107 protein-coding genes and 2 riboswitches (1 of these 109 only partly in view) are annotated in these 114747 nt (G+C 70.8%); of the genes, 65 read left to right on the plus strand and 42 right to left on the minus strand.

Going from position 1 to position 114747, the window contains the following annotated elements; translation table 11 throughout:
* The 3 genes from CLM62_RS47325 to CLM62_RS47335 form a co-directional block, all read right to left on the minus strand.
* The coding region (locus CLM62_RS47325) for a biotin/lipoyl-containing protein (RefSeq protein ID WP_306457982.1) at nt 1–600 on the minus strand (600 nt) is incomplete at its 3' end.
* 62 nt (nt 601–662) lie between these two features.
* Nucleotides 663–2051, minus strand: a complete 1389-nt coding sequence (gene lpdA, locus CLM62_RS47330) for a dihydrolipoyl dehydrogenase (protein ID WP_095756100.1) — start codon at nt 2049–2051, stop codon at nt 663–665.
* 250 nt (nt 2052–2301) lie between these two features.
* Nucleotides 2302–3843 (minus strand): leucyl aminopeptidase, encoded by a 1542-nt coding sequence (locus CLM62_RS47335; RefSeq protein WP_095756101.1) that lies wholly within the window; start codon nt 3841–3843, stop codon nt 2302–2304.
* Nucleotides 3844–4185: 342 nt separating this feature from the next.
* On the opposite strand from CLM62_RS47335, the gene CLM62_RS47340 reads away from it, so the two are divergent.
* From CLM62_RS47340 to CLM62_RS47360, 5 genes are all read left to right on the plus strand, one after another.
* A complete protein-coding gene (locus tag CLM62_RS47340; protein WP_257004508.1) occupies nt 4186–6228 on the plus strand; it encodes a hypothetical protein in 2043 nt (680 codons plus the stop codon).
* Nucleotides 6229–6325: 97 nt separating this feature from the next.
* Nucleotides 6326–7849 (plus strand): GT4 family glycosyltransferase PelF, encoded by a 1524-nt coding sequence (pelF, locus tag CLM62_RS47345; RefSeq protein WP_095756103.1) that lies wholly within the window; start codon nt 6326–6328, stop codon nt 7847–7849.
* A complete protein-coding gene (locus CLM62_RS47350; protein ID WP_095756201.1) occupies nt 7846–9363 on the plus strand; it encodes a hypothetical protein in 1518 nt (505 codons plus the stop codon). The genes pelF and CLM62_RS47350 overlap by 4 nt, the downstream gene beginning before the upstream one ends.
* Nucleotides 9360–10010 carry a spherulation-specific family 4 protein gene (locus CLM62_RS47355; RefSeq protein ID WP_095756104.1) on the plus strand — a complete coding sequence of 217 codons (651 nt, stop codon included), beginning with the start codon at nt 9360–9362 and terminating at the stop codon, nt 10008–10010. Before CLM62_RS47350 ends, CLM62_RS47355 begins: the two co-directional genes overlap by 4 nt.
* A complete protein-coding gene (locus CLM62_RS47360) occupies nt 10007–10786 on the plus strand; it encodes an endo alpha-1,4 polygalactosaminidase (protein ID WP_095756105.1) in 780 nt (259 codons plus the stop codon). Before CLM62_RS47355 ends, CLM62_RS47360 begins: the two co-directional genes overlap by 4 nt.
* Here CLM62_RS47360 and CLM62_RS47365 read toward each other — a convergent pair.
* Nucleotides 10783–11640, minus strand: a complete 858-nt coding sequence (locus tag CLM62_RS47365; RefSeq protein ID WP_095756106.1) for an adenosylcobinamide-GDP ribazoletransferase — start codon at nt 11638–11640, stop codon at nt 10783–10785. The two genes, CLM62_RS47360 and CLM62_RS47365, sit on opposite strands and share 4 nt — an antisense overlap.
* Nucleotides 11641–11703: 63 nt before the next feature.
* Here CLM62_RS47365 and CLM62_RS47370 point away from each other — a divergent pair, with 63 nt between their 5' ends.
* On the plus strand, nt 11704–12468 hold the full coding sequence (locus CLM62_RS47370) for a hypothetical protein (RefSeq protein WP_095756107.1): 765 nt from the start codon (nt 11704–11706) through the stop codon (nt 12466–12468).
* Here the strand turns inward: CLM62_RS47370 and CLM62_RS50595 are convergent.
* The gene (locus tag CLM62_RS50595; protein ID WP_179382530.1) at nt 12408–13118 is read right to left on the minus strand and encodes a hypothetical protein; all 711 of its coding nucleotides are present in this window, start codon (nt 13116–13118) and stop codon (nt 12408–12410) included. The two genes, CLM62_RS47370 and CLM62_RS50595, sit on opposite strands and share 61 nt — an antisense overlap.
* A gap of 107 nt (nt 13119–13225) precedes the next feature.
* Entirely contained in the window at nt 13226–14311 is a 1086-nt protein-coding gene (cobT, locus tag CLM62_RS47380) for a nicotinate-nucleotide--dimethylbenzimidazole phosphoribosyltransferase (protein ID WP_095756108.1), read from the minus strand.
* 160 nt (nt 14312–14471) lie between these two features.
* On the opposite strand from cobT, the gene CLM62_RS47385 reads away from it, so the two are divergent.
* Nucleotides 14472–15179: a class I SAM-dependent methyltransferase gene (locus CLM62_RS47385; RefSeq protein WP_095756109.1), complete on the plus strand. Its 708-nt coding sequence runs from the start codon at nt 14472–14474 to the stop codon at nt 15177–15179.
* Here the strand turns inward: CLM62_RS47385 and CLM62_RS47390 are convergent.
* The gene (locus CLM62_RS47390; RefSeq protein ID WP_095756110.1) at nt 15162–16370 is read right to left on the minus strand and encodes a bifunctional adenosylcobinamide kinase/adenosylcobinamide-phosphate guanylyltransferase; all 1209 of its coding nucleotides are present in this window, start codon (nt 16368–16370) and stop codon (nt 15162–15164) included. The genes CLM62_RS47385 and CLM62_RS47390 overlap by 18 nt on opposite strands.
* Nucleotides 16371–16575: 205 nt before the next feature.
* On the opposite strand from CLM62_RS47390, the gene CLM62_RS47395 reads away from it, so the two are divergent.
* Nucleotides 16576–16791 carry a hypothetical protein gene (locus CLM62_RS47395; RefSeq protein WP_095756111.1) on the plus strand — a complete coding sequence of 72 codons (216 nt, stop codon included), beginning with the start codon at nt 16576–16578 and terminating at the stop codon, nt 16789–16791.
* Between the two features lie 34 nt (nt 16792–16825).
* Here CLM62_RS47395 and CLM62_RS47400 read toward each other — a convergent pair whose 3' ends face one another.
* From CLM62_RS47400 to CLM62_RS47410, 3 genes are all read right to left on the minus strand, one after another.
* Nucleotides 16826–17896 (minus strand): S1C family serine protease, encoded by a 1071-nt coding sequence (locus CLM62_RS47400; RefSeq protein ID WP_095756112.1) that lies wholly within the window; start codon nt 17894–17896, stop codon nt 16826–16828.
* A 56-nt stretch (nt 17897–17952) separates the two neighbouring features.
* Nucleotides 17953–18654 carry a bifunctional 2-polyprenyl-6-hydroxyphenol methylase/3-demethylubiquinol 3-O-methyltransferase UbiG gene (locus CLM62_RS47405; RefSeq protein WP_095756202.1) on the minus strand — a complete coding sequence of 234 codons (702 nt, stop codon included), beginning with the start codon at nt 18652–18654 and terminating at the stop codon, nt 17953–17955.
* A gap of 83 nt (nt 18655–18737) precedes the next feature.
* The gene (locus tag CLM62_RS47410; protein ID WP_095756113.1) at nt 18738–19412 is read right to left on the minus strand and encodes a DUF3043 domain-containing protein; all 675 of its coding nucleotides are present in this window, start codon (nt 19410–19412) and stop codon (nt 18738–18740) included.
* 208 nt (nt 19413–19620) lie between these two features.
* Here CLM62_RS47410 and CLM62_RS47415 point away from each other — a divergent pair, with 208 nt between their 5' ends.
* The 4 genes from CLM62_RS47415 (at nt 19621) to CLM62_RS47430 (ending at nt 22835) form a co-directional block, all read left to right on the plus strand.
* Entirely contained in the window at nt 19621–20415 is a 795-nt protein-coding gene (locus tag CLM62_RS47415) for a PspA/IM30 family protein (RefSeq protein ID WP_095756203.1), read from the plus strand.
* 42 nt (nt 20416–20457) lie between these two features.
* Nucleotides 20458–20748: a hypothetical protein gene (locus CLM62_RS47420; protein ID WP_095756114.1), complete on the plus strand. Its 291-nt coding sequence runs from the start codon at nt 20458–20460 to the stop codon at nt 20746–20748.
* Nucleotides 20749–20925: 177 nt separating this feature from the next.
* Nucleotides 20926–22155 carry a sensor histidine kinase gene (locus CLM62_RS47425; RefSeq protein ID WP_095756115.1) on the plus strand — a complete coding sequence of 410 codons (1230 nt, stop codon included), beginning with the start codon at nt 20926–20928 and terminating at the stop codon, nt 22153–22155.
* Nucleotides 22152–22835 carry a response regulator transcription factor gene (locus CLM62_RS47430; RefSeq protein ID WP_095756116.1) on the plus strand — a complete coding sequence of 228 codons (684 nt, stop codon included), beginning with the start codon at nt 22152–22154 and terminating at the stop codon, nt 22833–22835. The genes CLM62_RS47425 and CLM62_RS47430 overlap by 4 nt, the downstream gene beginning before the upstream one ends.
* 71 nt (nt 22836–22906) lie before the next feature.
* Here CLM62_RS47430 and nadA read toward each other — a convergent pair whose 3' ends face one another.
* A complete protein-coding gene (nadA, locus tag CLM62_RS47435; RefSeq protein ID WP_095756204.1) occupies nt 22907–24103 on the minus strand; it encodes a quinolinate synthase NadA in 1197 nt (398 codons plus the stop codon).
* Nucleotides 24104–24355: 252 nt separating this feature from the next.
* Between nadA and CLM62_RS47440 the strand changes: the two genes are divergently transcribed.
* Nucleotides 24356–24712 (plus strand): iron-sulfur cluster assembly accessory protein, encoded by a 357-nt coding sequence (locus tag CLM62_RS47440; protein WP_030582488.1) that lies wholly within the window; start codon nt 24356–24358, stop codon nt 24710–24712.
* 100 nt (nt 24713–24812) lie between these two features.
* Here CLM62_RS47440 and CLM62_RS47445 read toward each other — a convergent pair whose 3' ends face one another.
* Together CLM62_RS47445 and CLM62_RS47450 are read right to left on the minus strand one after the other, a co-directional pair.
* Nucleotides 24813–26771 (minus strand): hypothetical protein, encoded by a 1959-nt coding sequence (locus tag CLM62_RS47445; protein WP_257004513.1) that lies wholly within the window; start codon nt 26769–26771, stop codon nt 24813–24815.
* A gap of 151 nt (nt 26772–26922) precedes the next feature.
* Nucleotides 26923–27132: a hypothetical protein gene (locus CLM62_RS47450; RefSeq protein ID WP_095756117.1), complete on the minus strand. Its 210-nt coding sequence runs from the start codon at nt 27130–27132 to the stop codon at nt 26923–26925.
* Between the two features lie 131 nt (nt 27133–27263).
* On the opposite strand from CLM62_RS47450, the gene CLM62_RS47455 reads away from it, so the two are divergent.
* Nucleotides 27264–28238: a carbohydrate kinase family protein gene (locus tag CLM62_RS47455; protein ID WP_095756118.1), complete on the plus strand. Its 975-nt coding sequence runs from the start codon at nt 27264–27266 to the stop codon at nt 28236–28238.
* Nucleotides 28239–28254: 16 nt separating this feature from the next.
* On the opposite strand, the gene CLM62_RS47460 is transcribed toward CLM62_RS47455, so the two are convergent.
* The gene (locus CLM62_RS47460) at nt 28255–29631 is read right to left on the minus strand and encodes a cysteine desulfurase/sulfurtransferase TusA family protein (RefSeq protein WP_095756119.1); all 1377 of its coding nucleotides are present in this window, start codon (nt 29629–29631) and stop codon (nt 28255–28257) included.
* A 309-nt stretch (nt 29632–29940) separates the two neighbouring features.
* Between CLM62_RS47460 and coxB the strand changes: the two genes are divergently transcribed.
* From coxB to CLM62_RS47480, 4 genes are all read left to right on the plus strand, one after another.
* Nucleotides 29941–30900, plus strand: coding sequence for a cytochrome c oxidase subunit II (coxB, locus tag CLM62_RS47465; protein WP_095756120.1), 960 nt, complete (start codon nt 29941–29943; stop codon nt 30898–30900).
* Nucleotides 30897–32633, plus strand: coding sequence for a cytochrome c oxidase subunit I (gene ctaD, locus CLM62_RS47470; RefSeq protein WP_095756121.1), 1737 nt, complete (start codon nt 30897–30899; stop codon nt 32631–32633). Before coxB ends, ctaD begins: the two co-directional genes overlap by 4 nt.
* Nucleotides 32630–33028 (plus strand): cytochrome c oxidase subunit 4, encoded by a 399-nt coding sequence (locus CLM62_RS47475; protein WP_095756122.1) that lies wholly within the window; start codon nt 32630–32632, stop codon nt 33026–33028. Before ctaD ends, CLM62_RS47475 begins: the two co-directional genes overlap by 4 nt.
* A 131-nt stretch (nt 33029–33159) precedes the next feature.
* Nucleotides 33160–34422, plus strand: a complete 1263-nt coding sequence (locus CLM62_RS47480) for an Ig-like domain-containing protein (protein ID WP_095756123.1) — start codon at nt 33160–33162, stop codon at nt 34420–34422.
* 28 nt (nt 34423–34450) lie between these two features.
* On the opposite strand, the gene CLM62_RS47485 is transcribed toward CLM62_RS47480, so the two are convergent.
* Entirely contained in the window at nt 34451–34852 is a 402-nt protein-coding gene (locus tag CLM62_RS47485) for a response regulator transcription factor (RefSeq protein ID WP_095756124.1), read from the minus strand.
* A gap of 145 nt (nt 34853–34997) precedes the next feature.
* Here CLM62_RS47485 and CLM62_RS47490 point away from each other — a divergent pair, with 145 nt between their 5' ends.
* The 6 genes from CLM62_RS47490 to CLM62_RS47515 all read left to right on the plus strand — a co-directional run bounded on the left by CLM62_RS47490 (nt 34998) and on the right by CLM62_RS47515 (nt 42117).
* Nucleotides 34998–35618, plus strand: coding sequence for a heme-copper oxidase subunit III (locus CLM62_RS47490; RefSeq protein ID WP_095756125.1), 621 nt, complete (start codon nt 34998–35000; stop codon nt 35616–35618).
* Nucleotides 35619–35698: 80 nt separating this feature from the next.
* A complete protein-coding gene (locus CLM62_RS47495; protein ID WP_095756126.1) occupies nt 35699–36508 on the plus strand; it encodes a c-type cytochrome in 810 nt (269 codons plus the stop codon).
* Nucleotides 36505–37563 (plus strand): ubiquinol-cytochrome c reductase iron-sulfur subunit, encoded by a 1059-nt coding sequence (locus tag CLM62_RS47500; protein ID WP_095756127.1) that lies wholly within the window; start codon nt 36505–36507, stop codon nt 37561–37563. The genes CLM62_RS47495 and CLM62_RS47500 overlap by 4 nt, the downstream gene beginning before the upstream one ends.
* Nucleotides 37560–39197 carry a cytochrome bc complex cytochrome b subunit gene (locus tag CLM62_RS47505; protein WP_095756128.1) on the plus strand — a complete coding sequence of 546 codons (1638 nt, stop codon included), beginning with the start codon at nt 37560–37562 and terminating at the stop codon, nt 39195–39197. Before CLM62_RS47500 ends, CLM62_RS47505 begins: the two co-directional genes overlap by 4 nt.
* A 138-nt stretch (nt 39198–39335) precedes the next feature.
* Complete coding sequence (gene trpD / locus CLM62_RS47510) at nt 39336–40400, plus strand: anthranilate phosphoribosyltransferase (protein ID WP_095756129.1); 1065 nt, start codon at nt 39336–39338, stop codon at nt 40398–40400.
* Nucleotides 40401–40475: 75 nt separating this feature from the next.
* A riboswitch (SAM riboswitch) is annotated at nt 40476–40592 on the plus strand.
* Nucleotides 40593–40737: 145 nt separating this feature from the next.
* Nucleotides 40738–42117 (plus strand): aminotransferase class V-fold PLP-dependent enzyme, encoded by a 1380-nt coding sequence (locus CLM62_RS47515; protein WP_095756130.1) that lies wholly within the window; start codon nt 40738–40740, stop codon nt 42115–42117.
* On the opposite strand, the gene CLM62_RS47520 is transcribed toward CLM62_RS47515, so the two are convergent.
* From CLM62_RS47520 to CLM62_RS47550, 7 genes are all read right to left on the minus strand, one after another.
* On the minus strand, nt 42072–43271 hold the full coding sequence (locus tag CLM62_RS47520; RefSeq protein WP_095756131.1) for a glycerate kinase: 1200 nt from the start codon (nt 43269–43271) through the stop codon (nt 42072–42074). The two genes, CLM62_RS47515 and CLM62_RS47520, sit on opposite strands and share 46 nt — an antisense overlap.
* Before the next feature lie 17 nt (nt 43272–43288).
* Nucleotides 43289–44704 carry an SLC13 family permease gene (locus CLM62_RS47525; protein ID WP_179382531.1) on the minus strand — a complete coding sequence of 472 codons (1416 nt, stop codon included), beginning with the start codon at nt 44702–44704 and terminating at the stop codon, nt 43289–43291.
* A 57-nt stretch (nt 44705–44761) separates the two neighbouring features.
* Nucleotides 44762–45424, minus strand: coding sequence for a response regulator transcription factor (locus CLM62_RS47530; protein ID WP_095756132.1), 663 nt, complete (start codon nt 45422–45424; stop codon nt 44762–44764).
* On the minus strand, nt 45421–46887 hold the full coding sequence (locus CLM62_RS47535) for a HAMP domain-containing sensor histidine kinase (protein WP_257004516.1): 1467 nt from the start codon (nt 46885–46887) through the stop codon (nt 45421–45423). The genes CLM62_RS47530 and CLM62_RS47535 overlap by 4 nt, the downstream gene beginning before the upstream one ends.
* Nucleotides 46844–47152: a small secreted hydrophilic protein gene (locus CLM62_RS47540; RefSeq protein WP_095756133.1), complete on the minus strand. Its 309-nt coding sequence runs from the start codon at nt 47150–47152 to the stop codon at nt 46844–46846. The genes CLM62_RS47535 and CLM62_RS47540 overlap by 44 nt, the downstream gene beginning before the upstream one ends.
* 117 nt (nt 47153–47269) lie before the next feature.
* A complete protein-coding gene (locus CLM62_RS47545) occupies nt 47270–47551 on the minus strand; it encodes an Lrp/AsnC family transcriptional regulator (RefSeq protein ID WP_095756134.1) in 282 nt (93 codons plus the stop codon).
* A complete protein-coding gene (locus tag CLM62_RS47550) occupies nt 47548–48291 on the minus strand; it encodes a rhomboid family intramembrane serine protease (RefSeq protein WP_095756135.1) in 744 nt (247 codons plus the stop codon). The genes CLM62_RS47545 and CLM62_RS47550 overlap by 4 nt, the downstream gene beginning before the upstream one ends.
* A gap of 169 nt (nt 48292–48460) precedes the next feature.
* Here CLM62_RS47550 and CLM62_RS47555 point away from each other — a divergent pair, with 169 nt between their 5' ends.
* From CLM62_RS47555 to CLM62_RS47575, 5 genes are all read left to right on the plus strand, one after another.
* Nucleotides 48461–48700 (plus strand): hypothetical protein, encoded by a 240-nt coding sequence (locus CLM62_RS47555; RefSeq protein WP_095756136.1) that lies wholly within the window; start codon nt 48461–48463, stop codon nt 48698–48700.
* A 34-nt stretch (nt 48701–48734) separates the two neighbouring features.
* Nucleotides 48735–50078, plus strand: a complete 1344-nt coding sequence (locus CLM62_RS47560; protein WP_095756137.1) for an NYN domain-containing protein — start codon at nt 48735–48737, stop codon at nt 50076–50078.
* Between the two features lie 209 nt (nt 50079–50287).
* Nucleotides 50288–51322 carry a C40 family peptidase gene (locus tag CLM62_RS47565; protein ID WP_095756208.1) on the plus strand — a complete coding sequence of 345 codons (1035 nt, stop codon included), beginning with the start codon at nt 50288–50290 and terminating at the stop codon, nt 51320–51322.
* A gap of 253 nt (nt 51323–51575) precedes the next feature.
* A complete protein-coding gene (locus CLM62_RS47570) occupies nt 51576–52595 on the plus strand; it encodes an NlpC/P60 family protein (protein WP_095756138.1) in 1020 nt (339 codons plus the stop codon).
* Between the two features lie 309 nt (nt 52596–52904).
* On the plus strand, nt 52905–54053 hold the full coding sequence (locus CLM62_RS47575; RefSeq protein WP_373559260.1) for a hypothetical protein: 1149 nt from the start codon (nt 52905–52907) through the stop codon (nt 54051–54053).
* Here CLM62_RS47575 and CLM62_RS47580 read toward each other — a convergent pair.
* Nucleotides 54010–55260, minus strand: coding sequence for a glycosyltransferase 87 family protein (locus tag CLM62_RS47580; protein ID WP_095756140.1), 1251 nt, complete (start codon nt 55258–55260; stop codon nt 54010–54012). The genes CLM62_RS47575 and CLM62_RS47580 overlap by 44 nt on opposite strands.
* Before the next feature lie 121 nt (nt 55261–55381).
* Between CLM62_RS47580 and CLM62_RS47585 the strand changes: the two genes are divergently transcribed.
* Together CLM62_RS47585 and CLM62_RS47590 are read left to right on the plus strand one after the other, a co-directional pair.
* A complete protein-coding gene (locus CLM62_RS47585; RefSeq protein WP_095756141.1) occupies nt 55382–56524 on the plus strand; it encodes a glycosyltransferase family 4 protein in 1143 nt (380 codons plus the stop codon).
* 106 nt (nt 56525–56630) lie between these two features.
* Nucleotides 56631–58211 carry a GMC oxidoreductase gene (locus CLM62_RS47590; protein WP_095756142.1) on the plus strand — a complete coding sequence of 527 codons (1581 nt, stop codon included), beginning with the start codon at nt 56631–56633 and terminating at the stop codon, nt 58209–58211.
* Between the two features lie 12 nt (nt 58212–58223).
* On the opposite strand, the gene CLM62_RS47595 is transcribed toward CLM62_RS47590, so the two are convergent.
* Nucleotides 58224–60020: a long-chain fatty acid--CoA ligase gene (locus CLM62_RS47595; protein WP_095756143.1), complete on the minus strand. Its 1797-nt coding sequence runs from the start codon at nt 60018–60020 to the stop codon at nt 58224–58226.
* A gap of 357 nt (nt 60021–60377) precedes the next feature.
* Between CLM62_RS47595 and CLM62_RS47600 the strand changes: the two genes are divergently transcribed.
* The 6 genes from CLM62_RS47600 to CLM62_RS47625 all read left to right on the plus strand — a co-directional run bounded on the left by CLM62_RS47600 (nt 60378) and on the right by CLM62_RS47625 (nt 65600).
* Entirely contained in the window at nt 60378–61133 is a 756-nt protein-coding gene (locus CLM62_RS47600; RefSeq protein ID WP_179382540.1) for a metallophosphoesterase, read from the plus strand.
* A 220-nt stretch (nt 61134–61353) separates the two neighbouring features.
* Entirely contained in the window at nt 61354–61797 is a 444-nt protein-coding gene (locus tag CLM62_RS47605) for an SRPBCC family protein (protein WP_095756145.1), read from the plus strand.
* A gap of 58 nt (nt 61798–61855) precedes the next feature.
* A complete protein-coding gene (locus CLM62_RS47610; protein WP_095756146.1) occupies nt 61856–63025 on the plus strand; it encodes an ArsA family ATPase in 1170 nt (389 codons plus the stop codon).
* A 57-nt stretch (nt 63026–63082) separates the two neighbouring features.
* Nucleotides 63083–63616 carry a DUF5304 domain-containing protein gene (locus tag CLM62_RS47615; RefSeq protein WP_095756147.1) on the plus strand — a complete coding sequence of 178 codons (534 nt, stop codon included), beginning with the start codon at nt 63083–63085 and terminating at the stop codon, nt 63614–63616.
* Nucleotides 63617–63732: 116 nt separating this feature from the next.
* Nucleotides 63733–64686: an ROK family glucokinase gene (locus tag CLM62_RS47620; RefSeq protein ID WP_095756148.1), complete on the plus strand. Its 954-nt coding sequence runs from the start codon at nt 63733–63735 to the stop codon at nt 64684–64686.
* 161 nt (nt 64687–64847) lie between these two features.
* Nucleotides 64848–65600: an endonuclease/exonuclease/phosphatase family protein gene (locus CLM62_RS47625; protein WP_095756149.1), complete on the plus strand. Its 753-nt coding sequence runs from the start codon at nt 64848–64850 to the stop codon at nt 65598–65600.
* An 8-nt stretch (nt 65601–65608) separates the two neighbouring features.
* Here CLM62_RS47625 and CLM62_RS47630 read toward each other — a convergent pair whose 3' ends face one another.
* Both CLM62_RS47630 and CLM62_RS47635 read right to left on the minus strand, forming a co-directional pair.
* Nucleotides 65609–66244: a hypothetical protein gene (locus CLM62_RS47630; protein ID WP_095756150.1), complete on the minus strand. Its 636-nt coding sequence runs from the start codon at nt 66242–66244 to the stop codon at nt 65609–65611.
* The gene (locus tag CLM62_RS47635; RefSeq protein ID WP_095756151.1) at nt 66237–67016 is read right to left on the minus strand and encodes a carboxylesterase; all 780 of its coding nucleotides are present in this window, start codon (nt 67014–67016) and stop codon (nt 66237–66239) included. Before CLM62_RS47635 ends, CLM62_RS47630 begins: the two co-directional genes overlap by 8 nt.
* A gap of 195 nt (nt 67017–67211) precedes the next feature.
* Between CLM62_RS47635 and CLM62_RS47640 the strand changes: the two genes are divergently transcribed.
* The 4 genes from CLM62_RS47640 (at nt 67212) to CLM62_RS47655 (ending at nt 71054) form a co-directional block, all read left to right on the plus strand.
* Nucleotides 67212–67970 carry a 1-acyl-sn-glycerol-3-phosphate acyltransferase gene (locus CLM62_RS47640; protein ID WP_095756152.1) on the plus strand — a complete coding sequence of 253 codons (759 nt, stop codon included), beginning with the start codon at nt 67212–67214 and terminating at the stop codon, nt 67968–67970.
* Nucleotides 67971–68018: 48 nt separating this feature from the next.
* On the plus strand, nt 68019–69242 hold the full coding sequence (gene macS / locus CLM62_RS47645) for a MacS family sensor histidine kinase (protein WP_095756153.1): 1224 nt from the start codon (nt 68019–68021) through the stop codon (nt 69240–69242).
* Entirely contained in the window at nt 69239–69916 is a 678-nt protein-coding gene (locus tag CLM62_RS47650; RefSeq protein ID WP_095756154.1) for a response regulator transcription factor, read from the plus strand. Before macS ends, CLM62_RS47650 begins: the two co-directional genes overlap by 4 nt.
* 109 nt (nt 69917–70025) lie before the next feature.
* A complete protein-coding gene (locus CLM62_RS47655; RefSeq protein ID WP_095756155.1) occupies nt 70026–71054 on the plus strand; it encodes a 6-phosphofructokinase in 1029 nt (342 codons plus the stop codon).
* Nucleotides 71055–71154: 100 nt separating this feature from the next.
* On the opposite strand, the gene CLM62_RS47660 is transcribed toward CLM62_RS47655, so the two are convergent.
* Together CLM62_RS47660 and CLM62_RS53405 are read right to left on the minus strand one after the other, a co-directional pair.
* Nucleotides 71155–73080 carry an anthranilate synthase family protein gene (locus CLM62_RS47660; protein ID WP_095756156.1) on the minus strand — a complete coding sequence of 642 codons (1926 nt, stop codon included), beginning with the start codon at nt 73078–73080 and terminating at the stop codon, nt 71155–71157.
* A 103-nt stretch (nt 73081–73183) separates the two neighbouring features.
* The gene (locus tag CLM62_RS53405; RefSeq protein ID WP_143659305.1) at nt 73184–73240 is read right to left on the minus strand and encodes a trp operon leader peptide; all 57 of its coding nucleotides are present in this window, start codon (nt 73238–73240) and stop codon (nt 73184–73186) included.
* 95 nt (nt 73241–73335) lie between these two features.
* Between CLM62_RS53405 and CLM62_RS47665 the strand changes: the two genes are divergently transcribed.
* Together CLM62_RS47665 and CLM62_RS47670 are read left to right on the plus strand one after the other, a co-directional pair.
* Nucleotides 73336–74688 (plus strand): class II 3-deoxy-7-phosphoheptulonate synthase, encoded by a 1353-nt coding sequence (locus tag CLM62_RS47665; protein WP_095756157.1) that lies wholly within the window; start codon nt 73336–73338, stop codon nt 74686–74688.
* Between the two features lie 148 nt (nt 74689–74836).
* On the plus strand, nt 74837–75088 hold the full coding sequence (locus CLM62_RS47670) for a (2Fe-2S)-binding protein (RefSeq protein WP_257004518.1): 252 nt from the start codon (nt 74837–74839) through the stop codon (nt 75086–75088).
* Nucleotides 75089–75116: 28 nt separating this feature from the next.
* Here the strand turns inward: CLM62_RS47670 and bfr are convergent, their stop codons facing one another.
* Complete coding sequence (gene bfr / locus CLM62_RS47675) at nt 75117–75596, minus strand: bacterioferritin (RefSeq protein ID WP_095756159.1); 480 nt, start codon at nt 75594–75596, stop codon at nt 75117–75119.
* Between the two features lie 175 nt (nt 75597–75771).
* Here bfr and CLM62_RS47680 point away from each other — a divergent pair, with 175 nt between their 5' ends.
* Complete coding sequence (locus CLM62_RS47680; protein WP_095756160.1) at nt 75772–76404, plus strand: sulfite oxidase-like oxidoreductase; 633 nt, start codon at nt 75772–75774, stop codon at nt 76402–76404.
* 6 nt (nt 76405–76410) lie between these two features.
* Here the strand turns inward: CLM62_RS47680 and CLM62_RS47685 are convergent, their stop codons facing one another.
* The 5 genes from CLM62_RS47685 to thiO all read right to left on the minus strand — a co-directional run bounded on the left by CLM62_RS47685 (nt 76411) and on the right by thiO (nt 81621).
* Complete coding sequence (locus CLM62_RS47685) at nt 76411–77310, minus strand: deoxyribonuclease IV (RefSeq protein ID WP_095756161.1); 900 nt, start codon at nt 77308–77310, stop codon at nt 76411–76413.
* 34 nt (nt 77311–77344) lie between these two features.
* Nucleotides 77345–79327 carry a Stk1 family PASTA domain-containing Ser/Thr kinase gene (pknB, locus tag CLM62_RS47690; RefSeq protein ID WP_179382533.1) on the minus strand — a complete coding sequence of 661 codons (1983 nt, stop codon included), beginning with the start codon at nt 79325–79327 and terminating at the stop codon, nt 77345–77347.
* 135 nt (nt 79328–79462) lie between these two features.
* Nucleotides 79463–80257 (minus strand): thiazole synthase, encoded by a 795-nt coding sequence (locus CLM62_RS47695; protein ID WP_095756162.1) that lies wholly within the window; start codon nt 80255–80257, stop codon nt 79463–79465.
* A 3-nt stretch (nt 80258–80260) separates the two neighbouring features.
* On the minus strand, nt 80261–80461 hold the full coding sequence (thiS, locus tag CLM62_RS47700) for a sulfur carrier protein ThiS (protein ID WP_095756163.1): 201 nt from the start codon (nt 80459–80461) through the stop codon (nt 80261–80263).
* Nucleotides 80458–81621, minus strand: a complete 1164-nt coding sequence (gene thiO / locus CLM62_RS47705) for a glycine oxidase ThiO (RefSeq protein ID WP_095756210.1) — start codon at nt 81619–81621, stop codon at nt 80458–80460. Before thiO ends, thiS begins: the two co-directional genes overlap by 4 nt.
* A riboswitch (TPP riboswitch) is annotated at nt 81619–81730 on the minus strand. It overlaps the preceding gene by 3 nt.
* Nucleotides 81731–81782: 52 nt before the next feature.
* Between thiO and CLM62_RS47710 the strand changes: the two genes are divergently transcribed.
* The 6 genes from CLM62_RS47710 to CLM62_RS47735 all read left to right on the plus strand — a co-directional run bounded on the left by CLM62_RS47710 (nt 81783) and on the right by CLM62_RS47735 (nt 86866).
* A complete protein-coding gene (locus CLM62_RS47710; protein ID WP_095756164.1) occupies nt 81783–82133 on the plus strand; it encodes a hypothetical protein in 351 nt (116 codons plus the stop codon).
* Nucleotides 82134–82165: 32 nt separating this feature from the next.
* Complete coding sequence (locus CLM62_RS47715) at nt 82166–83407, plus strand: NAD(P)/FAD-dependent oxidoreductase (RefSeq protein WP_095756165.1); 1242 nt, start codon at nt 82166–82168, stop codon at nt 83405–83407.
* A gap of 86 nt (nt 83408–83493) precedes the next feature.
* The gene (locus tag CLM62_RS47720; protein ID WP_095756166.1) at nt 83494–83859 is read left to right on the plus strand and encodes an Rv2175c family DNA-binding protein; all 366 of its coding nucleotides are present in this window, start codon (nt 83494–83496) and stop codon (nt 83857–83859) included.
* Between the two features lie 300 nt (nt 83860–84159).
* The gene (gene thiE / locus CLM62_RS47725) at nt 84160–84813 is read left to right on the plus strand and encodes a thiamine phosphate synthase (RefSeq protein WP_095756167.1); all 654 of its coding nucleotides are present in this window, start codon (nt 84160–84162) and stop codon (nt 84811–84813) included.
* 110 nt (nt 84814–84923) lie between these two features.
* Nucleotides 84924–85847, plus strand: a complete 924-nt coding sequence (metF, locus tag CLM62_RS47730) for a methylenetetrahydrofolate reductase [NAD(P)H] (RefSeq protein ID WP_095756168.1) — start codon at nt 84924–84926, stop codon at nt 85845–85847.
* 56 nt (nt 85848–85903) lie between these two features.
* Complete coding sequence (locus CLM62_RS47735) at nt 85904–86866, plus strand: hypothetical protein (protein ID WP_095756169.1); 963 nt, start codon at nt 85904–85906, stop codon at nt 86864–86866.
* Between the two features lie 36 nt (nt 86867–86902).
* Here CLM62_RS47735 and CLM62_RS47740 read toward each other — a convergent pair whose 3' ends face one another.
* Nucleotides 86903–88444 (minus strand): NAD(P)/FAD-dependent oxidoreductase, encoded by a 1542-nt coding sequence (locus CLM62_RS47740; protein ID WP_095756170.1) that lies wholly within the window; start codon nt 88442–88444, stop codon nt 86903–86905.
* Between CLM62_RS47740 and CLM62_RS50600 the strand changes: the two genes are divergently transcribed.
* Nucleotides 88443–88586 carry a hypothetical protein gene (locus CLM62_RS50600; RefSeq protein WP_179382534.1) on the plus strand — a complete coding sequence of 48 codons (144 nt, stop codon included), beginning with the start codon at nt 88443–88445 and terminating at the stop codon, nt 88584–88586. The two genes, CLM62_RS47740 and CLM62_RS50600, sit on opposite strands and share 2 nt — an antisense overlap.
* 369 nt (nt 88587–88955) lie before the next feature.
* Here the strand turns inward: CLM62_RS50600 and CLM62_RS47745 are convergent, their stop codons facing one another.
* Genes CLM62_RS47745 through CLM62_RS47755 form a run of 3 tightly spaced genes read right to left on the minus strand, consistent with a single transcriptional unit; the run spans nt 88956 to nt 92429 of the window.
* Nucleotides 88956–89585, minus strand: a complete 630-nt coding sequence (locus tag CLM62_RS47745; RefSeq protein ID WP_095756171.1) for a TetR/AcrR family transcriptional regulator — start codon at nt 89583–89585, stop codon at nt 88956–88958.
* Between the two features lie 47 nt (nt 89586–89632).
* A complete protein-coding gene (locus CLM62_RS47750; RefSeq protein ID WP_095756172.1) occupies nt 89633–91717 on the minus strand; it encodes a YhgE/Pip family protein in 2085 nt (694 codons plus the stop codon).
* Entirely contained in the window at nt 91689–92429 is a 741-nt protein-coding gene (locus CLM62_RS47755) for an ATP-binding cassette domain-containing protein (RefSeq protein ID WP_095756173.1), read from the minus strand. The genes CLM62_RS47750 and CLM62_RS47755 overlap by 29 nt, the downstream gene beginning before the upstream one ends.
* Before the next feature lie 200 nt (nt 92430–92629).
* Between CLM62_RS47755 and CLM62_RS47760 the strand changes: the two genes are divergently transcribed.
* The 3 genes from CLM62_RS47760 (at nt 92630) to CLM62_RS47770 (ending at nt 94859) form a co-directional block, all read left to right on the plus strand.
* A complete protein-coding gene (locus CLM62_RS47760) occupies nt 92630–93196 on the plus strand; it encodes an SAV_6107 family HEPN domain-containing protein (protein WP_095756174.1) in 567 nt (188 codons plus the stop codon).
* Nucleotides 93197–93358: 162 nt separating this feature from the next.
* Nucleotides 93359–94186 carry a methyltransferase gene (locus CLM62_RS47765; RefSeq protein ID WP_179382535.1) on the plus strand — a complete coding sequence of 276 codons (828 nt, stop codon included), beginning with the start codon at nt 93359–93361 and terminating at the stop codon, nt 94184–94186.
* Nucleotides 94187–94463: 277 nt separating this feature from the next.
* Nucleotides 94464–94859 carry a DUF3040 domain-containing protein gene (locus CLM62_RS47770; protein WP_095756175.1) on the plus strand — a complete coding sequence of 132 codons (396 nt, stop codon included), beginning with the start codon at nt 94464–94466 and terminating at the stop codon, nt 94857–94859.
* A gap of 188 nt (nt 94860–95047) precedes the next feature.
* On the opposite strand, the gene CLM62_RS47775 is transcribed toward CLM62_RS47770, so the two are convergent.
* From CLM62_RS47775 to CLM62_RS47790, 4 genes are all read right to left on the minus strand, one after another.
* Nucleotides 95048–97453 carry a DUF3488 and transglutaminase-like domain-containing protein gene (locus tag CLM62_RS47775; protein WP_179382536.1) on the minus strand — a complete coding sequence of 802 codons (2406 nt, stop codon included), beginning with the start codon at nt 97451–97453 and terminating at the stop codon, nt 95048–95050.
* A complete protein-coding gene (locus tag CLM62_RS47780; protein WP_095756176.1) occupies nt 97450–98811 on the minus strand; it encodes a DUF58 domain-containing protein in 1362 nt (453 codons plus the stop codon). The genes CLM62_RS47775 and CLM62_RS47780 overlap by 4 nt, the downstream gene beginning before the upstream one ends.
* The gene (locus CLM62_RS47785; RefSeq protein ID WP_095756177.1) at nt 98811–99845 is read right to left on the minus strand and encodes a MoxR family ATPase; all 1035 of its coding nucleotides are present in this window, start codon (nt 99843–99845) and stop codon (nt 98811–98813) included. The genes CLM62_RS47780 and CLM62_RS47785 overlap by 1 nt, the downstream gene beginning before the upstream one ends.
* A gap of 239 nt (nt 99846–100084) precedes the next feature.
* Nucleotides 100085–100633, minus strand: a complete 549-nt coding sequence (locus tag CLM62_RS47790) for a carbonic anhydrase (protein WP_257004520.1) — start codon at nt 100631–100633, stop codon at nt 100085–100087.
* A gap of 421 nt (nt 100634–101054) precedes the next feature.
* Between CLM62_RS47790 and rsmH the strand changes: the two genes are divergently transcribed.
* From rsmH to ftsZ, 11 genes are all read left to right on the plus strand, one after another.
* A complete protein-coding gene (rsmH, locus tag CLM62_RS47795; protein WP_095756179.1) occupies nt 101055–102011 on the plus strand; it encodes a 16S rRNA (cytosine(1402)-N(4))-methyltransferase RsmH in 957 nt (318 codons plus the stop codon).
* Between the two features lie 42 nt (nt 102012–102053).
* Nucleotides 102054–102659, plus strand: coding sequence for a hypothetical protein (locus tag CLM62_RS47800; protein WP_095756180.1), 606 nt, complete (start codon nt 102054–102056; stop codon nt 102657–102659).
* 5 nt (nt 102660–102664) lie between these two features.
* Nucleotides 102665–104629 (plus strand): penicillin-binding protein 2, encoded by a 1965-nt coding sequence (locus CLM62_RS47805; RefSeq protein WP_306457983.1) that lies wholly within the window; start codon nt 102665–102667, stop codon nt 104627–104629.
* A 178-nt stretch (nt 104630–104807) separates the two neighbouring features.
* The gene (locus tag CLM62_RS47810) at nt 104808–106337 is read left to right on the plus strand and encodes a UDP-N-acetylmuramoyl-L-alanyl-D-glutamate--2,6-diaminopimelate ligase (protein ID WP_095756182.1); all 1530 of its coding nucleotides are present in this window, start codon (nt 104808–104810) and stop codon (nt 106335–106337) included.
* 4 nt (nt 106338–106341) lie between these two features.
* Nucleotides 106342–107748, plus strand: a complete 1407-nt coding sequence (gene murF, locus CLM62_RS47815; RefSeq protein WP_095756183.1) for a UDP-N-acetylmuramoyl-tripeptide--D-alanyl-D-alanine ligase — start codon at nt 106342–106344, stop codon at nt 107746–107748.
* Nucleotides 107748–108818 (plus strand): phospho-N-acetylmuramoyl-pentapeptide-transferase, encoded by a 1071-nt coding sequence (gene mraY, locus CLM62_RS47820; protein WP_095756213.1) that lies wholly within the window; start codon nt 107748–107750, stop codon nt 108816–108818. The genes murF and mraY overlap by 1 nt, the downstream gene beginning before the upstream one ends.
* Nucleotides 108800–110254 carry a UDP-N-acetylmuramoyl-L-alanine--D-glutamate ligase gene (gene murD, locus CLM62_RS47825; RefSeq protein ID WP_179382537.1) on the plus strand — a complete coding sequence of 485 codons (1455 nt, stop codon included), beginning with the start codon at nt 108800–108802 and terminating at the stop codon, nt 110252–110254. The genes mraY and murD overlap by 19 nt, the downstream gene beginning before the upstream one ends.
* A gap of 91 nt (nt 110255–110345) precedes the next feature.
* Nucleotides 110346–111701 (plus strand): putative lipid II flippase FtsW, encoded by a 1356-nt coding sequence (ftsW, locus tag CLM62_RS47830; RefSeq protein ID WP_095756185.1) that lies wholly within the window; start codon nt 110346–110348, stop codon nt 111699–111701.
* A gap of 6 nt (nt 111702–111707) precedes the next feature.
* Complete coding sequence (gene murG / locus CLM62_RS47835; protein ID WP_095756186.1) at nt 111708–112805, plus strand: undecaprenyldiphospho-muramoylpentapeptide beta-N-acetylglucosaminyltransferase; 1098 nt, start codon at nt 111708–111710, stop codon at nt 112803–112805.
* A 58-nt stretch (nt 112806–112863) separates the two neighbouring features.
* On the plus strand, nt 112864–113661 hold the full coding sequence (locus CLM62_RS47840; protein WP_095756187.1) for a cell division protein FtsQ/DivIB: 798 nt from the start codon (nt 112864–112866) through the stop codon (nt 113659–113661).
* Nucleotides 113662–113939: 278 nt separating this feature from the next.
* A protein-coding gene (ftsZ, locus tag CLM62_RS47845; protein WP_095756188.1) for a cell division protein FtsZ crosses the window boundary here: on the plus strand, nt 113940–114747 show its 5' portion. 389 nt of this gene lie beyond the right edge of the window; only the first 808 of its 1197 coding nucleotides appear in the window; the start codon lies at nt 113940–113942; the stop codon falls past the right edge of the window.

Here is a 114747-nt window from a genome sequence, read left to right on the forward strand (position 1 = left end):
GGCGCCGACCTCGGCGGTCTCGTCCTCGCCGACCACGATCTGAAGCAGCACACCGGAGGTGGGCGCCGGGATCTCGGTGTCCACCTTGTCGGTCGACACCTCCAGCAGCGGCTCGTCGGCCTCGACGGAGTCGCCGACCTCCTTCAGCCAGCGGGTGACGGTGCCCTCGGTGACGGACTCGCCGAGCGCGGGCAGGACGACGTCCGTGCCCTCGGCGGTACCGGTGCCGGCGGCGGCCTGGGGGGTGGGAGCAGGGGCCGGTGCGGCCTGCTCGGTGGACGGCTGGGCGGCCGGGGCCGGCTCGGGCGCCGGCGGGGCGACCTCCTCGACGGCCGGGGCCGGGGCGGCAGCGGGGGCGCCCGTGCCGTCGTCGATGACGGCCAGCTCGGCGCCGACCTCAACGGTCTCGTCCTCGGCGACCTTGATGGACGCCAGGACACCGGCGGCGGGCGAGGGGATCTCGGTGTCGACCTTGTCGGTCGACACCTCCAGCAGCGGCTCGTCGGCCTCGACGCGCTCGCCCTCGGCCTTCAGCCAGCGGGTGACAGTGCCCTCGGTGACGCTCTCGCCGAGCGCCGGAAGGGTTACGGAAACCGCCATGGTTTCGGTTGCTCCTTACGGAAAGTGCGGAAGTCTGTGTCGTCGCGTTCGTCGACCGAGGGTCAGTCGTGCGAGTGGAGGGGCTTGCCGGCCAGGGCCAGGTGGGCCTCGCCGAGAGCCTCGTTCTGCGTCGGGTGGGCGTGGACGAGCTGGGCGACCTCGGCCGGCAGCGCTTCCCAGTTGTAGATCAGCTGGGCCTCGCCGACCTGCTCGCCCATGCGGTCGCCGACCATGTGGACGCCGACCACGGCACCGTCCTTGACCTGGACGAGCTTGATCTCGCCCGCGGTGTTCAGGATCTTGCTCTTGCCGTTGCCCGCCAGGTTGTACTTCAGAGCGACGACCTTGTCCGCGCCGTAGATCTCCTTGGCCTTGGCCTCGGTGATGCCGACGGAGGCGACCTCCGGGTGGCAGTACGTCACCCGCGGGACACCGTCGTAGTCGATCGGGACGGTCTTCAGACCGGCCAGACGCTCCGCCACCAGGATGCCCTCGGCGAAGCCCACGTGCGCGAGCTGCAGGGTCGGGACCAGGTCACCGACGGCGGAGATGGTGGGAACGTTGGTGCGCATGTACTCGTCGACCAGGACATAGCCGCGGTCCATGGCGACGCCCTGCTCCTCGTAACCGAGACCGGCGGAGACCGGGCCGCGGCCGACGGCGACCAGCAGAACCTCGGCCTCGAACTCCTTGCCGTCGGCGAGGGTGACCTTGACACCGTCCTGGGTGTACTCGGCCTTCGAGAAGAAGGTGCCCAGGTTGAACTTGATGCCGCGCTTGCGGAAGGCGCGCTCGAGCAGCTTGGAGGAGTTCTCGTCCTCGACCGGGACGAGGTGCTTCAGGCCCTCGATGACGGTGACGTCCGTACCGAAGGACTTCCAGGCGGAGGCGAACTCGACGCCGATGACACCGCCGCCGAGGACGATCGCGGACTTCGGCACGCGGTCCAGGACGAGGGCGTGGTCGGAGGAGATGATCCGGTCGCCGTCGATCTCCAGGCCCGGCAGCGACTTCGGCACGGAGCCGGTCGCGAGCAGCACGTGGCGGCCCTGGACGCGCTGACCGTTCACATCGACGGAGGTCGGGGACGACAGGCGGCCCTCACCCTCGATGTAGGTCACCTTGCGGGAGGCGATGAGCCCCTGCAGACCCTTGTACAGACCGGCGACGACCCCGTCCTTGTACTTGTGGACGGCCGGTACGTCGATGCCCTCGAAGGTGGCCTTCACACCGAACTGCTCGCTCTCGCGGGCCTGGTCGGCGATCTCGCCCGCGTGCAGCAGGGCCTTGGTGGGAATGCAACCTCGGTGCAGGCAGGTGCCGCCGACCTTGTCCTTCTCGATCAGGGCGACGTCCAGGCCCAGCTGCGCCCCGCGCAGGGCCGCGGCGTAACCACCGCTACCACCGCCGAGGATCACTAGGTCGAAAACGGTGCTGGCGTCGTTCGCCACGTCACGTCCTCCATGCATGTGCGCCACGCCGGTCTCCAGTGACCGGTCGGCGGCTGGTGTCCGGCCGCTCGTTCTTCGGCCCTTCGGTGGGGGCCCTGTCCTGCCGTGGCCCATCTTCGCACTTGTGGAGGCGGGACGAGACGCCGGGCCGGTGTGTGAGACGTCGCACTCTCATGTCGTACGAGAGTCGTACGGCAAGCGACGGGGCCCCGCCCTACCCGCGCGCGGGGCCCCGTCACCGACAACGGCCTCAGCCCAGGTCACCCGAGGCGGTCAGCTCGGCCAGCCGCACGAGCGTCCGCACCGCGGTACCCGTGCCTCCCTTCGGCGTGTACCCGAAGGGTCCACCCTCGTTGAAGGCCGGCCCGGCGATGTCCAGGTGGGCCCAGGTGATCCCCTCACCCACGAACTCCTTCAGGAACAGCCCGGCGACCAGCCCTCCGCCCATCCGCTCACCCATGTTCGCGATGTCGGCGGTGGCCGAGTCCATCCCCTTGCGCAGGTGCTCCGGCAACGGCATCGGCCACGCCGGCTCGCCGACCTCCTCCGCGGCCTCGTGCACCGCGGAGCGGAACGCCTCGTCGTTCGCCATGATCCCGAACGTCCGGTTCCCCAGCGCCAGCATCATCGCGCCGGTCAGCGTCGCCACGTCGACGATCGCGTCCGGCTTCTCCTGAGAGGCCGCCCACAGCGCGTCGGCCAGGACCAGCCGTCCCTCGGCGTCGGTGTTCAGCACCTCCACCGTCTTGCCGCTGTACATGCGCAGCACGTCTCCCGGCCGGGTGGCCGAGCCGGACGGCATGTTCTCGGCGAGCGCCAGCCAGCCGGTGATGTTGACCTCGAGCCCCAGACGAGCGGCCGCGACCACCGCGCCGAACACGGCGGCCGCACCGCTCATGTCGCACTTCATCGTCTCGTTGTGGCCCGCCGGCTTCAGCGAGATGCCGCCCGAGTCGTAGGTGATGCCCTTGCCGACGAAGGCGAGGTGCTTCTTCGCCTTGGAGGAGGTGTACGACAGCTTCACCAGCCGCGGCCCCGACGCCGACCCGGCGCCGACGCCGAGGATGCCGCCGTAGCCGCCCTTCTCCAAGGCCTTCTCGTCGAGCACCTGGATCTTGATGCCGTGCTCCTTGGCCGCGGCCTGCGCGACACCGGCGAACGCCTCCGGGTTGAGGTCGTTCGGCGGCATGTTGATCAGGTCGCGGGCGCGGTTGAGCTCCTCGGAGACGGCGGTGGCGCGCTCGACGGCCGCCTTGTACGCGCGGTCGCGGGGCTTGCCGCCGAGCAGCGCGGCCTCGGCGAGCGGAGCCTTGCCGTTCTTGCCCTTGGCGTCCTTGGCCTTCGTGTCCTTGCCGCTGTCCTTGTAGGTGTCGAAGGAGTACGCGCCGAGCAGCACGCCCTCGGCGACGGCCCCGGCGTCGGTGGCGTCCGCGAGCGGCAGCGCGAACGCGGCCTTCTTGGAACCGGCCAGGGCGCGCGCGGCCACGCCTGCGGCCTTGCGCAGGGCCTCAGCGTCGAACCCGGAGTCCTTCTCGGGCTCGGCGCCCAGGCCCACCGCCACCACGAGCGGCGCCTTGAAGCCGGCCGGGGCGGGCAGCTTCGTCACCTCGCCCTCGGCACCGGAGGCACCGAGGGTCTCCAGGACGCCGGCGAGCTTGCCGTCGTACGCCTTGTCCACAGTCTCGGCGCCCGGTGCTACAACCGGGCCCTCGGCGCCCTTGGCGACACCGATCACGATCGCGTCGGCCCGCAGGCCGGGCGCCGCGGCGGTGCTGAGAGTGAGAGCAGTCACGGTGGTGAAATCTCGCTTCCGATCGAAGTGTGGTGTGGCCGAATGCGGGTGGGTCGACCGGGCCCGACAAACGACCCTGGATCCCTCCTGCGAGACGGTCTCTACCTGGACAGGCAAACACCTGGCACGAGCCTACGCTCGGGGTCGCGTTCGCTCATTCCTGCGGGCATTCACCTGTCGGTGGCGTCGTGGTCACTTCTTGATCCCCGCGCCCGGTGAGCTGAGTCACACTCGTCTGGTTCCGGCGAGCATACGGCTCGCCGCTTTGCATGATTTCCACGGATCCTCCTCTGATCGACCACAATGAGGGTCCTGCGGGGGATCTTCTGGGGGAGGACGACCATGGCGCAAAGTGCGCACGCAAACAGATGGACAACCACGGCCGCCGTACTGACGGCCGCCGGGCTCATGACGCTGGGACTGGGCACACCCGGCGCGTCGGCCGCGGAGCCGTCGCGCATCGACCTGAAGGTGCTGGTGGTGGACAACGGCGACAGCCCCGTCCAGGCCATCACAGCCCAGCTGGAGAGCACCGGCATCCCGTACACCACGGTCGACCTGACCGACCCGGACCGCCCGGCCATCACGCAGGCGTTCCTCAGCGACACGGTGAACGGCACGCCCCGCGCCAAGTACCAGGGCGTCGTGCTCCCGAACGAGGCCCCGTTCGGCGCGGGCTCCGCCGAGCAGACCGCCCTGGAGACCTACGAGCGGACCTACGGCATCCCGCAGGTCGACGCCTACACCTGGGCGCATCCGGAGGTCGGCCTCGACTACACGAGCCAGGGCGGCTGGGCCGGCACCCTCGACGGGCGGGACGCCTCCGTCACCGCGGCCGGCAAGGCGGGCCCCTTCGGCTACCTCGACGGCGCCTTCACCTTCGAGAACAACGACACCTCGGTGCAGGAGAGCTACGGCTTCGTCGCCAAGCCCCGTGAGGGCTTCACCAGTTACGTCGACCTTCCCGTGCCGGCGGGGGAGGGCAAGGGAAGCCTGATCGGCGAGTACGCCCACGACGGGCGCCGCGAGCTGGTGGTGACCTTCGCCTACAACCAGCACCAGGAACAGTTCCGGGTGCTGGCCCGGGGCATCGTGGAATGGCTGACGCAGGGCGTGCACCTCGGTCGCAGTCGCAACTATTTCGCCGTGCATGTCGACGACGTCTTCGCGCCCGACAGCCGCTGGGACACCGAACGCAACTGCACACCCGGCGACTTCGACTGCGCGGGCGGCGACGGCGAGGGGACCACGCCGATCCGTATGACCGCGGCCGACGCGCAGTACGCGGCGCAGTGGCAGCGGGAGCACGGCTTCACGCTCGACATGGTCTACAACGCGGGCTCCGGTGAGGAGTGGAAGAGCGAGAACGGCGGCACGGACCCGCTCGCCGACCGGTTGCTCGCCGACAAGGACGAGTACCGCTGGATCAACCACACCTACACGCACCCGTACCTCGGCTGCGTCCAGGACACCACCACCGTGCCGTGGAGCTGCGCCAAGAACGCCGACGGCTCCACGCGGTACATGAGCCGCGCCGACATCTCCGCGCAGATCTCCGACAACCACGACTGGGCGCTCGCGCACGGCCTCCCGGTCGACCGCTCCGAGCTGGTCACCGGCGAGCACTCGGGTCTGAGGACGACGCCCCAGCAGCCCGACGACAACCCGAACCTGGCCGGCGCCCTCGCCGACAACGGCATCGAGTGGATCGCCTCGGACAACTCCCGCGAGCCGGAGCAGCGTGCGGTGGGCAGCGCCGTGACCGTCCCGCGCCACCCGATGAACGTGTACTACAACGTCGGCACCGAGGCCGAGATGGCCGACGAGTACAACTGGATCTACACCTCGGCGGCCGACGGCGGCAGCGGCGTCTGCGAGAGCGACCCGTCGTCCACCTGCCTCGACGAGCCGCTGGACACCGCCACCGGCTACGACGCGTACATCGTCCCGAGGGAGGCGCGCACCGCCCTCTCACACGTCGTGGGCAACGACCCCCGCCCGCACTACGCCCACCAGTCCAACCTGGCCGAGGACCGGACCCTGTACCCGGTCATGGAGCGGGTGCTGGCCGACTACGCGGCGCTCTTCGCCGACAACACCCCGGTGGAGAACCTCGCCCAGCGCGCCATCGGCACCGAGCTCCAGCGCCGCGCGGCCTGGCGGACCGCGATCGCGAACAACCAGGTCACCGCCTACCGCGTCGGGAACACCGTGACCGTCACCGCACCGTCCGGAACGCAGATCCCGGTGACCGCACCGGAAGGGACGCAGAAGCAGCTCCTGCTCGGCACCACCGCTTTCGGCACGCCCTACGCGGGAGCCCGCTCGGCCTGGACCACGCCGGAGCTGCTCCAGAACGCCCTCAAGCTGAACCTGCCCTCCTGACCGAAGCGCAGAGCTGCCAGCACCACGTGCGCACGCCGGTACCCCACAGCCGGCGTGCGCAGTCAAGCCGTAACGTTCCAACAGGGGGGAACTTCGCATGATGCGCACCGGCCGTCATGTCACCATGCTCACCGAAGGCACCTATCCGCACGTCCACGGCGGGGTCAGCACCTGGTGCGACCAACTCGTCAAGGGCATGCGCGAGGTCGACTTCCACATCGTCTCGCTCACCGGCAGCGGCCGCGAACCCGTGACCTGGGAGCTGCCGCCCAACGTCTACCGGCACACCGCCGTACCGACCTGGGGCCCGCGCCCCGGGCGCGCGCGAGCGCCGTACGGCAGGGCCCGTCGCCGTTTCATCGACTCCTACGAGCGTTTCCTGCTCGCCTTCCTCGACCCCGAGGCGCACTGCGACTTCGGTGAGGCGCTGTACGAGCTGGCCGAACTCGCCCGCGACGGACGCCTGTCGGCGGCCCTGCGTACGGAGTCCGCGCTGCGCTCGTTGATGTGGATCTGGACGATGCCGCATCTGTCGACCGCGCCCGCCCGCCCGACGGTTCACGACGCGCTCACCGCGACCGACCTGCTGGAGCACGCCCTGAGGCCCCTCGGCGTCCGCATCCCGGAGGACTCCGTCGCCCACGCCGTCAGCAGCGGCCTGGCCACGCTGCCCGCGCTCGCCGCCCGCAAGCTGGACGGTGTGCCCTTCCTGCTCACCGAGCACGGCATCTACCTGCGCGAGCGCTATCTCGGCTACCGCAGCGGCGAACAGCGCTGGCCGGTCAAGGCGTTCATGCTCGGCTTCTACCGCGAGCTGAACTCGCTCGGCTACCGCGCCGCCGACCTGATCACCCCGTGCAACCAGTACAACCGCCGCTGGGAGGAGCGCGGCGGCGCCGACGGCGACAAGATCCGCACGGTCTACAACGGCGTCGACCCGGCCGCCTTCCCGCACGCCGGCCCCGAACCCGAGGTCCCCACGCTCTCCTGGTGCGGACGCGTCGACCCCATCAAGGACCTGGAGACGCTGCTGCGCGCCTACGCCCTGGTACGCGCCGAGATCCCCGAGACCCGGCTGAGACTGTTCGGCCCGGTACCGCCCGGCGGGGAGGCCTACCACACCAAGCTGGGGAAGCTGGCAGCCGAACTCGGCGTGAGTGACGGCCTGACCTTCGAGGGCCGGATCAGCGAGGTCTGGCGGGCCTACGCGGCCGGTCACGTCGTCATGCTGTCGTCGATCTCGGAGGGCTTCCCGTTCTCCATCATCGAGGCGATGTCCTGCGGCCGTACGACGGTGTCGACGGACGTCGGGGGAGTGCGCGAGGCCGTCGGCGACACGGGTCTGGTCGTACCCCCGCGCGAGCCGGAGAAGATGGCGGCCGCGGCACTGACCCTGCTGCGGGACGACGAACGGCGCCTGGAACTGGGCGAGTTGTCCCGCCAACGCGTCATCGACCGGTTCACCCTGCGCCGCAGCGTCGATGCCTTCCGGACGATCTACCAGGAACTCGCGGGCGGGCCCGAGATCTACGAGCCCACGCTGGAGACGGTCGCCGACTGGACCCTCGAACTGCGCGACCCGTGGTACGCGGCGGCCGCGACGGAAGGGGCCGGCTGGTGAGCGGAAGCCTCTGGATGCCCCCGGGCGCCCGCCCGGACACCCTCCCCTACGTGCCCCGGCAGCGCACCCCCAGCTGGGCGCAGCCCGACCCGATCGACGAACTCGCCGAGCGGCTCGACGACTTCATAGCCGCCGCCGTCCATCCCGACGAGATAGCCGCCCTGCTGGAGTCCGACGGCCTCTCCGACGACCAGATACGCGAGCGCTACGGCGTGAAGAACTCCTTCGCGCTCGCCGAGGAACTCTACGGCCGCGTCGAACGCCGGCACCCCGAGCCCGACGGCCCGGTCCACGACCCCTGGCAGGTCGGCCTGCTGGGCTGTCTGCTGCGCGGGGTCGTCTTCGCCCTGCCGGGCTTCGGCTATGTCCTCGGGGCGCCCCTGCTCGTCGGCCCGAAGGGCGACTTCAGCCTCCCGGCGGGCACGGTCCCGCTGCTGGCCGGGGCCCTGTGCGGCTGGACCTGGAACCAGGGGCTGGCCCATCGGGCGTACTCCTGGCTCGGGTTGGGCGACCGTTCGGCCGCCCGCCGCTCCCTGTTGCTGGGGGCACCACTGGGCGCGCTGCTCGGCGCCCTGGTCGCGTTCGCCGCCGCGGGTACGGCCCACCCGGCCGCGGTGGCCTTCGCCGCGGGCCAGTCCGGCTATCTCGGCGCGGCCACGGTCCTGCTGGTGATGGGCCGAGAACGGGCCCTGCTGGCCGCCCTGCTGCCGATGACGGCGGGTGCGGCCCTGGCCCTGGTCCACCCCGTGCCCGACATGGCCAGACTCGCCCTGCTGCTGGGTTCCCTCGCCGTGGTCGCGGCCCTCGCACTGCGCGAAGTGGCGCCCGCCGTCAAGGACTTGGGCGAGGGCAGCTGGACCTCCGGACTGACGGCCCTGCTGCCCTTCGGCGCGCTCGGGACGGCGTCCGGGCGACAGCGCGTGGCGGCGCCCTGGCTCGCCGCCTCCCTCCCGTACGCCCTGTTCGGCCTGGGCAGCGGTGTCCTCGTGCTGTACGCGGCGCTCGGGGACGTCCTCACGGGCGAGGAGCACAGCGCGATCGCCGCGCCCGCCGCCGTGGCGCTCACCCTCAGCATGGGCCCCGCCGAATGGCTGCTGTACCGCTTCCGCAGCGGCAGCCTCGCCGGACTGCGCTCCAGCAGCACACCGAAGGCCTTCTGGCGCAGCACGACCCGCACGGTCGTCCAGTGTCTGGCGGGCTACCTGGCCTCCCTGCTGGTCCTCAGCCTCGCCACCTCCGCGCTGTGGCCGCACGCGCCGGGCATCGGCGGCATCCGCCTGGCCGGTCTTCTCCTGCTGGGCGTGGTCCTGTGGACGGGCCTGCTGCTCCAGTCCTTCGGCGCGGTGACCAGCGCGGCGACCGTCGCTTGCGCCGCCGCGCTGGCGCAGACCCTGTCCCTGGTCACGCACACGGGCGACCCGCACTGGCTGGGCCTGATCGTGTACGGCACGGCGGCCGTCGCGCAGGCCGGACTGGTCTGCGGCCTGCTGGGGAGGGTAACCGCCCACCGATGAGCACCTTGCTGGTCCCGTACTACGAGCACCCGTCCGCCCGCCCCGCCGAGTGGAACGCCATCGTCGCGGCGGCCCCCCGCCTCTACGGCGTCGTCCTCAACCCGGCCAGCGGCCCCGGCGACCGCCCCGACCCGGCGTTCGCCGAGGTGGCCGCCCGGCTGCGAGCGGCGGGCGTGCGGGTGCTCGGGTACGCCGACACCGACTACGGCCGCCGACCGCACCCGGACGTCGTCCGCGACCTCATCCGGCACCGCGACTGGTACGGCGCGGACGGCGCCTTCCTCGACCAGGTCGCCGCGGGCCCGGACGAGTTCACGCACTACCAACGGCTGGCGGTGGCCGCCTGGGGCGCCGGCCTTGGCACCCTCGCCCTGAACCACGGCACGCCACCGCACCCCGCCTACGCCCGGATCGCGGACCTGCTCGTCACCTTCGAGGGCACCTGGGCGTCGTACCGCCGACTGAGCCCGCAGCCGTGGCCCGGCTCCACCGACGTACGGCTGTGTCACCTGGTCTACGGCGTCCCGCCCGACGTCGACCTGGCGGAGCCGGCCCGCGCGCGGGGCGCCACGGTCCACTGTGCCGTGCCGGGCGAGGGCGATCATCCTTGGGGCACGTTGCCGCACACCTTGGAGCCCGCCCCGTGAGACGCCCGCCCCTGCTCATCGCCCTGCTCCTGCTGCTGGCGGCCTGCACGACCGTTCCCGACGACAAGCCGGGCGACGAGCGATGGCAGCCCCGCCCCGGCACCGCCTGGCAGTGGCAGCTCAGCGGCCGGCTCGACACTACCGTCGACGTGCCGGTCTACGACATCGACGGCTTCGACCACTCCAGGGCGACGGTCACCGCACTGCACCGCGCGGACCGCAAGGTCATCTGCTACCTCTCCACCGGCGCCTGGGAGGACTGGCGCCCCGACGCGAAGAAGTTCCCGAAGTCGGTGCTGGGCCGGGGCAACGGCTGGGAGGGCGAGCGCTGGCTCGACATCCGTCGCACGGATGTCCTGGAGCCCCTCATGGCGGCCCGCATGGACATGTGCCGTGAGAAGGGCTTCGACGCGGTGGAGCCCGACAACATGGACGGCTACCGCAACCGCACCGGCTTCCCCCTGAAGGCCTCCGACCAGCTCCGCTACAACCGCCTGATCGCGAAACTCGCCCACGACCGGGGCATGTCGGTGGGCCTGAAGAACGACCTGGACCAGATCCCCCAACTGGTCGGGGACTTCGACTTCGCGGTCAACGAACAGTGCGCCCAGTACGACGAATGCGCCGCCCTGAAGCCCTTCGTCGCGGCGGGCAAGGCCGTCTTCCACGTCGAGTACGAACTGCCGACCCGCCGCTTCTGCTCCGACTCCCGCCGCCTGAAGCTGAGCTCGATGCTGAAGAAGTACGAACTGGGGGTGTGGCGGAGGGCCTGCTAACGCCCCAGCGACAGCACCACGAGCGCCGTCGTCGCCGCCGTCTCCGCGAGTCCGCCGAACACGTCCCCGGTGACCCCGCCGAAGCGGCGCGTGCAGTGCCGTAGGAGGAGTTCGGCGACGGCGAGGGCGGCGAGGACCGCGAGGGCCGTGCGGACGGCGTCGTACGGCTCGGGAAACGCCCAGGTGTCCGTCGGACCCAGGGTGACGGCGACGGTGGCGTCGTAAGGCCCGAAGAACGCCCCCGCACCGGCCGCCGCCAGCGTCACGGCCACGGCGGCGACCACCGCGCCCCGCACCGGCACCACGCCCGCCACAGCCGCCCCCAGCCCCTCCGGCCGGGCGGCCGGTACGCCGGTGCGGGCGGCCAGGGTGAGGGCCAGCCGGGCGACGGTCGCCGAGACGACGGCGGCTACGGCACCCCGGGCCCAGGAGTCGCCGAAGAGCTGTGCGAGCGCGGCCACCTGGGCGAACAGGACGAAGACGAGGGTGATCACCCCGAACGGGCCGATGTCCGACTGCTTCATGATCCGCAGCGCGTCCTCGGCGGGCTTGCCGCTGCCCAGCCCGTCCGCGGTGTCCGCGAGCCCGTCGAGATGCAGACCACGGGTTAGGACGGCCGGTACGGCGACAGAGGCGACGGCGGCGAGCAGCTCACCCGCGCCCAGGAACAGCAGGAGCACCCCGAGTACCGCGGCCGAGGCGCCGACCAGCAGCCCGGCGAGCGGGGCGCACAGCATGCCGGCGCGGGCCGCCTCGCGGTCCCAGCGGGTCACCTTGACCGGAAGCACGGTGAGGGTGCCGAAGGCGAAGCGGAGGCCGTCCGGCCAGGCGAGCGACGAGGGGGTCGTGGACACCGGCGCAGGTTACCCGGCGGTCGCGAGAGCGTCTGCGGCAGCCGCCATGGATAAAGTGCGCATATGGGACATTGGTGGGAGCGGAACATCGTCGAGCCGGGCAAACTGCCACTGCTCCTCGCCCTCACCGCGTTCGTGCTGACCTTCCTGATCACCCGCGTCATCACCCGCACGATCCGGGCGGGCAAGGGTCCCTTCGGGAACGTCAGCGCCGGGGGAGTGCATGTCCATCATGTGGTCCCCGGGGTCGTCCTCACCGTCGTCGGCGGTTTCGGCGCGGTCGCCAGCAGCGAGCACGGCCTCGGTTCGGCCGTGTTCGCGGTGATCTTCGGCATCGGCGCGGGCCTGGTCCTGGACGAGTTCGCGCTGATCCTGCACCTCGCCGACGTGTACTGGACCGAGGCCGGCCGCAAGAGCGTCGAGGTCGTGGTGCTCACGGCGGCCCTGGTCGGCCTGGTCCTCGCCGGTTTCGCGCCCTTCGGCGTCAATGACCTCAGCGACGACGAACTCCAGGACCGCGGCTCCGTCATCATGAACGTGGCGGTGAACTTCCTCTTCTCCCTCCTCGCATTGAGCAAGGGGAAAGCCCGCATGGCGATCTTCGGCGTGATCGTCCCCCTGGTCGCCCTCGTGGGCGCGATCCGGCTGGCCCGCCCCGGATCCCCCTGGGCCAAGCGCTTCTACCGCCGCCGCCCGCGGGCCCGCGCCAGATCCAGCCTGCGGGCCTACCATCACGACCGCCGCTGGCTGGGCCCCCGTCGCAAGTTTCAGGACTGGATCGGCGGCAAACCGGACGTCGGTCCGGCGCGGACCCTCGAACGCCGGTGACGCAGCGCCGACACCCCGCACAGCACCAGCACGCCCAGGATCGCCGCCAGGTGCTCCTTGCCGGCCAGGTTCTCCTTCACCGCCACCTCGACCACCATCGCCGTGATCACCGCGCCCGCGGTGACGTACGCCCCGTAGCGCCGGCCGACGAACACGGCGAGGCCCACCACGGCGGCCGACGGGCCGGTGTCCACGACGTGCGCGTCCGAGCCGGGCAGGCCCAAGGGGTGGTCGGGGCCCAGCCAGATGCCCACGCGCGCGTAGAGCGTCCCGGCGAGCGTGGCGGTGTAGGCGAGGGCGAGCGTGCGCCACCGGCCCAGACAGATCTCGGCGATCCCGAACACGAGCAGGATCTGCGCGAGGGCGCCCCAGGCGGGAAGGTCCAGGGCGGGCACGAACAGCGACAGGGGAGTGCGCAGCAGGGCCGGCCCCAGCGGGTCCTCGGCGCGCACGGCCCCGGCGTTCTGCACGAACTGATAGCCCCACGACTGGTTGTGCACGAAGTGCAGAGCGGCCGTCAGGCATACGGCCCCGACGGACATGGGGATGGCCGTCGGGATCGCCCGCCACCCGCGCTCGAGCAGCGGCTCGCGCACAGTGACGTACAGCTGCCCCCATTCGGCGCGGGCCCAGCGGGCGAGCGTGTTCATCGGTCTGTCTCCTGGTGCGTGCGGCACGTTCGAAGACCGACCGGAACACGGTGAAGTTGAGAGAAACCCGGGTGATCTGGATCTCGTGGGTGTGGCGGGGCTGCTGCCTACTCCTTCTCCGGCTCCTTCTCCGGCTCTACGGAATCCTCCGGCTTCTCGGGCAGCTCGGCGGCCAGCGCGGCAGCGGCCTGCACCAGCGGCAACGCCAACAGCGCCCCCGCACCCTCCCCGACCGTCACCCCCTGATCGAGCAGCGGTTCGAGGGCCATCCGGTCCAGGGCCTTCCCCTGCCCGGGCTCCCCGCTGTTCTGCCCGGCCAGCCACCAGTCCGGCGCCCGGAACGCGATCCGCTGCCCCACCAGCGCACAGGCGGCCACCACGACGCCATCCAGGATCACCGGCATCTTCCGCACCGCGCTCTGCAGCAGGAAGCCGGTGATCGCGGCGAGGTCGGCCCCGCCCACCGTCGCCAGCAACTGCAACTGGTCCCCGAGCACGGGCCGGGCCCGCCGCAGCGCGTCCCGGATCGCCGCACACTTGCGCATCCACGCCAGGTCGTCGATCGCCTGACCGCCTCGCCCGGTCACGACGGACGCGTCAGTCCCGCACAGCGCGGCGACCAGCACGCCCGCCGCCGTGGTCCCGCCCACGCTCACATCGCCGAGCACCACCAGATCCGTACCGGAGTCGGCCTCCTCGTCGGCCACCGCGATCCCGGCCCGGAAGGCCGCCTCGGCCTCCTCCGGGGTCAGCGCGTCCTCGAGGTCGATCCGCCCGCTGCCACGCCGCACCCGGTGCCGTACGACATCCCCGGGCAGCGTCTGAGGATCGCAGTCCAGCGCCATGTCGACCACCCGCACGGGCACCCCGAGTCGCCGGGCGAGCACGGACACCGGACGGCCGCCCTCCAGGACCTCCCGCACCAGCTGGTCGGCCGTGCCCGCGGGCCGCGCCGAGACGCCCAGTTCGGCGATTCCGTGGTCACCGGCGAACAGCACGACCCGCGGCTGTTCGATCGGTCGCACCGGCACGGCGGACTGTGCCGCGGCCAGCCACTCACCCAGTTCGTCGAGGCGGCCCAGTGCTCCGGGCGGCACGATCTGACGCTCCCGGCGCGCCTCGGCATCGCGGCGCACCCCGCCGTCGGGGCGCTCGATCAGATCGGTGAAGTCGTCGAGATTAAGCGAGCTCATTCGCCGAACAGTACCGGCCCTGATCGAACAGGTCAGTGCCACGTCTCCACGACAGCCGGACGACAGCCGTACCACGACCGTGCGGCGTCGTTGCACTCAAGATCGGCATCCCATACGTTCCGGTTTGCAGCGGATTGTCGTACGTCTCCAGGAGCCGCCCATGTCCGCACCGCCCGCACGACGCCTTCGCTCCACGGTCCGGGCGATGCTGCCGTTCCCCGAGCCGGAGAGCTGGCTGGACGTGGGCACGGGCGAGGCCCACCTGCCCGACGCGGCCAGGGAACAGTTCCCCTACACGTCCTTCGACGGCCTCGACGCCACCACCAAGGTCGAATGGGCCCGTGGGGCCGAGCGCATCGAGGAGGCCTACGTGGGCCGGCTGACGGACCCGCGGATCACGGGCCGCCTGCGCGCCCGCTACGACGTCGTCAGCATGCTCCACCACCTGCCGCACACCCGGGACCCCCGCGAGGAACTCCGCGCCGCTGTGGCCGTGCTCCGCCCCGGCGGCCACCTGCTCGTCGAAGCCCCCGACCCGCGGAGCGTGTTCGCCGTACTCCTCGGCAGGCGATGGTCCCCGGGGGCCCGGCCCGGCCCCCTCCACCTGCTGTCCCTGGACGACCTCCGCACCGAGCTGGAGTCCCTGGGCTGCACGATCGTCAAGACCGACCGCCGGATCGCGCACATCCCCCACGACCTGTCGGCCTCGCTGTCCGTGGTGCTGCCCAAGTCGTGGGTGATCCTTCCGCTGCTGGCCGCGGCCAAGGCGATCGACCTGGCCCTGGCACCACTGCTCAGCCTCACCCGCTTCTCGAACACCTACCGCCTGATCGCCCGCCGCGGAGATCCATCAGAAGGGCCCCCGTAGCACCAGCGCCTGCCCCGCCACCACCAGCAGCACCTGCTCGCACTCGTCGGCGAACGCCGCGTTCAGCCGCCCGAGTTCGTCCCGGTAGCGGCGTCCGGACGCCGTGGCCGGCACGATTCCCGACCCCACCTCGTTCGACACGGCGACCACGGTCCGCCGCGTGGCCCGCACCGCCTCCGTCAACTCCCGTACCCGCGCCCGCAGCTCCCGCTCCCCGCCGCCCGCCCACTCCGCGTCGTCCCACGCCCCGACGGCGTCCATCGCGTCCGTCAGCCACAGGGACAGACAGTCGATGAGCAACGGCGGCCCGTCGTCCTTCAGCAACGGCACCAGGTCGCACGTCTCGGCCGTACGCCACGACCCCGGCCGCCGCTCCCGGTGCGCGGCGACACGCGCTGCCCACTCGCCGTCGCCGCCCCGGGACCCGCCGGTCGCGACGTACAGCACGTCCGGGAAGGCCTCCAGCCGCCGCTCCGCCTCCACCGACTTCCCCGACCGCGCCCCGCCCAGCACCAGCGTCCGCCGCGGCACATCCGGTACGTCCTCGTACACACCCACCACCAGCGTCGTCCCGTCCGGCACGGCCCGCGCCCCCGCCGCGGCCAGCCGCCGCCGCACCTCGGCCCCCGGCGGCACGTCGTGGTCGAGATGTACGGCGACCACGTCCGTCGTCGGTCCCACGGCCCCCACCGCCCGCAGCTTGGCCAGGGCGTCCGGCCGGGCCACGACATCGGCGAGGACCATGTCGTAGGTCTCGACGGAACCCTCCTCGAGACCGGCCGCCGCACCCCCCGGCGGCAGGTACAGCAGCCGCTGCCCGTCCGGGCCGGTCACCGCGTACCCGGTCCCGGGCGCGTCCATCGCCACGGCCCGCACCCGATGCCCCGTCAGCAGCGCCAACTCCCGCCCGTCCGGCACCCGCCCGGGCTGCGGCAGCCCCGCCGGCACCTCGACCGCCGGCCCGTCGTGCGGATGCGACAGCAGCACCTGCCGTACACCGCCCAGCGAATGCCCCGCCCGAGCGGCCGCGAAGGCCGCCCCGGGCGTCAGATCGAGCAGCAGCGTCCCGTCCACGAGCAGCGCGGTAGCCGCGCGAGCATCCGCGCCGAGCGCGGTGGCGCAGGCGGCGCAGGGGCAGGAGGGACGGGGCAGCCCCGGGGGGGCACCGGTGCCGAGCAGAGTCAGTTCCACGGGTTCGATTTTCGCCGGTCACTCATGATCTTGCGCGTCCGAGGCCCACCCAGGCGCGCGGGGCTGTCGATATGCGGCTCCGCCGCGTGGGCGCGATCAACCCCCACCGGCCCGCAGACGACAGGTCATCCAAGGTCTTTCACCGGCGCACCCAGCGGAGCGCATAGGCTTCTGTTCTGTTGTGTTCCGATCTTGGAGGCGTTACATGGCGGCATGGACGTGGCGATTCGAGAAGGCCGACGGGGCGGAGGTCCAGCCCGCGGTGCAGCCCGAGGAGTTCACCACGCAGGGGGATGCCGAATCCTGGCTCGGGGAGAACTGGAAGGCCCTGCTCGAAGGCGGCGCGGACCAGGTCCGGCTGTTCGAGGACTCCACGGAGATCTACGGCCCGATGAGCCTGCGCGCGGCCGAGGAGGCGTAGGCCGGACGGGGCGGCCGTGCGCGGCCGCCCCTCCTCACCGCTCACCCAGCGTCACCTCCACGGTCCTCTTCCTGCCGTCGCGCGTGAAGGTGACCGGTGTCCTGTCTCCCGGCCTGTGTGCCGCCAGGGCCTCGGCCAGCGAGGTGATGGTGGTGATGGCCGTGTCACCCATCTTGGTGATGATGTCCCCGGCTTCGATGCCCGCCTTGTCGGCGGCGCCGCCGCGCGTCACCTCGACCACGGCCACCCCGGCGGCCCGGTAGGCGTCGTCGACGACCGTACGACCGGTGATGCCGAGCCCGGCCCGACCCGAGTCGGTGACCCGGCCCTCCTTGACGATCTGATCGGCGATGGTCCTCACCGTCGACGCCGGGATCGCGAACCCGATGCCGGGCGCCGCGCTGTCGCCGAGGCCGGGGTCGGTGGCGGCGAGCGTCGGAATGCCGATGACCCGCCCGTCGAGGTTCACCAGCGCGCCCCCGCTGTTGCCGGGGTTGATCGCGGCCGAGGTCTGCACCATGTTGGCGATCGTCGCGCCCGTACCGCCGTCCGCCCGGCTCTCGGTGACGGTCCGTCCGGTCGCCGACACGATCCCCTGCGTCACGCTGGACGACAGCCCGAGCGGCGACCCCATGGCGAGGACGATCTGCCCCACCTCGACCTTCGACGAGTCACCGAAGGCCGCCGCCTTCAGCCCGCCCGGAACCCTGTCCAGCTTGATGACGGCGAGGTCCTGCTCCGGATACGAGAAGACGAGCGTCGCGGCGAGGGCGTCCTCGCTGTTGGCCATCGTCACCTGGAAGGTCTTCTCGCCCCCGACGACATGGGCGTTGGTGACGATGTGGCCCCGGCGGTCGTACACCACCCCCGATCCCAGATCGTTCCTGGCCTGGATCTGCACGACCGAGGGCAGGACGTCCCTGATCACCTTCTGGTAGTCGTTCTGCAGCTCGTTGTCCACGGCGGGAAGGGCGGCCTGCGCGCTCGAGTCCTCCTTCTCACCGGAGGAACCCGAGGAACCGGAGCCCGTGCATCCGGACAGGAGTGCGACGGAACACGCGAGCACGGCGACCAGCCGCAGGGCACGGATACGAGAGGGAACCATGCCCCGAGTTTCCCTTTAGGGTGAATGTCCGGCTTGTGCTGCACGCCCGAACGGGCTCAGCCGCGCACCCCGCACAGGTGCAGCAACGCCGAGACCCCCCGATACGGATCCGTCCGCCCGGCCCGCTCCTCGACCGCCAGCAGCGCCTCCATGTCGGCCGGGATCTCCGCGTCGTCGGCCGCCGTGTCGGTGAAGACCCGCACGCCGTACCACGCCTGAAGCGGGGCTCCGATGCCGGCGAGCGTCGCGGTGAGCGTCTCCAGCCGGTCGGCCCGCACATCGAGCCCCAGCCGGTTCCTGTACGCGGTGGTGTCGAAGGCGGCGAGCGCCGAAGCCCAGTCCCCGCCCAGTCCCGGCCGCATCGCCAGCGCGTCGCCGTTCCGCACGAGCAGCGACAGCAGCCCGCCGTGGGCCAGCATCCGCGCCAGCCCCGCCAGCAGCGGGTCCGGCTCCTCGACGTACATGAGTACGCCGTGGCACAGCACGACGTCGAAGCTGCCCGGCAGGAAGTGCACCCCGGTGTCCCGGCCGTCCCCCTGGACGAGCCGCACCCGCTCCCGGATCCCCTCGGGCTCGGCGGCAAGAACCTCCCGGGCGGCAGAGATCATCGTGGGGTCCTGCTCGACGCCGGTGACCTGATGCCCGGCCCGAGCCAGGCGCAACGCCTGCGTGCCCTGGCCCATCCCCACATCGAGCACCCGCAGCCGCCGCCCGACCGGGAACCGCCCGACTATCTGCTCGTCGAGCTGCCGGGCCACCAGCTCCTGGCGTACGACGTCCCGCAGCCCGCCCACCTTGTTCAGCCAGGCATCCGCCGCGCCCCCGGTGAACGGCGTCGTGCTCAGGGCCGCTCCCCGCGCTTGACCTGCGGCTTCGGCAGCCGGAGCCGGCGCATCTGGAGGGAGCGCATGAGCGCGTAGGCGACCGCGCCCTTGCGGTTGTCGTCCGGGAAGCGCTCGGCGAGCCGCTTCTTCAGACGGAACCCGGTGGCGAACGAGTCGAGCACGATCAGCACGATCACGACCAGCCACAGCAGCAGTGCGATGCTCTGCAGCGCCCCCACCCGCACCATGCTCAGCACGAGGATGACCACGGCCATCGGCAGGAAGAACTCCGCCACGTTGAACCGCGAGTCGATGAAGTCGCGCGCGAACTTGCGGACCGGGCCCTTGTCGCGCACCGGCAGATACCGCTCGTCACCGCCGGCGAGCGCCTGGCGCTGCTTCTCCAACTGCGCACGCCGCTCGCCGCGCTGACGCTTGGCGGCATCCTTGCGCGTCATCGACGTGTTGGCGACGCTGCGGCGCTGGCCCTGGGCCTCACTGCGCTTGGGCGTCGGGCGACCCTTCGGGGCCTGCGGGTCTCGGGGCTGCTTGGAGTCGGTCGGCGACGCCTTGTCGGCGGTCGCGGCCTTCTCATCCTTGGCACGGCTACGGAACACAAAACCCAAGGGTACGGGGTTCGGGCGCATGGACCCCAGCCCCATGGGGAACGATCCGGCAACACCAGTCGTCATGCAGTGGGGACAGAGGGGACGTCCGGTGACCTACTGCTCATCCCTGAAGGTCACCTACTCCTTACGCCGGAGCAAGGACTTCGTCAGTCGTCCTTGGGGATGAGCGCATCCGTCCCCGAACAGTGCGGTAATGGATGCAGGGCCCGTACTGTGGGTTCTGTCGCAGGAGCTGGAGCTGGAGTCCGTCAGAAGGGGGCGCGCGAAGCCCATGAGCGGTGTCATGAAGCGTATGGGGATGATCTTCCGCGCGAAGGCGAACAAGGCCCTTGACCGGGCCGAGGACCCGCGCGAGACCCTCGATTACTCGTACCAGAAGCAGCTGGAGCTGCTCCAGAAGGTGCGCCGTGGCGTGGCGGACGTGGCCACGTCGCGCAAGCGCCTGGAGCTCCAGATGAACCAGTTGCAGTCCCAGTCGACCAAGCTGGAGGACCAGGGCCGCAAGGCGCTCGCGCTCGGCCGCGAGGACCTGGCCCGTGAGGCGCTCTCCCGCCGCGCCGCGCTCACGCAGCAGGTGACGGACCTCGAGACGCAGCACGCGACCCTCCAGGGCGAGGAGGAGAAGCTCACCCTGGCGGCCCAGCGACTCCAGGCCAAGGTCGACGCCTTCCGCACGAAGAAGGAGACGATCAAGGCCACGTACACGGCGGCCCAGGCGCAGACCCGGATCGGCGAGGCGTTCTCCGGCATCTCCGAGGAGATGGGCGACGTCGGCCTGGCCATCCAGCGCGCCGAGGACAAGACGGCGCAGCTCCAGGCCCGCGCCGGCGCGATCGACGAACTGCTCGCCTCGGGCGCCCTGGACGACCAGTCCGGCATGCACAAGGACGACATCCAGGCCGAGCTGGACCGGCTCTCCGGTGGTACGGATGTAGAGCTGGAGCTGCAGCGCATGAAGGCGGAGCTGGCCGGCGGTAGCTCCGGGCAGCAGGCCATCGAAGGTGGCACGAGCCAGCAGCAGTCCCAGCAGCAGTCGCAGGACACCCCCCGCTTCGACAAGCAGTAGCCACACCGGACGACAGCCGGGGCCCACGCCTAGGAGGGCGACATGATCGTACGGATCATGGGGGAGGGGCAGGTGAGGCTGGCCGACAGCCACCTCGCCGAACTGAACAAGCTGGACGACGAACTGCTCGCCGAGATGGAGAGCGGCGACAGCCCCGGCTTCCGCGCCACCTTGCACGCGCTCCTGGACAAGGTCCGGGAGCTCGGCACCCCGCTGCCCGACGACTCCCTCGAACCCTCGGAACTGATCCTGCCGTCGCCGGACGCGACGCTGGAGGAGGTCCGGGAACTGCTGAGCGACGACGGATTGATCCCGGGCGCTCTGGGCGCGTAGCCCCGCAGAAGCGAGGCCCACCTCTCAGCCCCCGAGTCGAGTGGTGGGTGGGCACAGGCCCCAGGGTCTGGGGGCGGAGCCCCCGGACGGGCCCGCACCCACGCCGGTCACAAAATCAGGAAACCCACAGGTAGCCCCCGTTCCGCCCCCGCCAGGGCCCCCGTACCTTTGACAACCGTGAGCACACTGGACCGCGCCCGGCGTCACCTGAAGGCACACCCCATGGCGCTGGACGCGGCGCTGGCAGCCGGCGTAACCCTCTGCATGGTGGCCGGCTCCTTCGTGGACCCACGCGGACCGGACGGCGTCACCTGGGGCATGCGCACGCCCGCCTCCCTCAGCCTGGTCCTCATCGCCCTGTGCTCCACGGCCCTCGTGTTCCGCCGCCGCGCCCCGATGACGGTCCTCGCCCTCACCGGCACCTTCTCCCTGATCGAGTCCGTCACCGGCGACCCCCGTGCCCCCGTCGCCATGTCCGCGGTCATCGCCCTCTACACCGTCGCCTCCACCACCGACCGCCCCACCACCTGGCGCGTCGGCCTGCTCACCATGACGGTCCTCACCGGCGCCGCGATGCTCGCCGGGCCCCTCCCGTGGTACGCCCAGGAGAATCTCGGCATCTTCGCCTGGACCGGCATCGGCGCCACCGCGGGCGACGCCGTCCGCAGCCGCCGCGCCTTCGTCCACGCCATAAGAGAACGCGCCGAGCGCGCGGAGCGCACCCGCGAGGAGGAGGCCCGCCGCCGCGTCGCCGAGGAACGCCTGCGCATCGCCCGCGACCTGCACGACGTCGTCGCCCACCACATCGCCCTGGTCAACGTCCAGGCCGGAGTCGCCGCCCATGTCATGGACAAGCGCCCCGACCAGGCCAAGGAAGCCCTCGCGCACGTACGCGAGGCCAGCCGCTCCGCGCTCAACGAACTCCGCGCCACCGTCGGTCTGCTCCGCCAGTCCGGCGACCCGGAGGCACCGACCGAACCCGCCCCCGGTCTCGACCGGCTCGACGAACTCGTCGGCACCTTCCGCAGCGCCGGCCTGCACGTCGAGGTGGCCCGCGCCGACCAAGGCACCACCCTGCCCGCCGCCGTCGACCTGGCGGCCTTCCGCGTGATCCAGGAAGCCCTCACCAACGTGCAAAAGCACGCCGGTACGGAGGCGAAGGCCGAGGTCAGCGTCGTATGCGTGGGACCGAACATCGAGATCACCGTCCTCGACAACGGAGGCGGGGAGGACGACGACCCGGACAGCGGCGGCGGGCACGGACTGCTCGGCATGCGTGAGCGCGTCACCGCCCTGCGCGGCACCCTCACCACCGGTCCCCGCTACGGAGGCGGCTTCCGGGTCCATGCGATCCTGCCGGTCAAGACCCGCACAGCCGCCACGGGAGACCCGGGGGAACCCGTATGACCATCCGCGTCCTGCTCGCCGACGACCAGGCGCTGCTGCGCAGCGCGTTCCGCGTGCTCGTCGACTCCGAGCCCGACATGGAGGTCGTGGGCGAGGCCTCCGACGGCGCGGAGGCGGTGCGGCTGACCAAGGAACAGCGCGCCGACGTCGTGCTGATGGACATCCGGATGCCCGGCACGGACGGCCTCGCGGCCACCCGCATGATCAGCGCCGATCCCTCCCTCGCCCATGTCCGTGTGGTCATCCTGACCACCTTCGAGGTCGACGACTACGTCGTGCAGTCGCTGCGCGCGGGCGCCTCCGGCTTCCTGGGCAAGGGCTCCGAGCCCGACGAGCTGCTCAGCGCGATCCGGGTCGCGGCCGGCGGCGAGGCCCTGCTCTCCCCGGCGGCGACCAAGGGCCTGATCGCCCGTTTCCTCGCGCAGGGCGACGCGGGGGACGACGACCGCGACCCCGCCCGCGCGCAGCGCCTCGACGCGCTCACCGTGCGGGAGCGCGAGGTGCTGGTGCAGGTCGCCGGCGGCCACTCCAACGACGAGATCGCCGAGCGCCTCGAGGTCAGCCCGCTCACCGTGAAGACACACGTCAACCGGGCCATGGCCAAGCTGGGCGCGCGTGACCGGGCCCAGCTCGTGGTGATCGCGTACGAGTCGGGGCTGGTACGTCCAAGGGTGGAGTGACTGTCTTCAGCCTCGACCCCGCCCACCCCCAGCGGAAACCCGCCTCGGGGTGAACGGGGCCGGAAACAGGGCTACGGCAACGCCAGCATCCGCTCCAGCGCCAGCTTCGCGAACGCCTCCGTCTCCTTGTCGACCTCGATGCGGTTGACCAGGTTGCCCTCGGCCAGGGACTCCAGGGCCCAGACCAGGTGGGGGAGGTCGATGCGGTTCATCGTCGAGCAGAAGCAGACCGTCTTGTCGAGGAAGACGATCTCCTTGCCCTCGGGCGCGAAACGGTTCGCCAGGCGGCGGACCAGGTTCAGCTCCGTGCCGATGGCCCACTTGGAACCGGCCGGCGCGGCCTCCAGGGCCTTGATGATGTACTCCGTCGAGCCGACGTGGTCCGCGGCCGCCACGACCTCGTTCTTGCACTCGGGGTGGACGAGGACGTTCACGCCGGGGATCCGGGCGCGCACGTCGTTCACCGAGTCGAGGCTGAAGCGGCCGTGCACCGAGCAGTGGCCCCGCCACAGGATCATCTTCGCGGCGCGCAGCTGCTCCGCGGTCAGGCCGCCGTTCGGCTTGTGCGGGTTGTAGACCACGCAGTCGTCCAGGGACATGCCCATGTCCCGGACCGCCGTGTTGCGCCCGAGGTGCTGGTCGGGCAGGAACAGCACCTTTGTCGTTGAGGGCTCCCCCTGCTGGAAAGCCCACTCCAGGGCCCGCTTCGCGTTCGACGACGTGCAGATCGTGCCGCCGTGCTTGCCCGTGAACGCCTTGATGTCCGCGGAGGAGTTCATGTACGAGACGGGCACGACCTGCTCGGCTATGCCGGCCTCGGTCAGCACGTCCCAGCACTCGGCGACCTGCTCGGCCGTCGCCATGTCGGCCATGGAGCAGCCGGCCGCCAGATCGGGCAGGACGACCTTCTGGTCGTCGGACGTCAGGATGTCCGCGGACTCCGCCATGAAGTGCACACCGCAGAACACGATGTACTCGGCCTCCGGGCGCGCGGCCGCGTCCCTGGCCAGCTTGAAGGAGTCACCCGTGACGTCGGCGAACTGGATGACCTCGTCGCGCTGGTAGTGGTGGCCGAGCACGAACACCTTGTCGCCGAGCTTCTCCTTGGCCGCGCGGGCGCGCTCGACCAGGTCGGGGTCGGACGGCGAGGGCAGGTCGCCGGGACACTCGACACCGCGCTCGCTCTTCGGGTCGGCCTCACGGCCGAGGAGCAGCAGGGCAAGAGGAGTCGGCTGTACGTCGAGCTCCGGGGTCTGGGCGGTGGTCACGACACGCACCCTTTCTACTTTTCGTCGAACTGACGCTATTTATCATAAACGCTTCACGTCAGTTTGACGACGGTCATAGCGTCGATGTGACGTGAATCCCGCAGGCGGGAAGAAGGCCGCTGTTCGCTTCAGTGCGGGTGTGCGAGCATGAAGGAACAGGCGAAAAGAACAAGTGCCGCCCGGAATGAATCCGCGGCCCCGTCGGTTGCAACCGTCGGCAAGCAGTCTCCGTACAACCCGGGAGAGATGTAGATGTCCGTATCGGACGAGACCAGCACCGTCACCGACGGCATCATCCTGTCCGACGCCGCCGCGGCGAAGGTCAAGGCCCTGCTCGACCAGGAAGGCCGTGACGACCTGGCTCTGCGTGTCGCCGTTCAGCCCGGTGGCTGCTCCGGCCTGCGCTACCAGCTCTTCTTCGACGAGCGTTCCCTCGACGGCGACGTCGTCAAGGACTTCGGCGGCGTGAAGGTCGTCACCGATCGCATGAGCGCCCCGTACCTGGGCGGTGCGTCGATCGACTTCGTCGACACCATCGAGAAGCAGGGCTTCACGATCGACAACCCGAACGCGACGGGCTCCTGCGCCTGCGGCGACTCCTTCAGCTAGAGCGTCAGCTCTCTTCGGCTGCTTTCGGCTGAGCGACGAGAAGGCGGCGGCCCCCTCCGACAGGGCCGCCGCCTTCGCGCGTGTCCGGAGCTCTCCGGGGTTATCGCGCCCCGGACGTCTCCGGCAGCCGCGCCCCCGGCTTCTCCAGCGGAATCTCCTTGCCGTCCGAGCCCACGACCTCGCGGTCGCCGAGCGGCTCGTCCAGCTGCACGGTCTGGTGATGCACCTTGGCTATCAGGATGCAGACCTTGTCCGGCCACGGGGTCTCGGTCACCTCGACGGTCACCTTGTCCCCGCTCTCGCTCGCCGTGGCCTTGTAGTCGGCGCACACCCCGCCCGTGAAGGCCACGGTCAGCTCCCGCCCCTCGGCCGTGTAGCCGTCCACCTTGACGTCCCGCGGGGCCGGCGCCGCGGTCGGCTCGTCGCCGGGCTCGGAGGGCCGCGGGCTGGGCTGCCCGGACGGCGCCGGGGAGGTCACGTACTTCGGGTCGACCGCCGGATACGTCACCGTGAAGCCGTCCTTCGCGCCGGCCGCCCGCGCCTCGAACAGCCAGGACGGCACCAGCGCCGGCCGCCCTTCCACGACATGCGAGGCCAGCCCGAACACGGCCTTGTCGACCGTGATCGTCTCCCTCTTCTGGACGGTGCCGGAGGATTCACAGGAGGCTTCCGGCCGGTCCTCCAGCGGTACGGGAGTGGCGCAGCCGCCGATGCCCATACGGTGGCTGGTCCCGGGTGCCGCGTTCATCAGGGCCAGCGTCTTCTCCGCGCTCAGGACGGGGTACGTGTCCCCCTTCGCCGGTGCCTGCAACTGACCGCTGCCGCCCACGACCTCGCCCTGTGCGTCGACGGAGACTCCGGTCGTCCAGCCGTACGTGGGCATCCCGCCGACGACGGGATTGGTGTTCACCATCCGCTGGGAGCCCATGACCTGGCTCGCGACCACCTTCGCGTCGTCCTGACCCAATGCCTTCAGGACCGGCGCGGCCGCCTTCTTCGCGGCCGCCTCGCTCACCGGGGAGGCGTCGTCGGTGCCGGGTGTGTAGCGGTGGAAGGTCCAGGTGCCCGGCGCCTGCCGGTTCACCTGGAGGCTCGGCCCCGAGCCGTCCTTCGCCCCGACCCTCCAGGCCGGCCCCTGCGCCACCGGCGCCCCGTCGACCCCGAGCGCCTCGGCCAGCTCGGCCACCTCGTCCTTGCCGACCTCGCCCTGAGCCCGGTACACGGGCGCGGAGCCGGGGCCGTCCGGGAGCTTGCCGTCGGCGCGGTAGGTGACGCCGTACGGGTTGGGCTCGCCGGGTGCGATGCCGTTGTCGGTGTCGCCGCTCTCGGAGTAGCCCTCGAGGGTGAGCGGCGGGGGAGTGTCGTCGCCGGGCGCCCCGGACGTCGTACGCCCGCCGGAGTCCCCGGAGGCCGTCGCGGCGAGGTACGCCCCACCGCCCCCGATGAGCAGCACGGCGGCGGCGACGGAGGCGACGACGGCGGGGGAGCGGCGCCGGGCGGAGCGGCCGCCGTGGGCCTCCTCGGCCTCCTCGTCCCGGCGGACCTCGTTGTCGGGAACGCCGGCGGGTTCGTCGCCGCCGTCGCCGTCGCTCTCGGCACCCGCTTCGGCAGAGGCGGGAGCGACGGGCTTTTCGTCGGCACCGGCCTCGACCTCGGCCGAGCCGGAAGCGGCGGCGGGCTTCTCATCGACGTCGGTGTCGGCCTCGGCCTCGGCGGAATCGGCAGTGACGGCGGGTTCCTCGGCGGAGCCGGAAGCGGCGGCGGGCTTCTCATCGACGTCGGTGTCGGCGCCGGCCTCGGCGGAGCCGGGAGCATCGGAACCGCTCTCCACGCCGCCGGAAGCCTCGCCGCCTCCGGAAGGCGTGCCGTCCCCGGAACCCTCGCCGTCGCCCTCCCCGGCGCCCGAGGCCTCAGCAGAGGCGGCACCCTGCTCCTCCGGGACGCTCCGCTCCTCCGAGACACCCTTCTTCTCCGCGGCGCCCCGCTCCTCGGCGGAGCCGCCGGCAACCCGCTCCTCGGCGGAGCCGGTGTCGTCGTTGTCGGGTCGCTCGGTGTTCACCGCATCGCTCCTTCGACTGTGCATCTGTCCCATGACCCTGACCAGGCCCTGTCAAAGCGGCCGGTCCGGCGGGTCGTATCCCGCATCCCCTTTACGGGGGACGCCGATGGGACGCAGCGGGGGAGCGCACGGTTCCCTGAAGAGCGCCGCTTCAGTCTCCGTACTCCGACATGGCGTCCAGCAACCGTGCCGACGCCGGCGGCACGGTCACGCCGTGGATGAGTGACGGGGAGACCGGAAGGGCAGTGATCCGATCGGGAACCGCCCAGTGGGGAGCCATCCGGGCGCAGTCGCCGCGCAGCGACGCCAGGTCGCCTTCCAGATCGGCCGGAGAGGGAGCATGGAGCTCGAGGTTCGTCATAACGGCACCGTAGGCTCGGTCAGGCGTGCGAAGTAAGATCTACTATCGGGTAGTTTAGGCGGCTTCAGAGCCTCGCGCAGACCCGATAGCGTGAAGCGTCAACGCCGTCTCCCCTCAGGAGAGTCAACGCCGTGCGCATCGCAGTCACCGGCTCCATCGCCACCGACCACCTCATGACCTTCCCCGGCCGCTTCGCCGACCAGTTCGTCGCGGACCAGCTGCACACGGTCTCGCTCTCCTTCCTGGTCGACCAGCTCGACGTACGCCGAGGCGGCGTCGGCGCCAACATCGCCTTCGGCATGGGCCAGCTGGGCACCCGGCCGGTCCTCGTCGGCGCCGCGGGCTTCGACTTCGACGAGTACCGGGCCTGGCTGGACCGGAACGGCGTCGACACCGACTCGGTGCGCATCTCCGAGACGCTGCACACCGCCCGCTTCGTGTGCACCACCGACGCCGACCACAACCAGATCGGCTCCTTCTACACCGGCGCCATGAGCGAGGCCCGCCAGATCGAGCTGAAGACCGTCGCCGACCGCGTCGGCGGCCTCGACCTGGTCCTGATCGGCGCCGACGACCCGGAGGCGATGCTCCGCCACACCGAGGAGTGCCGCTCCCGCTCCATCCCGTTCGCCGCCGACTTCTCCCAGCAGATCGCCCGCATGGAGGGCGAGGAGATCCGGATCCTGCTGGACGGTGCGACGTACCTCTTCTCGAACGAGTACGAGAAGGGCCTCATCGAGTCCAAGACGGGCTGGACCGACGCCGAGATCCTCGGCAAGGTCGGCCACCGCGTGACCACCCTCGGCGCCCAGGGCGTACGCATCGAGCAGGACGGCGCCGAGCCGATCGTCGTCGGCACCCCGGAGGAGGAGCGCAAGGCCGACCCCACCGGCGTCGGCGACGCCTTCCGCGCCGGCTTCCTCTCCGGCCTCGCCTGGGGCGTCCCCCTGGAGCGCGCCGCCCAGGTCGGCTGCATGCTCGCCACGCTCGTCATCGAGACGGTCGGCACCCAGGAGTACCAGCTGCGCCGCGCCCACTTCATGGAGCGTTTCACCAAGGCGTACGGCGATGAGGCCGCCGCCGAGGTCCAGACGCACCTGGGCTGACTCGACGCACCCGGGCTCAGGAGAGCCGGCGGACCACGTAGGCCGAACCCCGGTCCGCCGGCTCCTCACCCACGTACTCCTGCCCCCGCATCTCGCACCACGCCGGGATGTCCAGCCGAGCCGCCTCGTCGTCCGACAGAACCCGGACCGTGCCGCCCACCGGCACGTCCCCGATGACCTTCGCCAGCTCGATCACCGGAATCGGGCAGCGCTTGCCGAGGGAGTCCACGACAAGGGCGTCCTCCCGTACGACCGCCTCCGCGGCCGGCGCCCCCAGCTTCTCCCGCACTCCCGCCACCGCCCCCGGCAGCACCTCCAGGAACCGCTCGACGTCCTCCTCCACGGTCCCCGGCGGCAGCGACACCCGCACGTTCCCCTCGCTCAGCACGCCCATCGCCTTCAGCACATGGCTGGGCGTCAGCGTGCTGCTCGTACAGGACGATCCGGACGAGACGGAGAAACCGGCACGGTCCAGCTCGTGCAGCAGTGTCTCCCCGTCGACATAGAGACAGGAGAAGGTGACGATCCCCGGCAGTCGCCGCTCAGCATCCCCGACCACCTCCACGTCGGGCACCAGCTGGGGCACCCGCGCCCGGATCCGCTCCGTCAGCTCCCGCAGCCGTACCGCCTCTTGCGCCGCCTCGGCACGCACCGCCCGCAGCGAAGCCGCCGCCGCCACGATGGCCGGAAGGTTCTCGAACCCGGCCGCCCGCCCCGACTCCCGCTCGTCCGCGGGCCCTTGAGGCGCGAACCGCACGCCCTTGCGCACCACGAGCAGCCCGACCCCCGAGGGCCCGCCCCACTTGTGGGCACTCGCCGTGAGCAGCGACCAGTCGCCCTCCACTCGCCCCCACCCCAGCGACTGCGCCGCGTCCACCAGCAACGGCACCCCGGCGGCCCGGCACACCTCGGCAACGGCCGCCACCGGCTGCCCGGTCCCCACCTCGTGGTTGGCCGACTGGAGACAGGCCAGCGCGGTGTCCGAACGGAGGGCGTCCGCGTACGACGCCGCGGTCACCGCCCCCGTACGGTCCACTGCGACCTGCGTCACCGTGCCGCCGTCCGCCTCGTGCGCGTCGGCCGAATGGAGTACCGAAGAGTGTTCGACAGCCGACACGATCAGGTGCCGCCCGACACGCCGACGCCCCGCCAGCGCCCCCGCGATCCCCGCATGCACGGCCCGCGTCCCGGACGACGTGAACACCAACTCGTCAGCCCGGCACCCCACAGCCTCCGCCATGGCTTCCCGCGCCGCATCCAGCAACATCCGAGCCCGCCGCCCCTCCCGATACAGCCGCGCGGGATCGGCCCACCCCTCGTCGAGCGAAGCCATCAGAGCCTGCCGGGCAACGGGATGAAGAGGAGCGGAGGAGGCGGCATCGAAGTAGGACATACAGCAACGTTAATGCGCCCCAAAGGGGCGCGGGGCTGTGTCGATATGCGGCTCCGCCGCGTGGGCGCAATCAACCACAATGCACCCGCAGCCGCCACACAAGCCGCGCTTCCCGAGCTATTGGGCACCCCAACGTCCTTCTGCTGACCGGCGGCGCGCTGGGGGCCCCCTCCCCGCAAACCCCCGGAGGGCGTCGGCTAGGGTTTGGTCCGCATAAACATCCAAACCCCTGCCCGACGCAGGGCGGCGACCGACCAGCGAGAAGGCCGCAGCCGATACGCGCGGGCGAGACTCTCGGGAAGGCGCTACGTGAGTCCCAACGGCTCCGACCGCTCGCCGCGGCGCCCGATGCGGCGGAAGCTGCTGCAGGCACTGACCGCGGGCCTGGTCCTGGCGACCGCCACCGGTTGCACATACGAGGACTTCCCCCGCCTCGGCATGCCCACCCCGACCACGGAAGAGGCTCCGCGGATCCTCTCCCTGTGGCAGGGCTCCTGGGCTGCCGCGCTCGCCGTCGGCGTGCTGGTGTGGGGCTTGATCCTGTGGAGTGCGATCTTCCACCGGCGCACCCGCACCAAGGTCGAGGTCCCTCCGCAGACCCGGTACAACATGCCCATCGAGGCGCTGTACACGGTGGTCCCGCTCATCATCGTCTCGGTGCTCTTCTACTTCACGGCCCGTGACGAGTCCGAGCTCCTCAGCCTCAAGAAGACGCCCGACGTCACCGTCAACGTGGTCGGCTTCCAGTGGAGCTGGGGCTTCAACTACGTCACGCCCGTCGAGGGTTCCACCGGTGACGCGAAGACCGACAAGAACCTGGACGCGATTCCGGACCGGTTCAAGGAGGACTTCCCGGCGAACGCCGGCGGCGTCTACGACGTCGGCACGCCCGGCACGCGGAACCCGCAGACCGGCAACCCCGGCCCGACCCTCTGGCTCCCCAAGGGCAAGACGGTCCGCTTCGTCCTCACCTCGCGTGACGTCATCCACTCCTTCTGGGTGGTGCCGTTCCTGATGAAGCAGGACGTCATCCCGGGCCACACCAACGCCTTCGAGGTGACCCCCAACAAGGAGGGCACCTTCCTGGGCAAGTGCGCCGAGCTGTGCGGCGTCGACCACTCCCGGATGCTGTTCAACGTGAAGGTCGTCTCCCCCGAGCGCTACGAGCAGCACCTCAAGGACCTCGCCAAGAAGGGGCAGACCGGTTACATTCCCGCCGGCATCGCGCAGACGAGCCACGAGAAGAACCGGGAGACGAACAACCTGTGAGCATCCTCAACGAACCCCAGGGTGCCGCGGCAGCAGGGTCCCACTATCAGGACGAGCTGCCGGTCCGGCGCCAGCGTCGCGGTGAAGTCGTCGTCAAGTGGCTGACGACCACCGACCACAAGACGATCGGGACGCTGTACCTGGTCACGTCGTTCGCGTTCTTCGTCATCGGCGGCGTGATGGCGCTGTTCATGCGCGCCGAGCTGGCCCGTCCGGGCCTGCAGATCATGTCGAACGAGCAGTTCAACCAGGCGTTCACGATGCACGGCACGATCATGCTGCTGATGTTCGCGACGCCGCTGTTCGCCGGCTTCACGAACTGGATCATGCCGCTGCAGATCGGCGCGCCGGACGTGGCCTTCCCCCGGCTGAACATGTTCGCCTACTGGCTGTACCTGTTCGGCTCGACGATCGCGGTGGGCGGCTTCCTCACCCCGCAGGGCGCGGCCGACTTCGGCTGGTTCGCCTACTCCCCGCTGTCGGACGCGGTCCGCTCCCCGGGCATCGGCGCCGACCTGTGGATCATGGGCCTGGCCTTCTCCGGCTTCGGCACCATCCTCGGCGCGGTCAACTTCATCACCACCATCATCTGCATGCGCGCACCCGGCATGACCATGTTCCGCATGCCGATCTTCGTGTGGAACGTGCTGCTGACCGCCGTACTGGTCCTGCTCGCCTTCCCCGTCCTGGCGGCGGCGCTGTTCGCGCTGGAGGCGGACCGCAAGTTCGGCGCGCACATCTTCGACTCGGCCAACGGCGGAGCCTTGCTCTGGCAACACCTCTTCTGGTTCTTCGGCCATCCAGAGGTGTACATCATCGCCCTGCCGTTCTTCGGGATCATCTCCGAAGTGATCCCGGTGTTCTCCCGCAAGCCGATGTTCGGCTACATGGGCCTGATCGCGGCGACCATCTCCATCGCGGGTCTGTCCGTGACGGTGTGGGCACACCACATGTACGTCACCGGCGGTGTGCTGCTGCCGTTCTTCTCCTTCATGACGTTCCTGATCGCCGTGCCCACGGGCGTGAAGTTCTTCAACTGGATCGGAACGATGTGGAAGGGGTCTTTGAGTTTCGAGACCCCGATGCTCTGGGCGACCGGCTTCCTGATCACCTTCACCTTCGGTGGTCTGACCGGTGTCATCCTGGCCTCGCCGCCGCTGGACTTCCACGTCTCCGACTCGTACTTCGTGGTGGCGCACTTCCACTACGTCGTCTTCGGCACCGTCGTCTTCGCGATGTTCTCCGGCTTCCACTTCTGGTGGCCGAAGATGACCGGCAAGATGCTCGACGAGCGCCTCGGCAAGATCACCTTCTGGACGCTGTTCATCGGCTTCCACGGCACCTTCCTGGTCCAGCACTGGCTGGGTGCCGAGGGCATGCCGCGCCGTTACGCCGACTATCTGGCGGCCGACGGCTTCACCGCCCTGAACACGATCTCGACGATCAGCTCGTTCCTGCTCGGCCTGTCGATCCTGCCGTTCTTCTACAACGTGTGGAAGACGGCGAAGTACGGCAAGCCGGTCGGCGTCGACGACCCGTGGGGCTACGGCCGCTCGCTGGAGTGGGCGACCTCCTGCCCGCCGCCGAGGCACAACTTCCTCACCCTGCCGCGGATCCGCAGCGAATCCCCGGCGTTCGACCTGCACCACCCGGAGATCGCCGCTCTCGACCAGCTCGAGAACGTGCCTGAGAAGGCTCTGGCCGGCAACGGCGGCAAGGAGGCCGGCAAGTGAAGATCCAGGGACGGATGTTCATCTGGCTGAGCGTCTTCATCCTCGCCATGGCGATCGTCTATGGCGTGTGGTCGAAGGAGCCCGCCGGTACCACGGCGCTCTTCCTGTCCTTCGGCCTGTCCATCATGATCGGCTTCTACCTGGGCTTCACGGCCCGGCGGGTCGACGCGGGTCCGCAGGACAACAAGGAGGCCGACGTCGCGGACGACGCCGGCGAGGTCGGGTTCTTCAGCCCGCACAGCTGGCAGCCGCTCTCCCTCGCAATCGGTGGCGCCTTCGCCTTCCTGTCGATCGCGATCGGCTGGTGGCTGATGTACTTCTCGGCTCCGCTGCTCCTGATCGGCCTCTGGGGCTGGGTCTTCGAGTACTACCGCGGTGAGAACCGCACCCAGTAACACGAGCTGAGCTCCCAAGGAGCCCGGACACTCCGTCAGGAGCGTCCGGGCTCCTGCGTTTGCCGCAATCCCCGTCCCTCGTCCGGGTTACCCAGCGCGCCGCCCTTGACGAGGCTTCCTAGCGTGAAGCCATGAGCCAAGCACCCTCACCCCGCACCGTCGTCGGCTGCACGCTGCTGGTGATCGCCCTCGGCGCGGGCGTCACCGCCTGCAGCTCCGACGGCAACCCGCTGTCCGCCGAGCCGTACGACGCGGCGGACCAGGTCGCCTTCAGCGGCCACGCCGGCGCCGGAAAGAAGGCCGATCCCGACAAGCCCATAGAGGTCACCGCCGAGGACGACGACGGGCGCATCACGGACGTGACGGCCATGGACGCGTCGGGACGCTACGTGGCGGGCGAACTCTCCGCCGACGGCTCCCGCTGGCACAGCACCTCCCCGCTGGCCGCGGACGCCCACTACACGGTCCGCGTGAGCACGGAGGACGAGGACGGCGCCCCCGGCCGCCGGGTCCTCACCTTCGACACCGGCAAGCCCCTCACCAAGAAGCGCCTGGGCGTCACCTTCGGCCCCAAGGCGGGCCAGTACGGCGTCGGCCAGCCCGTCACCGCCGAACTCGGCCAGCCCGTCAAGGACAAGGCACAGCGGGCCGTCGTCGAGCGCGCCCTCAAGGTCGACTCCATGCCCGCGGTGGAGGGCGGCTGGCACTGGGTGAACGACAAGGAGCTCCACTACCGCCCCAAGGAGTACTGGCCCACCCACGCCACCATCCAGGTCCGCAGCAATCTGGACGGCATCAAGATCAGCGACCGCCTCTGGGGCGGCAAGGCCAAGCCCCTCAAGATCACCACCGGCGACCGCGTCATCGCCGTCACCGACGCCGCCTCGCACTCGATGACGGTCTACAAGAACGACGAGGTGATCAAACAGATCCCGGTCACCACCGGAAAGCCCGGCTTCGAGACCCGCAACGGCGTCAAGGTCGTCCTGGGCAAGGAGTACTTCGTACGGATGCGCAGCACCAGCATCGGCATAGCCGAGGGCTCCTCGGAGTCGTACGACCTGCCCGTCTACTACGCCACCCGCGTCACCTGGAGCGGTGAGTACGTGCACGCCGCCCCCTGGTCCGTAGGCTCCCAGGGCTCCGCCAACGTCAGCCACGGCTGCACCGGCATGAGCACCGCCAACGCCGCCTGGTTCTTCGAGAACATCCGCGAGGGCGACCTGGTCAAGGTCGTCAACAGCTCCGGCAACACGATGGAACCCTTCGGCAACGGCTTCGGCGACTGGAACCTGGCCTGGGAGAACTGGCGCAACGGCAGCGCACTGGTCGTGGGCAACCCGCAGGGCCCGAGCCCGCAGGATGCGGCAAGACTCAGGCCGACGGCGGTCTGAGCGAGGTACCCAGGGGCGCGGGGCCGTATCAGGCGCTCAGAGCCTTACGATCCCGCAACAAAGAGGCCAAGGCCGCCGCGAACTCCACCGGCTCCACAGGCAACGTCACCGCCGCCTCAGCCCGACTCCACGTGGCCAACCACGCATCCTGAGGCCGCCCCATCAGCACAAGCACCGGTGGACAGTCGAACACCTCGTCCTTGATCTGCCGGCACAGCCCCATGCCCCCCATCGGCACAGCCTCACCGTCCAGCACACAGACGTCGATGCCCCCCTTGTCCAACTCGCGCAGAACCGCCGGAGGCGTCGCACACTCCACGAACTCGACCAACGGCACATCAGGAGCCGGCCGTCGGCCGGCGGCCAACCGCACCTGCTCGCGGGTGTTGGAGTCGTCGCTGTAGACCAGCACCGTGGCGGTCGGTTGCATGCTTCCTCCGTGACGTCAGCGTCGTAAGGACAGGCCCGTTGGGCCGGATGCTACTCCCTTGAACACCACGTCAACACCGGTACGACCGGGGAAGACACTCCGAACGGCACCCCCCGGAGTGAGGGCGGGATAAGCGACCGACATAATGTCGGTCGTGGCGACAGCAACGACAGTAGATACCGGGCACGCGCACCCGTCGGTCAACCGACCGAACCTCACCAGCGTCGGAACCATCATCTGGCTGAGTTCCGAGCTGATGTTCTTCGCGGCCCTCTTCGCGATGTACTTCACCCTGCGATCGGTGACCGGGCCGGATCACTGGAAGGAGATGGCGGGCCATCTCAACTTCCCGTTCTCGGCGACGAACACCACGATCCTGGTGCTCTCCTCCCTCACCTGCCAGCTCGGCGTCTTCGCCGCCGAGCGCGGTGACGTGAAGAAGCTCCGGGGCTGGTTCATCGTCACCTTCATCATGGGCGCGATCTTCATCGGCGGTCAGATCTACGAGTACACCGAGCTGGTCAAGGACGCGGGACTCTCGCTCTCCTCGGACCCGTACGGCTCGGTCTTCTACCTGACCACCGGCTTCCACGGCCTGCACGTGACGGGCGGCCTCATCGCCTTCCTGCTGGTGCTCGGCCGCACCTACGCGGCCAGGAGGTTCACCCATGAGCAGGCGACCGCCGCGATCGTCGTGTCCTACTACTGGCACTTCGTCGATGTCGTCTGGATCGGCCTCTTCGCCACGATCTACATGATCAAGTAGCCGGGCCCGTTCCCGCGCGCTTCCCACAAGCGCACATCCCAGAAGCATCGACGCAGAAGATCCTGACACCGGGGTAATCCGTGAAAAAGCTCTCCGCACGACGACGCCACCCAATGGCGGCGCTCGTCGTCCTACTCCTCGCGCTGATGTGCACGGGGGCGGTGTACACCGCCGTCGCCCCCACCCGTGAGGCGAAGGCAGATGAAACCGCCCAGTCTCTCGCCATCGACGAGGGCAAGAAGCTCTATGCCGTCGGCTGCGCCAGTTGCCACGGCACCGGCGGTCAGGGCACCTCCGACGGTCCGAGCCTCGTGGGCGTGGGCGCCGCGGCCGTCGACTTCCAGGTGGGCACCGGCCGTATGCCGGCCCAGCAGCCGGGCGCGCAGGTCCCGAAGAAGAAGGTCGTCTACACGCAGGCCGAGATCGATCAGCTGGCCGCGTACATCGCTTCGCTGGGTGCCGGTCCGAACGTCCCGACCGAGGCGCAGTACAGCCCCGAGGGTGCCGACATCGCCAAGGGCGGCGAGCTGTTCCGCACCAACTGCGCGCAGTGCCACAACTTCACCGGCAAGGGCGGCGCGCTGACGCACGGCAAGTTCGCACCGACGCTCGAGGGCGTCGACCCGAAGCACATCTACGAGGCCATGCAGACCGGCCCGCAGAACATGCCGTCCTTCCCCGACACCACGCTGTCGGAGCAGAACAAGAAGGACATCATCGCGTACCTCGACGAGGTCAACAGCGACGACACCGAGAGCCCCGGTGGCCTGGAACTGGGCGGACTCGGTCCGGTCAGTGAGGGTCTGTTCGGCTGGATCTTCGGTCTCGGCGGGCTGATCGCCGTCGCCGTGTGGGTCGCCGCCCGGACCGCAAAGGCCAAGAAGTCATGAGTAGCCAAGACATTCCAGAAGAGAACCTGCCCGCTGAGCGGGACACCGCCCAGGGCGCGGTCGGCGTTGCGGACGAGAAGCACCCGTTCGCCGACCCCGGTCTGCCGCCCCACGAGCACCGGATCCAGGACATCGACGAGCGGGCCGCCAAGCGGTCCGAGCGCTCGGTCGCCCTGATGTTCACGGTGTCGATGCTGGCCACCATCGGCTTCATCGCCTCGTACGTGGCGATCCCGCACGACAAGGCGATCTACGTCTTCCCGATCGGCCACATCAACGGGCTGAACTTCGCGCTCGGGCTGACGCTCGGCATCGCGCTGTTCTGCATCGGCGCGGGCGCGGTCCACTGGGCCCGCACCCTGATGTCCGATGTCGAGATCGCCGACGAGCGGCACCCGATCGAGGCGTCCACCGAGGTCCGCGAGAAGGTCCACGAGGACTTCAAGCAGGGCGCCAAGGAGTCGGTGATCGGCCGCCGCAAGCTGATCCGCCGCACGATGCTCGGCGCGCTCACCCTGGTGCCGCTCTCCGGCGTCGTCCTGCTGCGCGACCTCGGTCCGCTGCCCGAGACCAAGCTCCGCCACACCCTGTGGTCCAAGGGCAAGCTGCTCGTCAACATGAACACGGACGAGCCGCTGCGTCCCTCCGACGTCGTGGTCGGCTCCCTCACCTTCGCCAAGCCCGAGGGCCTGGAGGAGCACGACCACGAGTTCCAGAACGAGATCGCCAAGGCGGCCCTGATGATCGTCCGGATCCAGCCGGACGACATCAAGGACAAGCGCGAGCTCGAGTGGTCGCACGAGGGCATCGTCGCGTACTCGAAGATCTGCACCCACGTCGGTTGCCCGATCTCCCTCTACGAGCAGCAGACGCACCACGTGCTCTGCCCCTGCCACCAGTCCACCTTCGACCTCTCCGACGGTGCCCGGGTGATCTTCGGCCCCGCCGGTCACGCCCTGCCGCAGCTGCGCATCGGCGTGAACGACGAGGGTTACCTCGAGGCGCTCGGCGACTTCGAAGAGCCCGTCGGTCCTGCTTTCTGGGAGCGCGGATGAGCACTACGACCAGCAACGAGTCCCGCTCTCGCGGGAAGGCACCGGCCGGCGAGCGCGTCGCCGACTGGGCCGACGGTCGGCTGGGGATCTACTCCCTGGCCAAGGCCAACATGCGCAAGATCTTTCCGGACCACTGGTCCTTCATGCTCGGTGAGATCGCCCTCTATAGCTTCATCATCATCATCCTCACGGGTGTGTATCTGACGCTGTTCTTCCACCCGTCGATGAACGAGGTGGAGTACCACGGCAGTTACGTCCCGCTCCAGGGCCAGCTGATGAGCGAGGCCTTCAAGTCGACGCTGGACATCAGCTTCGACGTCCGCGGCGGTCTGCTCATCCGGCAGATCCACCACTGGGCGGCGATCATCTTCCTCGCCGCCATGTTCGTGCACATGATGCGCGTCTTCTTCACCGGCGCCTTCCGGAAGCCGCGCGAGATCAACTGGCTGTTCGGCTTCCTGCTGTTCGTCCTGGGCATGTTCACCGGTTTCACCGGCTACTCGCTCCCGGACGACCTGCTCTCCGGCACCGGTGTCCGCTTCACCCAGGGCGCGATTCTGTCCATGCCGATCGTCGGCACGTACATCTCGATGTTCCTGTTCGGCGGAGAGTTCCCGGGCGACGACTTCGTCGCGCGGTTCTACTCGATCCACATCCTGCTGCTGCCGGGCATCATGCTCGGGCTGGTCGTCGGCCACCTGATCCTGGTCTTCTACCACAAGCACACGCAGTTCGCGGGCCCCGGACGCACCAACAAGAACGTCGTCGGCATGCCGCTGCTGCCCGTCTACATGGCCAAGGCCGGAGGCTTCTTCTTCCTGGTCTTCGGCTTCATCGCGGCCCTGGCCGGCATCGCGTCCGTCAACCCGATCTGGGCGCTGGGCCCGTACCGGTCCGACCAGGTGTCGACCGGCGCCCAGCCCGACTGGTACATGGGCTTCGCGGAGGGACTGGTCCGGGCCATGCCCGGCTGGGAGATCAACTTCTGGGGTCACACGCTCGTCCTGGGCGTCTTCGTCCCGCTGGTGGTCTTCGGTCTCTTCCTCGGGATCATCGCGCTCTATCCGTTCATCGAGTCCTGGATCACCGGGGACAAGCGCGAGCACCACATCCTGGACCGGCCGCGCAACGCCCCGACCCGGACGGCCTTCGGTGTCGCCTGGGTCACCGCGTACATGATCATGCTGATCGGCGGTGGCAACGACATCGTCGCCACCCACTTCCATCTCTCGATCAACTCGGTCACCTGGTTCGTCCGTATCGGGTTCTTCGTCGGACCGGTCCTCGCGTTCATCGTCACCAAGCGGATCTGCCTCGGCCTCCAGCGCCGCGACAAGGACAAGGTGCTGCACGGCCGCGAGTCGGGCATCATCAAGCGCCTGCCGCACGGTGAGTTCGTCGAGATCCACGAGCCGCTCAGCCAGGACCAGATGTACACGCTCACCGCGCACGAGCAGTACAAGCCGGCCGAGATCGGCCCGACGGTCGACGAGAACGGCGTCGAGCGCAAGGTGAAGCCCACCGAGAAGCTGCGCGCCAAGCTCAGCGACGCGTACTACGGCGAGGAGAGCCAGATCCCCAAGCCCACCGTCGAGGAGTACAGGGAGATCACGAGCGGCCACGGCCACCACTGATCGCTGCGCTCGCCACGCGCGGTTCAAAGGGCCCCGTCCGGTCTTCGGACGGGGCCCTTTGCCATGCCCGCCGGCTGGATAGGGTGGACCCCGTTGAGACTCGTGTCCCGCTGTACGGGACTGATCCAGGAGCGGCTTATGAGCGCTGTGACCCCCGCTGGAGGCGACACCGCGGCGGGCCGTTCCTGGCCCGAGGTACTGAGCGCACTGCTCGGCGGGCAGGACCTGAGCGCCGGCGACACGGCCTGGGCGATGGACCGCTTCATGAGCGGCGAGGCCACGGACGCCCAGATCGCGGGCTTCATGGTGGCGCTCCGCGCCAAGGGCGAGACGGTGGAGGAGATCAACGGTCTCGTCGAGGCGATGTACGCGCACGCGCAGCCGCTGCACATCCCGGGCCCGGCCGTCGACATCGTCGGCACGGGCGGCGACCGGGCCAAGACGGTCAACATCTCGACGATGTCCGCCATCGTGATCGCCGGCACCGGAGCGAAGGTCGTCAAGCACGGCAACCGGGCGTCGTCCTCGGCGAGCGGGTCGTCCGATGTGCTGGAGAAGCTGGGCATCAACCTGGACCTGTCTCCCGAGCGGGTGGCGCGGGTGGTGGAGGAGGCCGGGATCACCTTCTGCTTCGCGGCCAAGTTCCATCCCTCGATGCGGTTCGTCGGTGCGGTCCGGCGGGATCTGGGGATTCCGACCTCGTTCAACCTCCTCGGCCCGCTGACCAACCCCGCCCGGGTCACCGCCTCGGCGATCGGCTGCTTCGACACCCGGATGGCGGGGCTCATGGCCGGCGTACTGGCCGAGCGCGGCTCGTCCGCGCTGGTGTTCCGCGGCGACGACGGCCTCGACGAGCTGACGACCACGGCCACCTCCCGGGTGTGGATCGTGCGCGACGGCAAGGTCACCGAGGAGGCCTTCGACCCGCGCGACGTCGGCATCGAACTGGTCCCGGTTCAGGCGCTGCGAGGCGCCGACGCCTCGTACAACGCCGAGGTGGCCCGGCGCCTGCTGGACGGCGAGTCAGGTCCGGTGCGGGACGCCGTAGTCCTGAACTCGGCGGCGGCGCTGGTGGCGCTGGAGCCGACCGGGGCGCCGCTGGTGGACCAGATCCGGGCCGGTATGGAGAAGGCCGTGGAGTCGCTCGACTCGGGGGCGGCGAAGCTGACGCTGGAGCGCTGGGTGGCGGCCAGCAACGTGTAGCACTTCGCGGAGCGATGTCCCGCGATCCGGACACGGGTTGCGGGACCGCGATCACTTCACATACGTTCTTGTCCAGGTCATGAGTGACAGTCATGAGGCCCCGGCCGACTGTCCGGCAACCCTCCGTCCGTGGCGGGGTGCCCCGGGTGAAGACCAGGCTGTGGACAGCAAGGTCCACGGCAAGCGCGGATCCCTCGCACGCTTTTTAGAAGTGTGGGGCCAGGGATCCTGGTCGTCGAGGAGTCTTCCGTGAGCAAGCGAATGCGATAGGGCCGCAGAGCCCCGCCTCCGCACACCCTTTTTCTCTCTTTCCCCATGCCTCTCACGGGAGTTTGCCATGTCCGTTTCCACCGCTGCCGCCGCCCAGACCGTTTGCCGTGACATTTCGGGGGCTCTGCCCGTCCTCGGCCGGGATGTCACCGTCCCGCTCGTCACCGGCGGTGAAGTCACCTACGCCGCGCTCGACTACGCGGCCAGCGCCCCGGCGTTGCAACGGGTCTGGGACGACGTGGCCGCCTACGCGCCCTACTACGGCAGCGTCCACCGGGGTGCCGGATACCTCTCCCAGCTCTCCACCGACCTCTTCGAGAACTCCCGCAGGACCGTCGCCGAGTTCCTGGACTGCCGGGAAGACGACCAGGTGGTCTTCACCCGGTCCACCACCGACTCCCTCAACCTCCTCGCCGCCGCACTCCCGGCCGGCTGCCAGGTCTTCGTCTTCGAGACCGAGCACCACGCCTCGCTGCTGCCCTGGCAGAACGCCCGCGTCAGCTACCTCGACGCCCCGCGCACCCCGCGCCAGGCCGTCGAGAACCTGGAGCGCGCCCTCGCCGACCGCGACCCTCAGGGCCCGGCCCTGGTCTGCGTGACCGGCGCCTCGAACGTCACGGGCGAGCTGTGGCCCGTACGGGAACTGGCCGCCGCGGCCCACGCGCACGGTGCCCGGATCGTCCTGGACGCCGCCCAACTCGCCCCGCACCACCCGGTGTCGGTGCGTGACCTCGACGTCGACTGGGTCGCCTTCTCCGGGCACAAGCTGTACGCCCCCTTCGGCTCCGGCGTCCTGGCCGGACGCGCCGACTGGCTGCGCGCGGCCGAGCCGTATCTCGCGGGCGGCGGCGCCAGCCGCAAGGTCACGCGGCGCGCGGACGGGGGAGTCGACGTGGAGTGGCACGAGAGTGCCGCACGGCATGAGGCGGGGTCGCCCAATGTCATCGGCGCGTACTCCATCGCCTCCGCCTGCAAGGCGCTGACGGAGGCGGGTTTCGACACGCTGGTCGCCCGTGAGGAACACCTGATCCGCAAGGTCCGGGAAGGCCTCGCCGAAGTGCCCCAGGTGCGCGTCCTCTCCCTCTTCGGGGACGACGCCCCCCGCGTCGGCGTCCTCTCCTTCGTCGTCGACGGCTGGAACAGCTCCCACTTCGCCGCCGCGCTCTCCGCCGAGTACGGCATCGGCGTCCGCGACGGCCTCTTCTGCGCCCACCCGCTCGTCCGCACCCTGCTCGGCAGCGACCCGCAGACCCAGGGCGAGTGTGGCGCCCCCGAGGCCGCGCCGGGCGAGAAGTCCCTCAACGCCATCCGCGTCAGCTTCGGCGCGGGGACGCCGGACGAGCACGTGGAGCGGTTCGTGAACGCCGTGAAGGAACTCGTGCGGGACGGCGCCCGATGGAACTACCGGACGGAGGACGGCCGTTGCGTCCCCGACACCTCCGCCTGAGCCGGAACCGGTAGCCGGGCGCCCAGCACGATCATCCGCAGGGCGCGCTCGGTGGCGTCCGTGAGGAGTTCGCTCGCCCGGACCAGCGCCTCGGCCAGGGCCATCGGAGCGGGCAGGATCCCGTGGCAGGCGTCCACGCCCGGCACCTCGTGCGCGCCCTCGCCGAGGGTGCCCGCCAGCGCGAGGACCGGCCGCCCGTACAGCTTGGCGCGGCGGGCCACCTCCGCCGGGACCTTCCCCCGGGGCGTCTGGTGGTCCAGCGCCCCCTCGGCGGTGACCACCAAGTCGGCGCGGGCCAGCCGGGCGTCCAGGTCGAGGTGGTCGAGGAGCACGTCGAAGCGGGGGCGGAGCCGGGCGCCCAGAGCGGCCAGGCCCGCGCCCAGTCCGCCGGAGGCGCCGGTGCCGGGGCCGTGGCGCAGGTCGGTGCCGTGGACGGCGAGGTCGCGGGTGAGGACGTCGGCCCAGTTCTCCAGGCCGGCCGACAGTTCCTCGACCTGCGCGGGCGTCGCCCCCTTCTGCGGACCGAAGACCCGGGCCACGCCCCGCTCGCCGCACAGCACGTTGTACGGATTGCAGGCGACGAGCAGCTCCACTTCCTTCAGACGGGGGTCGAGGCCGGTCGGGTCGATGCTGTGCAGTCGGGTCAACTCCCGTCCGCCGTACGGAAGATCGCGGCCGTCGACGTCGAGCAGCCGCGCCCCGAGCGCCTGGAGCGCGCCGGCGCCCCCGTCCGACGTACCGGAGTCGCCGCAGCCCACCAGGATGCGCCGTACGCCCAGGTCCAGCGCGGCGCGGATCAGTTCGCCGACGCCGTAGGTGGTCGTGGCGCCCGGATCGCGAAGGTCGTGCGGGACCAGGGAGAGGCCCGCGACCGCCGCCATCTCCACCACCGCCGTGTCCCGGGAGCCGAGCAGCGCGAAGTGGGCGGCGATGGTCTCCCCGACCGGGCCCGTGGCGGGCACGGTGACGAGCCGGCCCCCGGTGGCGGCGGCCAGCGTGGCGGCCGTACCCTCGCCGCCGTCCACGAGCGGGACCAGGTCGACCTCGGCGTCGGGCAGGACGCGCAGGACGCCCGCCGCGATGGCGTCCGCGGCGGCCTCCGCGGACAGGGACTCCTTGAAACCGCTGGGGGCTACGACGATACGAGTCAGCATGAGGGCTCCTAACGCTCCTAGCGGGTGACGGACACGCCGAGCAGCGGCCATACCGCGACGGCGAAGAGCAGGACGAGCGCGGCGGTCAGCGGGGCCAGGACGGCGGACAGCCGCAGCAGGTCGCGCGGGGTGTAGGTGGGGGTGCCGGGGATCTCCGCGAACAGCGTGACTGGCTTCGCGGAGGCGGGAAGGGTGTGGCAGAACCCCGCGGCGGCGGTGGAGGCGAGCGCGGCCGCGACCGGGTTGACCCCGACACCGACGGAGGCGGCCACCACCAGCGGGACCAGGACCGAGGAGCGGGCGGAGCGGGACTGCAGGACCAGGTGGGCCGCCGTACTGATCGCGATCACGATCGCCAGGAACACCACCGGGGCCTCGCCGGTCGGCAGCCCGGAGACCAGCCATGTCGCCGCTCCCGAGTCGGCGAGCGCGACGCCCATCGCCATCGTCGCCGCCATGAAGAGCAGCAGCGACCAGGGGACGGTCTTCAGCGCGTCCTTCAGGCGTACGGTGCCCAGGGCGGGGGAGGAGGCGACAACCGCGCCGATCAGCGCGACGACCGCGGGCGGCACCCGGTGCAGCGGCTCGCTGCACCACAGCAGGACGACCGTGGCCATCAGCAGCGCACAGCGCTTCTCGGCCTGTGTCCAGGGACCGGTGACCGGGCTCTCGCTGTGCTGCTGGATCTGCTCCGGGGTGATGTGGACCGGGCCGCGGCGGTCCGCGCGCCGGGTCGTCGTCAGCAGCACCAGCTCGGCGGCCAGATGGGAGGACGCCACCGCCAGCGGCAAGCCCAGCAGCAGCCACTGGGTGAAGCCGACCTGCTCCCCGGTCGCCTCCCACAGCACCGACACGGTGATCAGATGTGCGCCCGCGCCGATCAGGGTCGCCACCGCGGACAGCAGGATCACGGTCGGGAACAGCAGCGCCAGCATCACGACCAGTCGCTTCCGGTCGGAGAGGACCTTGGCGAGGGCGAGGAACACCGGCAGCGCCAGCGCGGCCCGGCCCGAGGTGGCGGGAACCGCGAACGCCGTGACGACCAGCGAGGTCGTCGTCAGGTGCACCAGCTGCCGTACGGTCCGCGCCCCGCCGACCAGGAACGCCGCCGCCCGGCCCGCGAGCCCGGTCCGGGCCACCGCCGCCGCCAGCACGAAGGCGCAGATCAGCAGCCACACCGTCGAGTCGCCGAGCGTGCCGAACAAGGTGTCGCTGCTGATCACGCCGGTCACCGTCAGGGCGAGTCCGGCGCCCAGCGCGATGTACGTGTCGTCGATCGGCGTACCGATCCAGGCGCAGGTCGCCAGGGCGAACACGGCGAGGGTCAGCCGGGCGTCGCCGCCGAGGCCGGGGAAGTTGCCGGGCACCGCGAGCAGCGCGCAGAGGGACAGCGCCACGCACAGGGCGACGGTCAGTCGGAGATTCAGGGTCACGTCATCGAGCGTTCACCCGGGCGGTGAGCCCTGAATGAGGCGCACATGAAGGAAACTTCACGCGGGCAGCCGGTACCCCATCCCCCGTACCGTCTCCACCCGCTCCGCGCCCAGCTTCTTGCGCAGTGTGCGCACGTAGACGTCCACGATGTTGGAGCCGGGGTCGAAGTCGTATCCCCACACGTGCGACAGGATCTGCTCCCGGGACAGCACCTGTCCCGGATGCCGCAGGAACAGCTCCAGGAGGACGAACTCACGGGCCGTCAGATCGACGGTCCGGTCCCCGGCCCGAGCCCTCCGCGTCCGCAGGTCCAGGCTCAGCGAACCCGACTTCAGCACCGTCACCTCGGGTGCCCTGGCCGCCGTACGCAGCCTGAGACGCACCCGGGCGAGCAGCTCCTCGAAGCGGAACGGCTTGGTCATCCAGTCGTCGGCGCCTCCCTCCAGACCGGCCACCGTGTCCCGTACGGAGTCTCGCGCGGTCAGCACGATCACCGGGATCGTCACCCGGGCCTCGCGCAGCTGCCGCAGCACCGTGAAGCCGTCCCGGCCGGGCAGGCCGATGTCCAGGACGACCAGGTCGAAGCCGCCGGTCAGGGCGTACTCGTAGCCCGCGTCGCCGTCGGCGACGACGGTGGTGGTGAAGCCGCCCGCGCGCAGGCCCTTCTCCACGAAGGAGGCGATGCGCTCCTCGTCCTCGATGATGAGGATGCGGTTCATGGACGTGCCTCTTCCAGGGTCAGTACGAAGGTGGCGCCGCCGCCCTCGGTGTCGTGCAGGCGGACCCGGCCGCCGTGCCCTTCCGCGATCGCCTTGACGATCGACAGGCCGAGCCCGGCCCCCGAGCCCCGTGTGCCGCGCCGGGCCGTGCCGCGCCGGAACCGCTCGAAGATCACCTCGCGGTCCTGCGGCTGGACCCCCGGCCCGGAGTCGGCGACGTACAGCTCGATGCGCGAGCCGTCGGCGCGGGAGCCGACGCGGATGGTCTGGCCGGGCGTGGTGTGCTGCACGGCGTTCTGCGCCAGCTGGACCATGGCCTGGGTGATCCGCTGGGGGTCCAACTCGGTCTCGCGGTCGGCGACTTCGGTGAGCTGCCAGTCGCGGTCGCCGAGGGTGCGGGCCTTGACGTAGACGTCGGCGGTGAGTTCGGCGAGCTGGACCGGCTCCAGGGTGACGAAGTCGGGGCGCTCGGTCTTGGCGAGCAGGAGCAGGTCCTCGACGATGCGGCTCATCCGGTCGAGTTCGTCGGTGACCAGGCGGACGGTCTCCTCCCGTTCGCCGGGGTCGTCGCCCATCAGCTCCAGGTGGCCGCGCACGATGGTGATCGGCGTGCGCAGCTCGTGGCCGGCGTCGTCGACGAACTCCCGCTGGGCGGCGAAGGCGCGCTCCAGCCGGTCGAGCATCGCGTTGAACGTCTCGGCGAGGGCCGCGATGTCGTCGCGGCCGTGCACCGGGATGCGCCGGGTGAGGTCGCGCTCGGTGAGCTCCGCGGCCGTGACCCGCACCAGACGTACGGGCTTGAGGATGCGGCCTGCTACCGCCCAGCCGATGCCCGTGGTCAGCAGCAGGGCCACTCCGGAGATGGCGAGCAGGATGCGGAACACCTCGTTGGCGCGCTCCAGCTCCCGTCCCGGATGGAAGGCGACGACGAACGCGGCGTCCGGCTCACTGCCGGGCCGGGCGATGGCGACCTTGGCCCACCGGATCTCGCCCGACGGCCGGTGCACGACACCGGAGGGGGCGGGCGAGTCGAAGATACGGCGCCGGGCTTCGGCGTCCTCGTGCAGCGGCAGCACGCCGCGAAGGTCACGCGGCTGGATGATCTGCGCCGGGTCCTGGCCCGCACCGCCCACCAGGCCGATCAGCTCCTCGTCCGGATCCGCGTACTGCCGCACCAGGAAGGTCCGCAGCAGCCGGGCCGGATCGGTGAACGGGCCGCCGGTCTCGGGGTCGGTCCCCCGCTCCTCGAAGTTGGTGAACTCGCCGGCCTCCTGGGTGAGCAGGCGGTTGATCCGCTGGTCGGCCTCCCGCAGCAGGATCGACCGCGTGACCGTGGCCACCGAGGTGAGTGCGACCGCCATGACGAGCAGCAGCCACAGCAGGATGCGGACCCGGGCGGAGACCCGCCCGCGCGGGCCGTCAGTTGTCGTCGCCGGGTCCGCGGTCGTCCCCGGCTCCGTCATCTCCGCCCCTCTGGCCGCGGTCGTCGTCATCGTCATCACCCGGGGGGCTGTCGGTCACCGGAGGCCGCGACACAACCTCGTCGCCCGGTGTCGGCGCGGGCCGTGTGGGCGTCGGCGTGGGCGAGGGCGAGCCGCTGTCCAGCTCCACCTTGTGCGGAACCTTCGGCGCCTCGGGGCTGTCGGAGAGCGCGAAACTGGTCGCGGCGATACCGAGGGGGATCATCACGACGGCGGCCAGGGCCGCCATCCGGCGAGAGAAGACCATGGGCTCATCCTGTGTGCCGCTCCCGGCGGGGAGGATGAGCCCAAGATGAAGAACTCTTCATCTCCGTGCCGGGCCGGCGGCGGACATCTTCATCTCGACAAGGGGGCGGGCGGAGCCTCAGCTGTCGAGGCCGATCGCGAACGCCGCCTCCAGGTCGTGCTGCGAGTACGTACGGAACGCCACGTGCGTGTCCGTCGCCTCCACGCCCGGGATCTTGCTGATCCGCCCGGGGATGACCTCCGCGAGGTCCTCGTGCTGCTTGACCCGGACCATGGCGATCAGGTCGTACGTACCGGTCACGGAGAACACCTCACTGACGCTCTCCAGCGCCGCGATCGACTCCGCGATCTCGGGAATCCGGTCCACGCTGGTCTTGATCAGGACGATCGCGGTGATCACGGCTGGTTCTCTCCCTCGGGGGCCGGGGTTCGGGCGGACTTCACTCTAGTCGTCCGCCCGAAACGGGCCCACGCGAAGCAGAAGCCCAGGCCGAAGCCCAGGAGGTGGGCCAGGTACGCCACCCCCGGGCCCTGGCCCGCCCGCCCCGCCGCCAGCCACTGCAGGGCCGCCCAGAAGGGCAGGACGAGCCAGGCCGGGAAGCGCAGGGGCAGGAAGAACAGGAACGGCAGGAGACTGGTCACCCGTGCCCCGGGGAACAGGTACAGCAACGCGCCGAGAACGGCGGAGATCGCCCCGGAGGCGCCGACCAGCGACTGCTCGGAGCCGGCGCCCGCGGCCGCGTAGCCGAGCAGGGCCAGGTAGCCGCAGCCGACGTAGAAGAGAGTGAACTGGACGCGGCCCATCCGTTCCTCGGTCATCACGCCGAAGACGTAGAGGAAGAGCATGTTGCCCAGCAGGTGGACCCAGCTGCCGTGGACGAAGAGGGCCGTGGCGGGGGTGAGGGCGGCCCGGGTCGAGCCCTCGAACAGTTCGGCGGGGACCACCCCCCACCGGTGGAAATAGGCCCGCTGGGCCGCGAGCAGCAGGTCGCCGGTGCCGTACGCCGGATTGAGGCCCGACGCCGGGCCGATCAGGAAGATCAGGCAGCACAGGGCGATCAGTCCGTACGTCACCGGCGCCGACGCCTCCCGGACGGCTCTGCTCGCCCGGCCGACCGTCACGCTCCAGTTACGGATCATGGACACAGAGCATGACGTAACGGGACGCAACCGAACAGACCGCCTCGCCGCCCCGGACGCCCGAGCGGCGAGTTGCCGCCAGGCCGTAGGGTTACGAGCCACACGCACCGGGGAGCAGCCCGGGGCGTCACGGACAATAGAAGGCCTAGAAGGAAAGAGCACAGTCACGATGACGGTTCCCCTGCCGACCGCCACGACGCGGTGGCGCTGCACCCTCTGCGGCAACCTCACGCGTTTCGACGTGACCCGCTCGTCGAAGGTCGTCGAATACGTCCACCTCGATCTGGCCGGTGAGCCCAAGGTCGAGGAGCGTGACGTGGTCAGTGAGACCATCGAGTCGGTGCGCTGCCGCTGGTGCAACGCGGTGGATCAGGTGGAACTCGTGGACAGGCCGGGCGCCGGCTCCTGACGGGAGCGGGCCCGCACAGGCATTGGGGTGACGGATGGCGGAGACCACAGGCGGGGGGCCGGGCGACGGCGCCGCCGAGGTGCTCGACCGTCCGCTGCCCGACGGCGTGCGCCGCAGGGTGGTCCAGATCGTCTCCGACGGTTTCGGCGGGCTGACCGTCAGCGAGCTGCCCGCACAGCTCAGACAGTACGCCCGGTTCGCACCCAACCGGCGGGCCAAGTTCGCCGGCAACGCCATGGCCGCGGCACTGGAGACCGATCCACTGTTCCGGCAGCGCATCGGGGAGAAGTTCAGAGAGGCTCAGCCGGAGCTCTCCGGCGCTCTCGACTCCGGCTCGCCGCCCCCGGCCGCGGACCCGCTCGACGTGGCGGCCGCGGCCTATGTACTACGGCCCACCGGCTGGGTGAAGCTGGTGACCGCGGCCGGCGAGGAGGCCCAGCGGGCGCACGCCGAACGCGCCGACGAGGAGAACCGCGCCGAGCTGGAGCGACTGCGCGAGGAACTCGCCCGGACCCGTGAGCACACCCGGGCCGAGACCGAGCGGCTGCGCAGCGAGCTGGATTCGGCCAAGAAGGACGCCGAATCGCTGCACCGCAAGCTGCGCTCGGCCCTCAGTGACGTCAAGCGCGGCGAGGCGGCGCTGCGCAAGGTGCACGCCGAGATGGAGTCCGTACGGGCGGAGGGGCACGCCCAGGTGTCGGCCGCCGAGAGCGAGACCCGGCGGCTGAAGGCGCGCCTCGGGGAGGCGGAGGCCGCCCTGGAGGCCACGCGCAAAGCGGCGCGCGAGGGGCGCAGTGTCGAGGACATGCGCGTACGACTGCTCCTTGACACCCTGCTGGACGCGACCCAAGGGCTGCGCCGGGAGCTGGCGCTGCCGCCCGTCTCCGTACGGCCGGCGGAGACCGTCGACGCGGTCGAACCGGGACGTATGACACCGAAGGACATCGCCGCGCGGGCCCTGTCCGAGAACGACCCCGCGATCCTCGACCAGCTCCTCGCCCTGCCGCAGGCGCACCTGGTCGTCGACGGCTACAACGTCACCAAGACCGGCTATCCCCAGATGCCCCTGGAGAAGCAGCGGCTCAGGCTCCTCGGGCAGCTCTCGCAACTCGCCGCGCAGACCGGCGCCGAGGTGACCTGCGTCTTCGACGGGGCCGAGCTGGCCGCGCCGGTGCTGCTCGCGCCGCCTCGCGGGGTGCGGGTGCTGTTCTCCAAACCGGGCATCACGGCCGACGAGTTGATCCGCCAGCTGGTGCGTGCGGAGCCGCCCGGCCGCCCGGTCATCGTCGCCTCGACCGACCGTGAGGTGGCCGACGGAGTGGCCCGCGCGGGGGCGCGCCCGGTCGCTTCCGCGGTGCTCCTCAAGCGGCTGTCCTGAAGGTCAACCTTCAGGCTGAATGCCCGAATTGGGCACACTGTCACGCAACGTAGCGTCAACCTGGCATCACTTCATGTGAGTTGAGTGCAAAGAATGGATGGTGTGACTAGATTTTGCTTCTGAGGATTTGATCCGATCACAACTTGGTCACTAGGGTCTGCCTTCGAACCTCAGAGCGGGTGATCACTCAGAAGAAGGAGTTCACCTCCGTGGCGTCCCATCGTCGACCCAAGCAGCCCAGTCGCGCACGTGTGACCGTGCTGACCACCGCAGCCGCCGCTGCCGTGGCCCTGACCTCGCAGGCGGCCAACGCCGCGCCGAGCGAGAAGCCGAGCAAGGACGAGGTCAAGGCCAAGGTCGACAAGCTGTACGAAGAGGCGGAGCAGGCCACCGAGAAGTTCAACGGGGCCAAGGAGAAGCAGGAGAAGCTCCAGAAGGAGATCTCCACCATCCAGGACAACGTCGCCCGCGGCCAGGCGGAGCTCAACGAGCTGCGCGACAGCATGGGCCTCGCGGCCGCCGCCCAGTACCGCACGGGCAGCATCGACTCCTCGGTCCAGCTGTTCCTGTCCTCCGACCCGGACGACTACCTGGACAAGGCGTCCACCATGGACCAGCTGAGCGCTCAGCAGGTCGACGCGCTGAAGAAGATCCAGGAGAAGCAGCGCGAGCTCGCCCAGGACCGCTCCGAGGCCGCCGAGAAGCTCAAGGACCTCGCCTCCACCCGCACCGAACTGGGCAAGAAGAAGAAGGAAGTCCAGGGCAAGCTGGCCCAGGCGCAGAAGCTGCTCAACACCCTGACCGCGCGGGAGAAGGCCGCACTCGCCGCCGAGCAGGCCAGCGCCAGCAACGAGAGCGCGGGCGAGGCCCTCGGCGCCGGCGCCGGCTCCGGACGGGCCGGCGCGGCCTACGCGTGGGCACAGAGCCAGCTCGGCAAGCCCTACGTCTACGGTGCCACCGGCATGAGCTCCTACGACTGCTCGGGCCTCACCTCCCGGGCGTACGCGGCGGCCGGCGTCTCCATCCCGCGCACCTCGCAGGCGCAGGCCGGCATCGGCACCAAGATCTACTCGGTCAGCCAGCTCAAGGTCGGCGACCTGGTGTTCTTCTTCAACGACCTGCACCACGTCGGCCTCTACGCGGGCAACGGCCAGATCATCCACGCGCCGCGCACGGGCACGGTCGTCCGCTACGAGTCGATGGGCACCGTCGGCGGCCCGTTCATGTTCGGTGTCCGCGTCTGAGGTGTTCGCGTCCGGTCCCTCGGCCTCCTGAGGAACCCTGAAGATCAACACGCCGTGCCGCCCGAACGGGCGAATCGCGGCAACGTGAAAATGACTCCACGCCCCGCCGGTGACCTGCGTCAGCGGCGGGGCGTCACGTTGTGTGCTCACGGAGGTCGTTGGTCGGCGTCCCCTAGCGGGGCTACTGTCTGCCGCGTTTCCCTCACCGAGGGGAGACAGTCCTCGTCCGCCAGCGGAAGGAGCGCGGCTTCCCGTGGGGTCCCATCGCCGCCTTGCACAGTCCGGGTTCGACCGGGGGGCCACCGCCCTCTGCGTCCTGTCAGCCGCCGCCGCGGCCCTCGGGGTCGTGCCGGCCACGTCGGCGGTGGCCGCGCCGCACGACGACACCCGCGCCGAGGTGGACCGCCTCTACGAAGAGGCCGAGAAGGCGACCGAGGCCTACAACAAGGCCGACGAACGCGCCGGTTCGCTGCGCAAGGAGGTCAGCGGCGCCCAGGACCGGATCGCCCGCCAGCAGGAGCGCATCAACTCCATGCGGGACGCGCTCGGTTCGCTGGCCGGCGCCCAGTACCGCTCCGGCGGACTCGACCCCTCCCTGGCGCTGCTGTTCTCCGACGACCCGGAGGACTACCTCGACAAGGCCGCCGTCCTCGACCGGATCGGCGTCCACCAGGCCGGGGAGCTCAAGGACCTCCAGCAGGCCATGCGCGACCTCGCCCAGGACCGCTCCGAGGCGGCCCGGAAACTGGGCGAACTGGAGAAGAGCCGCAAGGCCGTCGCCTCCCACAAGCGGACCGTCGAGAAGAAGCTGGCCAAGGCGCGCCGACTGCTCAACGCCTTGCCGTCCGCGGAGCGCGCCGCCTACGACCGGGCCTCCCGCTCCGGCCGCTCCGACCTGCCGGACCTCGGGGGCGACGTCCCGTCCTCGGAGCGTGCCGCCGCCGCCGTGGCCGCCGCCCAGTCCGCGCTCGGCAGGCCCTACGTCTGGGGCGCCAACGGCCCCTACGGCTTCGACTGTTCGGGCCTGACGCAGTGGGCGTACTCGCAGGCCGGCGTCGCCATCCCGCGCACCTCGCAGGCCCAGCGCTTCGCCGGCCGCCAGGTCCCGCTCTCCCAGGCCCAGCCCGGCGACCTGGTCACCTACCGGTCCGACGCCAGCCATGTCGGGATGTACGCAGGCAACGGCCAGGTGATCCACGCGCCCTACCCCGGAGCGCCCGTGCGCTACGACCCGGTGGGCATGATGCCGGGGGCGACGGTGACAAGGGTCTGACCAGGGCGCCCGCGCGGCCGTACGATCGGGGGCGTGGCTAGGCCCTGTCGTCAAATTCCCGCCTGCCGCGCGAGGCCATGCACGCTCCCCCACTGCCTTAAGGGCGTGGGAGGTGCCCCCACTCGCCGCACCGGGCGCAGACCCACGTACAACCAGTACGAGGGCCTGCGCCCGGCACGCCGAGAGCACGCACCTACGCGGACATCGGCCGCTGCCGCGGCGGGCGCGCGGCCCGCCCTTCGGGCGGACGACGGGAATTTGACGACAGGGCCTAGTCGAGGGCGGGCGTCGGGACGCGCTGTCGTGGCGTTGTGTCTGTTGTTGCTGGTCGCCCTGGTGGGCTGCGGGCAGAAGCCCGCCACCGACAGCGCGAAGGCCGACGTACAGCGGGTTCTCGACCGGCGGGCGGTCGCGGTCCTCGACCGGGACGAGGTGGCGTTCGTACGGACGGGCGCGCTGAGCTGGTTCGAGAACCTCAGCGCGGTGCCGCTCGCCCACTGGTCCTACCGCGTCACCGCCCTGCGCCGCACCGGCGACACCGCCACCGCCGACGCCGAGCTCAGCTACCGCGTCCAGGGCTACGACCGGGCGCCCGTCACCGTCGGCCGCACGCTGGACCTCTCCCTGGACGCGGGCGGGCGGTGGTACGTGGACGCCGAGCGGCCCGCGAAGAAGGCCGCCCAGCAGTTGTGGGACCAGGGCGAGGTGAACGTCGTCCGCGGTGAGCACAGCCTCGTCCTGGGCGTCGGGCAGTCCGGCGAGGGGCTCCGCTCCTACGCGGACCTGGCGGACCGCGCGGTGCCGGCCGTGTCGGACGCGTGGGGCACGGACTGGCCCCGGCGCGTCGTCGTCCTCGTCCCGAGGTCGCTGGAGGGGATGGCGGGGCTGCTCGCCTCGCCCGCGTCCTCGTACCGCGGGATCGCGGCGGTCACCACCGGGGAGACGGGAGCGGTGCGGGCGCCCGCAGACCGGATCACCGTCAACCCGGACGCGTACGGCCTCCTCGGCGCCCTCGGCAAACAGGTCGTGCTCACCCACGAGACGACCCATGTCGCCACCCGTACCGCCACGACCCCGGCGACGCCCCTGTGGCTGTCCGAGGGGTACGCGGACTGGGTCGGCTACCGCGGCACCGGTCGGACAGCGGCCGAGGCCGCGCCGGAGCTGGCCGAGGCCGTGACCGAGGGGAAGGCGCCGACCGCCCTGCCGTCCGACCGGGACTTCGGCTTCAGCGGCGACGCGAGCGAGCTGGCGCGGGCGTACGAGGGCGGCTGGATGGCCTGCCGGATGATCGCCGAGCGCTGGGGCGAGGTGCGCCTCGGCGAGTTCTACCTGGCCGTGGGCGCGCACGAGCAGCGGGAGGGCGCGGTCGAGGAGGCCATGGAGAAGGTGCTCGGCACGACGCCGGCGGTCTTCACCGCGCAGTGGCGGGACTATCTGCGGGGTCAGCTGGGCTGATGGAGTCGGGCGACGGCCTGCTTTGCGAGGACCGTGCCGGCACCGTCGCGCGCCACAGTGCGCGGGCCCCGATGACGGTGGCGAGGACCAGCAGGCCATTGCGGACGAAGAGCAGGGTGATGCCGAGCGGGTCGCTGGAGACGACGTGCGCGAACCAGAGCGGGAACTCCAGGACCGTCACGAAGCACGCCGCCAGCACCAGGCCGACCGGCAGACCCATCCGGCTGCTCCGGAAGCCCAGGCAGACCGCCGCCAGGCCGACCAGCCACACCATGTACTGCGGGCTGATGACCCGGCTGGTGGTGGTGAACATCAGCACCCCCACGAACGCCGCGTCGGCCATCGTGTGCGCCTCGAACCTCCTTGCCATCAGCCGCCACACCAGCAGCCAGCCGAAGGCCATGCCGGTCAACGCCAGCGCGGCCGTGCTCACGACGTTCACCCACGGGCCGAGGAACTCGACCGAGCCGTAGTTCAGCAGCACCTCGCCGTCCCAGCCGAAGTGCCGGGCCACATGGAAGACCAGCGCGCCCAGCGACTCCACCTCGGTGCCCCGGTCGCGCTGGAAGGTCAGGAAGGCGAAGGCGCCGGGCATGGCGAGGGCGAACAGCCCGGCCACCACGACGACGGTCACCGCCGCCGAGGCCCAGGCGTCGCGCCTGCGGGCGGCCAGGAGCAGCAGGGCCGGCCACACCTTCAGCAGCGCCCCGAAGGCCGCCAGCGCGCCCATCACCCGGGGGTGCCGGGCGCCCGCGAGGAGTGCGGCGACCGCCACGGCGGTGACCATCACGTCGTAGCGCGCGTACACCGTCGGTCCGAGCAGCGGGACGCCCGCCACCCACACCCAGGCCCCGCGCGGTGTCCGGCCCGGGCGCCGGCCCGCGGACAGCAGCAGGACGAGGACGGCCAGGTCGGCGAGGAACGCGAGGACGAAGAACGCCGAGGCGTACTCCAGGCCGGGCAGCAGGGCGGGGGAGAGGATCGCGAGGGCGGCGGCGGGCGGATACTGCCAGGTCACGTCGTCGAGCGGGAAGGTGCCGGTGCGCAGCACCTCGTACCAGCCCTGGTAGATGACGGACACGTCGCCGGTGACGTCCGGCCCCGGGAAGACGTACACCTTGAAGACGAAGAGGAGGAGCAGCAGCCTGGTCACGCCCCAGGTCGGCAGCAGCCACGTCAGTGACCGCCTCGCGCCCGTCGTCTCCACGTGATCCCCTGCCGTTCGATTCCCGCCTTGAGGAGAACATGATGTCCCGCACCGCTGTGAGCCTGCCACAGACACGGCCGTGCCCCCGTTGTGAGCAGCCCGTTCGATAGGGTCGGCGGCGATGCACAAGACCCTCATCGTGACCAACGACTTTCCCCCCCGGCCGGGCGGCATCCAGGCGTTCCTGCACAACATGGCGCTGCGGCTCGACCCGGAACGCCTGGTCGTCTACGCCTCCACCTGGAAGCGCGGCCGGGAGGGCGTCGAGGCCACCGCCGCCTTCGACGCCGAGCAGCCCTTCACCGTCGTACGGGACTCCACGACGATGCTGCTGCCGACGCCCGCGGCGACCCGGCGGGCCGTCGGACTGCTGCGGGAGCACGGCTGCACGTCGGTGTGGTTCGGGGCGGCGGCGCCGCTCGGGCTGATGGCACCGGCGCTGCGGAAGGCGGGTGCCGAGCGGCTGGTGGCGACGACCCACGGGCACGAGGCCGGGTGGGCGCAGCTGCCCGCCGCGCGTCAACTGCTGTGCCGGATCGGGGAGTCCACGGACACGATCACCTACCTGGGCGAGTACACGCGCTCGCGGATCGCCGCCGTGCTGACTCCGGAGGCGGCCGCGCGGATGGTGCAGCTGCCGCCGGGGGTCGACGAGAAGACCTTCCACTCCGGTTCGGGCGGCGACGAGGTGCGGGCGCGCCTCGGGCTGACCGAGCGGCCGGTGGTCGTGTGCGTCTCGCGGCTCGTACCGCGCAAGGGCCAGGACACGCTGATCCTGGCGATGCCCCGGATCCTGGCCGCCGAGCCGGAGACCGTGCTGCTGATCGTCGGCGGCGGGCCCTACGAGAAGGACCTGCGCAAGCTGGCGCACGACACGGGGGTCGCCGGCTCCGTCCGCTTCACCGGCGCGGTGCCCTGGTCCGAGCTGCCCGCGCACTACGGCGCCGGGGACGTGTTCGCGATGCCGTGCCGGACGCGCAGGGGCGGGCTGGACGTCGAGGGGCTCGGGATCGTGTACCTGGAGGCCTCCGCGACCGGGCTGCCCGTCGTCGCCGGCGACTCCGGCGGAGCCCCGGACGCGGTCCTCGACGGCGAGACAGGCTGGGTGGTGCGCGGCGGCTCCGCCGGGGAGGCCGCCGACCGGATCCTCGCCCTGCTCGGGGACGCCGAGCTGCGCCGGCGGATGGGGGAGCGGGGGCGGGAGTGGGTCGAGGAGAAGTGGCGGTGGGACCTGCTGGCGGAGAAGCTGAAGACATTGCTGTAGCGGAAGTTCGGCGGAAGTTCTGGCCGGACCGAGATAATCCGCCGATGCTGCCCCCATGACAGCAGAACTGATGCAGCGTCAGCTGACGAGACGTCAAATCTTGGGCATGGTGGCCCTTCAGACCGCCGCCGCGTCCGGTCTCACCCGCATCGGTCTCCAGACGGCCTCGGGCGCCGAACTCGCCGCCGTCGACAACGCGCCCGCCATCGTGGTCGGTTCGGGATACGGCGGTGCCGTCGCCGCCCTCCGCCTCGGCCAGGCCGGCATCCGTACCCTCGTGATCGAGATGGGCCGCGCCTGGAACACGCCCGGCCCAGACGGCAAGGTCTTCTGCACCACCAGCGCCCCGGACCAGCGGTCCATGTGGTTCCGCACCCGCACCGAGGCTCCACTGGCCACCTTCCTGTGGCTGGACGTCGTCAACAGGGACATCAGCCCCTACCCCGGCGTCCTGGACCGGGTGCGCTTCGACGCCATGTCCGTCTACGTCGGCCGGGGCGTCGGCGGCGGCTCGCTGGTCAACGGGGCGATGGCGGTGACCCCGCCGCGGTCGTACTTCGCCGAGCAGTTCCCGACCGTGGACGCGGCCGAGATGTACGGCACGTACTTCCCGCGCGCCCGCTCCATGCTCGGCGTCAACAATGTCGACCCGAGTTGGTTCGAGTCGACCGAGTGGTACCGGTTCTCCCGGATCTCCCGGAAGCACGCGGCGAACACCGGCCTGAGGACCACCTTCGTCCCCAGCGTCTACGACTTCGCGTACATGCAGCGCGAGGCGGCCGGTACGGCGACCAGGTCCGCGCTCGGCGCCGAGGTGATCTACGGCAACAACCACGGCAAGCGCAGCCTCGACAAGACATACCTCGCCTCGGCGCTCGGCACCGGGAACGTCACCATCCACACCATGGAGAAGGTGAGGGACATCAGCCGGGCGAGCGACGGGACGTACGTCCTGACCGCCGACCGGATCGACCTCACCGGCAAGGTCGTCGAGACCAAGCAGTACGGCTGCACGTACCTCTTCCTCGGCGGCGGCAGCCTCGGTACCACCGAACTCCTCGTGCGGGCACGGGAGACGGGCACGCTCCCCGCCCTGAACGCGAGCGTCGGCACGGGCTGGGGGACCAACGGGAACGTGATGCTCGGGCGGGCCAACCACCTGTGGGACACGGTCGGGGAGAACCAGTCCACCATGCCGGTCATGGGCATCGACGACTGGGCCAACCCCGCCAACCCCGTCTTCGCCGAGATCGCCCCGCTGCCGACGGGACTGGAGCACTGGGTCAGTCTCTATCTGGCGATCACCAAGAATCCGGAGCGGGCCGCGTTCTCGTACGCGAACGGCTCCATGAAGCTGGGCTGGTCCGCCGCCCAGAGCGCGGTCTCCGTCGGCATGGCCAAGAAGCTCTTCGACCGGATCAACTCGGCCAACTCCACCATCTACCGGTACGACCTCTTCGGCTCGTCCAACAAGGTCTTCGCCGACGACTTCACCTACCACCCCCTGGGCGGCTGCGTGTTGGGCAGGGCGACCGACGACTACGGCCGGGTGAAGGGGTATTCCAAGCTGTACGTCACCGACGGCTCGCTCGTGCCCGGGTCGATCGGCGTGAACCCGTTCGTGACGATCACCGCGCTCGCCGAACGGACGATGGCGCGGGTCCTCGCCGAGGACACCGCGCCATAGTCGACCGGTGCGCTACTTCTGGTAGATCGCCTCGATCTCGGTCGCGAAGTCCTTCGCCACCACGTTCCGCTTGAGCTTCAGGGACGGCGTGAGGTGGCCTGAATCCTCCGTGAACTGGGAGGGCAGAATGCGGAACTTCCGCACCGATTCCGCCTTCGACACCGCGGCGTTGCCGTCGTCGACAGCGCTCTGGATCGCCGCGAGCAGATCCGGATCCTGACACAGCGACGCCGCGGTGGAACCCTCCGGCTTGCCGTGCTCGGTGGCCCAGCGGCCCAGGAACTCCTCGTCGATGGTGACCAGCGCGCCCACGAACGGCCGCCCGTCGCCCACCACCATGCACTCCGCGACCAGCGCGTGGGCGCGGATACGGTCCTCGATCACGGCCGGAGCGACGTTCTTGCCGCCCGCGGTGACGATGATCTCCTTCTTGCGGCCGGTGATCCTCAGGTAGCCGTCCTCGTCTAGGGTGCCGATGTCACCGGTGTGGAACCAGCCGTCGGCCAGCGCCTCCTCGGTCGCGCCCGGGTTGTTCCAGTACCCCGTGAACAGGTGCTCGCCGTGCAGCAGCACCTCGCCGTCGTCCGCGATCCGGACGACCGAGCCGGGCAGCGGCTGGCCGACCGTGCCGATCTTCTGGCGGTCCCAGGGGTTGAAGGCGGTGGCCGCGCAGGACTCGGTCAGGCCGTAGCCCTCCAGGACCGTGAAGCCGATGCCGCGGAAGAAGTGGCCGAGGCGCTCGCCCAGCGGGGCGCCGCCGGAGATGGCAAACTCGCCCTTGCCGCCGAGGACCGCGCGCAGCTTGCTGTAGACCAGCTTGTCGAAGGCCTTGTGCTTGATCTTCAGGCCGATCGACGGGCCCGACGGGGTGTCCAGCGCCTTGCTGTAGGCGATCGCGGTGTCGGCCGCCTTGTCGAAGATCTTGCCCTTGCCGTCCGCCTGGGCCTTGGCACGCGCCGAGTTGTAGACCTTCTCGAAGACACGGGGGACGCCCAGGATCAGCGTCGGGCGGAACGAGGCCAGCTCGTCGGTGAGGTTCTTGATGTCCGGGACGAGGCCGAGCTTGATCGGTGCCAGCATCGGCGCGACCTGCACAAGCCGTCCGAAGACGTGCGCGAGCGGCAGGAAGAGCAGGACGGAGCACTCGCCCGTGCGGAAGAGCGGCCGCATGCGCTCCACGACGTTGCCACACTCGGCGAAGAAGCTGCGGTGGGTCAGGACGCACCCCTTGGGCCGTCCGGTGGTGCCGCTCGTGTACACGATGGTCGCCGGGTCGTCGGCCTTGGCGAGCGAGCCGCGCTCCTCCACGGCCTCGTCGGTGACGTCCTGTCCGAGACGCCCCAGCTCCTCCACGCCGCCGGCCTCGAGCTGCCAGACGTGCTTGAGAGCGGGCAGGCCGTCGCGCACCGACTCGACGGCGGCCGCGTGGTTGTCCATCTCGACGATGCAGGCGGTGGCACCCGAGTCGCTGAGGATCCACTGGACCTGCTCCGGCGAGCTGGTCTCGTACACCGGCACGGTGATCGCGCCCGCGCTCCAGATCGCGAAGTCGAGCAGCGTCCACTCGTACCGCGTCCGGGACATCAGGCCGACCCGGTCGCCCGGCTGGACACCGGAGGCGATGAGCCCCTTCGCGGCGGCGTGGACCTCGGCGAGGAAGGCGGTGGCCGTCACGTCCTGCCAGACACCGCCCACCTTGCGGGCGATGACGGCGACATCGGGGTGCTGCGCGGCGTTTCTACGGACGATGTCGGTGAGATTGCCGTCCGCAGGGACCTCGTACAAAGCCGGAAGGCTGAACTCGCGCAAGACTGCTGCTCCTCATAGGGCGCCGGCGCCACGACGTGGTGTGATGCGACGGTCGGTCCAAGGCTCGGGCAGGTGCTCAAGGGCCTCACCCCGGGCCTTGGAGACACGGTGGTTGAATTCCAGAGCACGACTGGACTGCCCGGACGTTACCCGCCGGTATGGCTTCTTCGACAGGGGGCCCGGCGAGATGTTCGCTGCGTCACACAGATTGGTGTTCCTGAGCGCACAGTAGTCCAGGCACTAACTGACTGGCCAGTAACCGCAGGTCCTGTCGCCACTGTTCACGTATGCCGCACACGCTTACGCTTGATCGTCATGGCACCCACACCAGCCCGAAACCGCAGGGCGCGCGTGCATGTGGTCAGTGACGTGCACGGCAACGCCCGTGACCTGGCCCGCGCCGGCGACGGCGCGGACGCCCTGATCTGCCTGGGTGACCTGGTCCTCTTCCTCGACTACGCCGACCACTCGCGCGGCATCTTCCCCGACCTGTTCGGCGTCGAGAACGCCGACCGGATCGTCGCGCTGCGCACCGCCCGCCGCTACGAGGAGGCACGCGAGCTCGGTGCCCGGCTGTGGGCCGGTATCGACGGCGACCGGGCCGGGCTGATCGAGCAGGCGGTGCGGGGGCAGTACGCCGAGATGTTCGCCGCGTTCCCCACACCGACGTACGCCACCTACGGCAATGTCGACATGCCGCCCCTGTGGCCGGAATACGCCGGTCCCGGCACGACCGTGCTGGACGGGGAACGGGTGGAGATCGGCGGCTGGGTGTTCGGCTTCGTCGGCGGCGGGCTCAGGACGCCGATGCGGACGCCGTACGAGATCAGCGACGAGGAGTACGCGGCGAAGATCGAGGCGGTGGGCGAGGTCGACGTGCTGTGCACGCACATCCCGCCGGAGGTGCCGGAACTCGTCTACGACACGGTCGCGCGCCGCTTCGAGCGGGGCAGCCGCGCCCTGCTGGACGCGATCCGCCGCACACGGCCCCGGTATTCGCTCTTCGGCCATGTCCACCAGCCGCTGGTGCGGCGGATGCGGATCGGGGCGACCGAATGCGTGAATGTGGGGCACTTCGCGGGGTCCGGGAAGCCGTGGGCGCTCGAATGGTGAGCGTCTGGTTCGGGTCTCGGTCCGGTCTGGGGCCGGGCTGGTTCCTGTCTGCTTCGCGTCCGGTGGGCGTCCGGTGCGCGTCTCCCGACGACTTGCTGGTGGCGCGGGCGTATGGGGGTGAAGTCGGCCGGTCGCCTGCGCGGTAGCCTTCACGCTGCACCCGCGCGCAGGTTTGCGCACGGTGACGGACTACCGGCCCGTATCTGGAGGAGCCACGGCGATGGCGGAACACACCAGCTCGAGCATCACGATCGAGGCGGCACCGGCCGACGTCATGGCGGTGATCGCCGACTTCGCCCGCTACCCGGACTGGACCGGTGAGGTGAAGGAGGCGGAGGTCCTGGCGACGGACAGCCAGGGGCGCGCCGAACAGGTCCGCCTCGTCATGGACGCCGGCGCCATCAAGGACGACCAGGTCCTCGGCTACACCTGGACGGGCGAACACGAGGTCTCCTGGACCCTGGTGAAGTCCCAGATGCTCCGCTCCCTCGACGGCTCGTACATCCTGAAGCCGGCGGGCGCGGGCGCGACGGAGGTCACCTACCAGCTGACGGTGGACGTCAAGATCCCCATGCTGGGCATGATCAAGCGCAAGGCGGAGAAGGTCATCATCGACCGGGCGCTGGCGGGACTGAAGAAGAGGGTGGAGTCGGGGAGCAAGTAGTCCACCCCGCTGCGGCGGAACCAGGGCTGAACCCCAACATCCGTTACGGTTCAGCCCCATGCGCACCATCCTGATCACGGGCCCCGGCGGCAGCGGTCGTACCACCACCGCGGCCGCCACCGCACTCACCGCCGCCCGTGAGGGCACCCGCACCCTGGTCATCAGTGCCGACCGCACCGACACGCTCGGTGCGGTCCTGGGTGACACAACGGGCCCGGTCCCCCGAGAGGTCGCACCGAACCTCACGGCTTGGCGGCCGGACGCGGTCGAAGGCTTCCGGGACGACCTGACGGCGTTCCAAGCCCGCGCAGCGTCCGTTCTCGACCTGCTCGGCGCCTCCCGCCTGGACCCCGAGGAGGTCACCCCCCTCCCCGGCGCCGAGGAACTCACCCTGCTTCGCGCGCTGCGGGACGCGACCCTCGCCGAGGCACACGACCTGCTCGTCGTGGACCTGCCCCCCACTCCCCAGGCCCTCGCCCTCCTCGCCCTCCCGGAGGAGCTGCGCCGCTACCTGCGCCGCCTGCTCCCGCCCGAACGGCAGGCCGCCCGCGCCCTGCGCCCCGTCCTCGGCCGGCTCGCCGGTGTGCCCATGCCCGCGGAGTGGCTGTACGAGACGGCCGCGCGCTGGGACCTGGAACTCGCCGCCGTCGAGGCGGTCGTCGCGGACCGGAACACCGTCGTACGGCTGGTCGCCGAGCCCACCCCGGCCGGCGCCGACGCCGTACGCGACGCCACCCTCGGCCTCGCCCTGCGCGGCCTGCGCCCGGACTTCCTGGTGGCGACCCGGGTGCTCCCCGAGGCCGAGGCCGGCAGCTGGCTCGCCGGGCCCGTCGCGCAGCAGCGCAAAACGCTGGACGAGTGGCAGGCGTCGTACGACGTCCGGACCGTCGCCCACCTAGGCCGCGACCCGCGCGGTGTCGACGACCTGGCCGGCCTGGGCGTCCCGGGCGTCAAGGCCGAGCCCGCCACGGTCGAGTGGCCCGTCGTCGACCGGCACGCCGGGGACGGCGTGCTGGTCTGGCACATCCCGCTGCCCGGCGCGATACGCGACGAGCTGGACCTGATCCGGCGCGGCGACGAACTCGTCGTCAGCGCGGGGCAGTTCCGCCGGATCGTTCCGCTGCCGTCCGCCCTGCGCCGCTGCACCGTCGACGGGGCCGCCCTGCGTGATGGCGAGCTGCGGATCCGCTTCACCCCGGACCCGCGGCAATGGCCTCGGACACGGTGAACCGGGTACGCCCGTTCGGGTAACGTCGTAGAGACGAACCGTAGTCAGGAGTCCGTCATGAGCGAAGAGCTCCCCCCGTCCGACGAATGGGGGTCCCCCCGGTCGAGCGAAGCCGAGAGTGGGGGAGAGCGCGAGGCCGTCGACGAGGTGCGGGCGACCGACGCCGACGCCTGGGCGACGGCGGTTGCCGAGGACCTCGCGGCCGAGAAGGCCCGCCGCCGTGCCGAGTACGGCCCGCCGCCGGGCTCGGCCGCCGAGGAGCTGCGCAAGCTGGTCGACACCGTCGCCGACAAGCTCTCCGGCCTGCAGTCCCCGCTGTTCGGGGCGGTCGCCGGGCCGGCCGCCCAGCAGGTGGTCAAGCAGGTCGTGCAGCAGGCCAAGGCAGCCGTCGAACCCGTCATCGAACGCAATCCGGACGTCTTCGATCATCTGGCCGCCGCCGGGAACGAACTGCTCGCCGCCTACCGCTCCGCCGTCGAGGCCCAGGAGCGACGCTGGACGACCCGCGAGACCGACCCGCGCGACCTGGACGAGGACCGCCGCGACCCGGGCGACGAGGCCGGTCCCGGCCAGCGCATCGACCTGGACTGACGCGGGGATCCCCCTCGCCGCCGCCCGGCCCGTCCTCCATACGGACGACGGGAGGCCGACGGCAGGGCCTCGGGTACGGTTGGCCGTAGCGGGGCTCGACCGAAACTGAGGGATTCATGGGACTCACCATCGGCGTCGACATCGGCGGCACGAAGATCGCGGCCGGCGTGGTCGACGAGGAAGGCAACATCCTCTCGACCTTCAAGGTGCCGACCCCCACCACACCCGAGGCCATCGTGGACGCCATCGCCTCGGCGGTGGAGGGCGCGCGCGCCGGGCACGAGATCGTCGGCGTGGGTATCGGCGCCGCCGGATACGTCAACCGGCAGCGCTCCACGGTCTACTTCGCGCCCAACATCGACTGGCGCCAGGAGCCGCTGAAGGAGAAGGTCGAGGCCCGCGTGGGCCTCCCGGTCGTCGTGGAGAACGACGCCAACGCGGCCGCGTGGGGCGAGTACAAGTTCGGCGCCGGCAAGGGCCACCGCAACGTCATCTGCATCACGCTCGGCACCGGCCTGGGCGGCGGCATCATCATCGGCAACAAGCTGCGCCGCGGCCACTTCGGAGTGGCCGCCGAGTTCGGCCACATCCGCATGGTCCCGGACGGCCTGCTGTGCGGCTGCGGCTCGCAGGGCTGCTGGGAGCAGTACGCGTCGGGGCGCGCGCTGGTGAGATACGCCCGGCAGCGCGCCAACGCCACCCCCGAGCGCGCCGAGGTGCTGCTGTCCCTCGGTGACGGCAGCCCCGACGGCATCGAGGGCAAGCACATCTCCATGGCCGCCCGCCAGGGCGACCCGGTCGCCGTCGACTCCTACCGTGAGCTCGCCCGCTGGGCAGGCGCCGGCCTCGCCGACCTCGCCTCCCTCTTCGACCCCTCCGCCTTCATCGTCGGCGGCGGCCTCTCCGACGAGGGCGACCTGGTCCTCGACCCGATCCGCAAGTCCTACAAGCGCTGGCTGGTCGGCGGCAACTGGCGCCCGGTCGCCGACGTGATCGCCGCCCAGCTGGGCAACAAGGCCGGGCTGGTGGGGGCGGCGGACCTGGCGCGGGAGCCCGACCCGATCATGTAACGGCGACTTTCGACGTACGGCAGTCTTCGCGCCCCTTTTGGGGCGCGGGACTGCAACATCATGCGGCTCCGCCGCGTGGGCGCGATCAGCCACAACAGACCCGCAGTCGACGAACGACCTTTCGGGTGCCTCCAACGCGCGGTCACGACTATCTTGACGGCATGGTGACGCCCCCGCTCCCAACCTCCCGCACGGAACCCGAAGGTTCCGCAGTCATCCGCGTCCTCAGCTACAACATCCGCTCGATGCGCGACGACACCACCGCCCTCGCCCGTGTCATCAGCGCCTGCACCCCCGACCTGGTTCTCCTGCAGGAAGCCCCCCGCTTCTTCCGCTGGCGCAAAAAGCTGGCACGGCTCGCCGCGGCGTCCGCCCAGGTGATCCTCACCGGAGGCGGCACAGCCGCGGGCCCGGCGATCCTCTGCTCGCTGCGGGCGACCGTCGAACGCACCGAGGACGTCCTGCTGCCGCTCACCCCCGGCCTGCACCGGCGCGGCTTCGCGACCGCGGTCGTACGCTTCGGCGGCGCCCGGCTCGGCGTGCTGAGCTGCCATCTCTCACTGCAGAAGGACGAGCGGTACGACCAAGCCGGCATGCTTCTCGACCGGCTCGCCGGCATGGGCGTGGAGCACGCGGTCGCGGGCGGCGACCTCAACGAACGCCCCGGCGGCCGCACCTTCGCCCGTCTCACCGAGGGCCTCCAGGACTGCTGGGCCACCGCCCCCTGGGGCAGCGAGTACACCTGGACGCGCACCGACCCTCATCAGCGCATCGACGCGATCTTCGCCACGAAGGGCATCGAGGTACTGGGCTGCGGGGTGCCTCTGGGACAGCCCGGAGTGGCGGAGAGCGACTTGAGGGCAGCCACGGACCACCTTCCGGTCCTGGCCGCCCTCAGAATTCCGGCCGGCTGAACGACGGCCTAGACGACCGCCCCGCGCCCCGGTTCGTCGTCGTCCTCGTCGTCCGTCCGCATCCGCATCACCAGCGTGGCGAAGCCGCCGAGGAAGCCGCCGATGCCGACCGTGGCCAGCCACCAGGTCATCTCCCAGCCGAGCAGCACCGCCAGCAGGAGCAGTATCGGCCCGCCGAGCACGCCCAGCCAGGCGAACTTCGCGGTGGTGTCGGCGGCGGGCAGCGGCGGCGGCTCCGGCGGTACGAAGTGGCCCTCGTCGTTCTCGTCGAAGTCCTCCTCGGTCGGCTCGGGCGCGCTGTAGTCGCGGGGGCCGACACCGGGCGCGAAGGAGACGGATCCGCCCAGCGGCTTCGCGGGCCCGTCTCCCCGGGAGTCCTTGGAGTCTTTGGAGTCCTTCGAACCCTTCGAACCCTTGGAATCCTTGGGTTCTTCGGTCTCCTCGGGCCCTTCGTCGTTCGTCTCGGACTCCAGCAGCGCCAGGTCCTCGACCGACTTGAAAGGCTTTGCGCCGGGCGGGTCCGCCGGCTCCTCGCCGTACCCCGCGACGATCGCGGCCCAGGCGGCGTCCTCGTCGAAGGGGACGTGCTGCTCGTCCGGTTCGCGGTCCTCGCGGTTCTCGCGGTCGGAGTCGTGCTCAGCCACGTGCGGCCGTCCCTTCCTTGCCGATGGCGGATGCGAGCCGGCCGATGAACGTGAGGCTCTCCTCGAAGATCCGGTCCGCGTCGTTGTCCAACGTCGCGACGTGGTAGCTCTGTTCCAGCACGATCTCAGTTACGTCCGTCGACGACACACGGCTCAGCACGCGCGCCGAGTCGGCCGCCGGCACCACGTGGTCCTGGGCGCTGCGCAGGACCAGCAGCGGCTGGGTGACCTGCGGAAGCTCGCCGTCGACCAGCCGGAAAAAGGCGCGCAGGGAGTGCGCGGCGCGCAGCGGCACCCGGTCGTACCCCAGCTCGGCGCTGCCCTCCTTGGCGATGTCGTCGGCGATGCCCTTCGTCGCGCGGACGACGTGGCGGGCCACCGGAAGGGCGTACGCGGCAAGGCCGTGCATGCGGTTCGCGGGGTTGACGACCACGATGCCGTCCACCGCGTCCCCGTGCTTGGCCGCGAGCCGCAGCGCCAGTGTGCCGCCCATCGACAGGCCCGCCACGAACACGTGCGCGCAGCGCTCCCGCAGGGCGCGCAGCTCACGGTCCACCTCCGCGTACCAGTCCTGCCAGCCGGTGAGCTGCATGTCCTCCCAGCGGGTGCCGTGCCCGGGCAGCAGCGGCAGCGACACGGTCAGACCGCGCTCGGCGAGATACTCCGCCCAGGGGCGCAGCGACTGGGGGGAGCCGGTGAAACCATGGCAGAGGAGAACACCCGTCTCCCCGCCCTCGTGGCGGAACGGCTCGGCTCCGGGCAGGACCGGCACCTTCGGTCTCCTGTTCATGAGAGGGGCGTGAGCAAAGTCCGGTGTGGTTCAAGTCCAGGCGTGGTTCAAAGTCCAGGTGTGACTCACCGTACGCGACCGCACTGACACCGACCAGGGCCGTCGGGCTCTTTGACGGTGCTCCGGGTTAAGGTCTGATCTACAGATACAGGAGGCACCCGGTTGTTGTACGGCGCGATGAAGGTGACCATCGGAGGGCCGCTGAAGGCTGCCTTCAGGCCCTGGGTGGAAGGCCTCGAGCACGTCCCGGCCGAGGGTCCCGCGATCCTGGCGAGCAACCACCTCTCCTTCTCGGACTCGTTCTTCCTGCCGGCCGTCCTCGATCGCAAGGTCACCTTCATCGCGAAGGCCGAGTACTTCACCACGCCCGGCGTGAAGGGCCGGCTGACGGCCGCCTTCTTCAAGGGCCTCGGCCAGCTCCCGGTGGACCGCTCCGGCGCCCGTGGCGCGGGCGAGGCGGCCATCAAGGCCGGCATAGAGGTGCTGGAGCGCGGTGAGCTGTTCGGCATCTATCCGGAAGGCACGCGTTCGCCCGACGGCCGGCTCTACCGCGGCAAACCGGGCGGCCTCGCGCGCGTGGCGCTCGCCACCGGCGCGCCCGTGATCCCGGTCGCCATGATCGACACGGAGAAGATCCAGCCGCCGGGGAAGGTGATGCCCAAGTTGATGCGGCCCGGCATCCGCATCGGCGAGCCGCTGGACTTCAGCCGCTACCAGGGCATGGAGCACGACCGTTTCATCCTGCGCGCGCTGACCGACGAGGTCATGTACGAGATCATGAAGCTCTCCGGCCAGGAGTACGTCGACATCTACGCGACCGCCGCCAAGCGGCAGATCGCGGAGGCGGCGAAGGCCGAGAAGGAAGCGGAGAAGGCGGCGAAGGCCGCCCTCGCGCAGGCGGAGAAGGATCAGGCGGCGAAGGAGCGCGAGTCGTAGACGTCCGGGACAGGACGGGACGGTCCGCGGTCGGGGGTGGGGGACAGCATGGCCAAGCGCGAGCGAGTGATGCGCATGTCGGTCGAGCAGCCGCTGTGGCGTGCGCTCACCGCGTATCGCGTCCTGACGATGCTGTACGCCATCGGCCTGTTCGTCACCGCCTACGACGAGTTCGCCCGCCCCTGGGTCGCCGTCGCCTACTTCGCCGTCCTCGCCGTATGGACCCTGGCCACCCTCCCCAGGGTCGCGAACGCGGCCAGCTGCACCAAGCGGTTCCTCACCGCCGACCTCACCATCGCCCTCGTCGGCATCCTGCTCACGCCCGTCGCCGACGCCCACGAGCGGGTGCAGTCGGGCGGCCCGACCCTGCCGTCGATATGGACGGCGGGCTCCGTGCTGGCCTTCGCCGTCAAGGGCGGCTGGCGCTGGGCGGCCTTCGCCTCCACGGCGGTCGCCGTCGCCAACCTGGTCGAACGCGGCGCCCCGGCCCGCGACACCGTGCACAACGTCATCCTCGTCTGGGTCGCCTCCATCGCCATCGGCTACGTCGTCGAGGTCGCCCGCGCCTCCGAGCGCACCCTCGCCCGCGCCCTGGAGATCGAGGCCGCGACCAGGGAGCGCGAGCGGCTGGCCCGGGACATCCACGACAGCGTGCTCCAGGTGCTGGCGATGGTGCAGCGGCGCGGCGCCGTCATCGGCGGCGAGGCGGCCGAGCTGGGGCGGATGGCCGGCGAGCAGGAGGTCGCCCTGCGCACCCTGGTCTCCGGCGGCCTGGTCCCCGTCTCCCGCGCCTCGGAGGACGAGGCCGAGGGCGCACTCGTACGAGTGGTGGAGGAACCCGACGACTCCGGCCCGGTCGATCTCCGCGCGCTGCTCGCCCCGTACGCCTCCGCGAAGGTCAACCTCGCCGAGCCCGGCGCTCCCGTGTCGCTGCCGCCGGCGGCCGCGCGGGAGTTGGCGGCGGCCGTAGGGGCCGCCCTGGACAACGTCCGCAAGCACGCGGGGGAGCACGCGCGCGCGTGGATCCTGGTCGAGGACGAGCCCGACGAGGTGATCGTGACCGTACGGGACGACGGGCCCGGCATCCCCGAGGGCCGGCTCACGCAGGCCGAGGGGGAGGGGCGGCTCGGCGTGGCCCTGTCGATCCGGGGCCGGCTGCGGGAGCTCGGCGGCAGCGCCGAGGTGATCTCGGTGCCGGGGCAGGGGACGGAAGTCGAACTGAAAGTACCGAAGGACGCACAGGTGGCACGGGGGAAGGCGGAGCGGCGATGAGTGAACAGCAGGGCACGATCAAGGTCATGGTGGTCGACGACCACCCCATGTGGCGCGACGCCGTCGCCCGCGACCTGAGCGAGTCCGGCTTCGAGGTGGTCGCCACCGCGGGCGACGGCGACCAGGCCGTGCGCCGCGCCAAGGCCGCCGCACCCGACGTGCTCGTGCTCGACCTCAACCTGCCCGCGAAGCCCGGCGTCCAGGTCTGCAAGGAACTCGTCGGCGCCAACCCGGCGCTGCGCGTCCTGGTCCTGTCCGCCAGCGGCGAGCACGCCGACGTACTGGAGGCGGTGAAGTCCGGCGCGACCGGCTATCTGCTGAAGTCGGCGTCGACCGAGGAACTGCTCGACGCGGTCCGCCGCACGGCCGTGGGCGACCCCGTCTTCACCCCCGGCCTGGCAGGCCTGGTCCTCGGCGAGTACCGCCGCCTCGCCTCCGAGCCCGCACCCGCGCCCGACACCGGCCAGCCCAAGGCCCCCCAGCTCACCGACCGCGAGACGGAGGTGCTGCGCCTGGTCGCCAAGGGCCTGAGCTACAAGCAGATCGCCGAACGCCTGGTCATCTCCCACCGCACGGTCCAGAACCACGTCCAGAACACCCTGGGCAAGCTCCAGTTGCACAACCGCGTGGAGCTCGTGCGGTACGCGATAGAGCGCGGGCTCGACGAGGAGTAGATCAACTCCGCAACCCGGCAACGGAATTGTCGTTCCCGCCCATCCCTGTGTGACCTGGACCACTACTAGCGTGATCCCATCAGGCAACTGCGGCGAAGGGAACACTTCCATGCGCGTCGGAGTACTGACCGGAGGCGGCGACTGCCCCGGGCTCAACGCCGTCATCCGGGCCATCGTCCGCAAGGGCGTACAGGAGTACGGCTACGAATTCGTCGGCTTCCGGGACGGCTGGCGAGGCCCCCTCGAAAACGACACGGTGCGCCTCGACATCCCCACGGTGCGCGGCATCCTGCCCCGCGGCGGCACCATCCTCGGCGCCTCGCGCACCAATCCGCTCAAACAGGAGAACGGCAGCCGGCGGATCAAGGAGAACCTCGCCAAGCAGGAGATCGAGGCGCTCATCACGATCGGCGGCGAGGACACCCTCGGTGTGGCCGCCCGCCTGTCCGACGAGTACGGCGTGCCCTGCGTCGGCGTGCCGAAGACGATCGACAACGACCTGTCCGCCACCGACTACACCTTCGGCTTCGACACCGCGGTCGGCATCGCGACGGAGGCGATCGACCGCCTGCACACCACCGCCGAGTCCCATATGCGCGTCCTCGTCGTCGAGGTGATGGGCCGGCACGCCGGCTGGATCGCCCTTCACTCCGGTCTGGCCGGCGGGGCCAACGTCATCCTCATCCCCGAGCAGCGCTTCGACGTCGAGCAGGTGTGCGGCTGGGTGACCTCCCGCTTCAAGGCGTCGTACGCGCCCATCGTCGTCGTCGCGGAGGGCGCGATGCCCAAGGACGGCGACATGGTCCTCAAGGACGGGTCGCTGGACTCCTTCGGGCATGTCCGGCTGTCCGGCGTCGGCGAGTGGCTGGCCAAGGAGATCGAGCGGCGCACCGGCAAGGAGGCCCGTACGACGGTCCTCGGACACGTCCAGCGCGGTGGCACCCCCAGCGCCTTCGACCGCTGGCTCGCCACCCGCTTCGGCCTGCACGCCATCGACTGCGTCCGCGACGGCGACTTCGGCACGATGGTCGCCCTGCGCGGCACGGACATCGTGCGCGTCCCGATCGCTCAGGCCACGGCCAAGCTGAAGACGGTGGATCCGAAGCTGTACGAGGAGGTCGGGGTCTTCTTCGGCTGAACCGGCTGAACCGGCTGAACCGGCACGCCTGGGGTATGGGCCGTACATTCGGCCCATACCACCTCGGGACGGGAGAAGTCGTGGAGAAGAACGTCCTCGACTACACGACCGGCCGCCGCTCCGGGAACGTGCTCGTGCCGCGCAGCTGACCCACCAACTCCCGCACGATCGCCGCGCCGTTCAGCGTGAGCACGGACTCCGGATGGAACTGCACGCCGGCAACTGCAGTCATTGGCGCGCCTCCGGCGCGACCTAGCCCGCGCAAGGCATGGACCTCACCCGAAGCGTTCCGGCTCACCTCCACGTCGTGCGCGGCCAGCTCCCGCGCCGCCTCGTCGTCGCAGCGCGCCACGAAGCTGTTGTAGAAGCCGACCGTCTCGGTGCGTCCGAACAGGTCGATCTCCGTCTGCGCGCCCTGGTACGGCACTTCCTTCCGTACGATCTCCAGCCCCAGCTCGGCCGCGACCAGCTCGTGCCCGAGGCAGACGCCCAGCACACCGTGCCGGTTGTCCCGGATCACCTCGGCGGTGAGGGCGCGCAGGAACCGCATCTTGGGATCGGCGGTGTCGGAGGGGTCGCCCGGGCCCGGGCCGAGCACGATCGGCCCCTCGTGCCCGAGCACCGTCTCCCGCAGCCCCGGCTCGTCGTACCGGCGAACGGTCACCTCGAGACCGCTCGACCGCAGCACGTGCGCGAGCATCGCCGTGAACGTGTCCTCCCCGTCGACGACCAGCGCGTGCCCGGTCAGCTCCGCGCCCTTTGTGGCGGGCTCCTGCATCCGCAGCCAGAACGGCGCGAGCGAGGCCCGGCGCCCGTCCAGTGCGGCGCGCACCCGGGGGTCGTCGGCCAACCGGGGGCGCCCGTGTTCCTCACGGGGCCGGGACGGCCGTACGCCCAAAGCCGCCAGCACCCCCGCCGCCTTGGCGTGTGTCTCCGCGACCTCGCCCGCCGGATCCGAGCCGCGCACCAGCGTGGCGCCGACCGGCACCCGCAGCCGCCCGTCGGCGTCGATGTCGGCGGTGCGGATGAGGATGGGGGAGTCGAGGGTCTGGGCACCGCCGCAGTCGCGTCCCAGAAGCGCCAGGGCGCCCGCGTAGTAGCCCCGCCCGCCGACCTCGTGCCGTTCGATCACCCGGCAGGCGTTCTGCACCGGCGAGCCGGTGACGGTCGCCGCGAACATGGTCTCCTTCAGCACCTCCCGGGCGTCCAGCGAGGACTTCCCGCGCAGTTCGTACTCGGTGTGCGCGAGGTGCGCCATCTCCTTCAGCCGGGGCCCGACCACGACCCCACCCATGTCGCCGACCGTGCACATCATCTTGAGTTCCTCGTCGACGACCATCGACAGCTCCTCGATCTCCTTGCCGTCGGCGAGGAAGTCGAGCAGGTGCTCCGGCGTCGGCCCTTCGGCCGGATATCGGTACGTCCCGCTGATCGGGTTCATGACGACAGTGCCGCCGGACATCCGCACGTGCACCTCGGGGCTGGCACCGACCAGGGTCCGATCGCCGGTGTGCACGACAAACGTCCAGTACGCGCCCCGCTCGCCCTCGAGGAGCCGTCGGAAGAGACCGAGGGCATCGGCGCGATCGAACCCCGGGATCTCTCCCTCGTACGTCCGCCGGATGACGAAGTTCGCGCCCTCGCCCGCCCCGATCTCCTCCCGCAGCACGCGCCCGACGATCTCCGCGTACTCCTCGTCGGCCACGTCGAAACCGCCGCCCTCGACCCGTACGTCATGAGCGGGCAGCTGGGCGAGGGCCTCGGTGAGCGGGATCTCGTAGGTCTCCTCGGGTGTCAGTACCGCGAGCGGTGTCCCGTCGTCGCGGACGTCGAAGCCGCGCTCGCGGATCTGCCGGAAGGGCACCAGCGCCAGGCCCTCGTCGGGGAGGTCGGCGAGGCGGTCGTACGTGGTGACGGGGCCGATCAGGAGCTCGACCGTGTCGCTCTTCTCGGCGGCACGGCCCGGGGTGCGGCGGCGGAGCAGCGCGAACGGGCGCGGGTCGTGCGGCAGGTCCAGCAGGTTCATGGGTCCGTGATCCTTCTCGATCTCGTCGATGGAGAGGGAACGACCCCGGACACACCGAAGGCCGCCCCTCGGGCGGCCTTCGCGAAGTCTTGCGTACGCGCAGTCAGTGGGCCGCCGGATGAGCGGTCCACCACCAGTTCTGGGTCGCAAGCGCGTACATGCGACGCACCTTACCCCATCTCACTCAGGGACCGCCGTGTCTCACCAGTCGAGCGGGATGAAAATCGGTGGACACGACCCCGTAATGTTTACCGGGTGACCGTGACCGCTAAGACCAGCGCGAGCGCTGGCAACACCTGGCGAGACCTGCCCGCGGCGCAGCAGCCTGAGTACCCCGACCTTGAGGCTCTGCGCGCAGTGATCGCGGACCTCGAGTCGTATCCGCCGCTCGTCTTCGCGGGCGAGTGCGACCAGCTGCGCGCCCGCATGGCGGCCGTCGCCAAGGGCGAGGCGTTCCTGCTCCAGGGCGGCGACTGTGCCGAGGCCTTCGACGCGGTGTCCGCCGACCACATCCGCAACAAGCTCAAGACCCTGCTCCAGATGGGCGCCGTGCTGACGTACGCCGCCTCGGTGCCCGTGGTGAAGGTGGGCCGGATCGCCGGCCAGTACTCCAAGCCACGCTCCAAGCCGACCGAGACCCGTGACGGGGTGACGCTGCCGACCTACCGGGGCGACTCCGTCAACGGCTTCGATTTCACCGAGGCCGCCCGCGTGCCGGACCCCGAGCGGCTGAAGCGGATGTACCACGCCTCCGCCTCGACGCTGAACCTGGTGCGCGCCTTCACCACCGGCGGCTACGCCGACCTGCGCCAGGTGCACGCCTGGAACCAGGACTTCGTGAAGTCGTCCCCGTCCGGCCAGCGCTACGAGCAGCTCGCCCGCGAGATCGACAACGCGCTGAACTTCATGCACGCCTGCGGGGCCGACCCGGAGGAGTTCAAGACCGTCGAGTTCTACTCCTCGCACGAGGCGCTGCTGCTGGACTACGAGTCGGCGCTGACCCGCGTGGACTCGCGGACCGGGCAGCTGTACGACGTCTCGGCGCACATGGTGTGGGTCGGTGAGCGCACCCGGCAGCTGGACCACGCGCACATCGAGTTCGCCTCGCGGATCCGCAACCCGATCGGCGTCAAGCTCGGCCCGACGACGACGGCCGAGGACGCGCTGCAGTACATCGAGCGCCTGGACCCGGACCGTGAGCCGGGCCGGCTGACCTTCATCGTCCGCATGGGCGCCGACAAGGTCCGCGACAAGCTGCCCGAACTGGTCGAGAAGGTCACCGCCTCCGGCGCGACCGTGGCCTGGATCACCGACCCGATGCACGGCAACACCTACGAGGCGGCCTCCGGCCACAAGACCCGCCGCTTCGACGACGTGCTCGACGAGGTCAAGGGCTTCTTCGAGGTCCACAAGGGCCTGGGCACCCACCCGGGCGGCATCCATGTGGAGCTCACCGGCGACGACGTCACCGAGTGCGTGGGCGGCGGCGACGAGATCTTCGTCGACGACCTGCACCAGCGTTACGAGACGGCCTGCGACCCGCGGCTGAACCGCAGCCAGTCGCTCGACCTGGCGTTCCTCGTCGCGGAGATGTACAGGGACCAGTAGGCGGATCGCCTGTTACAGAGGCATGAAGTGGGGCGTGGATCACATACGATCCACGCCCCGCGCCACTTTTAAGGCTCCTGCGAGCCGGGTAAGGTTAGGTTTGCCTCACCGATCAACGGGACGGCATCCATATCGTTCCCGGCCGGAGGTGAACCGCGTGTACGTCTGCAACTGCTTCGGGGTGACCGAGGCGCAGGTGAGGAAGCACGCGGAGGACGGTGCCTGCACCCCCCGCCAGATAGCCTCGGCCTGCAAGGCGGGGACGGACTGCGGCTCTTGCGTACGCCGGATCCAGGCGCTCCTGGGCAGGGGTTCGTGCTCGCGCCACGAGCTGTCCGACCAGGGCCAGCCGGTGCTCTCCGGCCTGGAAACCGTCGAAGCCCTCGAAGAAGCGGCCTAGCTCTCCGGTTGCCTAGCTCTCCGGTTGCCTAACTCTCCGGCTGCTCGACCAGCTGGGCGATGTAGAGCGCCTCGCCGAGCTTCTCCACCAGCTCCAGCTGGGTGTCGAGGTAGTCGATGTGGTGCTCCTCGTCGGCGAGGATCGACTCGAAGATGTTCGCGGATGTGATGTCGCCCTTCTCGCGCATCACCTTGATGCCGCGCCGGAGCCGGTCGATCGCCTCGACCTCGACCTGCCGGTCGGCCTGGAACATCTCGGTGACCGTCTGCCCGACCCGCACGTGGAACAGCCGCTGGTAGTTCGGCAGGCCCTCCAGGAAGAGGATCCGGTCGGTGAGCACCTCCGCGTGCTTCATCTCGTCGAACGACTCGGCCCGCGTGTACTTCGCGAGCTTCGTCCAGCCGAAGTTCTCCTGCATCTTCGCGTGCAGGAAGTACTGGTTGATCGCGGTGAGCTCCGCGGTCAGCTGCTCGTTGAGGAATTCGATGACCTCGGGGTCGCCCTGCATCGCAGAGGCTCCTTCCGCACGGGGGAACTGGCTGGTTGCGCCGCATGATTGCACCGGGCGACAAAGATCGTCCAGTAAGTCTTCACTTAGTAAGTAAGTGCAGGCTTAGTCCAAATTGCCCTTTTTGGGTAGGGGTCGGTCATGTGCACTGCCCCGGGTCTGTCAGGATGGAGTCATGGGTCAGCCGGTGGAACGCGAATCGGGAGCAGCAGCACACTCCGAGCTTCCGCCGGGGCAGCGAGTGCAGCGCGGCTGGCCGGTCACGCACTACGGACCGGTCCCCAAATTCCGCCCCGAGCGCTGGGAGTTCCGGGTCTTCGGCGCCACCGCGGACGGCGAGAAGCACTGCTGGAACCACGAGGAGTTCACGACCCTGCCGTACACCACGGTCGTGAGCGATCTGCACTGCGTCACGAAGTTCAGCATGCTCGGCTCGGAGTGGGGCGGCATTCCCGCCCGTACGATCCTCGAGATCGCCCCGCCCGCGCCCGCTGTCACCCATGTGATGGTGTGGGCGGAGTACGGATTCAGCTCGAACCTCCGCCTGTCCGACTTCGCCGCCGAGCGCACGATCTTCGCCACCCACAAGGACGGCGAACTGCTGACCGCGGAACACGGCTTCCCGCTCCGCCTCGTCGTGCCTCACCTCTACGCCTGGAAGGGCCCCAAGTGGGTCCGTGGCGTGGAGTACATGACCGCCGACCGCCGCGGCTTCTGGGAGGAACGCGGCTACCACAACATCGGCGATCCGTGGAGGGAACAGCGGTACTCGTACCAGGAGGAGCCGGGGGACGGGCCGGAACTGTGAGGTTCCTCAGCCGTCCCTGAGCTTCTTCAGGCGCTCCACGTCCGCCGCATGCCCCTCCTTGCCGCCCGGCGTCTCGATGATCAGCGGTACGCCTTCGGTGGCGGGGTGGGTCATCAGCGCGCGGAACGGGTCCTCGCCGATGTGCCCGGCGCCGATGTTCTCGTGGCGGTCCTTGTGGGCGCCGATCACGTCCTTGGAGTCGTTGGCGTGGATCAGCTTCAGCCGGCCCGCGCCGACCGTGTCCACCAGCAGGTCGAGCGTCTGGTGCATGCCGTTCGGCCCGGTCAGGTCGTGGCCGGCGGCGAAGATGTGGCAGGTGTCCAGGCACACGCCCAGCTTCGGATGGGCGTCCAGCGCCTCGAAGTACGGCCCGAAGTCCCAGGTCCGCGAACACAGCGACGCGCCCTGTCCGGCGGTCGACTCGAGGAGCAGAAACGGGTCGTCGTCGTGGGTGAGCTCGTCCAGCAGCGGCAGCATGTGCTCGCGCACCTGCTTCAGCGCCACCGACCGGTCCCGGCCGCCGGTCGCGCTGCCCGTGTGCACGACCACGCCCAGCGCCCCGATCTCCCGCCCGCGCCGCAGCGAGTGCCGCAGCGACTCCACCGACTTCTCCACGGTCGCCTCGGTGTGCGAGCCGAAGTTGATCAGGTACGGGGCGTGGACGTACGCCGGGATCGACTCGGCCGCGCAGGTCGCGCGGAACTCCTCGTCCTGCCGCGGATTACCGGCCGGCGTGGCCCAGCCGCGCGGGTTGGCGACGAAGACCTGTACGGTCTCGGCCTTGAGATCGTGGGCGTAGGTGAGGCCGACGGAGTGGAGACCACCGGCCACGGGGATGTGACCGCCGACGGGGTTGCGGGAGGGGCCGGGGGTGGCGGGGGCGGTGCGGGACTGCTGACTCTTCACCCGTTCAGGGTGTCATGCGGCCCGCCCCACCCGATCAGCGGATCGTGATCTTGATCGTCGATCCCTCGGGTGCCGTCTCCCCGCCCTTCACGGACTGGCTCTTGACGGTGTCGCCGAACAGGCCGAGCAGCCCGCGGTCCTCGTCGACCTGGAAGCCGGCTCCCTCCAGCTTCGCCTTGGCCTCGTCGACGCTGTCGCCGACCACGTCGGGGACCTCGATCATCCGGGGGCCCTTGGAGAGCGTCAGCGTCACCGTGTCGCCCTCGGCCGCCTGCCTGCCGCTCTCCGGCGTCTGCCGGGCGACCTGGCCCTTGTCGAACTCCGAGGAGGTGACCTCTTCGGCGGAGACCTTCACCTTCAGGCCCGCCTCCTCCAACTCGGCACGCGCGTCGGCCAGGTCCGCGCCGGTGACGTCCGGGACGTCCACCGGGCGGCCCTTGCTGACGGTGAGCGCGATCGCCGAGCCGGCGCGCCGCTCGATGCCGCCGGCCGGGTCCGAGGAGATCACGAAGCCCTTGGGAACGTCCTCGCTGAACGCCCGGGTGACCATGCCCGGCTCCAGCCCGCTCTGCTTCAGCACGTCCCTGGCCTTGTCCAGCCGGTAGCCCTCCAGGTCCGGGACCTTCACGGTCTCGGGGCCGTCGGAGATGGTGAGCGTCACGGGATCGTTGTCCCGGATCCGGGTGCCCGGCTCCGGGTCCGTGCTGATCACCGTGCCGCGCTTGATGGTGTCGCTGTAGGCGTGCTTGACCTTGCCGATCTCCAGCCCGGCCTCCTCCAGCCGGTCCTTCGCCTGCGCCTCGGTCTTCGCCAGCAGCGGCGGGACCTGCGTGAACTGCCCGGAGTTGATGTACCAGACACCCGCGCCGAGGCCGAGGACCAGCAGCACGGCGGCGACGATCGTGACGAGCCGGCGCCGGGACCGCTCCGTACGGCGCGGCGGCAGGGGCGGGGGACTCTCCAGCCGGCTCGTGTGGTGGACCCCGGACGCGGCCTGGTCCTCGTCCTCGTTCACCGGCAGCAGGCGCGATGGGGGTCCCCCCGCGCGAGCGAAGCCGAGCGTGGGGGAGGTCAGCGCGCGCGGGATCACGCTCGTACGGTCGTCGGCGATGTCGTGCCCCGCGGAGATCGCCTGCGGCGGCACCGCGTCCAGCTGGTCCGCGCTGAGCGCGGCACGGGCGTCACGCGCCTGGGCGAGCAGCGCGACCGCGTCGTGCGGGCGGATGCCGGGCGTGCGGGCGGTCGCCGACGCGACCAGCTCGTCCAGCTCGTACGGCAGCCCCGGCACGATGGCCGAGGGCGGCGGGACGTCCTCGTGCAGATGCTTGTAGAGCACCACGGCGGCGGAGTCCGCGTCGTGCGGCTTCTCGCCGGTCAGCATCTCGTAGAACACGACACCGCACGCGTACACGTCGACGCGGGGGTCGACGGTGCCCTGCTGCTCGATCTGCTCGATCTGCTCGGGTGCGAGGTACGAGACGGTGCCGAGGACGTTCCCGGTGGTGCTGGTGACGGTGTCCACGGACCGCACCAGCCCGAAATCGGCGACCTTGACCCGGCCGTCGTCCCCTATCAGGACGTTCTCCGGCTTCATGTCCCGGTGCACGAACCCGGCGCGGTGCGCGGCGCCGAGCGCGGCCAGCACCGGCTCCAGGATGTCCAGGGCGGCGCGCGGCTGCAGCGCCCCGCGCTCGCGCAGTACGTCGCGCAGGGTGCACCCGGCGACGTACTCCATGGCGAGATAGACGTACGACCCGTCGGTGCCCTGGTCGAAGACCTGTACGACGTTCGGGTGGGCGAGCCGGGCCACCGACTTCGCCTCCCGGATGAACCGCTCGACGAAGGTCCCGTCGGCCGCGAGCGTCGGGTGCATCACCTTGAGCGCGAGCACGCGGTCCAGGCGGGTGTCCAGGGCCCGGTACACCGTGGCCATCCCGCCGACCGCGATCCGCGCGTCCACGCGGTAACGGCCGTCGAGCACCTGCCCGACGAGCGGGTCCTGAAGGGTCGTATCCACGCAGGTGAGTGTACGAGCCGCGACTGACACGGCCGCGGTTTCGGCCAGGATCGGGGCGGGACTGAAGCGCACCTGTGACGCAACCCACAAGGCCGTATCCGCCGGCGCACGCCCCCGCAGCCGCCGATGGCCGGGTCAGAACGCGGGACGCTCGGGATCCAGCACAGCCAACCCCTCCACGGGAGACGACGCCTCCGCGAAGTGCCGCCGGGGAATCCGCCCCGCCCGCCGAGCCAGCCGCCCCGCCTCCACCGCGTGCCGCATGGCGTCGGCCATCAGCACCGGCTCCTGCGCCCGCGTCACCGCCGACGCCAGCATCACCCCCGCACACCCCAGCTCCATCGCCAACGCCGCATCCGACGCCGTACCGGCGCCCGCGTCCAGAATCACCGGCACGCGCGCGTGCTCCACGATCAGCTGGAAGTTGTGCGGGTTCCGGATACCCAGCCCCGACCCGATCGGCGACCCCAGCGGCATGATCGCCGCACACCCGATGTCCTCCAGCTTCCGCGCGAGCACAGGGTCGTCGTTGGTGTACGGCAGCACCGTGAACCCGTCGTCCACCAGCGTCTCCGCGGCGTCCAGCAGCTCGATCGGGTCCGGCAGCAGCGTCCGCTCGTCGGCGATGACCTCCAGTTTGACCAGGTCCGTGCCGAGCGCCTCCCGCGCCAGCCGGGCCGTCAGCACGGCCTCACCGGCCGTGAAACAGCCCGCCGTGTTCGGCAGCACCCGGATGCCGAGCCGCTCCAGCACCGACAGCACCGAGCCGTGCACGTCCGGGTCGACCCGCCGCATCGCGACCGTCGTCAGCTCCGTGCCGGAGGCGACCAGCGCACGCTCCAGCACCTCCAGGCTGGGCGCACCGCCGGTGCCCATGATCAGGCGGGACGTGAACGACGTACCGCCGAGGACAAAGGGATCGTCGGCCATGGGTCAGCCTCCTTGGACGGCGGTGAGGACTTCCACGCGGTCTCCCTCGGAGAGGGCCGTGGCGGGCCACTGCGCGCGCGGGACGACGGTTTCGTTGAGGGCGGCGGCCACGCCGGAGGGAGCCGCCGTGAGGGACTTCACCAGGGCATCGAGTGCCGTGCCGGGAGCGACCTCCCGCCGCTCGCCGTTGACCGAGATGTTCATACGGGCTGCTCCGTGAGGGCCGTGCTGAAGCGCTTGGGTGTGAAGGGGCGAGCCTCTTCGGGGAGTTCGCCGGTGGTCAGGACGTGCGCCATGGCGTCACCGGTGACCGGCGTGAGCAGCACACCGTTGCGGTAGTGCCCGGTGGCCAGCAACAGCCCGTCCAGCCCGGTCGGACCGAGCAGCGGCGCGTTGTCGGGGGAGCCGGGGCGCAGACCGGCCCGCGTCTCTGTGAGCGGCAGCTCCGTGATGCCCGGAACCAGCTCGTGGGCGTCCCGCAGCAGCTCGTACACGCCTCCCGCGGTCACCGTGGTGTCCCAGCCCAGCTCCTCACTGGTCGCGCCGACCACCAGCTCACCGCTCTCGCGCGGCACCAGGTAGACCTGGCTGCCGCGCACCACGGCCCGCACGGTCCGGCTCAGGAACGGCGCGTACCGCTCGGGCACGGTCAGCCGCAGCACCTGCCCCTTCACGGGCCGCACCGGCGGCAGTACGTCGTCCGGGATCCCCGCGAGCCGCCCGCTGAGGCTGCCCGCGGCGAGCACCACCTGCCCGGCCCCCAGGGCGACGCCCTCGCGCGTGACGACCCCGGCCGCCCGCTCCCGTACGACCGACAGCCGCTCGGCCCACGAGCGGTGGAAGACCACGCCCGCCCGCTCGCACGCGGCCACCAGCGCGCGGGCCAGGCGCCGGGGGTCGATCTGGTGGTCGCCGTTGACTCGCAGCCCGCCGCGTACGCCCGGCGCGAGCAGCGGCTCCAGACGCCGGCAGTCCCGCCCGGACAGCCACTCCGATTCCAGGCCCGACTGCCGCTGCAGCGCGTGCAGTTCGCGCAGATGGGCACGGTCGTCGGCGTCCAGCGCGACCGCGAGCGTGCCGGACGGGCGGTAGCCGAGGTCGTGGCCGGTGAGGTCGGTGAGCTCGGCCACGAAGTCCGGATAGCGGCGCGCCGACTCCAGGTTCAGGCCGAGCAGGGTCTGCTCGCCGTAGTGCAGCTCCGTGACGGCGGCCAGCATCCCGGCCGCCACCTGGGCGGCCCCGCCGCCCGGTTCCGGGTCCACGACGGCCGTGGCGAACCCGCGCTGCGCGGCCCGCCAGGCCGTGACCAACCCGATGATTCCGCCTCCGACGACGAGGACGTCTGGCGTACGCGTAGGCGACATGGGCGTCCAGCCCCTCCCTTCGCCGGCATGACCCGGATCAGGTTCGTACGGTCGGAGGCCGCCAGCCTCCCTCTCAGCCCGGTGCGTCCGGGCTCCCGCGAGTGCTTTACGGTGGCCACCCTAGCTCTTGGTCCCGGGCCTCTGTAAGGGAGCCACTTGTCATGCCCCGCTCGCTCGACGGCCTCGTCCTCGCCCCCGTCGCCGACCAGGCCCCAGGTCAGGTGGGTACCCGCACACGGTTCGCGTACCACGAGAAGGACGGCGAGATCTGGGCCGAGTACGCGGGCGGTGACGTCGTACGCGGGTACCTGGTGGGTACGAGGGACGGCGACCGGCTGGACTTCCGGTACGTGCAGCTCAAGCGGGACGGCGCCACGTCGTCGGGGCACTGTGCGTCGACGGTCGTGGAGCTGCCGGACGGTCGGGTGCGCCTCGAGGAGACCTGGGAGTGGGAGTCGCAGGCGGGCAGCGGGACGAGCGTTGTGGAGCAGGTCACTGAGCACGACCGCTGACTGACAATTCGTCAGTTGTCTATGGTGATCACGTGAGCGAGCAGACGCAGGAGCGGGGTATCTCCATGCCACGGCGTGTCGTCGTCGTGGGCGCGGGCATGGCCGGGGTGCAGACCGCGGTCGCCCTGCGGGAACAGGGCTTCACCGGCACCGTGACGCTGATCGGCGCGGAGCCCCACCAGCCCTACGACCGGCCCCCGCTGTCCAAGGCCGTCCTGCTGGGCAAGGCGGAGGGCTCCGCCTTCGACGTCGACTTCGAGGCGCTCGACCTCGAACTCCAGCTGGGGCGCGAGGCGCTCGGCGTGCGCCCCGCCGACCATGAGCTGGACACCGAGGCCGGGCCCGTCCCGTACGACGCCCTGGTCCTCGCCACCGGTGCCGAACCGATCCGGCTGCCGGGCGCGGAGGGTGTTCCCGGCGTGCATCTGCTGCGCACGCTCGACGACGCCGAGCGGCTGCGCCCGGTGCTGGCCCGGCAGCACGACATCGTGGTCGTCGGCGCGGGCTGGATCGGCGCGGAGTTCGCCACGGCGGCCCGCGAGGCGGGCTGCGCGGTGACGGTCGTCGAGGCCGCCGACCGGCCGCTGGCGGGTGCCCTGCCCGCCGAGGTGGCCGCGCCGATGGCCGCCTGGTACGCCGACGCGGGGGCCGTTCTGCGCACCCACGCGCGCGTGGAGCGCGTCGAGCCCGGAGCCGTGCTCCTCGACGACGGCTCGCGGCTGCCCGCGGACGCCGTCGTCGTCGGCATCGGCGCCCGCCCCGCCACTGGCTGGCTGGCCGGCTCAGGCATCGACCTCGGGGCACACGGCGAGGTCGTCGCCGACCATCACCTGCACACCTCCGCGCCGGACGTCTACGCGGTCGGCGACTGTGCCTCCTTCCCTTCGGGAAGGTATGGCGAGCGCCTGCTGGTCCACCACTGGGACAACGCCCTCCAGGGCCCGCGCACGGTGGCCGCGAACATCATCGGTGAGGCCGTGGGTGAGGCGCCGGCGGTCTACGACCCGGTGCCGTATTTCTGGTCCGAGCAGTTCGGCCGCTTCGTCCAGTACGCCGGCCACCACGCGTGCGCCGACACGACCCTGTGGCGCGGTGACCCGGCCGGGCCGGCCTGGACGGTGTGCTGGCTGCGGGAGAACCGTCTGGTCGCCCTGCTGGCCGTGGGCCGGCCCCGGGACCTGGCGCAGGGGAGGCGGCTGATCGAGGCGGGCACACCGGTGGATCCGCGGCTGCTGGCGGATCCGGCGCGGCCGCTGAAGGCGGCGAAGGCGTAGCTCCGGTCACCCGTGTCGGCGGTCTGTTGCCCCAGGTCGGACCGGCCTGACTTCCGACTGTCAGTCCGGGATGGCACGCTTGTTCCGTGACCGAGATTGACGCAAAAATCGATGCTCTCGTCCCCGCCTGGCTCACCCTCCCCGACATCGCCGAAAAGCTCGGCGTCGAGGTGACGCGTGTGCGGCAGCTGGTCAAGGAGGGCCAGCTCATCGCCGTACGCCGTGGTGAGAACCGCGCGCTGCACGTCCCCGCCGCCTTCATCGACGGAGACAAGGTCGTCAAGGGTCTGTCCGGGACCCTGACGCTCCTGCGGGACGACGGCTTCACGGACGAAGAGATGCTCGAGTGGCTCTTCACCCCCGACCCGAGCCTGCCCGGCACCCCCGCGCAGGCCCTCGGCGAGAATCGCGGCACGGAGGTGAAGCGCCGCGCCCAGGCGCTCGCCGTCTGATCTGAGCACGCTGATCTGAACACCGTCCGGCGTACGGGCCGTGGCCCGCGAGAGCCACGGTCGTGGTTCGCTGCGGGCTTGTGGGGAGTCACGCTCGTGGTTCGCTGCGGCCTGTGGGAGTCACGACCGTGGTGCACCGCAGGCCGAGGGAGCCATGCCTGTGGTTCATCCCGAGGGAGCCATGCCTGTGGTTCATCCCGAGGGAGCCACGCCCGTGGTTCACTACGGCCCGCAGCGGCCGACCGCACCGGCCCGCGGCCCGTACGCCATCGACAACGATCGACAACGGGGGACACCCGCATGCCCGACACCGCCACCCGCGCCCGGCTCGCCGGCGCCCGGCTCTACCTCTGCACCGACGCCCGCAAGCGCCAGGGCGACCTGCCCGAGTTCCTGGACGCGGTGCTGGCGAGCGGCGTCGACATCGTGCAGCTGCGCGACAAGGGCATGGAGGCGGCCGAGGAGCTGGAGCACCTGAAGGTCTTCGCCGACGCCTGCGCCCGGCACGGCAAGCTCCTCGCGGTCAACGACCGGGCGGACGTCGCCCACGCCGCCGATTCCGACGTCCTGCACCTCGGCCAGGGCGACCTCCCGGTCCCCGCGGCCCGCGCGATCCTCGGGGACGACGTCCTCATAGGCCGCTCCACGCACGCCGAGCCGGAGGCCGCCGCGGCCGCCGTCCAGGAGGGCGTGGACTACTTCTGCACCGGCCCGTGCTGGCCGACCCCCACCAAGCCCGGCCGGCACGCCCCCGGCCTCGACCTCGTCCGGTACACCGCCGGCCTCCGCACCGACCGCCCCTGGTTCGCCATCGGCGGCATCGACCTGGGCAACCTCGACGAGGTGCTGGAGACGGGCGCCCGCCGGGTCGTGGTCGTGCGGGCGATCACGGAGGCGGACGACCCGGGCGCGGCGGCGGCGGAGTTCGCCAAGCGGCTGCGGCAGGCGTTGTGACACCGTTTGTCCCACGCTCATCTGTCCAAGGGGTGGACAGTAAATAGACAAATCCGGCAAAAATCCGTGATCCGGTTGGGGGACCGCCGCCCCCTGACTAACCTGCGGGTATGGCCCTCGGCACCGCATCCACCAGGACGGACCACGCCCGCACCGTGCGTGACATGCTCGCGACCGGCAAGACGACGTACTCGTTCGAGTTCTACGCCCCGAAGACCCCGAAGGGCGAGCGGAACCTGTGGAACGCGCTGCGCCGGGTCGAGGCCGTGGCGCCCGACTTCGTCTCCGTGACCTATGGCGCGGGCGGTTCCACCCGCGCGGGCACGGTCAAGGCGACCGAGGCGATCGCCTCCGACACCACGCTCACCCCCATCGCCCACCTCACGGCGGTCGACCACTCGGTGGCCGACCTGCGCAACATCATCGGTCAGTACGCCGACGCCGGGATCCGCAACATGCTCGCGCTGCGCGGCGACCCCCCCGGCGACCCGATGGGCGACTGGGTGCCGCATCCCCAGGGCCTGGCCTACGCCGTCGAACTCGTCGAACTCATCAAGAACTCCGGCGACTTCTGCGTGGGCGTCGCGGCCTTCCCCGCGATGCACCCGCGCTCGGCCGACTGGGACACCGACGTCCGGCACTTCGTCGACAAGTGCCGTGCGGGCGCGGACTACGCGATCACGCAGATGTTCTTCCAGCCGGAGGACTACCTGCGGCTGCGCGACCGGGTCGCGGCGGCCGGCTGCGAGACGCCGATCATCCCCGAGGTCATGCCGATCGCCAGTGTGAAGACGCTGGCGCGGGTCCCGTCGCTCACCAACGCCGCCTTCCCGCCCGCTCTGAAAGAGCGGATCCTCACAGCCAAAGACGATCCGGCGGCTGTACGCTCCATTGGCATCGAATTCGCCACCGAGTTCTGCGCACGGCTGCTGGCCGAGGGAGTGCCCGGACTGCACTTCATCACGCTCAACAACTCCACGGCGACGCTGGAAATCTACGAAAACCTGGGCCTGCACCACCGACCGCAGGCCTAGACCGGCCGCACTGGTATACGACACACTGCGTAACGGCCACTGGGAGAGGGGCGTACATGGGCTGGACGGTCCTCTACATCGCGTTCGGCGTCGTCGCACTGTGGCTGCTCGGTGAGGTGTTGCTGCAGTACAAGGCGCGCCTGCGCTGGCGGCTGCTCGCCTTCGCCGGCTTCCTGGGCGTCGTCCTCGGCGTGCTGATCCCTTCCGTGATCGTCATCGGACTGGGCGCCGCCGCCTTCGCTGTCGGCCAGACCTACGTCACGCTCTCCTTCCGTCGCGGCTTCTCGGCCGGCTGGGCGGTCAGCCGCCCGGGTGCCGACGGCTCCAAGCGGCGCCGTGGCAAGGCGGACCGACAGGATCCGAGCCTGGAGGTCAGCGACCTCGAAGCGACCGCGGTCGGCTTCGACGGTGACACCAAGTACGGCCAGGACACCGGCGCCTACGGCCAGGACGACTACGACCGCGACGACGTGTTCACACCCGCGCGCCCCGTCGAGCCGCCCACGGCCGCCGAGACCACGTCCGTGTACGAGCCGCAGCCCCTGCCCGACGACACCGGCTCGTACGGCATATACGGCGACTCCGGATACGCCACCGACTCCTCCTACCCGGCCCCGGGCCAGACCCAGGACCAGTACGCGACGGCCGCCGCCGACCAGTCGTACGCCTACGACGGCTACTCCGGCTACGACCAGCAGCAGTACGGCTACGACCCGGCCGGACAGCAGCAGTACGCCGCCTACTCCGACCCCTACATCGGCACCCAGGCCTACGGTGGTGCCTCGTACGACACCTCCTACGGCGGCCAGCAGCAGTACGGCCAGCAGGCGTACGGCCAGGACCAGTACGCCGCCGGCACGTACGGCGGCGAGACCCCGCCCGGCGGGGTGTGGGTGCCGCAGCAGCGCAGCACCGACGATCCCTACGGCGGCGAACTCCCGCCGGAACAGCAGCAGTACGGTCAGCAGGGCTACGACCAGAATCAGGGCAACGGGTTCGACGAGCAGTACCGTTTCTGAGCGCCGCCGCTGTTCCAGCCGCTGGTTCCAGGGCTTCTACTGAGAGCCTCTGAACTCCGGCCCCTCCACGACCAGTCCGGCCACCAGCGCGCCCGACATACCGGCGTGCGGGAGTCCGCCGCCAGGGTGCGACCAGCCGCCGACGGTGAACAGGCCCGGTATCGCCGTGCTGTTGGACGGGTGCAGCATGGTCCCCCCGGCCGAAGCCAGTGCCGGCGCGGGCACACCGCCGCCCTCGGCCCCGGTCTCCTCCCGCGTGTGCACAGGCGTACGCACCTCGCGCCACAGCGTCCGCTCGCGCAGACCCGGTATCGCGCGCTCGGCGGCGGCCACCATCCGGTCCGCGAACGCGTCGGCGGCTCCGGCCGCGGTCCAGTCGTAGCGCGTCTGCGACGGCACCGTCGCCGTGAGCACCACGGACTCGTGGGCGTCGTCGGGGCGCAGGGCCGGGTCGTCCGGCCGGTCGATCCGTACGGTCGGATGCTCGGGCGGCACCCCGCGCGCGAAAAGGTCCCACTCGGCCTGCGGGTCCGCGCTGTGCACCACCGTGCGGTGCGGCGCGTCCGCCGCTCGTGCGCCGCGCAGCGCCAGGCAGACCACGACCCGGCCGGTCGCGGTGCCCTCGGGACGCGTCTCGACGGCGCCCGCCTCGTACAGCTCACGGCCCCGCAGCAGGTCACTCAGCCGCCAGGGGCCGCTGCCGACGACGGTGTCCGCCTCCGCCACTCTCCCTCCCCCAGAGCCGAAAGCCTGGGAGGTGGCCCCAGCGAGCTCCAGCCCCGCCGCCCGGCCGTCCTTCTCCAGGATCCCGGTGACCTCGGCGCCGAAGTGGAACTCGACCTTCCGAGCCACGCACCGCTCGTACACCGCGCGCGCCAACTCCCGCATCCCGCCGCGGACATACCAGGTGCCGAAGGCGTGCTCCATGTACGCCAGCACGGCGGCGCTCGCCGGGGTGACGCTCGGGTCCAAGCCGTACGCGAGCGCGTGGCTCTCCAGGAGCGCGGTGAGCCGGGGGTCGCGCAGCTCCCAGGCGCCGATCTCGGCGAGTGTGCCGGCCCGGCGGGTGCGCAGCAGCCGCTTGTGGGGGACCGACGGATAGGGCTCGCGCTCGGCCAGCACCGACCAGTTCGGCCACAGGGGCTCCTCCAGGAGCGGTCGGCGCGTCCGGTCCCAGGCCTCGCGGGCCCGGACCAGGAAGTCGCCCCAGCGCTGCCCGGCGCCCCACCCGAGCGCCTCGTCCAGGGCCGCGACGACGCCCGCCCGCGAGGCGTTCGGCAGCGACACCTCGGTGCCGTCCGCGAAGACGTGCCGCGACGACGGGTCGACCTGGACCAGCTCGACGCGGTCCTCCAGCGGCTCCTTGCCGGTCTTGACGAACAGGTCGCGGTAGACCGCGGGGAGGGGGAGGAGCCCGGGGCCGGTGTCGAAGCGGAACCCGTCGCGCTCGAAGCGGCGCACCGCACCTCCGTACGTCTCCGTACGCTCGTACACCGCCACCCGGTGGCCCGCGACGGCCAGCCGGGCAGCGGCCGCCATCGCGCCCATCCCGGCGCCGATCACCGCAATCCGTGCCATGCCTGCGACTTTATCGGCCGCCACCGACAATCCGGCCGGGCGGCCGTGCGGACGCCCGGACCTCGGCCAGGGGAGTACCGGCACGGACGCGATCGTCACCAGTCGATGGCACACCGTCCTGGGCCTGAGTGCGTACGGCTGAGTATCCGTACCTAGTGGCTGAGTTGAGTACGCGCGCGGATGGGGGCCGACCTGCGCGAACGAGAGAGTGGAGGCACGGAAAAGGGGCGCGGCTCCGGCACCGGCGACACGGGGCGCCGGAACGGAGCGGCCCCCGGATCCGCTCCTTCCGCCGGCCGATGTCGGCGGGAGCGAGGCACGGGGGAACCCGGAGATGACCGAACGGGGCCCAACGGGGGGAACGGGGAACGGGGGAGCAAGAGGAAGCGCCGGTTCGAGGTGGCCCGCGGGGGACGCGGCCACACCGGACCGGCGCTTTCGCATGCGGCCGTCTCAGCCGGGTCGTCCCAGCCTCAGCCGCGTCGGCTCAGCAGCCCGTGCAGCGGACTGCTCAGCCCCTCCCGCTCACCCGCCCCTGAAGCAGCCGGGACAGCGCCGCGTGCACGTCGTCCAGGGAGCGCTCCGGCTGGAAGGCCTGCCAGTCCAGGGCGGCCACCAGGACCATGCCGACCAGCGCCGCCGCGGTCAGCGGGATGTCGATCTCCTCGCTGAACTCGCCGTTCTCCACGCCCTCGCGCAGCACACCCTCGACGACCGCGACCGCCTCCTGCCGGACCACCATCAGCGTGGACTGCCAGGCCCGGTTGGTGCGCCACAGCTCGGCCACGTACAGCTGGGTGAACGCCGGATAGCGCTCTATGAAGACCAGCCCCGCGCGGATCATCGCGTCCAGGGCGTCCACCTTGCTGCCGCCGCTCCGGGCCGTGCGGTCGGCCGCCTCCCTCAGGGAGGCGGTGAGGAGTCCCACTCCGTGCCGCAGCAGCTCCTCGAAGAGGACGGACTTGCTCGCGAAGTTGTAGTAGACCGTGCCCTTGGCGACTCCGGCACGCTCGGCGATCTCGTCCACCGTGGTTGCCGAGAAGCCCTGCTCGGCGATGAGCGTGACGGCGGCCTCGTAGAGCTTCTGCCGGGTTGCCTCGCGGCGCGTGCTGACAGCCGGCGTGGTGCTGCTGCTTTCCATGGCCCTGATTGTCACAGGAACGGTCACACCAGGAGTCACGGCAGGGCTCATAGGGTCAGCTCCGGGTGCAGCCGTTCGAGCGTCCACACCTGACGGCGGCGGGCCGACACGGCGGTGAGCGCGAGGGCTCCCGCGGTGAAGGCGGCCAGCACCACGCACGCGTGCCACACCGGTCCGAGGCCGCCGCCGGTGATGAGCCTCCTCAGGGCCTCGACGACGTAACTCATCGGCAGGAAGGGGTGGATCGCGTTGAAGAAGCCGGGGCTGGTCTGCACCGGGTAGGTGCCGCCCGCGGACGTCAACTGCAGCATCAGCAGGGCGAGTACGAGAATCCGGCCCGCCGCTCCGAAGTGTGCGTTCAGCCACTGCACGATGGCTGCGAAACACGCGGTCACCAGGAACAGGAAGCCCACCGTTCCGGCCGCCCGGGCCATCTCCAGGCCGACCGCCCAGTGCAGCACCGCCATCAGGGCGACGGTTTGCAATACGCCGATCGCCACCACCGGCAGCCAGCCCGCCAGCGCGATCCGCCACGCCGAGGCGCCCGCGGCGAGGGCACGCCGGTTCATCGGCGCGATCAGCATGTAGGCCACCATCGCGCCCACCCACAGGGACAGCGGGATGAAGTACGGGGCGAAACCGGTGCCGTAGTTGGGCGCCTTGTGCAGGTCCTTCGAGGCGAGCTGAACCGGATCCGCCATGACGTCGGTGCGCCGGTCGCGGTCCTTCTTGTCGTGGTCGGGGATCTGCTCGGCACCGTCGTGCAGCCCGTCGGACAGCTTTCCGGAGCCGTCCACCAGCTTGTACATGCCGCCGTTCAGGTCCTCGGCGCCCGTCTTGAGCTCGCCGACGCCCTCGTCCAGGTCGGTCGCGCCGGTCTCGGCCGTACCGAGGCCTGTGTGCAGCCGCTTCGCGCCCGCGGCGACTTTCCCGGCGCCCTCGTTCAGCTTGTTGATCTTCGATACGGCGTCGTCGAGGTCCTCGGAGAGGTGCGGCGCCCGGCCGGCCAGCGCCTGAGCCTGCTCCTGGAGGGTGCCGAGGTGGCCGTCCAGCTCCCTCAGGTCGCCGTCCTGGTCGGCGACCAGGGTGTTGACGTCGTCGGCGACCTTCGCCACGTCGGCGGCGGCCTGCCTGGCTTCCTTCAGGTCGGCGCAGGCGGCGTCCGGCAGAACGGGGTCCTCGCAGCGCGCCTTGTAGACACTGTCCAGCGTGTCGGAGGCCGTGTGGGCCCCCTTGGCGGCGGTCGGGGCCGTCTTCACCAGGGTGTCGAGGTTGTGGAGGATCGCGCCGGCGGAGTCGGCGACGAGCCGGGCGGTGTCACCGATGGCCTTCTCGTTGTCCTTCAGGAAGGGGCTCAGCCCGTCCGCGACCCCGTTGATCTTGTCGGCGAGGGTCTGGGTGCCCTCCGCGACCCGCTGCGAGCCGTCCGCCAGGTCGCCCGCGCCCTTGTCCAGCTTCGTCAGCCCCTTGGAGAGCTTGCCGCTGCCCTGCTTGGCGTCCTTCAGGCCGTCGGCTAGGTCCTTCGACCCTTTCTCGGCCTTCCCGATGCCTCCTTCGAGGTCGTCGGCCCCTTTCGCAGCCTTGACCGTCTCGCTGTGGATGTCGGAGAACGAGATGAAGATCCGGTCCAGGAAGGACCGTGACGCCTTCGTGGAAGCGGCCGCCCGTACCTCGCTGAAGACCGTCCGGGAGATCTGCCCGACGATGTAGTTGTTCGCGTCGTTCGTACGGACCTGGAGCGCACCCGTCTGAGGTAAGTCGCCCGAGCTGGAGGCGATCCGGCGGCTGAGGTCCGCCGGCATGGTCAGCGACAGGTAGTACGTGCCGTCCTCCACGCCCGCGCGTGCCTCGTCGGCGCTCACCTCGTGCCAGTCGAACGTCCTGCTGTCGCGCAGCCCGTCCGTGATGTCGTCGCCCGCCGTGATCCTCTTCCCGTCGGCCCTCGCGCCCTTGTCGTCGTTCACCAGGGCCACGGGGACGCGGTCGAGGCGCCCGTACGGATCCCAGAACGACCACAGGTACAGGGCGCCGTACAGCAGCGGCAGCACCAGCAGCGCGACCAGGGCGGCGCGCGGCAGCTTCCCCCTGCCGAAGCGGCGCAGCTCAAGCGCGGCCAGTTTCGGCGAGCGCATCGGCCTTCTCCTCCTGGCTCTCAAGGGGCTGCCGCGTGCAGACCCTTACGGTGTCCTCGGGTGCCTCGCTGCACACCGCCACGACCGTCGTACCGGCCTCGGCGAGCGACCTGAGCAGTGCCCAGACTTCGGCGCGTTCGGCGTCGGACAGCTTCAGGTCGGTGTCGTCGACCCCGAGCAGACGCGGCCGTCCGATCAGCGCCAGGGCGATCGACAGCCGCAGCGCCTCCAGCCGCTCCAGATCGCGTACGGCGGTCCGCGCGCCCTTGGGCGGGGACTCCCGGTCGAGACCGGCGGCGGCGAGCGCGGTCTCGATCCGCAGCCGTGCCTCGGCGAGCCGCTCGGCACGCGGCCGCAGCAGACCGCGCACGGAGTCGCCGAACCGCCGCTGGAGCAGCGCCCGTTCCCGCAGGTGCTCCCCGACGGTCAGGGCCGGGTCGAGATCGGTGACGCCGGCGACATTGGCCAGGGCGCTGACGCGCCGCACCGCCGCCAGCTGCTTCGGCAGCCGCGCCGCGCCCACGGCCGCCGTCCCCTCGGTGGCCTTCATCCGCCCGGTGAGCGCGAGCAGCAGGCACGTACGGCCCGACCCGGACGGACCTTCGATCGCGATCAGCGAACCGGGTTCCGCATCGAGGTCGATCCCGCGGAACGCCCAGCCGCGCGACCCCTCGAGCCCGAAGCCCTCGGCGGTGATGCCGACTCCTGCCACAGCTCTCCCTGACTCTCTCGACTCCTTGGACTCCTTGGACTCCTTGAGAGTCGAACTTCTTGTACTGACTGGTCAGTACAAAAACTATCCCGAACGCGCGATCGAAGCAAAAGCCCAGGTCAGAACGGATTGTCAGTGCCATACCTCACGATGGACACATACGGCCACAGAGCCGTCACACAGACGACAGGAGGTTCGTCATGGCCAGCTACCACGCAGCCGCCGCCCGCCGGCGCCGCGCCACCGGCCCTGCCCCCTCACTGAACGGCCCGGCGAGCGACGTGCACCCTGTGCTGCGCCGGGCCACGGCGCCACCCGCAGCCCTCGACCTGCTCGCCCAGGCCCGCGCCGGACTGGACGAGGCCGCGACCCTTCAGACGCCGAACGAGCGCTATGCGATAGCCCACCTCGCCGCCCTGCGTACCGCCGCCGCGGTACTCGCCGCGCGGGGGCGCCCGGAGACCACCCCCCGACGCCGTGCCCGCATCCGGAGCGCTTGGGAAGTGCTCCCCGAAATCGCGCCCGAACTCGCCGAGTGGAGCGCGCTGTTCGCCGCCGGAGCCCGGCGCCGCGCCCGGGCCGAGGCGGGCATCCAGGGCGCGGCCAGCCACCGGGACGCCGACGATCTGATACGCGACGTGGCGATGTTCCTGCGCCTCGTCGAGCGCATGCTGGTGCTCCAGCCCGTCCTGCCCCAGCCACGCCAGGACGCGGACCGGCCCGAGGACCACGACAGCACCGACCGTGACTTCCCGGACGCGGGATGACGGGCCGGGACCCGGGCACGACACGGCGGTGACCAGGTGCGGCACCGGAGGCAATAGGGTGGGAGGCGCCTGAAGCCTTCCCCTCCCGCGCCTCGGGACGGGCAAGGCGCCCCGTTCGCTCCGCCGCGCAAGAGGCGGTGCCGCGCCGAGGAGTCAACAACCGTGTCGGACCCGATGCGCCCACCGGTCTCCCACCACCGCCCTCAACCGACGTCGCTGCGCTCCGGCCCCTCTCGATCCCGCGCCTCTCTCCGTACCGCCGTGGTCTGGGAGGTCCTCCAGGACGCCCTGGACCGCCGCGTGAAGGCCACGGGACGTCAGGTGCTGGACGTCCTCGACACCGGGGGCGGCAGCGGCAACTTTGCCGTGCCCGTCGCCCGCCTCGGCCACCGCGTCACCGTCGTCGACCCGAGCCCCAACGCGCTGTTCGCCCTGGAGCGCCGCGCCGCCGAGGCCGGCGTCGCCGACCGGGTGCAGGGCGTCCAGGGCGACGCCCACGGCCTCTTCGACGTGGTCGAGCGGGATGGCTACGACGTGGTGCTGTGCCATGGCGTCCTGGAGTACGTGGACGACCCCGCCGAGGGCGTGCGCAACGCGGTCGCCGCCCTGCGCTCCGAGGGCGTGCTCAGCCTGCTCGCCGCCGGCCTCGGCGGTGCCGTGCTCGCGCGGGCCCTCGCCGGCCACTTCAAGGAGGCCAAGCAGGCCCTCGACGATCCGAACGGCCGCTGGGGCACCGGCGACCCCGTGCCGCACCGCTTCACCGCCGAGCAGCTCACCGAGCTGGTCGAGGGGGCGGGCCTCGCGGTCGGCGCCGTGCACGGCGTGCGGGTCTTCGCCGACCTCGTCCCCGGTGTGCTCGTGGACACCGAGCCCGGAGCCCTGGAAGCGCTGCTGAAGCTGGAGGAGGCGGCGGCCGAGCTCCCCGCCTTCCATTCCGTGGCCACGCAGCTTCATGTGCTCGGTGAGACCCGGGGGGCCGCCGAGGGCTGAGCGGCCTCCCCTCCTGCGTCGCTGATCAGGGCCTGGGGTGCACATGGAGTACGCCACAGGCCCCCCGATCGAGCGCTCCGCGCCGTATGATCGAGGGAGACCGCCCGGCATGACGGGTCGGCTCCTGGGGAATGGAAGCCTCAGCGGGCCGGAACGTTCATGACGGAATCCGGTTGGCCAATTGGCGTAGAGGGGCGGGTTTCACGGGGGCGATTCCCTGCCTATCCTTAAGGGACCCCCCGAGTCGCCCCGGCGACTGCACGATGAGGAGGACTCCGTGCCGCTCTCGGAGCACGAGCAGCGAATGCTCGAGCAGATGGAGCGAGCGCTGTACGCCGAAGATCCCAAGTTCGCGACAGCGCTTGAGGGAAGCGGGCTGCGCACGTATACCCGGCGACGGGTCTACCAGGCGGTCGCGGGCTTCCTCGTGGGTATCGCGCTCCTCATGGCCGGTATGGTCGCCAAGCAGGTGTGGCTCAGCGTGGTCGGCTTCCTGGTCATGCTCGGCTGTGCGGTACTCGCCGTAACGGGTTGGCGCAAGGCCCCCAAGCCAGGCGAACAGCCCTCCGGTGGTCCGCAGGCAGCCCGCGGCCAGGGACGGCAGCGGCGCTCCATGATGGACCGGATCGAGCAGCGCTGGCAGCGTCGGCGCGATGAACAACAGGGCCATTAGCCAGACCAACAGCTCTCGCTTCTGCGTGAGGGGGTGACCACCCACCGGGTGGTCACCCCCTCACGCACGCCCGCGCAACGGCGCCAAGGCCGTCCTGCACAGGCCCCCGCCCCTGGTCGTGATCACGACCAGGGGCGGGGGCCTGAGCTTGAAGGGAATCCTGAAGGGAAATCAGGCCGGGAGCCCACTCACCCCCGCTGGTCCGACGGCTTGCGCAGAGTCGGTCGTGCCGCCGCCGCGCGGGCCTTGACGCCGGTCCACCACTCCGACGCCGCCCAGACCACTCGCACAGTGGAACGCGGCGCCAGCACCGCCCGCAGCTTCGTACCTCGCTCGGCGGTGCCGTGCAGCGCGCCGATCACCCGGCGGACGTCCTCCGCGAGCCCCGCCGTCGGGCGCGGCCGCGGCGCGTAGAGGAGCTGCTCCACGGCGTCCGCGACGCGGTGCATCGAGGCCGCGGCCGTCGGGTCGAGATGCCCGAGCCGGACGATCCGGGCGGCCGCCTTGCGCGGGGTCTGCGACTCGTCCGGCAGGATCCCGAAGTCCCACGCCGTATCGGTCAACTCCTGCCAGACCGCCAGGGTGTGTGCCGCCAAGTCCGCCTCCGTACGACGACCGAGCCCGCCCAGCCGTACGGCCCGGGTTCGCAGCCGCCACAGCATCGGGGCCAGCGGGATCGCCAGGACAGCGAGGCCGCCGAGGGCCCACCACAGGATCGCGGGCCACATCGGACCGCCGTCGTCCTTGCCCAGGGCGGCCTGCGGGGACTCGCTCTCGCACGCCTGAAGCTTCTTCTCCTCCGCCGTGCAGCTCTCGCTCGCCGAGGGCGCGGCCGAGGGCGCCGAGCTCGCCGACCGGGACGGTACCGCCGGGTCCGGGAGCGTGCTTCCGGGGGCCTCCGGCACGGTGTACGTCGGCACCGAACCGCGGTTCGGGGTCGGCTCGAAGCGGGTCCAGCCCACGCCCTCGAAGTACAGCTCGGGCCAGGCATGGGCGTCCTTCAGCCCCACCGACACCGACCCGTCCGCCTGCGGGGAACCGGGCGCGAAGCCCACCGCGACCCGCGCCGGTATGCCCAGGGACCGGGCCATGGACGCCATCGCGAACGAGAAGTGGACGCAGAAGCCCTGCTTGTCCCTCAGGAAGCGGGCGATCGCCTGCGAGCCGCTGCCGACCTGGACCTGGGTGTCGTACTCGAAGCCGCCGGTGATGGCGAAGTAGTCCTGGAGGGCGACCGCCTGCTGGTAGGGGTTCGTGGCGTCCGCGGTGATCTCGCGGGCGGTCCTGGCCACCACCTCCGGCAGCGAGTCCGGCAGCTCGGTGTACTCGCGCCTCAGGGCCGCGGGCGCCGCCGGGGCCGAGGAGAGCTGCTCGGCGGTCGGCTGCACTTCCAGGCTCTTCACCTCGTACGTCGCACCACGCGTGGTCTGGCCGTGGTCGCCGACGAGCGTCATGCCCTCGGGTTCGTAGCGCCAGTTGCCGTTGATCCGCACGCCGCTGGGCGGGTACGGCATCGGCAGCCAGTTCTGGGCGTAGGAGTCGGACGCCGAGATGATCGTCTCGATCTCCGTGCGTTTGATGTCCGGAGCGAGGCCGATCGGGGTCGGGAACTCGCCGTCCGGTACGGCGGTGATGGCCCGCTTGGACGGCTTCCAGGTGGTGCCGTCGAAGTCGTCCAGGGACACGATCCGCAGGTACAGGTTCGAGACGTCGGTGTCGGTGTCGGTCTGCAGGGACATGACCTGACGGTCCTCGTCCACGTTCAGACTGTCCCGCAGCGTCACCAGCGGGTTCACCGCGGATATCGTGCCCCCGCCCCCACTCCCTGAGCCCACGCCCGTCCCGGCGCCGTCCAGCAGCCCGCCGTTCATCGCGGGCAGGGCGAGCGGCACCACGAGGGCGACGCCCAGCGCGACCACACCGATGCGCCGGCCGGTGCGGACCGGCGCCACCGTCCCGCCGGACTCCGCACCCGGAGCACCCGGAGTGCGCGCCGCCCCGCCGAAGACGCGGCCCCACTGTGCGAGCCGCTCCCGTCCCTCGGCCAGGAGCAGCAGCAGATAGCCGGCCGCCGCGACCAGGAACCACAGCCAGTCGGTCCCGCCGTCGGACAGCCCGGCGGCGACGGAGTACAGCGCGAGCAGCGGCAGTCCGGCCGGGGCCGCGCTGCGAAAGGTCACCGCGAGCGTGTCCACCGCGAGACCGATCACCAGGACGCCGCCGACGAGCATCAGCCGGATGCCGTCGGACTCCAGCGGCGCCGGGATCGCGTACCGCGCTATGTCGTCGCTGCCCTGCTGGAGCAGGTCGGCGAAGTGGACGAAGGCGTCCGGCCCGGGGATCAGCCCGGCGAAGGCCTGCTCACGCGAGAAGGTCAGGGTCAGCAGCACCAGCGTGACCAGGGCCTGCGCCGCCAGGGTCAACGGTCGGGCCAGCGGCACCCGCCGGGCCGCCGCGCCCACGCCCGTCTGCACCGCCAGCAGGAAGGCGGCCTGCAGGATCCAGGTAGCAGGCTCCACCAACGGCAGCAGGGCGCAGGAGGCCATCAGCGTGGCCGCCCAGGAGCACAGCGTCAGTCGTGCCCGCCCGCTCATGATCCGTCCCCCCTGCCCGCTACTGCGACGCCCGTGCGCTCCCGGTCCGCCTGACGCCACAGGTCGCTCAAGGAAGCGCCCCGCGGCACGCTCAGCGCCGTCCAGCCCGCCTCACGCAGCATCCGCAGCCGCTCCTCGCTCCTGTCCAACGGACCGGGCACGTCGCTCGGTTCCCGCACCCAGGTGTCGCTGTCCAGCACGAAGGCGACCGCCCCTCCGCTGCGCTGCCGCATCTTGGCGGCCACCGCGGCCTGCTCCTCGTCGAGGTCGCCGAAGAACGCCACCAGCAGTCCTTCGGTCCCGCTGCGCAGCACGTCGTACGCCCGGGACAGACCGGTGCCGTCCGAGTGGTCGATCACCGCGAGGGTGTCCATCATCATTCCGGCCGCGTCCGCCGACTCCTGGTTCGCGCCCGCGAACCCGTCGGCGCCCTCGCCGGGCACGGAGTTGCCGGTGTCCGTCAACAGCCGCACGGAGAAGCCCCGTTCGAGCATGTGCACCAGGACGGAGGCGGCGCCCGCCACGGCCCACTCGAAAGCCGAATCGGGTCCCGCACTCTGGAAGGCGAGGCCCCGGGTGTCGAGGAGCACCGTGCAACGGGAGCGCTGCGGCTGCTCCTCGCGGCGCACCATCAGCTCGCCGTAGCGCGCGGTGGAGCGCCAGTGCACCCGGCGCAGGTCGTCGCCGTAGCGGTACCCGCGCGGGATGAGGTCGTCCTCGCCGGCCAGGGCGAGCGAGCGCTGGCGCCCCTCGCCGTACCCCTTCGCCTCGCCGCTGAGGCGCACCGGCGGCAGCGGCTCCACACGCGGGATCACGGTCAGGGTGTCGTACGTCGAGAAGGACCGGGTCAGCTCGCACATGCCGAACGGGTCGGTCAGGCGCAGCTGCAACGGGCCCAGCGGATAGCGTCCGCGCAGATCGGAGCGGACGCGGTAGGACACCTCGCGGCGCCCGCCCGGCTCGACCCGGTCGAGCACGAAGCGGGGGCGCGGACCCAGCACGTACGGCACCCGGTCCTGGAGCATCAGCAGGCCCGTGGGCAGCCGCGAGACGTTGTCCATCCGCAGATGGACGCGGGCCTCGCTGCCGGCGGGCACGCGCGCGGGGGAGAGCCGGCGGCTGCCGGCCACCCGGTAGCGGGTGCGGTAGAGCACCGTGGCGCAGATCAGGGGCAGCACGGCCAGCAGCAGCCCGACCCGCAGCAGATCGCTCTGCCCGAGGACGTACGCGCAGATGGCCGCGGCGATTCCGGCCGCGAAGAAGGAGCGGCCGCGGGTCGTCAGTCCGGCCAGGGCTGTGCGCACACCGCCCTTGTCGCCCCGGTCGGCCTCCGCGCGCCCAAGCCCGCCAGTGGTCATCAAAGCCTCCGCGGCCGCTGCTGCGGGTACGCGGGCGTGCCGCGGCCCAGCCCGAGGCCGCTCTGCTGGGGCGCCGCGGGAACCGGGGTCTGCTGCAGGATCTCCTGCACCACCTGCTCCGACGTACGGCGGTTCAGCTGGGCCTGCGCGGTGGGCAGCAGACGGTGCGCCAGCACGGCGACGGCAAGGGCTTGCACGTCGTCCGGCAGCGCGTACTCCCGGCCGCTGAGGGCCGCGGCCGCCTTCGCCGCGCGCAGCAGGTGCAGCGTCGCGCGGGGGGAGGCGCCGAGCCTCAGGTCGGGGTGCGTGCGGGTGGCGGCGACCAGGTCGACCGCGTACCGCCGGACCGTGTCGGCGACGTGGACGCCGCGGACGGCGTCGATCAGCTTCACGATCTCGTGTGCGTGCGCCACCGGCTGGAGGTCGTCCAGGGGGTTCACCCCGCCGTGGATGTCGAGCATCTGCAGTTCGGCCTCCGCGCTGGGGTAGCCGATGGAGACGCGGGCCATGAAGCGGTCGCGCTGGGCCTCCGGCAGCGGGTAGGTGCCCTCCATCTCGACCGGGTTCTGGGTGGCCACCACCATGAAGGGGCTGGGCAGCTCGTATGTCTGCCCGTCGATGGTGACCTGGCGCTCCTCCATCGACTCCAGCAGCGCGGACTGGGTCTTCGGCGAGGCGCGGTTGATCTCGTCGCCGATCACGATCTGCGCGAAGATGGCGCCCGGCTTGAACTCGAAGTCCTTGCGCTGCTGGTCCCAGATGGACACACCAGTGATGTCCGAGGGCAGCAGGTCGGGCGTGAACTGGATGCGGCGCACCGAACAGTCGATGGATCGCGCCATCGCCTTGGCCAGCATGGTCTTGCCCACACCGGGAACATCCTCGATCAAGAGATGTCCCTCAGCGAGCAGCACGGTCAGCGAGAGCCGTACGACCTCGGGCTTTCCTTCGATCACGCCCTCCACCGAACTGCGTACCCGCTCCACCACGGCGGTCAGATCAGTAAGGCTCGCTCGATCGTCATAGGTCGTCACCCGGCCCTCCTCGGCCCGTTCTTTCCGGGCCGACGCTCTGTGATGCGTAACCGGCCCACCCCGAAACACGGACACCACACGTGAAAAGTTCCGCGTGTTGCCACAACCGCATTCTTGCTGCCGTTACCGATTCGTGTCACTCGCCTGTGGACAACTGCCCGCGATATGTCGGGTCTTGCGGCCTTTTTGGTACCCCTGGGGCCGGAAATTAACAGCGAATCGACAGCTGCGGCGGATGGTTAAGCGGGGTCGATCTCGCGCAGAAGGCCGCTCTGCACGTCGAACACGAATCCGCGCACGTCGTCGGTGTGCAGCAGAAACGGCGAGGTGCGCACACGCTGCATGGACTGCCGTACGTCCTGGTCGACGTCCCGGAACGCCTCCACCGCCCAGGCGGGGCGCTGGCCGACCTCCATCTCGAGTTCGGTGCGGAAGTCCTCGGTGATCGACTCCAGGCCGCAGCCGGTGTGATGGATGAGGACGACGCTCCGCGTGCCCAGCTTGCGCTGGCTGATGGTGAGCGAGCGGATCACGTCGTCGGTGACGACACCGCCGGCGTTGCGGATGGTGTGACAGTCACCGAGTTCCAGACCGAGCGCGGCGTGCAGGTCGAGACGGGCGTCCATGCAGGCCACGACGGCGACGTGCAGGACGGGACGGGCGTCCATCCCGGGGTCGCTGAAGGCGGCGGCGTACCGCTCGTTCGCCTCGACGAGGCGGTCGGTGACGGTGCCGCCGGTGACTATGGCGGCTTCGGGACCTGCGGGAACCGATGCGGAAGTCGTCATATCCATGACGGTACTGGTCACGGCCCGTCCCGGCCCGCTGTGAGGGAGGACAAAGAATGCCATTGGGGCTTGTTGTGAGCTAACCCACACGGATGGCGGGCGGGCGGCCGCACGAGTGATTCTTCGCGCCCTGCCGCTCCACCCTTACCCCGGCTCGCGACGCGCAGGCCGGTTGATTGACCGGAAGACAGGGTGGACTAAAGTGACGCGAAGCGGGAGGCGAGGCCTCCCTGCTGGACTGATTTTCCCCGGAGACCCCGGCGATTTTCCGGAGCTCTCCCCACGTGCGCGGCGCGTACGTACGGCTCGGCCTCCTCCCGCTCCCGGCCGGCTGACGCTTCCGGCGCCGGCAGGCCTCCCCTTCACGAGCGGGCGGGGACCCGGCGGTACGTACGACGCCCTGCGGAGCTGAGAGGCCCTCTTGAGCCAGAGTCGACACGTCCCGGTGATGCTCCAGCGGTGCCTGGACCTGTTGGCCCCCGCCCTGGAGCGCCCGGGAGCGGTCGTCGTCGACTGCACCCTCGGCCTCGGCGGCCACAGCGAGGCGCTTCTCGCCCGGTTCCCCGAGGCCCGCCTCGTCGCCCTCGACCGCGACAAGGAGGCCCTGCGCCTGTCCGGCGAGCGGCTCGCGCCGTACGGGGAGCGCGCCACCCTGGTGCACGCCGTGTACGACGAGCTGCCCGAGGTGCTCGACAGGCTCGGCATCCCGCGGGTCCAGGGCGTCCTGTTCGACCTCGGTGTCTCCTCCATGCAGCTCGACGAGGCCGACCGCGGCTTCGCCTACGCCCAGGACGCCCCGCTCGACATGCGCATGGACCAGTCGACCGGCATGAGCGCCGCAGAGGTCCTCAACACCTACCCGCCGGGCGAGCTCGTCCGCATCCTGCGCGTGTACGGCGAGGAGAAGCAGGCCAAGCGGATCGTGGCCGCGATCGTGCGCGAGCGCGACAAGGAGCCGTTCGTGAACAGCGGGCGGCTCGTGGAGCTGATCCGTAACGCGCTGCCGCAGGCCGCCAAGCGCACCGGCGGCAACCCGGCCAAGCGCACCTTCCAGGCCCTGCGCATCGAGGTCAACGGCGAACTCGCCGTCCTGGAACGGGCGATCCCGGCCGCGGTGAAGGCGCTCGAGGTGGGCGGCCGGATCGCCGTCCTGTCGTACCACTCGCTGGAGGACCGGCTGGTCAAGCAGGTCTTCGCGGCCGGCGCCGCCTCCACCGCCCCGGCCGGGCTGCCGGTCGTCCCCGAGCGCTACCAGCCCCGGCTCAAGCTGCTCACGCGCGGTGCCGAACTTCCCACCGAGGAAGAGGTCGCCGAGAACCGGCGGGCGGCACCGGCGCGCCTGCGCGGGGCTCAGCGCATCAGGGAGGACATCGAGTGAGGGGCGTGCGTGGGTCGGGAAGCCGGACTCGGGGGAGGGCCAGTGAGTAGGAAACCCCAACTGAGGGGCAGGGCCGCCCGTCTCGCCCGGCTCATCCCGGGTACGGCGAGCCCCGGGCAGGCCGCCCGTACCCCCTTCGTCCTCCTCGTCGTCCTGCTCCTCGGCGGCGGCCTGATCGGGCTGCTGGTGCTGAACTCGGCGATCAGCGAAGGGTCGTTCGAGCTGGACGATCTGCAGAAGGAGACGAAGAGCCTCACCGACGAGGAGCAGGCCCTCCAGCGGGACATCGACGCCTACTCCGCCCCCGAGGCCCTCCAGCGCCGCGCCCAGGAGCTCGGCATGGTGCCCGGCGGCGATCCGGCCTTCCTCGACCCCGACGGCACCGTCAAGGGCGTCCCGTCCCCCGCCCCCGCTCCCGAGCCGGCCTCCGCGCGCATGCCCCTCGTCCTCGCACCCGAGGTGCTCGACGACCTCACCGGCCCGCTCCCGACCCCCGGCGCCCCGACGGCCACCGCGCCGACACCGGCGCTCATCCCGCAGACGCAGACGCAGACGCAGACGCAGACGCCGACGCCCCCGGCGACGCGCACCCCACCCCCGCCCGCCCAGATCCCCCAGCCCTACACGACCACGACCCCCGGCAGGTGACGGAAGTGTCCGACAGGGAACCGCCGCGCCGCCGCGTGCCCGGACCCGCACGCCCCGAGCGCTCCGCCCGCCCCGTCGGCCAGCGGCGCCCGGGCCCCGGCTCCCGCCCGGCCCGCCGCCCACCAGCGCCCCGCCCCATGCCCCGCGTCATCCAGCTGGGCAGCCCCCGCCCCCGGCTGCGCCTGGTCGGCGTCGCGCTGACCCTCGTACTGATCGCCTTCGTCCTACGGCTGCTCCAGGTACAGGCCGTCGACGCGAGCACTTACGCCGCCAAGGCCGAGCAGAACCGGTACGTCGGCTACACGCTGGCCGCCGAGCGCGGCGGGATCACCGACCGCACCGGCGTGGCCCTCGCGACCAGCGTCGACGCGTACACCATCACGGCCGACCCCACACTGTTCACCCGCGAGCAGCTGAAGGTCGACGACGGGCCCGAGCAGGCGGCCGCCCTGCTCGCCCCGATCCTCGGCCAGGAGCAGGACACGATCGTCCAGAAGCTCAGGCCCGAGGACAAGAAGCTGCGCTACGTCGTCCTCGCGAGCCGCCAGACCCCACAGGTCTGGAAGCAGATCAAGGACCTGAAGACCGCGCTGGCCACCAAGTCCGAGACCGACAGGAGCACGGTCAACGTCCTCGCGGGCGTCCTGGCCGTCCCCACCACCAAGCGCGTGTACCCCAACGGCGACCTCGCCGCCGGGATACTGGGCTGGGTCAACGCCGACGGCAAGGGCGGCGGCGGCATCGAACAGCAGCTGAACGGCCTGCTGGCCGGCAAGGACGGCAAGATCCGCTACGCCCAGTCCGGGGGCCGCCAGGTGCCGACCGTCGGCTCCACCGAGACGCCCGCCGTGCCCGGCAGCGACGTCGAGCTCACCGTCGACCGGGACATCCAGTGGGCCGCGCAGAACGCGATCACCGAGCAGGTGAAGGAGTCCGGCGCGGACCGCGGCTATGTGATCGTGCAGGACACGCGGACCGGCGAGGTCCTCGCCATGGCCAACTCGCCCGGCTTCGACCCGAACGACCTGTCCGAGGCCAGGTCGGCGGACATGGGCAACGCCGCGGTCCAGGACGCGTTCGAGCCCGGCTCGACCGCCAAGGTCATGTCGATGGCCGCCGTACTGGAGGAGAACGTCGCCGATCCGCTGACGCACGTCGTCGTGCCCAACCGCCTGCATCGCGGAGACCGGCTGTTCAAGGACGACATCAACCATCCGACCTGGTACCTCACGCTCAACGGCGTGCTCGCCAAGTCCAGCAACATCGGCACCATCCTGGCCACCGGCCAGCTCGGCAAGACACAGAAGCAGGCCAACCAGGTCCTCTACTCCTACCTGCGCAAGTTCGGCCTCGGCAGCCACTCCGGCCTCGGCTTCCCCGGCGAGACGCCGGGCATTCTCGCGGCGCCGGACCAGTGGTCCACATCGCAGCAGTACACGATTCCTTTCGGCCAGGGCGTGTCCCTCAACGCGATGCAGGCGGCGTCCGTCTACTCGACCATCGCCAACGGCGGCGTACGCGTCGATCCCACGCTCGTCCGCGGCACGAAGGGACCCGACGGACGCTTCGTCCCCGCCGCGACACCCAAGAAGACCAGGGTCATCAGCGAAAAGACGGCGAAGACGCTGGCCCGGATGCTGGAGTCGGTGGTGGACGACGAGGAGGGCACCGGCACCAAGGCGCGGATCCCCGGCTACCGCGTCGCGGGCAAGACGGGCACGGCCAACCGCGTGGATCCGGCCACCGGCAAGTACAAGGGCTACACGTCGTCCTTCGCCGGATTCGCGCCCGCGGACAAGCCCCGCGTCACCGTCTACTGCGCCATCCAGAACGCCACCAAGGGCAACTACTTCGGCGGCCAGATCTGCGGACCCGTCTACAAGCAGGTCATGGAGTTCGCCCTGAAGACCCTCCAGGTCCCGCCGACCGGCGCGAGGGCCGCCAACCTCCCGGTCACCTACCGACCCTGATCAGCCTCATTCCGATCAGCACCGAGCCACCAGGAACCACGTCGTGACAACGATCACCCCCGATTCCGGGAACGAGAGCGCGCCCAGCCCCTCACTTCGCCCCCGGGCGGGTGCGCCCGGTACGCTCACCGCCGTGCCACACGCTGATCAGTCCCGAACCACCCAGAAGGGCGCACCCGTGACATATCCGGGACCGCCCCGGCCGGTCCAGGTCTCCGCCACACCCCTCGCGGAGCTGGCCGATCAGCTGGGCGCCGCTCCGTCGCAGAGCCCGCAGAGCACGGTCGGGGTCACGGGCATCACCCATGACTCGCGCGCCGTCCGCCCAGGCGACCTCTACGCAGCCCTGCCGGGCGCCCGCCTGCACGGCGCCGACTTCGTCACGCAGGCCGCCGGCCTCGGCGCGGTCGCCGTGCTGACCGACCCGACCGGCGCCGAGCGCGCCGCCGCGACCGGGCTCCCGGTCCTGGTGGCCGACGACCCGCGCGCGCGGATGGGCGAGCTGGCCGCCACGATCTACGGCCACCCCGGCCGCGACCTGCTCCAGATCGGCATCACCGGCACCTCCGGCAAGACCACCACCGCCTACCTGGTCGAGGGCGGGCTCAAAACCGTGCGCAGCACCGGCCTCATCGGCACGGTCGAGACGCGCATCGGCGACGAGCGCATCAAGTCCGAGCGCACCACCCCCGAGGCCACCGACCTCCAGGCCCTGTTCGCGGTCATGCGCGAGCGCGGTGTCGAGGCGGTCGCCATGGAGGTCTCCAGCCACGCCCTCGTCCTCGGGCGCGTCGACGGCTGTGTCTTCGACATCGGCGTCTTCACCAACCTCAGCCCGGAACACATGGAGTTCCACTCCGACATGGAGGACTACTTCCGGGCCAAGGCGCAGCTGTTCACGCCGAAACGCAGCAAACTGGGCGTGGTCAACGTCGACGACGAGTACGGCCGCCGGCTCGCCAAGGAAGCCACCGTCCCGGTCGTCACCTTCTCCGCCGAGGGGCATCCGGACGCCGACTGGCGGGCCGAGGACGTCCACGTCGGACCGCTGGACTCGACGTTCACCGTGATCGGCCCCAAGGACGAGCGGATCGCCGCCAAGTCGCCGCTCGCCGGGCCCTTCAACGTGGCCAACACCCTCGCCGCGATCGTCGCCCTCGCCGCCGCCGGCCTCGACCCGCAGTCCGCCGCCGACGGCATCGCCGCAGTGCCGGGCGTGCCGGGTCGCCTGGAGCGCGTGGACGCCGGGCAGCCCTACCTCGCGGTCGTCGACTACGCCCACAAGACGGACGCGGTCGAATCGGTCCTCAAGGCGCTCCGCAAGGTCACCGAGGGCAGCTTGCACGTGGTGCTCGGCTGCGGCGGAGACCGTGACAGGACCAAGCGCGGGCCGATGGGCGCCGCCGTGGCCCGGCTCGCCGACACCGCCGTACTGACCTCCGACAACCCCCGCTCCGAAGACCCCCTCGCGATCCTCGCCACCATGCTCGAGGGCGCCGCGTCCGTACCGGCACACGAGCGCGGTGAGGTCCAGGTCTTCGAGGACCGGGCCGCCGCGATCGCCGCCGCCGTGGCCCGCGCCCGGCCCGGCGACACCGTGCTGGTCGCGGGCAAGGGCCATGAGCAGGGCCAGGACATCGCCGGGGTGGTGCGTCCCTTCGACGACCGCCAGGTGCTTCGCGAAGCTATCCAGAAGACCCAGGGATGAACTTGTGATCGCCCTCTCTCTCGCCGAGATCGCAGCAGTCGTCGGCGGGCAGACGTACGACATACCGGATCCGTCCGTGCAGGTCACCGGACCGGTCGTCCGGGACTCCAGAGAGGTGGAACCCGGCACCCTCTTCGCGGCCTTCGTCGGCGAGCGCGTGGACGGCCACGACTTCGCGACCGCGGTCGTGGCGGCGGGTGCCGTGGCCGTCCTGGCCTCGCGCCCGGTCGGAGCGCCCGCGATCGTCGTCGACGACGTCCAGAGGGCCCTCGGCGCCCTCGCGCGTCATGTCGTACGACGGCTCGGCGCGACCCTCGTCGCCCTCACCGGCTCGGCGGGCAAGACCAGCACCAAGGACCTGATCGCGCAGGTGCTCCAGCACAAGGCGCCGACGGTGTGGACCCCGGGCTCGCTCAACAACGAGATCGGGCTGCCGCTGACCGCGCTCAGCGCCACCGAGGAGACGAAGTTCCTCGTGCTGGAGATGGGCGCCCGCGGCATAGGCCACATCCGCTACCTCACCGATCTGACGCCGCCGAAGATCGGCCTGGTGCTCAACGTCGGCACCGCCCACATCGGCGAGTTCGGCGGCCGCGAGCAGATCGCGCAGGCCAAGGGCGAACTCGTAGAGGCTCTTCCGGAAGACGGTACGGCGGTCCTCAACGCCGACGATCCCCTCGTACGGGCCATGGCATCCCGTACGAAGGCGAAGGTGATCCTTTTCGGAGAGTCCGGCGAAGCGGACGTACGCGCCGAGAACGTGAGACTCACGGACAGCGGACAGCCCGCCTTCAGGCTTCACACACCCTCCGGTGCAAGCGATGTGACCATGCGCCTGTACGGTGAGCACCACGTGTCGAACGCGCTCGCCGCGGCCGCCGTCGCCCACGAACTGGGCATGTCCGCGGAAGAGATCGCCACCGCGCTCTCCGAGGCGGGCTCCCTCTCCCGCTGGCGTATGGAGGTCACCGAGCGCCCGGACGGCGTGACGGTCGTCAACGACGCCTACAACGCGAACCCCGAGTCCATGCGGGCCGCCCTGCGCGCGCTGGCAGCCATGGGCAAGGGGCGGCGGACCTGGGCGGTGCTCGGCAAGATGGCCGAGCTCGGGGACGAGGCGCTCGCCGAGCACGACGCGGTCGGACGGCTCGCCGTCCGGCTCAACGTCAGCAAGCTCGTCGCGGTCGGGGGCAGGGAAGCGTCCTGGCTGCAACTGGGCGCATATAACGAGGGTTCGTGGGGTGAGGAGTCGGTGCACGTGTCCGACGCACAGGCGGCGGTCGACCTGTTGCGCAGCGAGTTGCGCCCGGGGGACGTCGTTCTCGTGAAGGCGTCCCGGTCGGTCGGGCTCGAGAGCGTGGCGCAGGCGCTCATCGAGACCGGTGCCGAGGGTGAGGTTGCCGCCCGATGATGAAGCAGATCCTGTTCGCAGGAGTCATTGGCCTCTTCCTGACACTGGTCGGCACCCCGCTGCTGATCAAACTGCTCGCGCGCAAGGGCTACGGCCAGTACATCCGCGACGACGGCCCGCGCACGCACGGCAGCAAGCGCGGTACGCCGACCATGGGCGGTATCGCCTTCATCCTGGCCACGGTCGCCGCGTACTTCCTGTCCAAGCTCATCACGGGCTACACCCCGACCTACTCCGGTCTGCTGGTGCTCGGCCTGATGGTCGGCATGGGCCTGGTCGGTTTCCTCGACGACTACATCAAGATCGTCAAGAGGCGGTCGCTGGGCCTGCGGGCCAAGGCCAAGATGGCCGGCCAGCTGATCGTCGGCATCAGCTTCGCGGTGCTCTCGCTGCAGTTCTCGGACGCCCGCGGCAACACCCCGGCCTCGACGAAGCTGTCGTTCATCACGGACTTCGGGTGGACGATCGGCCCGGTGCTGTTCGTCGTCTGGGCGCTGTTCATGATCCTTGCGATGTCGAACGGCGTGAACCTGACCGACGGTCTGGACGGTCTGGCCACCGGCGCCTCCGTCCTCGTCTTCGGCGCCTACACCTTCATCGGCGTCTGGCAGTTCCAGGAGTCCTGCGCCAACGGCGAGACGCTGACCAACCCGGGCGCCTGCTACGAAGTGCGCGATCCGCTGGATCTCGCCGTCGTTTCCGCCGCGTTGATGGGCGCCTGCCTCGGCTTCCTGTGGTGGAACACCTCGCCGGCCAAGATCTTCATGGGTGACACGGGTTCGCTCGCGCTCGGCGGTGTGCTCGCCGGCCTCGCGATCTGCTCGCGTACGGAGCTGCTGCTGGCGCTCCTCGGCGGCCTCTTCGTCCTCATCACCATGTCGGTCGTCATCCAGGTCGGCTCCTTCCGCATGACCGGAAAGCGCGTCTTCCGCATGGCACCACTCCAGCACCACTTCGAACTCAAGGGCTGGTCCGAAGTCCTTGTCGTGGTCCGCTTCTGGATCATCCAGGGAATCTGTGTGATCGTCGGACTGGGCCTCTTCTACGCGGGATGGGCAGCGGACAAGTGACCTCCTCGGAGCTCAAGGGCAAGCACGTCACCGTCGCCGGGCTGGGTGTCTCAGGCATCCCGGCGGCCAAGGTGCTGCACGGCCTCGGCGCGCACGTCACCGTCGTCAACGACGGCGACGACGAGCGCGCCCGGGCGCAGGCGGCGGAGCTGGAGGCGCTCGGCATCACCGTGCGCCTCGGCGACACTGCATCCATTAGCGGCTCCGCCGCGGGGACCCTGCCGGAGGGCACCGAGCTCATCGTCACCACGCCCGGCTGGAAGCCCGACAAGCCGCTGTTCGCGGCGGCACGCGTTGCCGGGGTCCCGGTCTGGGGCGACGTCGAACTCGCCTGGCGGCTGCGCGGCCCCGACGCCGCGCCCTGGCTCGCCGTCACCGGCACCAACGGCAAGACCACCACCGTCCAGATGCTCGCCTCCATCCTGAAGGCGGCGGGCCTGCGCACGGCCGCCGTCGGCAACATCGGTGTCTCCCTGCTGGACGTGGTCCTCGGCGAGGAGAATTACGACGTCCTCGCCGTGGAGCTGTCGAGCTACCAGCTCCACTGGGCGCCCTCCCTGCGCGCCCACTCCGCCGTCGTACTGAACCTCGCCCCCGACCACCTCGACTGGCACGGCTCCATGGAGGCGTACGCCGCCGACAAGGGCCGTATCTACGAGGGCAACCGCGTCGCCTGCGTCTACAACGTCGCCGACAAGGCCACCGAGGACCTGGTGCGCGCGGCCGACGTCGAGGAGGGCTGCCGGGCCGTCGGCTTCACCCTCGGCACGCCCGCGCCGTCCCAACTCGGCGTCGTGGACGGCATCCTGGTCGACCGCGCCTTCGTGGAGAACCGGCACAAGAACGCCCAGGAACTCGCCGAGGTCTCCGACGTCAACCCGCCCGCCCCGCACAACGTCGCCAACGCCCTTGCGGCAGCGGCCCTCGCGCGCGCCTTCGGGGTGCCCGCCACGGCCGTACGGGACGGCCTCAGGGCCTTCACACCGGACGCCCACCGCATCGCGCACGTCGGGGATGTGGACGGGGTCGCGTACATCGACGACTCCAAGGCCACCAACACCCACGCGGCCGAGGCCTCGTTGGCGGCGTACGAGTCGATCGTGTGGATCGCGGGCGGACTGGCGAAAGGCGCCACCTTCGACGAGCTGGTCGCCAAGTCGGCGAAGCGACTTCGCGGGGCGGTGCTCATCGGCGCGGATCGAGCGCTGATCCGTGAAGCCCTCGCGCGACACGCCCCGGAAGTACCCGTCGTCGACCTCGACCGGACCGACACTGGGGCGATGCTCCAGGCTGTCCAGGAGGCCAAGCGGCTCGCGGTCGAAGGCGACACGGTCCTGTTGGCCCCGGCCTGTGCCTCCATGGACATGTTCACCAACTACAACAAGCGCGGTGACGCGTTCGCGGAGGCGGTTCGCGAACTCGGCGCGGGCACCTGACAGTGGGTCTTGGCCACGGCGGGTGCATCGGGACCCTTGGAGGGACGCGTGACTCGGATGTGGCCCGGGTTCGATCGGGCGGGAGAAGCCGATGCCCGGTAGCCGTACCGGGCGGCCGCCCGTGCAGCGGGCCGCCAGACGCCCTGTCGCTCCCCGCGCCTCGCGCGAGAATCCGTTCCTCAGCCTGTACACGCGCGCCCGCCGCGCCTGGGACCGGCCGCTGACCGCGTACTACCTGATCCTCGGCGGAAGCCTGCTGATCACCGTGCTGGGCCTGGTGATGGTCTACTCGGCCTCCCAGATCACGGCGTTGCAGATGTCCCTGCCGGGCTCGTACTTCTTCCGCAAGCAACTCCTCGCGGCCGTCCTCGGCGGGGCGCTGATGCTGATCGCCTCCCGGATGCCGGTGAAGCTGCACCGGGCGCTGGCCTACCCGATCCTGGCGGGTGCCGTCTTCCTGATGGCGCTGGTGCAGATTCCGGGGATAGGGGTGTCGGTCAACGGCAACCAGAACTGGATCTCGCTCGGCGGCTCCTTCCAGATCCAGCCCAGCGAGTTCGGCAAGCTGGCCCTCGTGCTGTGGGGCGCCGACCTGCTCGCCCGCAAGCAGGACAAGAAGCTGCTGACCCAGTGGAAGCACATGCTGGTGCCGCTCGTGCCGGTCGCCTTCATGCTGCTCGGGCTGATCATGCTCGGCGGCGACATGGGTACGGCGATCATCCTCACGGCGATCCTGTTCGGCCTGCTGTGGCTGGCGGGCGCGCCCACGCGGATGTTCGCCGGGGTGCTGTCGGTCGCCGGCCTGATCGGGCTGGTCCTGATCAGGACCAGCGCGAACCGCATGGCCCGTCTGCAGTGCCTCGGCGCCACCGAACCGCAGTCCGGACCCGTCGACTGCTGGCAGGCCGTGCACGGGATCTATGCGCTCGCCTCCGGCGGAATTTTTGGTTCCGGGCTCGGTGCAAGTGTGGAGAAATGGGGTCAACTCCCCGAAGCGCACACGGACTTCATCTTCGCCGTCACCGGCGAGGAACTGGGCCTGGCGGGGACGCTGTCGGTACTCGCCCTCTTCGCGGCTCTAGGCTATGCGGGTATCCGCGTGGCCGGACGCACGGAGGACCCCTTCGTGAGGTACGCCGCGGGAGGCGTGACCACCTGGATCACCGCTCAGGCGGTGATCAACATCGGTGCGGTGCTCGGCCTGCTGCCGATCGCCGGCGTCCCTCTCCCGCTGTTCTCCTACGGAGGGTCCGCCCTGCTGCCGACCATGTTCGCCATCGGGTTGCTGATCGCCTTCGCGCGCGACGAGCCCGCTGCGCGGGCGGCGCTTTCGATGCGGCAACCCCGCTTTGGTAGAAAGCGGGCGGGAGGTCCTGTGCGGGGGCCTCGGAGATGGAACACGATGCGACGGCGTGCCTCGGCGGCGCGCTCGTCCGGAGAGCGGTGAATTTCGGTGCATGTCGTACTCGCCGGTGGGGGGACCGCCGGCCACATCGAGCCCGCGCTCGCCCTCGCGGACGCCCTGCGCAGGCAGGACCCGGCCGTGGGAATCACGGCCCTGGGCACGGAGCGCGGCCTGGAGACCCGGCTCGTACCGGAGCGGGGCTATGAGCTCGCGCTGATCCCCGCGGTACCGCTGCCACGCAAGCCGACCCCCGAGCTGATCACCGTCCCGGGCCGGCTGCGCGGCACGATCAAGGCCGCCGAGCAGATCCTGGAGCGCACCAAGGCGGACGCCGTCGTCGGCTTCGGCGGATACGTCGCGCTGCCCGGCTACCTCGCCGCCAAGCGCCTGGGGGTGCCGATCGTCATCCACGAAGCCAACGCCCGCCCCGGCCTCGCCAACAAGATCGGTTCGCGGTACGCCGCCCAGGTCGCCGTCTCCACACCCGATAGCAAGCTGCGCGACGCCCGCTACATCGGCATCCCGCTGCGCCGCTCCATCGCCACCCTCGACCGGGCAGCCAGGCGCCCCGAGGCCCGGGCCGCCTTCGGGCTCGACCCGAACCTGCCGACGCTGCTGGTCTCCGGCGGCTCGCAGGGCGCCCGCCGGCTCAACGAGGTGGTCCAGCAGGTCGCTCCGTACCTCCAGCAGGCCGGGATCCAAATCCTGCACGCGGTCGGACCGAAGAACGAACTGCCGCACGTACAGCAGATGCCGGGAATGCCCCCGTACATCCCGGTACCGTACGTGGACCGGATGGACCTCGCGTACGCCGCGGCCGACATGATGCTCTGCCGCGCGGGCGCGATGACCGTCGCCGAACTCTCCGCCGTCGGGCTCCCGGCCGCCTACGTCCCGCTGCCCATCGGCAACGGCGAACAGCGGCTGAACGCCCAGCCGGTGGTCAGGGCCGGCGGCGGACTTCTGGTCGACGACGCGGAACTGACTCCCCAGTGGGTCCAGCAGAACGTCCTGCCCGTGCTCGCCGACCCGCACCGGCTGTACCAGATGTCCCGCGCCGCCGCCGAGTTCGGCCGCCGGGACGCCGACGACCTGCTCGTCGGGATGGTGTACGAGGCGATCGCCGCCAGCCGTGCACACCGATAGGACTGTGTGACTGTATGAGGGCCGTCTGACAGGACCGCATGACCGGAAGGCAGGCAGCGTGGCCGGATCGACGACCGCCGAGCGCGGTGAACGACAGCAGGAAGCGGCGCCCGGCCCGCCGCCCGTCCGGAGGCTCAAGCCGCCCCCGCCTCGTACGATCATCATCCTTACCGTCGCGCTCATGCTCCTCGGGGCCGGCTCCGTCTGGGTGTTGTACGGCTCGTCCTGGCTGCGCGTGGAGCGCGTATCCGTCTCCGGGACACGGGTCCTGACGCCCGCGCAGGTGCGCGAGGCCGCGGACATCACGGTCGGAGGGCCGCTGATTTCCGTCGACACCGATGTGATTGAGGCGCGACTGCGTCAGAAATTGCCCCGAATTGACGTGGTTGAGGCAGTCCGATCCTGGCCTCACGGAATCGGGCTGAAAGTGACTGAGCGTACTCCGGTTCTGCTTGTCCAAAAGGGTCGAAACTTTATCGAAGTGGACGATGAAGGTGTCCGATTCGCCACAGTTTCTGAAGCTCCGAAAGGCGTGCCCGCACTGGAATTGACGCTCTCCCGACCGGACTCGCGCGCAGCCAGCCTGCGCCGCTTCGGCGAGGACCGGTTGGTGAAGGAGGCGGTCCGGGTCGCCGGTGCCATTCCGGCCGCCGTCGCACGCGACACCCGTACCGTCAAGGTGCGTTCGTACGACGACATCTCACTGGAGTTGAGCGACGGGCGGATCGTCGCATGGGGGAGCGGAGAGAAGGGCGCCGCGAAGGCACGCACGCTCACCGCTCTCATGAAAGCATCTCCCGGCGCGCGGCACTTCGATGTCAGCGTTCCCACCGCGCCTGCGTCATCAGGGAGTTGACGCACATCCGCGCAGGCCAGCACCCTGGTTGGGCAGCGCTACGCCTGATCACATAGGGTGAAAAGAAAAACGGGAGGTTCGGCGTGTTCGTTGAACGTGCGCCACTTGTCGACTTAGTGTCCTGTTCAGAAGACTCCAGGGAACAGACACACTGGTAACCCTAAACTTCAACGTTAGGGTTCGGGTCGGCGATACGGACCGTCCCAATCGGCATCAGTCGTCGGATCGCGGCGCACCGCGAGTCGACGACACGTAACTCGAGGCGAGAGGCCTTCGACGTGGCAGCACCGCAGAACTACCTCGCAGTCATCAAAGTCATCGGTGTCGGCGGCGGTGGTGTCAATGCCATCAACCGGATGATCGAGGTCGGTCTCAAGGGCGTCGAGTTCATCGCCATCAACACCGACGCGCAAGCTCTGTTGATGAGCGACGCCGACGTCAAGCTGGACGTCGGCCGCGAACTCACCCGCGGACTCGGCGCCGGAGCCAACCCGGCCGTCGGCCGCAAGGCCGCCGAGGACCACCGCGAGGAGATCGAGGAGGTCCTCAAGGGGGCCGACATGGTCTTCGTGACGGCCGGTGAAGGTGGCGGCACCGGCACCGGCGGCGCGCCCGTCGTGGCCAACATCGCACGCTCGCTCGGTGCCCTCACCATCGGCGTGGTCACGCGCCCGTTCACCTTCGAGGGACGGCGCCGCGCGAACCAGGCCGAGGACGGCATCGCAGAGCTCCGCGAAGAGGTCGACACCCTGATCGTCATCCCGAACGACCGGCTGCTGTCCATCTCGGACCGCCAGGTCTCGGTCCTGGACGCCTTCAAGTCGGCGGACCAGGTCCTGCTCTCCGGCGTTCAGGGCATCACCGACCTCATCACCACGCCCGGCCTGATCAACCTCGACTTCGCCGACGTCAAGTCGGTCATGTCCGAGGCCGGTTCCGCCCTCATGGGCATCGGCTCGGCCCGCGGCGACGACCGCGCCGTCGCAGCTGCTGAGATGGCGATCTCCTCCCCGCTCCTTGAGGCGTCCATCGACGGCGCCCGGGGCGTGCTGCTCTCCATCTCCGGCGGCTCCGACCTCGGCCTGT

Source organism: Streptomyces sp. SA15 (assembly GCF_002291145.1).
GTDB lineage: Bacteria > Actinomycetota > Actinomycetes > Streptomycetales > Streptomycetaceae > Streptomyces.

Coding starts and splice junctions, on each gene's coding strand:
- CLM62_RS47340 (WP_257004508.1), top strand. CDS start 4,186: ATGGCGCAAAGTGCGCACGCAAACAGATGGACAACCACGGCCGCCGTA.
- pelF (WP_095756103.1), top strand. CDS start 6,326: ATGATGCGCACCGGCCGTCATGTCACCATGCTCACCGAAGGCACCTAT.
- CLM62_RS47355 (WP_095756104.1), top strand. CDS start 9,360: ATGAGCACCTTGCTGGTCCCGTACTACGAGCACCCGTCCGCCCGCCCC.
- CLM62_RS47370 (WP_095756107.1), top strand. CDS start 11,704: ATGGGACATTGGTGGGAGCGGAACATCGTCGAGCCGGGCAAACTGCCA.
- CLM62_RS50595 (WP_179382530.1), bottom strand. CDS start 13,118: ATGAACACGCTCGCCCGCTGGGCCCGCGCCGAATGGGGGCAGCTGTAC.
- cobT (WP_095756108.1), bottom strand. CDS start 14,311: ATGAGCTCGCTTAATCTCGACGACTTCACCGATCTGATCGAGCGCCCC.
- CLM62_RS47385 (WP_095756109.1), top strand. CDS start 14,472: ATGTCCGCACCGCCCGCACGACGCCTTCGCTCCACGGTCCGGGCGATG.
- CLM62_RS47395 (WP_095756111.1), top strand. CDS start 16,576: ATGGCGGCATGGACGTGGCGATTCGAGAAGGCCGACGGGGCGGAGGTC.
- CLM62_RS47400 (WP_095756112.1), bottom strand. CDS start 17,896: ATGGTTCCCTCTCGTATCCGTGCCCTGCGGCTGGTCGCCGTGCTCGCG.
- CLM62_RS47410 (WP_095756113.1), bottom strand. CDS start 19,412: ATGACGACTGGTGTTGCCGGATCGTTCCCCATGGGGCTGGGGTCCATG.
- CLM62_RS47415 (WP_095756203.1), top strand. CDS start 19,621: ATGAGCGGTGTCATGAAGCGTATGGGGATGATCTTCCGCGCGAAGGCG.
- CLM62_RS47420 (WP_095756114.1), top strand. CDS start 20,458: ATGATCGTACGGATCATGGGGGAGGGGCAGGTGAGGCTGGCCGACAGC.
- CLM62_RS47430 (WP_095756116.1), top strand. CDS start 22,152: ATGACCATCCGCGTCCTGCTCGCCGACGACCAGGCGCTGCTGCGCAGC.
- CLM62_RS47440 (WP_030582488.1), top strand. CDS start 24,356: ATGTCCGTATCGGACGAGACCAGCACCGTCACCGACGGCATCATCCTG.
- CLM62_RS47450 (WP_095756117.1), bottom strand. CDS start 27,132: ATGACGAACCTCGAGCTCCATGCTCCCTCTCCGGCCGATCTGGAAGGC.
- CLM62_RS47460 (WP_095756119.1), bottom strand. CDS start 29,631: ATGTCCTACTTCGATGCCGCCTCCTCCGCTCCTCTTCATCCCGTTGCC.
- CLM62_RS47480 (WP_095756123.1), top strand. CDS start 33,160: ATGAGCCAAGCACCCTCACCCCGCACCGTCGTCGGCTGCACGCTGCTG.
- CLM62_RS47485 (WP_095756124.1), bottom strand. CDS start 34,852: ATGCAACCGACCGCCACGGTGCTGGTCTACAGCGACGACTCCAACACC.
- CLM62_RS47490 (WP_095756125.1), top strand. CDS start 34,998: ATGTCGGTCGTGGCGACAGCAACGACAGTAGATACCGGGCACGCGCAC.
- CLM62_RS47500 (WP_095756127.1), top strand. CDS start 36,505: ATGAGTAGCCAAGACATTCCAGAAGAGAACCTGCCCGCTGAGCGGGAC.
- CLM62_RS47505 (WP_095756128.1), top strand. CDS start 37,560: ATGAGCACTACGACCAGCAACGAGTCCCGCTCTCGCGGGAAGGCACCG.
- trpD (WP_095756129.1), top strand. CDS start 39,336: ATGAGCGCTGTGACCCCCGCTGGAGGCGACACCGCGGCGGGCCGTTCC.
- CLM62_RS47515 (WP_095756130.1), top strand. CDS start 40,738: ATGTCCGTTTCCACCGCTGCCGCCGCCCAGACCGTTTGCCGTGACATT.
- CLM62_RS47520 (WP_095756131.1), bottom strand. CDS start 43,271: ATGCTGACTCGTATCGTCGTAGCCCCCAGCGGTTTCAAGGAGTCCCTG.
- CLM62_RS47530 (WP_095756132.1), bottom strand. CDS start 45,424: ATGAACCGCATCCTCATCATCGAGGACGAGGAGCGCATCGCCTCCTTC.
- CLM62_RS47535 (WP_257004516.1), bottom strand. CDS start 46,887: ATGACGGAGCCGGGGACGACCGCGGACCCGGCGACGACAACTGACGGC.
- CLM62_RS47540 (WP_095756133.1), bottom strand. CDS start 47,152: ATGGTCTTCTCTCGCCGGATGGCGGCCCTGGCCGCCGTCGTGATGATC.
- CLM62_RS47550 (WP_095756135.1), bottom strand. CDS start 48,291: ATGATCCGTAACTGGAGCGTGACGGTCGGCCGGGCGAGCAGAGCCGTC.
- CLM62_RS47555 (WP_095756136.1), top strand. CDS start 48,461: ATGACGGTTCCCCTGCCGACCGCCACGACGCGGTGGCGCTGCACCCTC.
- CLM62_RS47560 (WP_095756137.1), top strand. CDS start 48,735: ATGGCGGAGACCACAGGCGGGGGGCCGGGCGACGGCGCCGCCGAGGTG.
- CLM62_RS47585 (WP_095756141.1), top strand. CDS start 55,382: ATGCACAAGACCCTCATCGTGACCAACGACTTTCCCCCCCGGCCGGGC.
- CLM62_RS47590 (WP_095756142.1), top strand. CDS start 56,631: ATGGTGGCCCTTCAGACCGCCGCCGCGTCCGGTCTCACCCGCATCGGT.
- CLM62_RS47605 (WP_095756145.1), top strand. CDS start 61,354: ATGGCGGAACACACCAGCTCGAGCATCACGATCGAGGCGGCACCGGCC.
- CLM62_RS47610 (WP_095756146.1), top strand. CDS start 61,856: ATGCGCACCATCCTGATCACGGGCCCCGGCGGCAGCGGTCGTACCACC.
- CLM62_RS47615 (WP_095756147.1), top strand. CDS start 63,083: ATGAGCGAAGAGCTCCCCCCGTCCGACGAATGGGGGTCCCCCCGGTCG.
- CLM62_RS47620 (WP_095756148.1), top strand. CDS start 63,733: ATGGGACTCACCATCGGCGTCGACATCGGCGGCACGAAGATCGCGGCC.
- CLM62_RS47625 (WP_095756149.1), top strand. CDS start 64,848: ATGGTGACGCCCCCGCTCCCAACCTCCCGCACGGAACCCGAAGGTTCC.
- CLM62_RS47640 (WP_095756152.1), top strand. CDS start 67,212: ATGAAGGTGACCATCGGAGGGCCGCTGAAGGCTGCCTTCAGGCCCTGG.
- macS (WP_095756153.1), top strand. CDS start 68,019: ATGGCCAAGCGCGAGCGAGTGATGCGCATGTCGGTCGAGCAGCCGCTG.
- CLM62_RS47650 (WP_095756154.1), top strand. CDS start 69,239: ATGAGTGAACAGCAGGGCACGATCAAGGTCATGGTGGTCGACGACCAC.
- CLM62_RS47655 (WP_095756155.1), top strand. CDS start 70,026: ATGCGCGTCGGAGTACTGACCGGAGGCGGCGACTGCCCCGGGCTCAAC.
- CLM62_RS47660 (WP_095756156.1), bottom strand. CDS start 73,080: ATGAACCTGCTGGACCTGCCGCACGACCCGCGCCCGTTCGCGCTGCTC.
- bfr (WP_095756159.1), bottom strand. CDS start 75,596: ATGCAGGGCGACCCCGAGGTCATCGAATTCCTCAACGAGCAGCTGACC.
- CLM62_RS47680 (WP_095756160.1), top strand. CDS start 75,772: ATGGGTCAGCCGGTGGAACGCGAATCGGGAGCAGCAGCACACTCCGAG.
- CLM62_RS47695 (WP_095756162.1), bottom strand. CDS start 80,257: ATGGCCGACGATCCCTTTGTCCTCGGCGGTACGTCGTTCACGTCCCGC.
- thiS (WP_095756163.1), bottom strand. CDS start 80,461: ATGAACATCTCGGTCAACGGCGAGCGGCGGGAGGTCGCTCCCGGCACG.
- thiO (WP_095756210.1), bottom strand. CDS start 81,621: ATGTCGCCTACGCGTACGCCAGACGTCCTCGTCGTCGGAGGCGGAATC.
- CLM62_RS47710 (WP_095756164.1), top strand. CDS start 81,783: ATGCCCCGCTCGCTCGACGGCCTCGTCCTCGCCCCCGTCGCCGACCAG.
- thiE (WP_095756167.1), top strand. CDS start 84,160: ATGCCCGACACCGCCACCCGCGCCCGGCTCGCCGGCGCCCGGCTCTAC.
- metF (WP_095756168.1), top strand. CDS start 84,924: ATGGCCCTCGGCACCGCATCCACCAGGACGGACCACGCCCGCACCGTG.
- CLM62_RS47735 (WP_095756169.1), top strand. CDS start 85,904: ATGGGCTGGACGGTCCTCTACATCGCGTTCGGCGTCGTCGCACTGTGG.
- CLM62_RS50600 (WP_179382534.1), top strand. CDS start 88,443: ATGCCTGCGACTTTATCGGCCGCCACCGACAATCCGGCCGGGCGGCCG.
- CLM62_RS47740 (WP_095756170.1), bottom strand. CDS start 88,444: ATGGCACGGATTGCGGTGATCGGCGCCGGGATGGGCGCGATGGCGGCC.
- CLM62_RS47745 (WP_095756171.1), bottom strand. CDS start 89,585: ATGGAAAGCAGCAGCACCACGCCGGCTGTCAGCACGCGCCGCGAGGCA.
- CLM62_RS47750 (WP_095756172.1), bottom strand. CDS start 91,717: ATGCGCTCGCCGAAACTGGCCGCGCTTGAGCTGCGCCGCTTCGGCAGG.
- CLM62_RS47760 (WP_095756174.1), top strand. CDS start 92,630: ATGGCCAGCTACCACGCAGCCGCCGCCCGCCGGCGCCGCGCCACCGGC.
- CLM62_RS47775 (WP_179382536.1), bottom strand. CDS start 97,453: ATGAGCGGGCGGGCACGACTGACGCTGTGCTCCTGGGCGGCCACGCTG.
- CLM62_RS47780 (WP_095756176.1), bottom strand. CDS start 98,811: ATGACCACTGGCGGGCTTGGGCGCGCGGAGGCCGACCGGGGCGACAAG.
- CLM62_RS47790 (WP_257004520.1), bottom strand. CDS start 100,633: ATGACGACTTCCGCATCGGTTCCCGCAGGTCCCGAAGCCGCCATAGTC.
- mraY (WP_095756213.1), top strand. CDS start 107,748: ATGAAGCAGATCCTGTTCGCAGGAGTCATTGGCCTCTTCCTGACACTG.
- murD (WP_179382537.1), top strand. CDS start 108,800: ATGGGCAGCGGACAAGTGACCTCCTCGGAGCTCAAGGGCAAGCACGTC.
- ftsW (WP_095756185.1), top strand. CDS start 110,346: ATGCCCGGTAGCCGTACCGGGCGGCCGCCCGTGCAGCGGGCCGCCAGA.